A 112420-nucleotide genomic window follows, 5' to 3' on the forward strand; every position below is an offset into this window, starting at 1 on the left:
AGTCCCGGTTCGGGGAGTTCGACGACTTCCTGACCGCGCTCGGGGAGAAGCGCACCGACGTCTACGAGGCCTTCTCGTCCCGCAAGCAGGCGTTGCTCGACGAGCGGGCGCGCCGGGCGGACCGGCTGGCCGGCTCGGCCGAGCGGATCCTCGGCAGCGTGACGCGCCGGGTCGGCTCGCTCGCCTCCGCCGAGGAGATCAACACCTACTTCGCGGCCGACCCGATGGTCGCGAAGCTGCGCGGGGTCGTCGCCGAGCTGCGGGAACTGGGCGACCAGGTCCGCGCCGAGGAGCTCGAAGGCCGGGTGAAGGCCGCTCGCCAGGAGGCCGGCCGGGCCCTGCGCGACCGGCTGGACCTCTACGGCGAGGGCGGCGAGACCATCCGCCTCGGCCGCCACACCTTCGCCGTCAACACGCAGGACATCGACCTGACGCTGGTACCGCACGACGGCTCGATGCGGTTCGCGATCACCGGTACCGACTACCGGGCGCCGGTGCGCGACGAGGCGTTCGAGGCGACGCGGCCGTACTGGGACCAGCTGCTGGTGTCGGAGTCGCCGGAGGTGTACCGGGCCGAGTACCTGGCGACGTCGATCCTCGCCGAACGGCCGGCCGCGGCGCTGGTCGAAGCCGACCTGCTCGACGTCGTGCGCGAGACCGCCGCGGGCCGGTACGACGAGGGGTACGCGCGCGGCGTGCACGACCACGACGCGGCCGCGATCCTGGCGGCCCTGCTGCGCCTGCGGTCCGCGGCCGGGCTGCTGCGGTTCCCGCCCGCGGCGCGCGCGGCGGCCCAGGTGTTCTGGGCCTTCGGTGCCGGCGAGCGGGCGAAGGCCGCTTGGACGACGCGGGCCGCGTCGCTCGCGCGGGTCCGGGACGCCTTCGGCCCCCCGCGGGCGATGGCCGACCTGGCGCGGGAGCTGAGCGAAGCCGTGCGCGCGTTCTTCGACGGCGTGGGACTGGCGCTCGAAACCGAGTTCGCCGGGGAGTACCTGGTCGAAGAGCTGGCGGTCGCCCCGGCCGGCTTCGTCGCGAGTGCCGGCGCGCGGGCGGTGCTCGACAAGTTCCGGCTCGACCGGCGGAGCCTGGCCGAGGACCTCGGTGCCCTCGACGACCTCGCCGACCGCCACCAGCTCGCGGACGCCTGGCTGCGGTCGTTCGCCGAGGTGACCGGCCTGCCCGCCGACGAGCTCCCGGAAGCCGTCGCGATCGAGCTGTGCGACCTCCCGCGCTACGACTCGTCGGCGACGCTGGTGACCACCGTGGACGGCCTGCTCGGCGCCCACCCGCGGATCATCGGCCGCTCGATGACGCTGCGGCTCGACGAGACGCTGGCCAGGACGCACCGCTTCCGCCGGGACCGCGTGCCGGGCTACCGCGACTACCAGCGGCGGCGCAACGCGCTCGTGGCCGCCGAAAGCGAACGGCTGCGGCTGGCGGAGTACCGGCCGAAGGTGATGAGCGCGTTCGTGCGCAACCGCCTGCTGGACGAGGTGTACCTGCCGCTGATCGGCGACAACCTGGCCAAGCAGCTCGGCGCGACCGGGGACGCCAAGCGCACCGACCAGTCCGGCCTGCTGCTGCTCATCTCGCCGCCGGGGTACGGCAAGACGACGCTCATGGAGTACGTCGCCAGCCGCCTCGGGCTGGTCTTCGTGAAGGTCAACGGGCCGGCGCTCGGCAACGGCGTCACGTCGGTGGACCCGGCCGACGCGCCCGACGCGACCGCGCGCCAGGAGGTCGAGAAGATCTCGTTCGCGCTCGAACAGGGCAACAACGTGCTGCTGTACCTCGACGACATCCAGCACACGTCCCCGGAGCTGCTGCAGAAGTTCATCTCGCTGTGCGACTCGCAGCGGCGGATGGAAGGCGTCTGGGAGGGTCGCACGCGAACCTACGACCTGCGCGGCAAGCGGTTCGCGGTGTGCATGGCCGGGAACCCGTACACCGAGCAGGGCAAGCGGTTCCGCATCCCGGACATGCTCGCCAACCGCGCGGACGTGTGGAACCTCGGCGACGTGCTGTCGGGCAAGGAAGAGCTGTTCGCGCTCAGCTTCATCGAGAACGCGCTGACGGCGAACCCCGTCCTGGCACCGCTCGCCGCGCGCGACCGGTCCGATGTGGACGCGCTGGTCCGGATGGCGGGCGGGGACGGTTCGGTGCGTGCCGACCAGCTGGGGCACGCCTATTCGGCGACCGAGCTGGAGCAGGTCCTGTCGGTGCTCCGGAAGCTCCTGCGGGTGCAGCGGATCGTGCTGGCCGCCAACCAGGCCTACATCGCCTCGGCGGCGCAGGCGGAGGCCTCCCGCACCGAACCGCCGTTCCAGCTGCAGGGTTCCTACCGGAACATGACCAAGCTCGCCGAGCGGATCGTGCCCGCGATGAACGACGCGGAGCTCGAAGCACTGGTCGACGACCACTACGCCGGTGAGGCGCAGACCCTGACCTCGGGTGCCGAAGCCAACCTGCTGAAGCTGGCCGAGCTGCGGGGACGGCTGTCGCCGGAGCAGGCGCGGAGGTGGGCCGACGTGAAGGCCGCGTACCTGCGCGCCCGGGCGCTGGGCGGGGCCGAGGACGACCCGATGAGCCGCGCGGTCGGCGCGGTGGGGCTGCTGGCCGACCGGGTGGGAGCGGTCGAGTCGGCCATCGAGCGGGCAGCGGGACGGCTGGCGTCCGGGATACCGGACTGAATCGCGGACCCGGGCCCGGCGCTGTACTAGCGCAGGGCTTCCTGGTTGACGCCTTCGCGTTCCAGGTAGCGGCCCTTGGTGTGCTCGCCGAAGCCGAACTGGCGGTACAGCCCGTGCGCGTCGGCGGTGTGCAGCATCCAGCGGAAGCCGGCGCCGGGCCCGTTGTCGATCATCTCCCGGACGAGTTCCTTGCCGAGGCCGGTGCCGCGGGCGGAGTCGACGACGAAGACGTCGGCCAGGTACGCCGAGCCGACGCCGTCGGAGAAGGCCCGCGCGAAGCCGACCTGCTCGGCGCCGCGGTAGGCGCCGACGACCCGCCACGAGCCGTCGATCGCGGCTTCGACCTGCTCGCGCGTGCGCCAGCGGCCCCAGTAGGCCTCGGTGGAGAGGAACTTCCACACCACGTCGAGGTCCAGCCGTGCCCGGTCGTCGTCCAGTTCGTATTCACCGAAGGTCCGCATGATCCGAAACTAAGCCCGGCGTCAACGCGGTTTCAGCAGGTAGTCCACGACGGGGCGCAGCTCGTCCGCGGACGGCGGCTCGTCGTCGATCAGGCCCTGGATCAGCAGCCCGTCGATACCCGCGAGGAACACCCGGAAGGCCACTTCGTCGTCGTGGCGGACCATCGACGTCAGCACGTCGAGCCAGCGCCGCGCGGCCGGGCGCAGCTCCGGCTTCCGCGCGGCCAGGAGGTACAGCTCGTACTCGGCCATCGTGCGCCCGCGCCGCGGGCCGAGCGCCTCGGCGAGCAGGCCGGCGACCTCCTCGGCGCCGCGCGAACCGCGTGACCGGGCCCGGTCGATCATCCAGTAGACCTCGGTCGCCATGTCGCGGGCGCACGAGATGAGGGTCGCGATCAGCAGGTCGTCGAGCGAGGAGAAGTGGTACGTCGTGGACGTCGTCGGCACGCCGGCCTCGGCCGCGACGGTCCGGTGGGTCACGCCCGCGACGCCGTCGCGCTCGATGATGCGCAGCGTGGCCTCGATGATCTCCGCGCGCCGCTTCTCTCCCCGCGCCTTCCGGCCGTCGACCTGCAGTTTCACGTCGAAGCACTCCCGATTTCGATCAGCACGACACCGCCGATGACCAGCGCCAGCCCGGCGATCATGGCCGCGTTGACCGGCTCCTTGAGGAACACGACGCCGACGATCGCGACCAGCGCGACGCCGGCCGCGGCCCAGATCGCGTAGGCGACGCCGATCGGCAGCCCCAGCTTGAGCACGTACGACAGGGCGACGAACGCGACGGCGTACCCGAGCACCACGACGATCGACGGCCCGAGCTTCGAGAAGCCCTCGGAGAGCTTCAGCGAGACCGTCGCGGAGACCTCGGCGGCGATCGCCAGCGCGAGGAGGAGGTACGCACCCATAGGGTGAAAACTACCTGAACGATCGTCCCAAAACAAAGAGCGACGTACACCACATCGGTGGGACTTAGCCCCACTCAACGGGTTACTCATCAGTAAGGAAGGTTAGTCTCCCGGCACCACCACAGTTTGATCCGGACGAAAGGCACCCGAACGATGGGCGCTCTGCAACTGACGCTCGGCGGGATCTCGGTCCTGCTCGGCGTCGTCGCCTGGGGAATGTTCGCCGCGACGATCGCGCGCTTCGTGCGCATCATCCGTCTCGGGCAGCCCGACTCGACGCGCAACGGGCCGTTCATCCCGCGGCTCAAGACGCTGATCAAGGAGTTCGCCGCGCACACGCGGATGAACCGCAAGCGCAGCGTCGGGCCGGCGCACTGGCTCGTGATGTGGGGCTTCCTGCTCGGCTCCCTCGCGCTGTTCGAGGCCTACGGCGAGGTCTTCGTCCCGAGCTGGGGCTGGCCGATCCTCGACGACTTCCCGCCGTTCCAGCTGCTCATGGAGCTGCTCGGGCTCGGCACGATCGTCGGCATCCTGGTGCTGATGGCGATCCGCCAGCGCAACCACCCGCGCCGCGCCGACCGCCAGAGCCGGTTCGCCGGCTCCAACTTCAAGTGGGCGTACTTCATCGAGGCCGTCGTCCTGATCGAGGGCATCGGCATCATCGGCGTCCGCGCCGCGAAGGCCGCGCTCGGCGCGCACGAGACGCCGACCTGGGCCGCCTTCGTCTCGAACCCGCTCGGCGAGCTGCTGCCGGCCAGCCCGAACCTGGTCACGGTGTTCGCGTTCGTCAAGCTGATGAGCGCCACGGTCTGGCTGATCGTGGTCGCGCGCACGATGACCATGGGCATCGCCTGGCACCGCTTCAGCGCGTTCTTCAACATCTACTTCAAGCGCGAGGCCGACGGCGGCGTCGCCCTCGGCGCGCTCAAGCCGATGATGAGCGGCGGCAAGGTCCTCGACCTCGAGGAAGCCGACCCCGACGAGGACACCTTCGGCGTCGGCAAGGTCGAGGACTTCAGCTGGAAGGGCTGGCTGGACTTCTCCACGTGCACCGAGTGCGGCCGCTGCCAGGAGCAGTGCCCCGCGTGGAACACGGGCAAGCCGCTGTCGCCGAAGCTGGTCATCACGCAGCTGCGCGACCACGCCTACGCGAAGGCGCCGTACCTGCTGGCCGGCGGCAAGCGCGACATGGCGGGCGACGAGGTCGGCCTGTCCGGCGACAACATGTACGCCGGGATCGACGTCCTCGCGATCGCCGAGTCGCAGAAAGCGCTGGTCGGCGACGACGGCGGCGTCATCGACCCCGACGTCCTGTGGTCCTGCACCAGCTGCGGTGCCTGCGTCGAGCAGTGCCCGGTCGACATCGAGCACGTCGACCACATCGTCGACATGCGCCGCTACCAGGTGATGATCGAGTCGTCGTTCCCCAGCGAGCTGAACGGCATGTTCAAGAACCTGGAGAACAAGGGCAACCCGTGGGGCCAGAACGCCAAGGACCGGCTGGCCTGGACCGAGGACCTCGACTTCGAGGTGCCGGTGTTCGACGGCGACCTGGAAGACGCGGAGTACCTGTTCTGGGTCGGCTGCGCCGGCGCGTTCGAGGACCGCGCGAAGAAGACGACGCGCGCGGTCGCCGAGCTGCTGCACATGGCCGACGTGAAGTACAAGGTGCTGGGCTCGGAGGAGTCCTGCACCGGCGACCCGGCCCGCCGCGCGGGCAACGAGTTCCTGTTCCAGATGCTGGCGCAGCAGAACGTCGAGATCCTGAACTCGGTGTTCGAGGGACGTGAGCGGAAGGCGCGCAAGGTCGTCGTGACCTGCGCGCACTGCTTCAACACCCTCGCCAACGAGTACCCGGAGCTGGGCGGCCAGTTCGACGTCGTGCACCACACGCAGCTGCTCAACCGCCTGGTGCGGGAGAAGCAGCTGGTGCCGGTGGCGCCGGTCGCCGAGGACGTCACCTACCACGACCCGTGCTACCTCGGCCGCCACAACAAGGTGTACGAGGCGCCGCGCGAGCTGGTCGGCGCGACCGGCGCGCGGCTGCGCGAGATGCCGCGGCACGGCGACAAGTCGATGTGCTGCGGTGCCGGCGGCGCGCGGATGTGGATGGAAGAGAAGATCGGCAAGCGGATCAACGTCGAGCGCGTCGACGAGGCGCTCGGCACCGCGCCGTCGAAGATCGCGACCGGCTGCCCGTTCTGCAAGGTGATGCTGAACGACGGCCTGACCGCCCGGCAAAGCGACGGCAGCGCGAGCGAGAAGGTCGAGATCGTCGACGTCGCGCAGATGCTGCTCGAGTCGGTCAAGCGCAAGCCGGCCGCGAAGCCGCTACCGACCGGAGCGCCTTCGCTCGCAAAAGAGTGACGAAACATTTCGTACACGGCCCCGGCCAGGAACTCCCTGGTCGGGGCCGATTGCATTGCGCGATTTCCGGCGCGGTAATCGTTTTCCTGAAAGTTGTTCATGAAATTCACCGAAATGGCCCATCAGGTGGAGGACAAACGAAGACCTGAACCCTGGACAGCGGGCGTATCCTGACGTTTCCTTCGCCGCCGCCGATGCCAGCGAAGGCTTCCTTTCGACGATCACGGAAACAGGGGGCGGCCACGTATGAGCGAGGACCGGAGCACCACGACCGGGCGACACGCTCTCCGCACCTACATCGACGACATGGACGTCCGGTTCCCCGGCGCCGGTGCCCAGGACCCCGTGCCCGCCCAGCGGACGCTCGTGCGCCCGTACGTCCTGACCCGCGGCCGCACGCAGTCGCGCCGGCACCTGGCGATCGAAGCGCTCGTCTCGACGCGCGCCGGCGCCCACTGGAACGGCGCCCGGCTGAGCGGCGAGTTCCGCTCGGTCCGCACGCTCTGCTCCCGCCCGCGCTCGGTCGCCGAGGTCGCGGCCACGCTGAGCGTGCCGCTCGGCGTCGTCCGCGTGCTGCTGGACGACATGGCCGAGCAGGGCCTGGTCACCATCCACGACAACCGGGTCAACGCCGAGGGCCGCCCGGCGGTGGCGCTGATGGAGCGCGTTCTGCACGGCTTGCGCAGCCTCTGAGCATTACGCTCACCGAGTGACCGAGGAAACCGAGAACTCCGGTGGCGAAAGCACTCTGACCGTCCTGCTCGCCGGCGGGGTGAACCTGGCGATCGCCGTCATGAAGCTGATCGCGGGCATCATCACCGGCTCGGGCGCGATGCTCTCCGAAGCGGCCCACTCGGTGGCCGACACGTTCACCGAAGTCCTGCTGCTGACCGCGTTGAAACGTTCCGACCGCCCGGCCGACCGCGTGCACCCCTTCGGCTACGGCAAGGAGCGCTACTTCTGGTCGCTGCTCGCGGCGGTGTCGATCTTCGCGTCCGGCTCGATGTTCGCGCTCTACGAGGGCGTGTCGACGCTGCTCGGCCACGGCGAAGCGCAGAGCACGTCGATCCTCAGCTACATCGTGCTCGCGGTGGCGTTCCTGCTCGAGGGCACGTCGTGGGTGCAGGCGGTGCGCCAGACCGTGCGGGAGTCCAAGGCCGAGAGCCGGTCGTTCTGGACCTACCTCCGCCTGATCGACGACCCGACGCCGAAGACCGTGCTGTTCGAGGACTCCGCGGCGCTGATCGGCCTGCTGGTCGCGTTCGCCGGCATCGGGCTGCACCAGCTCACCGGCTCGGAGGTCTGGGACGGCGTCGCGTCGATCGTCATCGGCGTGCTGCTCGCGTTCGTCGCCTACCTGCTCGGGCGGACGAACCGCGGCCTGCTCATCGGCCGCCAGGCCAGCCCGGAAATCGTCCGCGGCGTCCGCGACCACCTCTCGGCCGCGCCGGAGATCGAAGCCGTCGTGGACCTGCAGACCATGCTGATGGGCACCGACCAGGTCCTCGTCTGCACCCGCGTCGACTTCGACGACGCACTGGGCGCCGGCGACGTCGAACGCGCGTGCGTCCGGCTGGCGGGCGAGCTGACCGAGTCGTTCAACGACGTCACCGAGGTGTTCATCGAGCCGGTGCCGCGGACGGATCCCGACCTGCGCGCGACGGTGCTGGCGCGCTACGGCGACATCGCGGAGCGGTGGAACACCCCGTAGCTCAGTACCCGAAGTCCTGGACCCAGTAGTTGCCCGCCTTGGTGAAGCCGACGCCGAGCTTCTTGAGGGTGCAGTTCAGGATGTTCGCGCGGTGGCCCTCGGAGTTCATCCAGGCGTCCATGACCTGCGCCGCGGACGTCTGGCCCTTCGCGATGTTCTCCGCGCCCGGCTTCGAGTAGCCGGCGATCTTGATGCGCTGGTCGAACGTGGTGCCGTCCGGGCTGGTGTGCGAGAAGAAGTCGCCGGCCGACATCTGGTCGCTGTAGTCCTGCGCGGCCTTGGTCAGGTGCGATTCCTCGGTCAGCGGGTCGCAGCCCGCCTTCGCGCGCTCGTCGTTGACCAGGTCGAGGACCTGGCCGGCGACGGTCGACGCGACCTTGGCCGCGGACTTGGTGGTCGGCGGCGGCGCCTCCGACGTCGTCGGCTGCGGGGGCGCGGAGGTCTCGGTCGGGGCAGGCGCGGCGCTGGACGTCGTCGGAGCCGGGTCGGCGGGGGCGGGCTCGGCCGGCTTCGCGGGCTGGGTCCGGCCGCCGGCGAGGTCGGTGCCGCTGCCGCCACCGGATCCGGCGGGCGCGTTGGGGAGCACGAGCGCCGCGGCGCCGAGCTCGGCGGTGTTTCCTTCCGCGGTGGCCAGCCAAGTGCCGGTCGCGGCGGAAAAAACGCCGAGCAGCACACTGAGTGACACCATCACCACGCGAGCACGTTCACCAAGGGGGGACACGGCGCAGGAACGTATCACGGGACGATTACGGCGAGAACCTGCTAACGCACTGATCACATTTCTTCGGCCGCGCTCGTCGGCGACGGGCAGGAATTCCGCGGCAATCGGACGCTCCCGCGTTACTCCGTTCAGCCGCCTCGCACGACGAACGTCGCGTCGCCGGACGCCGACACCGGGCGGCCGGTCGAGTCCAGCCCGGTCGCGGTCGCCCTGCTCGTGAAGCCCTGTTTTCCGGCGACAACCGTGCAGGTGTAGGTGATTTCCGCATCCACGGCCAGGTCCGGCGAGGTGTGCCCGCACGACGGCGTGTGGTCGTCGGCGACGGACACGGCGGTCAGCGGCACGTCACCGGTGTTCTTGACCAACACGGAAAAGGTGACGATGTCGCCTTCCCGGACTTCGTACGGCGTCGCGTCCTTCATCACCGCGATTTCGGGGTGGACGACGTCGACTTTCGCTTCCGCCGACGATTGCACGGAGCGACCGGTCGGATCCGTTCCGGTCACTTCCGCGGAGCCGGTGAAATCGTCGTCGGGCGCTTTCCTGGTGCAGGTGTACGTCTGGGTCGCACCGGCGGACAGGCGGTCGAACGCCTTCGCGCACGGCTGATCGTCCACAACGGACACCCCGGTCAGCGCGACGTCGCCGGTGTTGTGCACGACGATGGTGAACGTGACGTCGTCGCCCGCGCGCACCGTCGCGGGCTTCGCGTCCTTCGTCAGCTTCAGCGCCGGGTGGATGACGTCGACCTCGTCGCTGTCCGCCGCGGTGACCGGCGGGCCGACGGGGGCGTCCGCCGTGGCTTTCGCGGTGCTGACGACGTCGTCGGCCGGGGCGGTCGTGGTGCAGTCGAACTTCTGCGCGGCGCCCGCTTCCAGCTTGTCGAACGCCTTCGCGCACGGCCCTTCGACCCGCACCGCGGTCAGCGGGCCGTCGCCGGTGTTGGTGACGGTGATCGTCGAGGTCACCGTGTCGCCCGGGTGGAAGGGGCCGCCGTGGACGTCCTGCGCGATCGCGAGTCCGGGGTGCAGCACGGTGTACGCCGCGTCGTCGGTGGCGCTGACCTGGCGGTTCGTCGGATCGGTTCCCGTCGCGGTGGCCGAGCTCGCGAAATTGTCGGTGCCGGCGGTTACCTTGCAGGAGTGGCGCTGGGAGGCGCCGGGGAGGAGGGTGCCGATGGACTGAGCGCACTCCGGCGTGCGGCTGTCCACAATGGACACGTCGGCCAGTGGCACGTCACCGGTGTTCGCGACGACGAGGGTGAACGTCACGGTGTCGCCTTGCCTGACCTGCGCGGGCGCCGCGTCGTTCGTGATCGTGACCGCGGGGTGGATGACCTTGACCGAGACCTCGGCGGTGGCGGTCACCGGACGGTTCGTGGCGTCGGTACCGGTCGCCTTCGCGGTGGCCGTGAAGTCGGCGTCGCCGGCGATCTCGGTGCAGCTGTAAGTCTGCTTCGCCTGTGGTTCCAGCGTTCCCAGTGACTTGGTGCAGTCCGGGGCGAGCTGGTCGGCCACCGAAACTTCCCGCAGCGAGCTGTCGCCGGTGTTCGTGACGGTGATCGTCGAGGTCACGGTGTCGCCTCGGCGGACCACCTTCGGGTCGGCGGTCCTCGTGATCGCGATGGCCGGGTGGACGACGTCCACGGCGGCGACGGCGGAGGCGGTGACGTCCGGGCCGGTCGGTGGGGTGGCGCTCACCCGCACGGTGCGGGTGACGTCGTCGGCCGGGGCGGTGGCGGTGCAGCCGAACTCGCGGGTGCCGCCGGGCTCGAGGGCCCCGTCGATCACCTGGGTGCAGCCGGTGGCTCGCGCGGTTTGTGCGTCCGTGACGTGGAGGCCGGTGAGCGGCACGTCGCCGGTGTTGCGCACGGTGATCCGGAACGGCACGGTGTCGCCCTCGCGGAACGGGCCGCCGGTGACGTCCGCGGTGAGCGTGACGGCGGGGTGCTGCACGGCGAACGCGGCTTCGGCGCTCGCCGTGACCGGCCGGGCGGTCGGATCGGTGCCGGTCACCACCGGCTTGTTCGTGAAGCCGGCGGCGGCCGCGACGGTGGTGCACGTGGAGGTCTGCGTGGCCTGCGGCTGGAGCGTCCCGAGGGACTTCGCGCAGGCGGCGACCTGGTCGTCCGCGACCGCGACGCCGGTGAGCGGCACGTCGCCGGTGTTGGTGGCGGTGATCGTCCAGGTCACCGTGTCGCCTTCGCGGACCTGCGCGGGCGCGGCCTTCGCGGCGAGCGCGACGGCGGGGTGGATGACGTCGACGACGGCGTCGTCGGTGACCTTCACCGTGCCGCCGAGCTGGTCCTTGGCGGTCGCGGTGGCCGTGTTGGCGAAGTCGTCGGCCGGGGCGGGCGCGGTGCAGGTGTACGTCTGCTTGCCCTGCGGTGGCAGCGCGCCGATCGCCTTGGCGCAGGCCGGGGTCCGGTCGTCGGCGACGGCGACGTCGGTCAGCGGCCCGTCGCCCGCGTTGGCCACGGTGATCGTGAAGGTCACCGGGTCGCCGGGGCGGGCGACGGCCGGGGCGGCGTCCTTCGCGAGCGTCAGCGCCGGGGTGATCACCGTGACGGTGGCCGGCGCGGTGGCGATCACCGGCCGGCCGCTGAGGTCGGTGCCGGTGGCGGTCGCGTGGGACGTCGTCGTGCGGGACGGGTTCGCCGTGCACGTGTACGTCTGCGTCGCACCCGCGGCCAGGCCGCCGGGAAACGCGCGCGAGCACGACGTCGTCGTGTCGTCGGTGACGGTGACCGGCGCCAGCGGGCTGTCGCCGGTGTTGTGCACGGTGACGGTCCAGGTGACGGGGTCGCCGGCGTGGATCACCGGCGGGTTCGCGGTCTTGGTGAGCTCGACGGCGGGCGCGATCGTGGGCGCGGGTGTGTCCGCGGTGGCCGTGACCTGCTTGCCGAGCTCGTCGGTGGCCGTGGCGGTCGCGGTGGTGACGCCGTCGGCGATCGGGGCCTGCGCCGTGCACTCCCACGTCCGGCTCGCGCCGGGAGCGAGCGCGCCGGGCGGCGACTGCGCGCACGAAGGCATCTTCGGGTCGGTGACCCGGAGGCCGCTGAGCGTGGTGTCGCCGGTGTTCACGGCTTTGACCGTGAACGTCGCGGTGTCGCCGGCGCGGTAGGCGGGCCGGTCGGCAGTCGTCGTGAGGCCGAGCGCCGGGTGCAGGACGTCGACGTGGGCGGCGGCGACGCCGTCGAGGGGGTCGCCGAGCGCGCTCGTGCCGGTCGCCTTGGCTTCGTTCGTGAAGTCGTCGGCCGGGGCGGGTCCGGTGCAGGTGTAGTTGACCGTCTGCCCCGGGGCGAGCGTGCCGAGTGGCTTCGCACACGCCGGGACGGCGTCGGCCGACACCTGCACGCCGGTCGCCGGGACCCCGCCCGGGTTGGTGACCGCGACGGCGAACGTCACCGGGTCGCCGGCGTGCGCCTTGGGCTGGGTCGCGCGCAGGGCGACCTGGAGTTCGGGCACCGGCACCGAGAACGCGAGGTTCTGCGCGAGGTAGGCGTCGCCGCTGGTGACGAAGCCGAGCTTCGCGCTGGTCGCGCCGGCGGCGACGCGGTCGACGTTGAACGCCTTCGCGTCGACGCTGAAGTTGTTCTTCGCGGCCGGGGCGGCCGCGTTGTCGGCGTTCGAGACGAAGAAGTCGGACGTGCCGCCGGTCGCGGGTTCGGCGGCCGGCGCGCCGTCGACGAGGAACTGGTCGCCGGAGGCACCCCAGTCGCCGTCGTAGGCGGTGACGCCGAGGTGCGCGTCGGCGGCCGCGGCGCGGAAGCCGGTGATCGCCGTCTCCGCGGCCGGGGCGCCGGCGGTCTGGTGGACGTGCCCGTCGTAGACGACGACCTTGCGCTTGTTCGGCGCGAAGTCCACGTTGCGCTCGGGGTAGGCGTAGACGAGGGCGATCGACCACCCGCCGACGCAGTCGAAACCCTTGGCGGCCCAGACGTTCCCGACCGTCAGGTCCAGCGGTGCTCCGGTCGGGGCGCCCGCGAACCGGTCGGTCACGTCGGCGTGCGCCGAGTAGTAGCCCGCGTCTTCGGCGTACCCCGAAGGCGCGAGGTCGACGGGCTTCGCGCTGCCGACGGAAAGCCGGACGTTCTGCTTCGCGGGCGTACCGGGCGGCGACACGGCGCTCTTGCACGTCGTGCTGCCCGCCCAGTTCAGCCGGGCGAACGCGATCTTCGCGCCCGGCGGGATGCTCACCGACGCGCCGGCCGAGTCGAAGGTGCCCGGATCGGCGTCGATGTCGGCCCACTGCAGGAAGAAGTCGTCGTTGGTCAGGGTGTCCTTGCGGTCCGCGGCGTTCGCGCAGGCCGCGGGCGTGGCGGCCGGGCCCGACGTCGGCGCGTGGTCGGCGGCGACCGGACAGCGGAGAACGCCGTTGCCCGCGTACAGGAAGTCGCCGTAGACGACGGCGTCGTAGCCCACCGCGAACGGCGGGGCCGCGGTCGCGCTCGCCGACGGCACCACGGCCGAAGCCAGGAAGACCAGTGCCAGCACCACAACCAGGCGAAGCGGTCTTTCGGGCAACGGCACTCCTCGCCACCTCCGGGGCCGAGACGACCTTGGGAGCCTGGCACGAGCGCCGGGTTTACGCCTTCGAACTCACTCGTTCGTGGATCCGGTGAGGTTCGCCGTCGACTCGTGGGTGAGGGTCGTCGCCGCCTCGACGAAACCGATGATCGTCCGGAGTTCGTCGTCGGTGTAGCGGTCGCAAAGCTCGTACATGCCCTTGACCAGGTGGTCCCACAGGTGCACGCCGCTCGCGATGGCCTGCTCGTCCAGCGCGATCAGCACCCGGCGGCGGTCGTCGGGGTGCGGGCGGCGGTCGACGATGCCCTTGCGCTCCAGCCGGTCGATCATCGCCGTCACGGAGGCGGGCGCGAGCCCGGACAGGCGCGCGAGCTCCTTCGGCGTCTGCGGGCCGAAGCGCGCGAGGTAGTCGAGGACCTTGCTCTCCACCGCCGACAGCCCGCGGGTCTCGGAGATCGCCGTGTGGAACATGACCGTCTCGGTCGACAGCTCCCGCGACCTGAGCAGGACTTTCTCGACCAGCTGCGCACGCTCGCTTGACACGGGCCTCAGCCTAGCGCACTCTTTAGTTCGACAGAACGAATTAGTTTCTAAGAGATTCGAGGGGACGAACGAGATGACACGGGCACTGATCATCGGGGGCGGCATCGCGGGCACGATCACGGCCATCGCCCTGCACGAGGCCGGGCACGAGCCGGTGCTGTTCGAGGCGTACGACCGCGGCGCGGAAGGCGTCGGCGCGTTCCTGACCCTGGCGGTGAACGGCCTGGACGCCCTGCTCCCGCTGGGCCTGAAGGACGTCGTCCGGCGCACGGGCTTCGACTCGCCGCGGATGTCGATCGGGCTCGGCGACGGCACCCGGCTCGCCGAATTCTCCTTGGGCGGCGCGCTGCCGGACGGCACCGTGAGCCAGACCGTGCTGCGCTCCGAGCTCTACGTCGCCCTGCGCGACGAGGCCGCGCGGCGCGGCATCCACGCCGGGTACGGCAAGCGCCTGATCGGCGCGAGCCAGACGGACACGCACGTCAGAGCCGACTTCTCCGACGGCTCGCACGCCGAGGGCGACCTCCTGATCGGCGCCGACGGCCTCCGCTCGCGGGTCCGCACGGTCATCGACCCGGACGCGCCGTCGCCACGGTACGTCCCCTTGCTGAACACCGGCGGGTTCGCCGAAGGACTGGCGCTGCCGGACGAGCCCGGGGTGCTGAACATGGTGTTCGGCAAGCGAGTCTTCTTCTGCCACGTCGTGAGCCCGGACGGCCGCGTCTGGTGGTTCGCGAACCCGGCCCGCAAGACCGAGCCGACCGCGTCCGAACTGGCCGGGCTCGCCGGGGAGAAGCTGCGCGCCGAACTCCTGGACCTGGTGTCCCGCGACCGGACGCCGGCCACCGAGATCATCCGCGCCACGCGGGAGCTCTACCCGGCGTGGCCGACGTACGACTTCCCGTCGGTCCCGGTCTGGCACCGCGGCCGCATGGTGATCATCGGCGACGCGGCGCACGCGACGTCACCGGCGGCCGGCCAGGGCGCGTCGATGGCCATCGAAGACGCCGTCACGCTGGCCAAGTGCCTCCGCGACGTGCCGGAGGTCCCGCACGCCCTCGCCACCTACGAGGGCCTGCGGCGCGAGCGCGTCGAAGCGGTCGTCGCGGCCGGCAAGCGCAACGGCGAGCAGAAGGTGATCGGCCCGGTCGGCCGCGTGGTGCGCGACTTCTTCATCAAGCGGGCGTTCTCGAAGCCGTTCGACGAGGACCCGAACGCCTTCATGTGGGACCACCGCATCGACTGGAACGCGAAGGTCGCGGCCTAGCGCCAGGTGTCGACGCGGTGGAAGTTCTTGTACGCCCGGCTCGGGGTCGGGCCGCGCTGCCCCTGGTAGCGGGACCCGGCTTCGGTGGAGCCGTACGGGTGCTCGGCCGCGCTCGACAGGCGGAAGATGCAGAGCTGGCCGATCTTCATGCCCGGCCAGAGCGTGATCGGCAGGTTGGCGACGTTCGACAGCTCGAGCGTGATGTGCCCGGAGAAGCCGGGGTCGATGAACCCGGCGGTCGAGTGCGTGAGCAGCCCGAGGCGCCCGAGCGAGGACTTGCCCTCGAGGCGGCCGGCCAGGTCGTCGGCGAGGGTGACGAGCTCGTAGGTCGACCCGAGGACGAACTCGCCCGGGTGCAGCACGAAGGGTTCATCGCCCTCCTTCTCGACCAGCGACGTCAGCTCGTCTTGCTGCAGCTGCGGGTCGATGTGCGTGTACTTGCTGTTGTCGAAGACGCGGAAGAACCGGTCGAGCCGGACGTCGATGCTGGACGGCTGGACCATGCCGGCATCGAAGGGGTCGATGCCGAGCCGGCCGGCGTCGAGCTCTTTGCGGAGGTCACGGTCACTGAGCAGCACGCCCGGCAGCCTATCCGGTGGACTCAGGCCACCCGCATGTGCTGCGCGTAGGAGGTATCGGGCGCGAAGATCTTCTCGAGCCGCTTCACGTACCCACGGCGTCCCGCGCGCCCGATCCGTTCCTGCAGCGCGGTGGCCCCGGGGATGAACCGCCGCACGGTCTCGGCGGCGAAGTTGACCCCGGCCACCGCGACGATCGCGGCCTGCGCCACGGGATCGTTCGGCAGCTCGAGGAAGTCGGCGTTGGTCTTCCCGAGCACGAGCCTGCTGATCGACGAGTGCACGGCGACGGAAACGTGCGACAGGACCTTCCCGACCGCCCCGCGCCCCTCTCCGACGGCGGCGTTGGCCTCGACGAGCGCCTTGGCGAGCCGCTTGGAGTCGTCGTCCGGGATGAACTCGGTGGCGGCGAGCAGCCACAGCAGGCGCCAGGCGTCTTCTTCGGACGTGGGCAGCAGCTCGTCGTCGACGCCCATGAGCCAGCCGATGTACCGCCAGAGGTGCAGAATGTCGCCGCGCTCGCGGGCGGAGTACCGGAGGCCGAGCAGCTGCGTGCCGAAGACGTAGACGAGCGAGAAGAGCAGCAGCGTCCCGGCGGTCTGCACCTGGTTGACGGGCCGGTCCCACGCCTCGTAGTCCCAGTCGTCCCGCCCGTTCATGGCGGCGCGCACGTGGGCGTGCACGAGCCGGATCCGCAGCGCGGAGGCGTACCCCTTCTCCCCGTGCTTGAGCGACCCGGGCGTGGTGACGTCGATCCACCAGGTGGCGGTCTCGACGAGCCGCCGCGTGGCCTTGTACTCGATCTCCCCGGTCCCGACCAGCGCTTTCGTCGCCCGGGACGCGAGGTAGCCGCCCATCAGCGACATGTCCCCGAGCGGGAAGAGCCCCAGCAACCCGGCCCGCGTGATGGCCCGCGCCCCGCGCTCGAGCCGCTCGTCGTCGACCCAGTACGGCTTGGCGTCGACCTGCTCGAAGAACTCCTTGAGCGGCCCGGCCGCGACCGGACCACCGCGCAGCGCGTCCTCGAAGAGCCGCCGCCCCTGCCCCTTCGGCTGCCGCGCCATCCACGCGACGACGTCGTCGGCGAGCCGGTCCTGCACCTGCGCGAACTCCCGCAGCCGCGCCACCTGCCGCTCGTCCCCCCGGATGTCCCCGTCGATGAACAGCCGCGCCGCGAGCCGGAACCCACCCTGGCGGAACAGCTCGGGCTCCTCCATGCTCACCTCCGAGGTCGACAACAAGTGTTGTCACTTGACGCGCCGACGTCAAGGAGGGAGGGGTCTGGACAAGGGGATCACGCCGCCGTGTATGCTGGCGACGCACTGCGGATGTAGTTCAATGGTAGAACATCAGCTTCCCAAGCTGAATACGCGGGTTCGATTCCCGTCATCCGCTCTCACCGGAACCCCGGGCATTCCGCCCGGGGTTTTCGCTTTCCAGCCGAGCCCGCAATTCCGCCGCGTGCGCCTCCGGCAATCCCGTTTCCACCGCCCGTTCCAACGCCGCGAAAGCCGACGGCGAACCCAAGCGGTGCAACAACTCCGCGCGCGAAGCGTGCCACCACGGGTAATCCGCCAAATCCGGCAACGCGTCCACCAATGCCAGGACCGCCGACGGTCCATCGCGTTCCGCGACCGCGGCCGCGCGGTTCAAGCGGACCACCGGGGTGTCCTGGATCGACAACAGCACGTCGTACCAGGAAATCACCGCGTCCCAGTTCGTCTCCGCGTACGACGGCGCCAGGTCGTGGCACGCCGCGATCGCCGCCTGGACCACGTACGGGTTGGGGACCGCCGGGGTTCGGCGCAGGCCCACGCCGACCAGCTCGACGCCCTCCTTGATCAGCTCGAAGTCCCACGTCGAACGGTCCTGGTCGGCCAGCAGCACCGGCACGTCCCCGGCGAACCGGGCCGGGCGGCGGGCGTCCTGCAACAACACCAAGGCCAACAAGCCCAGCGCCGTCGGCTCGTCCGGCATCAGCGACGCCAGCAACCGGGCCAGCCGGACGGCCTCGTCGAGCAGGGAAACGCGGCCCGTGTAGCCCTCGTTGAAGATCAAGTACACCGTCGACGCCACGCCGGACAGGCGCAGGGGCAGCTCCGAAGCCGCGGGCACCCGGTACGGGATCCGCGCCTGGGCGATCTTCTGCTTCGCGCGCGTCAGGCGCTTCGCCATCGTCGCTTCGGGGACCAGGAGCCCGCGAGCCACCTCCGCGGTCGACAAACCGCCAAGGGTCCGAAGCGCCAAAGCCACCTGGGCGTCCAGCGACAACGCCGGGTGGCAGCACGTGAACACCAGCCGCAGGAGGTCGTCGCGGACCGAAACCGGGTCGGGGAACGGGTCGATGGCCGGCATCGCGTCCACCTCCTTCCCGAGGCGCTTCGCTTCGCGGCGGACGACGTCGACCGCGCGGCGGCGGGCCGCCACCAGGAGCCAGGCGCGGGGGTTGGCGGGGACGCCGTCGCGCGGCCACGTCTCCAGCGCGCGCACGACGGCGTCCTGGACCGCGTCCTCGGCCAGGTCGACGCTGCCGGTGACGCGGACCAGCGTGGCCAGCACCCGGGTGCCCTCGTCCCGGACCAGCCGCGCGACCGCGTCCCCGGCGTCGGTCACTTGCCGAAGTCGACGACCGGCCGGACCTCGATCGCGCCGTCCCAGGCGCCCGGGATCTGCGCCGCGACCTTGACGGCTTCGTCGAGGTCGGCGCATTCGAGCAGGTAGAAGCCGGTCAGGGCTTCCTTGGTCTCCGCGTACGGGCCGTCGCTGGTGACGATGTCGCCGCCCTTGCCGCCGGTGACGCGGACCGTCGTCGCGGTCGCCGTCGGGTACAGCGCCGCGCCGCCGCGGATGACGGCCTGCGCGGCCGCGCCGAACTCGTTGTAGTCCTCCAGCAACGGGGCGGCCTCGGGCTTGGTCGGGTCGACGTCGGAGGCGTAGATGAACGCGGCGTACTGGGGCATGGCTGCTCCTCACAGGTCCTCAACCGGCGCCGATCGCCGGCTCTCACTGTAAGGACGAACGGCGCCGGCGTCGCCGGGACAACCGCGCCGGACTTTTTTCTCAGCCCTCGACGAGCTCCCACTCGGCGTCCGGGGTGGCGCGGTCGTAGACCTGGCCGGGCGCGGCCTTCAGCACCGTGCGGACGTCCGGGTACAGGTTCGCGACGTGCTCCAGTTCCAGGCCTTCGACCTCGAAGTCCTCCGCTTCCGGGACCTCGAACCCGACGAACAGCCACGTGCCGTCCGGCTCGCGGACGACCTGGCGGACCGCGCGCAGCGGCTGCTGCGGACCCGTCGGGATCTCCGTCAAGCCGCTGCTGATCTGGGCTTCGTCGTCCGGCGAGCCTTCGAACTCCCACGCCGCGCGCCGCTGGGCCAGCAGCCGGATGTCCTCGTCTTCGTCGTCCGAACCGGTCACCGACGACAGCAGCCAGGTGCGGCGCTCGGGGTCCCAGTCGGCGGCCATGCCCGTCGGGAGGCCGGCCAGCGCGCCCAGCTGGGGCAGCAGCTCGACGGCTTCGCGCAGCGACATCTTCCCGAAGCTTTCGCGGTTGACCACCACGTCGTCCGACAGCTCGGTGCCGTCGCTGATGAAGAAGTCGTCCTCGTCGTCCAGTACGACGAAACCCAGCGCGTCCGGGTCGTTGACCAGAGCCAGTGCGATGATCACCGGCGCTTCCGGGTCCTGGCGCAGCGGCCATGCGGTCGACATGCGCAACATCCCACCATCGGCGCGGTGCGGGCGGGGAGCCGGGGTCACCCGATCGACTAATTCATCGGTTGTTGATTATTTCCCCGAGCGGGACCACCATGGGGCCATGGTGCTCTCCAAGCGAGTCGCCCGCTTCAACCGCGTCGCGACCAACCAGGTCCTCAAGCACGTCGCCGGCTGGGCCCCCGGCTTCGCCATCGTCGTCCACAAGGGACGGAAGTCCGGCCGCGAGTTCCGCACGCCGGTCAACGTCTTCCGCACGAAGGACGGCTTCGTCGTCGCGCTGACCTACGGGCCCGCCGCCGACTGGGTGAAGAACGTGCTCGCCGCCGGCCGCTGCACGCTCGTCTTCCGGCGGAAAAATGTCGGCGTGCACGGCGCCGAGCTCGTGCATGATGAGTCGCGGCAGGCCATGCCGGTGCCGATCCGGCAGGTGCTCGGCCTGCTGGACGTCCACGACTTCCTGCTGCTGAAGCGGGACTAGGGGGAGAAGTGCTCGAAGGCGAACTCGTCCGGCTGCGCGCGCTCGAGCCGGAGGACGCCGACAAGATCCACGGCTGGGTGCACGACCCCGAAGTCGGCCGGTGGATGGTCAACGACCACCCGCGCTCGCTCGCACAACTCCGCAAGAAAGCCGAAGAACGCCCGGTCAACAGCTACGAGCTCGTCGTCCTCGGCATCGAGGCCGACGGCAAGCTCATCGGCATCGTCGACCTCCGGGACGCCGTGCCCGAGATCGGCAACGCCGAACTGGACATCTACATCGGCGACGCCGACTACCGCAACGGCGGCGGCTACGGCACCGAAGCCCTGCGCCTGATGTGCCGCTACGGCTTCAACTCCATGCGGCTGCACATGATCACGCTCTGGGTGGTCGCCGAGAACGAGCGCGCGCGGCACGTCTACCGCAAGGTCGGGTTCGCCGAGGACGGCCGCCACCGCGAGGCGTTCGTCGCGGCCGACGGCCGGCGGCACGACATGATCCTGATGAGCATGCTCAAGGGCGAACTCAAGTGGTGAGCCGCCGGGGTGCCCGCAGCCGCCACGCCTCTTCGAGCAGCTCGCGCAGCTGATCGACGTCGACCTTGTCGAGGTCGACGATCACCATTCCGTGCCCGTCGTAGTGCGGGGTCGTGAAGAAGGCCGCGTCGCCGGAATCCAGCAACGCGGCCTTCTCGTCGAGCCCGCACAGCACGACCAGGCCGCCCTCGGCCTCGGTGCGCAGCCGCGCGAACCCCTTGCCCGCCACCTTCAGCGCGGGCGTGCGGTACCAGGTCGACGCCTCGACCTCGGGGAGTCCCGAGGCCAGGCGGACGACTTCTTCCCAAGTCGGCATGGGTCCATTGTCGACCCGGCGTCTTGGAAAAAGCGGACCTACGGCAGGCGGGTGATCCGGTCCGCCGCGGGCGGGGCCAGGTTCGGGTGGGCGCCGAGGTACGCGATGAACGCGTCCAGGTCCACCGGTCCGCCGGCCAGGTTGGTGCCCTTGGTGAACTCGGTGAAGCCGTCCCCGCCGGCGGCGAGGAAGTTGTTCACCGAAACGCGGTACGACGCCGCCGGGTCGACCGGCGTGCCGTTGACCGTGATGTTCGAGACCCGCGAGCCCTGCGGCGCGGCCGCCGAGTAGCTGTAGTGCAGCGAGCTCGAGATCTGCAGGATGCGCGTGGTCGTGCCCTGCCACTGCTGCTCGAGCACGTTCTTCAGGTTCGCGCCGGTCAGCGTGATCGTCTGCATGATGTTCGCGAACGGCTGGACGGTGAACGCCTCGCCGTAGGTCACCACGCCGTCGCCCTCGTTGTTCGCCGAGGACTTGTAGGTCAGGTCGGCGCGGATGCCGCCCGGGTTGGTGATGGCGATGACGGCGTTGTTCGACTGCGTGCCCGCGAGCTGCGCGTCGGCGATGACGTCGCCGAGCGAGGACTCACCGGCCGCGTTGCCCGCCGCCGGCAGGTCCGCGGCGATGGTGCCGACCTGCTTGTTCGCGATCGGCGCGGCCTTGGTCTTGGCGTCGGCGACCAGCGCCGCCACGGCCGGGTCCGGCGTGACCGTGCGCGTCACGATCTCGTTGTGCGCCTTGGTCTGCGCCCGGACGACGTCGCGCGTCTTCAGGTCGATCTTCAGGTCCACCACGGACAGCAGGCGGCCGAAGGACGAGCCCTGGATGACCGTGCGCGGCTGGCCGGCGGGGTCGTTGATGACGCAGTTGTACTGCTGGTGGCTGTGCCCGGTGAAGATCGCGTCGACCTTCGGGGTCACCGCCTTGGCGATCGCGGTGGCCGGGCCCGGCAGGGTCTTGCAGTCGTTCGGGCCGGTGGCCTCGGTGTTGTCGCCCTGGTGCAGCAGCACGACCTGCGACTTGACGCCGAAGAAGTCGAGCAGGTTCGCGGTGCGGTTGATCGCCTCGACCTCGTCGCCGAACTTGAGGCCCTTGATGGCCTCTGGCGTGACGACGGTCGGCAGGTCCTTCAGCGTCGCGCCGATGACGCCGATCGGCACGCCGCCTTCGAACTTGACGGTGAACGGCAACAACGCGGGCAGGCCGTTGGTGAAGTACACATTGGACCCGAGGAACGGGAACTTCGCACCCTTGAAGGTGCTTTCGAACTGGCACCCGTCGGTCGGGTGGCAGCCGCCGGACTGCATCCGTTGCAGTTCCTGGTACCCCTCGTCGAACTCGTGGTTGCCGACGACGGACGCGCTCACCCCGAGCTGGTTCAGGAAGTCGATGGTCGGCTCGTCGTGGAACAGCGCCGAGATCACCGGCGACGCGCCGACGTTGTCACCGGCGGACAGCACGAGCGAGTTCTTCACCTGCGAACGCAGTTCCTTGACGTGCGTCGCCAGGTAAGCGGCGCCACCGGCGTCCACAGTGGTCCCGTCGGACTGCACGACCCGGCCGCTGGAGCCGGACGGCGGCTCGAGGTTCCCGTGGAAGTCGTTGAACGTGATGATCCGGACGTCGGTGGTGGGGTCCGGACGCTGACCGGCGAACGCGGGTGCGGTGGTCACCGCCGTCGTCGCCAGTGCGGCCGCGGCGCAGACCGCGAGCCGGGTTGAAAGCCTCATGCGTGTGTTTCCTCCGATTTCGCGCCCAAGGTCCCCGAACGGGCGCACGGCGGAGGATTCTGCCTCGCGGACGAGTCAGCTACCAGGGTCAAAAGACGGACGTAAAGCGAATGTCACCTAACGGCTTCCGTCGAGCAGCACCCGCGCGACGAGCGCCGGGTCGTCGTTCATCGGCACGTGGCCGCAGCCGGGCAGCAGCTTGAACGTCCCTTCGGGAGCGACCTTCCGCAGGTCGGCGACGCGCGGGCGGGCGAGGATCCGGTCGTGCGCGGCCCACGCGATGGTCACCGGGACGCCGGTGACCGGGCCGGTGAAGCGGAAGTCCCCACGCGACTGCGCGGCGGTCGGCTCGAAGCCGGGCGCGGTCGCGAGCGCGTGCGCGTCCTCGACGACGGCGTCCGGGGTCAGCAGCGCCGGCTTCCCGACGATCATCCCGGTCAGCGCCGTGCGGCCGGCCGCGGTCGCGGCGATGCGGCGCACGACGTGCGGCGGCGTGCGCTGGGCGAGCGCGCGGTGGGCCTTGAGCGCGGCGATCGCGTACACCTTCTGCGTCCGGTTCCACAGCCCGGCGGGCGACAACGCCGTGACGCTGCGGACGAGCCCGGCCTGGCCGAGCGCCAGCGACAGCAGCCCGCCGAGCGAGTTGCCCGCGACGTGCGGCCGGTCGAGCCCGAGGTCGGTGAAGAGCTGCTTGAAGAGCACCAGCGCGGGCTCGATGCCGTACCCGTTCGACGGCTCGGGCGACTCGCCGAAGCCGGGCAGGTCGACGGCGATGACGTCGCGGTGCGGCGTGAGCAGCGGCACCACCGGCGCCCAAGCCTGGCGGCGGTGGCCGATGCCGTGGATCAGCACCAGCGGTTCGCCGGTGCCCGCGCGGTCGTAGACGACGTCGTCCATTACCCGAGGGTAAGTTGCGCCCGGCGGAAAATCTACAACCGCCGGTAACAGTTACTCTGCGTCCGGGTGAATCCGCGTCCCGGTGTCGGCCGACCGCTGGACGGCGTCGAGCACCCGGTGCACCCGCAGGGCGTGCGAGAAGTCCGGCAGGTCGCCCTTGAGGTGCCGCGCGTAGGCGTGCGCGACGTTGTACGACGGCTCAGCGCTGCGCCCGGCGAGCTGCGGCAGCTCGTAGCGCGCGGGCACGGTGAGCTTCTCCAGCGTGCCGGTCCGGCTGCCCCGCAGGGTCAGCTTCGCGATCCAGAACAGCGGGTCGGCCGCCTCGACGACCAGCGTGCCCTCGGTGCCGTTGACCTCCCAGTGGAAGTCCGTGGCGGGCGACGTCCCGCCGCGCAGGTGCACCGACGCGACCGCGCCACCGGCCAGCACCCCGGTGACGGCGATCTGGTCCGGCGCGGTCATCGCGACCGAGTCGCCGGTGACCTCGTCGCGCACCCGCGGCCGGACGGTCGCCATCGTCGCCGACAGCTCGGTGAACCCGCCGAGCACCATGTCGAGGGCGTCGACGGTGTGCGCGAACGGGATGGTCAGCATCGTGGCGCCGCCCTCGGGGTGCAGCTGGTAGCTCCGCCCGGCGCGCACGCTCGGACCCCAGTTGCCGCCCGAGCCGATCAGCGACGTCGACAGCACGCGGCCGACGTAGCCGTCCTTGATGAGGTCACGCAGGTAGCGCAACGCGGGCGCGGACCGTCCTTGCAGGCCGACCGCGGTCTGCCCGGTCTTCGCGGCTTCGGCGAGCGCGCGCGTTTCGGCCAGGCTGACGCCCAGCGGCCACTCGCTCAGCACCTGCTTGCCCGCGGCGAGCGCGGGCTCGATGAGCGCCCGGTGCTCGGGCACCTTCACCGCGACGACGACGAGGTCGACCTCCGGGTGCCGGGCCAGCTCACCGGCGTCGCCGAAGGTCAGCGGCACGCCGTACTTCTCCCCGGCCACCCGCGCCGACTCGGCGCTGCTCCCGCTCAGCGCGCGGAGCTCGTAGCCCTCCACCGCGGCCAGCGCGGGCACGTGCGCGGTCGCGGCCCAGCCGCCGTTCGCGCTGAGCCCGACGATGCCGACCCGGACCGGTGCCATGAGCGTTCCTTTCGTTGCCTGCACAACACTCCGACGTGCGAAGCGTCGTAGTCATTCCCGGTCCGGCGCAAGCCGCATCCGGTTATCGCTGAATGACTTCGGCCACGCCCCGGCACTGACCGATCGGCCCGTGGCGGGGTCGGCCAAGTGGCCGATGGGCGCCCGGACCGTCCGGCTCATCGACCGAAGCGGCACCCCGGTCAAGATCCATAACGTCGGTGGCATGACGAACGCACAGGTCACGGCCCTGCAGTACGGGTTCATCGGCTTCCTCGCGCTGTGGACCGTCGTCCTGGTGCCGCAGCTGCTCACCCAGCTCGCCCGGTACGGCGGCCTGCGCCCGCGCGGCATCGCCACCACCGCGGCGGTGCTGTTCTACGCGTGCATGACGCTGGCGGTCGTCTTCCTCCCGCTGCCCGGGCCCGGCACCCGCCGGCTGACGCAGACGGTGCAGCTGCACCCGTTCCAGTGGATCACCGACATCCACAGCGAGCTGCTCAAGCACGGGGAGCCGCTGACGCAGTGGTTCGCGACGCAGACGTTCCAGCAGGCCTGCCTGAACGTGCTCCTGTTCGTCCCGCTGGGGGTGTTCGCCCGGATCCTGTGGCGCCGCGGCCTGATCGGCACCACCCTGATCGGCTTCACGGCGTCGTTGCTCATCGAGATCACGCAGGTCACGGCGAACTTCGGCACGGCGCCCTACGTCTACCGGATCTTCGACGTCGACGACCTCATGAACAACGCGTTCGGCGCCGGCGTCGGCTGGGTCTTCGGCGCCCTCCTGCTCACGCTGCTGCGCGGCAGCCGTTCACCGGTCGGCGTGCAGCCGGCTCGGCGCGAGCGGATCCACCTCGCCCAGACGCGCTAACCGCGCCTTCCGCTGGAGCGCGGCCCGCTTGGCGGCCCGCCTGTCCTCGAGGACCACGACGAGCGCGGCGACGGCCAGCACGAGCGCGACGAGCCCGAGGATGAGCGGAAGCTGCACGAAATCCTCCTCGGTACGACGCTGTGCGGGAGATCACACAGGGTACGCAGGTCCGTGCGTGCTCCGCTACCCCCGGCGACCGGCGCGAGCGGCGAACCAGGTCCGGTCGTCGGTCAGCCAGCCGTCGAAGCTCAGGTCGGCCGAGGTCAGGGCCGTTCCGAGGGCGAATCGGCGGCAGGTGAACTCTTGCCGCCAGTGTCGTCCGCGCGCCGAATACCGGGCGGTAGCCGAGAGCAGGTCGCCGTCGCGGACGACGTCGGCCAGCTCGACCGCCACTTCGCCGATCAGGCCGCCTTGGCCGGACGCGACGGTGTCGAACCACTCCGGCGGGTGCCACTCGACGATCAGCCGCCCGGACGGGGCAAGGTGACGCCTGGCCGCGGCGAGCACCGCGTCGCGGTCGGTGTCCTGCGCGGTGTTGATCAGGTGGCTACCGAGCAGCACGGCGTCGAACGTCCGGCCGAGGTCGAGGTCGGCGATCCGCGCGCACACCGTTTCGGTTTGGACGTGGGCCAGCATCGCGGGCGAGTCGTCGACTGCGACGACCTCGTGGCCCAGCTCGAGGAGCGGGTGGGTGACGCGGCCCGGGCCGCTGCCCAGCTCGAGGATCGAGGCGCCGGGCGGGATCGCCGCGTGCACGATCTCCGGCTCGCCGGCAGGCGGCAGGAGCAGGTAGACCTCGACCGAGCAGCCGTCGGCGGTGACGTCCATGTCCCGAGCGTGCCCGAAACTGGACCCGTGAGCACCCGACCAGCCCCTCCTCCGGCGGTCCGGACGTCATGAACGACCCGTTCATCGCGTCTGGCGAGGTGAACGACCCGTTCATGACATACCGGCCCCTCGTTGCGACACCTGAGTGATCAGGAATCACAACGCATGATGACGTAACCGGGCCGGGACAGTCCGGCCGCAAGCGTGACCGGCTTGCTCAGACCTGCCACACCCGAGCGAGCGTGCCCGAAACTGGACCCGTGAGCACCCGACCCACCAAGGACCAGCTGGCCGCCGCGCACGGCACGACCATCCCCGACGTCATCGCCCCCGACCTCGACGTCCTCTTCTGCGGCATCAACCCCGGCCTCTACTCCGGCGTGCTCCAGCAGCACTTCGCCCGCCCGGGCAACCGCTTCTGGCCCGCCCTCCACGCCGGCGGCTTCACCCCGCGCCTTTACCTGCCCAGCGAGCAGGAGCGGCTCCTCGACCTCCGCCTCGGCATCACGAACGTCGTCGCGAGGACCACCGCCCGCGCCGACGAACTCACCGACGACGAGCTGCGCGAAGGCGGCAAGATCCTCGTCGCGAAAGTGCTCGAGTACCGGCCCGAGTGGCTCGCCGTCGTCGGGATCACGGCGTACCGGACCGCGTTCGGCTTCCCGAAGGCGCGCGTGGGGCCGCAGGATCAGCCCATCGGCGACACCCACGTGTGGGTGCTCCCCAACCCGAGTGGGCTCAACGCGCACTGGACGCCGGCCGCGCTCGGCGAGGAGTTCGGACGGCTGCGAGCCGCATCCCTCGATCGTCGAAATCGTTGAACGACCTGCGGGCCACCCTCAGTAGCAAGGACACCCCCATCAGGACCTCACCAGCCCCACCGCACGATCCCGTCCACACCGTTTTCTACCCAGAGTTTGCTGTGACCGGACGGTTGGGCCATGAGGGGGAATTGGCGTCATGAGCTGCGCAATCGCGACTCGTACCAAGCAGGAGGAGTCACTTTTGGCCGGTCCCGGCAGGGGGGACCGGGCGACGCCGGGGAGGCGTCCCAGGAGCGACGGCGCAGGAGACGGAGGCCCACGATGCACGGCATCGAGCCCACCCGCAGGCCCACGGGGCCGATCGGACCCGGCGGGCGCAGTCTCGGCGTGGCGGTCGTCGATCCCGTCCCGATCTACCGGGACGGCCTCGCCGCGCTCGTCCACCGCAGCCAGGGGCTGCACTGGGCGGGACAGGCGGCCAGCCACCACGCCGCGTTGCAACTGTGCGAGCAGGTCAAACCGGACGTCGTCGTGCTCGATTCGGCGCTCGACCCGAACTGCCACCTGACCAAGCTGCTCAACGCCGGTGACCCGGCACTGATCCTGGTCACGCTCATCCGTGACACGAATCGCACCCAGCAGTACCTGGCGGCCGCGATCGCCGCGGGCGCGCACGCGATCGTGCCGCGGTCGATCGATTCACGACGGCTCGCCGAAGCGATCCGGCGGGCCCACACCGAACGCCGGTACATCGACCCGGCGCTGGCCGCGCTCACCGCCCGGCCGAAGCGGTCGACCGTGCCGAAGGGCGACCTCGCCCACGACAGCCCGCCCGCCGGGCGCGGCCCGATGCCGCTGTCCAGGCGCGAATACCAGGTGCTCCAGCTCGTCGCCGAAGGTCTCGAGAACTCGGCGATCGCGAAGCTGCTGTTCCTCTCCGTGGAGACGGTCCGGACGCACGTGAAGAGCATCCTGCGCAAGCTTTCCGCGCGGGACCGGACACACGCGGTCACCATCGCCTTCCGCGGCGGGATCCTCGTCGCGCGAACCGAGGACGGCCACGTGCCGGTGACGGCCGACACAGCGGCGATCCACAGCCACCGCTGAGGCCGTTCCCCAGCGAGAACGCCACTTCCGTGTGGATTTCCGGTACTCGGTCGTGCGGATCTGCTTGCTCCAGTTACCCGCAGGTAATATCCTGAAGTTACCGGCGAGTAAGGCGAGTATGTGCCCGGCCGGGGAGCCGAACACATTGGAGTGACGACATGGGCCACTACAAGAGCAACGTCCGAGACCTGGAGTTCAACCTCTTCGAGGTACTCGGCGTACAGGAGCGCCTGGGCAAGGGCGTGCTCGCCGAGTCCGACGAGGAGACCGCCCGCGGGGTGCTGTCCGAGCTGAACAAGCTCGCGACCGGCCCGCTCGCCGAGTCCTTCGCCGACGCCGACCGCAACCCGCCCGTGTACGACCCGAAGACCTTCAGCGTCAAGATCCCGGAGTCGTTCAAGAAGAGCTACAAGCAGCTCCTCGACGGCGAGTGGTGGCGCCTCGGCCTGACCAACGACCTCGGCGGCTTCGGGCTGCCCCCGACCGTGCAGTGGGCGGCGTCCGAGCTCATCCTCGGCGCGAACGCCCCGCTGTTCATGTACATGGCGGGCCCGAACTTCGCCATGATCGTGAACAAGAACGGCACCGAAGAGCAGAAGCACTGGGCCCAGCTCATGATCGACCGGCAGTGGGGCGCCACCATGGTGCTGACCGAGCCGGACGCCGGCTCCGACGTCGGCGCGGGCCGCACCAAGGCCACCAAGCAGGAGGACGGCTCCTGGCACATCGACGGCGTGAAGCGGTTCATCACCTCCGCCGAGCACGACATGAGCGAAAACATCATGCACCTGGTGCTCGCTCGCCCCGAGGGCCCCGGCATCGAGACCAAGCCGGGCACCAAGGGCCTGTCGCTGTTCCTCGTGCCGAAGTTCCACTTCGACTCCAAGACCGGTGAGCTGGGCGAGCGCAACGGCGCCTACGTCACCAACGTCGAGCACAAGATGGGCATCAAGGCCTCGACGACGTGCGAGCTGACCTTCGGCCAGCACGGCACCCCGGCCAAGGGCTGGCTGCTCGGCGAGGTCCACGACGGCATCGCGCAGATGTTCCAGGTCATCGAGTACGCCCGGATGATGGTCGGCACGAAGGCCATCGCGACGCTGTCGACCGGCTACCTCAACGCGCTCGAGTACGCCAAGGAGCGCGTCCAGGGCGCCGACCTGCCGAACATGCTGAACAAGACCGCGCCGCGCGTCACCATCACGCACCACCCGGACGTCCGCCGCTCGCTGATGCTGCAGAAGGCGTACGCCGAGGGCCTGCGCGCGGTGTACCTGTACACGGCGTCGTTCCAGGACCAGCTGTGGACCGGCGAGGGCGACCAGAAGATCGCGCACGGCGTCAACGACCTGCTGCTGCCGATCGTCAAGGGCGTCGGCTCCGAGCGCGCCACCGAGCAGCTCGTGCAGTCGCTGCAGACCCTCGGCGGGTCCGGCTTCCTGCAGGACTACCCGATCGAGCAGTACATCCGCGACGCCAAGATCGACTCGCTGTACGAGGGCACCACGGCGATCCAGTCGCTGGACTTCTTCTTCCGCAAGATCGTCCGCGACAAGGGCCAGTCGCTGGCCTTCGTCGCCGGCGAGATCACGAAGTTCATCGAGTCCGAGGCGGGCAACGGCCGGCTCAAGAACGAGCGCGGGCTGCTCAAGCAGGCCCTCGAGGACACCCAGGGCATGCTGGGCTCGCTGATCGGCTACCTGACGGCGTCGCAGGAAGACCCGCAGAACATCAACAAGGTCGGCCAGCACACGGTCCGCCTGCTGATGTCGGTCGGCGACCTGCTCGTCGGCTGGCAGCTGCTCAAGCACGCCGAGGTCGCCATCGGCAAGCTCGACGCGGGCGCGTCCGCCAAGGACGTCCCGTTCTACGAGGGCAAGATCGCCGTGGCGTCGTTCTTCGCGAAGCAGGTGCTGCCGGAGCTGACCGCCCGCCGCGCCATCGTCGACGCCGCCGACAACGCGCTGATGGAGCTGGACGAAGCCGCTTTCTGATGGTCACGAAATGGGCTCTCCCCGGGCGGGGAGGGCCCATTTCGCGTTTCAGGCCCGAGTAGGGCGGGCACTCCGCTCACCGAGTCCGACGGACGCCTGGTCCGCGGATCCTTGAGAGGAGAAAGTGATGACTGTCGCCGGCATCGTCAGCGCACTCATCGTCGGGCTGATCATCGGTGTGCTGGGTCGTCTCGTCGCTCCCGGCAAGCAGAGCATCCCGATCTGGCTGACCATCGTGATCGGTATCGTCGCCGCCTTCATCGGCACGGCCATCGCGCGCGGTCTCGGGTACGCCGACACCAACGGCATCGACTGGCTGGAGATCCTGACCCAGGTCGTCCTCGCCGCCATCGGCGTGAGCATCGCCGCCGGCGCGTACGGCCGCCGAGGCGTCACCAGGTAACCCCGTCCCAGGCCGATCCGGCCCGGTTCGCCGTCGGGGGCGAACCGGGCCGGATCCTTTTCTCACCCATCGGGGGGTCTCCGGGGGCGAGGCAACGGGATCGGTGCGACGGTAGCTCTCATCGCCTACCCGAGGAGGCAACCGTGCTCGGCGGACTTTGGGGCATCATCTCGACGATCATCGTGGGCCTGATCCTGGGCGTGCTCGGCCGCTTGTTCGCGCCGGGCGACCAGAAGATCCCGATCTGGCTGACGATCGTCGTCGGCATCGTCGCGGCGTTCATCGGCAACTGGCTCGCCGGCGTGTTCGGCGTCCGCGACACCGCCGGCATCGACTGGATCCGGCACATCTTCCAGATCGTCGCGGCCGTCGTCGGCGTCATCGCGGCCTCGGCGATCTACGCGAAGGTCAAGGGCGGCAACCGCACTACCGCCTGACGGCCAGGCCTGCGCCGACGAGCAGCAGCGCGGCGGCGCAGGCCATCGCCGTGGTGAGCGCGGACGCGGACGACGTCACGGCCAGGGTCAGGAACAGGCTGCCGAACGTGGCCACGCCGACGACCTGACCCAGCTGCAGCGTGGTGGTCAGCAGACCGCTGACGTCCGCCGCGCGCTCGAGCGGGACGTGCGTCAGCGCGTTCGCCATCAGGGAGCCGAACGCGGGCCCCATCGACAGCCCGAACAGCAGCAGGGCCACGAAGAACAGCGTCCCGCCGTCCCGGCCGAGCCCGAGCAACGCGTAGGCGACCGCGGATCCCACGTAGCCGCACGGCGTCAGCCAGGCGTGCACCCGCCCCGGCAGCCGGTTCCAGAAGAACCCGCAGAGGCCGAAGACGATGCCGCCGGGTGCCATCGCCAGGCCGGCGGCCATCGCCGTCTTGCCGAGGCCCGACTGCAGGTGCAGGGACACGCAGAAGAGGAAGCCGCCGTAGGAGGCGACGCCCGCGGCGAGCGTGGCCAGTCCCGGTGCGACACCACGGATCCTGAGCACGGTCAGGTCGACGAGCGGGTCGCGCACGCGGCGTTCCACGACCACGAACAGCACGGCCAGCAGCAGGCCCGCGGCGATCGAGCCGTACGTCCAGGCGGGCCAGCCGGTTTCGTGCCCGAGCACCAGCGGCAGCACGACGAGCACCACCGACGGCACGGCGATCGCGAGCCCGGCGAGGTCGAGCTTGCGGCCCGCCTTCGCGCCGCCGCCGGGCACCACCTTGACGGCGAGCACGGCCACGAGCACGCCGATCGGCACGTTCACCAGGAAGATCGGCCGCCAGCCGGCGCCGAACAGGTCCGCGCCGACGAGCACCCCGCCGAGCACCTGACCGGCCACGAAGGCGACCGAGATGACCGCGGTGTACGCGCTGAGCGCCTTGGCCCGCGCGGCACCGGTGAACCGCGCCTGGATGAGGCTGATGACCTGCGGCATCATCAGCGCGGCGCCCGCGCCCTGGGCGATCCGGGCGACGATGAGGACGGTTTCGCCCGGTGCCAGGCCGCAGAGCGCGGAGCAGGCGGTGAAGGCGACCGTGCCGAGGACGAACAGCTTGCGCCGCCCGTACAGCTCGCCGAGGCGGGCGCCGGTGATCAGCAGCATCGCGTAACCCACGGTGTAGCCGGAGACGACGAGCTGCAGTGCGGCGCCGGAAGCGCCGAGGTCGGTGCGGATGTAGGTCATGGCGACGTTCACGACGGTGACGTCGAGCAGCGCCATGAACTGGCCGAGCAGCAGGACGGCCAGCATGAACCACGGCCGCCGGTCCGGCCGGGCTTCCCGGTCCGAGGCCGGGGCAGAGGTGGTCAGAGTCATGGCTCCGAGCCTGCTTTTCGCGGCCTGAGCGGGGAGAGAGCCTGCTGGTGCTGGTGCTGTGAGTACCCGGCTCGGCCGCTGAGCCGTCCAAAACTGTCGTACCCCTCGGGCACCATGTCCCGCATGACCCAGACGCAGGTCCACGCGAACCGCCGGGAGGAACTCGGCCAGTTCCTCAAGGCGTGCCGGGCGCGGATTGGCCCGGCGGAGGTCGGCCTCCCGCCCGGCCCGCGCCGTCGGCTCAGCGGGTTGCGCCGCGAGGAGGTGGCGCTGCTCGCCGGTGTCGGCGTCACCTGGTACACGTGGCTCGAACAGGGGCGGCCGATCAACGCGAGTTCCCAGGTGCTCGACGCGGTGGCGCGCACGCTGCGGCTCGACCACCCCGAGCGGGAGCACCTGTACCGGCTCGCGGAGCTGACGCCGTCCCGGCTGCCGTCGGCGGCCGAGGTGGTGCCGGACGCGGTGCGCGAGGTGCTGCGCGCACTCGACCCGCTGCCCGCCACGGTCGTCAACGGCCGGTTCGACGTGCTGGAGTCGAACGCGGCGCAGGAGGAGATGTTCTGGGAGTGGCACAGCATGCCGTGCCTGCACAAGAACCTGCTGTGGTGCTGCGTGACCGAGCCGAACGCGCGGCGGTTCCTGCTGAACTACGACGAGGAGGTGCCCCACATGGTCGCGCGGATGCGCGCCGAGTACGGCAGGCACGTCGGCGATCCGACCTGGGAAGAGGACATCCGCCGGCTGTCCGCGCTGAGCCCGGAGTTCGTCGAGCTGTGGGCGCGGCACGAGGTGGCCGAACCGCGGGCGCGGCTGCGGCGGATGGACCACCCGCGGGCCGGGCGGCTGAACCTCCGGCTCACCGAGCTGGCGGTGTCCGAAGCGCCGGGGCTGCGGATCCAGGTGTCCACTCCGGACGACGCGGCGACGTGGGCGCTGCTGCCCTCGACCAGGCGGTCGTCGTGACGGCTCTCGACCTCAGCGACCGGGGGCTCACGTCGGTGCCCGCGCTGCCACCCGGCCTGACCCGGCTCGACCTGTACAAGAACGCGCTCACGGAGGTGCCCGCGTCGCTGTGGTCGCAGACCGGGCTGCGCGTGCTGAACCTGGCGGCGAACCGGATTTCCGCGCTGCCGCCGGGGATTTCGGCGCTCGAGTCGGTGCACACGCTCGACCTGGCGCACAACCTGTTCGACTCGCTGCCGGACGAGCTGGGCGACCTGGCCGGGCTCACGGAATACCTGTACGTCAGTGACAACCGGCTCACGGAGTTCCCGGCGGCGTGGTGCCGGTTGGGCAGGTTGCGGTACCTGGGCTGCACGGACAACCGGCTCACGGCGTTGCCCGCCGACCTGTCGGGGTTCGCGTCCCTGCGCGAACTCCGGCTGTACCGCAACGAGCTGACCGCGTTGCCGGAGTCGATCGGCAGCCTCGGGGCGTTGCGGGAGCTGCACCTGCGGGGCAACCGGCTGACTTCGGTGCCGTCGTCGATCGGTTCGCTGAGCGAGCTGCGTCAGCTCGACCTGCGGGAGAACGCGCTGGTCTCGCTGCCGGCGTCGATCGCCCGGCTGTCCAAATTGGACAAGCTGGATCTGCGCTGGAACAAGCACTTCCGGGAGCCGGCCTGGTTGCGCGACTTCGAGGAGGCGGGGTGCATGGTCCTTCGCTGACAACTCAACAGAGAACGGTCGGGCGCGGACCGTAGGTCGCCGTGTGCGACGTCCGGCGGACTTCGGCTCCGCTGGCGGCGTCGTAGAGCACGCGCGTGTCGGTGACGCTGAAGCCGGGTGAGCCGATCGACGGCTGGCACGGGCCGGGCGTGCCGGAGCCGAACTGGACCGGCGGCGGGGCACCGGGTGTCTGGGCTCCGGTCTGGCCTTCGACGCGGTAGTGCCGGGTGCCCCAGATCCGGACGGTCACCGAGTCGCCGGAAACGACGGCCTGGATGGCGATCCCGGTGGGCGCGTCGTTGGTCAGCTTGAGCTCGACGGGACTGCCGTCGGCGTTGACGGCCTTGGCGTCGCGGCCGGCGGGGTAGCGGTCGAGGTACTGGTCGTGCTCGAGGTGACCGGCGTCGGTCAGGCCGGCGAGGTAGCCCGCGTTGTACAAAGTGGACGCCAGCTGCGAGACGCCACCACCGACGACGGTGGCGCCGGTGCCGTCCTCGCCGACGGGCGCGGGCACGTAGCCGTTGTCCGCGGTGCGCGGGCCGGAGCGGCCGCCGAGGCTGAACGTCTCGCCGGGCTTGACGATGGCGCCGGAAACGCGATCGGCCAGCGTCCGGTTGTTCGTCGCGGCCGGCCCGGCGAGGCCACCGGTGGTGAACTCGCCGATGACCTCCTTGATGCCGAGCGCACTGGCGGCGTCGGTGGTCACGCCGGGCTTCGACGCGCTGTAGACGACGGGGAGGTCGCGCCCGTCGGTCTTCTTCAGCACGTCGATGAGCGGCAGGAAGGTCTTCTCCCAGTTGACCTTCCGGGCGTCCTCGGAGGGCTCGACGGCCGGTTGGTCGCCGGTGAAGACGATCTGCGCGTCCTTGCCGTCAGTCTCGGTGCCGGCGAGGGGCTCCTTGAGCGCGCCCTGCAGCTTGCCCTGGTCGATGCGCACCTCGACGGCCCCGCCCTCGACCGCGGCGAACTGGAACGACGCGGCGATGGCGTCGGGCTTGAGCGGCACGTCCTTGCCCTGCCCGTGCACGACAACGGGCTTGGCGACCGCGGGCACGACGATCTGCTGGTAGGCCGCCTGCACCCCGGCCGCGGTCGCCTTGACCGGCGTGATCGCCATCGCCAGCCGGACCCCGCCGGGGTCCAGCCAGTGCTCGGTGACGGCGTGCACGGCCCCGGCCAGGTCGAGCAGCTGCTGCCCTTGCCGCGGCAGGACGGGGTAGGGGTCGACGCCACCGTCGCTGCCCGGAACCGGCCGGAACCCGACCGCCCCTTCGGTGGCCGGGTGGTCGAGCCTGCCCTGGGCGAGCTGCCGCACGGCCTCGGTGATCTGCCGTTCATCGGTGCGCGTGGCGACCCCGACCTCGCGGCTGCTGAAGAACGACATGATCCGCGTGATCGGACTGAGCGGCTGGTGCCCGGCGAGCCCGAGGGTGTTCGGCCAGTCGAGCCCCAGCCCCGACCGCGACGGCACGAGCTCGGCTTGGACATCGCCCCCGTGCACGACAACGGGCCGGATCAGCCGAGGCTCGAGCTCCCGGCGCAGCTTGGCTTCGGCATCGGCATGGCTGAGCCCCCCGACTTCGATCCCGGCGACGGTCACCCCGCGCGGAACGTCCCCGGCGCTGACGATCAGGTCGATCGCGTAGAGGATGACGAACAACCCGAGCGCGAGCCCGATGGCCATCATGGTGCGCGCGACACCCTTGCGCAGCTTCCGCGCGGGAGTCTCGGGCGGGGGCGGGAGAACGGGGGTTTCGAGGAGTTCGCCGAGGAGGTCATCGGCGAAGAGATCGGTGGTGCCGACGGCGGGCTCAGCCACCTCCGCCTCCGGCCCGCCGACGACCACAGCTTCCGCCGCGGCCGGCTCGGGCCCCGGCTCGACTTCGGCGGGCTCGGCCGCAGCCGCGGGGGCGGGCTCCGGCGCGACCTCGGTAGCCAGCTCGGCGGGCTGGACCTCAACCGCAGGCTCGAGCCCCGGAGCGACCTCGGTAGCCGGCTCGGCGGGCTGGACCTCAACCGCAGGCTCGGGGCCAGGCGCAGCCTCGGCGTCCGGCGCGACCTCCGTAGGCGGCTCGGCAGCCTCGGGCTCCTGCGCGGCGCTCGCGACCGGCGCCACCTCGGTGACCGGCTCAGCCCGCTCGACTTCGGCCCCCGCCGCAGACTCCTGCGCGGCCTCGGCGGGCGGCTCGGCAGCCTCGGGCACCTGAGAGGCGTCCGCGACCGGCGCCACTTCGGCGGGCGGCTCAGCGCGCTCGATCTCGGCGGCAGGCTCGGCAGGCGGCGTCGCGCGCTCCGGTTCGAGCGTTTCCGCGCGCTCGGTCACCTCTTCGTCTGCCACGCCCTCGCCCTCCGCGGGACCCGACTCGCCTACAGGTAGAGCCCCGTGCCGTGCTCGGTTCGCTCGGTGGCGACCGCGTGGATGTCGCGTTCGCGCATCACCAGGTGCCCTTCGCCCTGGATTTCGACCTCGAGCTGGTCTTCCGGGTTGAAGAGCACGCGGTCGCCGGTCTTGACGTTGCGTACGCTGTTGCCCACGCCCAGCACGTCGCCCCAGGCGAGCCTGCGTGCGACCTGCGCCGTGGCGGGGATCACGATGCCGCCGCTGCTGCGGCGCTCGCCTTCCTCGGGGGACAGCCGGACGAGGACGCGGTCGTGCAGCATCTGGATCTCGAGTTTCGCCCCGTCAGACACGGCCTGCATGTTACCCGTCGGTCCGCGGTGCCCCGGCCATGACCAGGCTGAGCTCGTTCGCCCCGCCCTTTTCCAGCCGGATCGGGACGCCCCAGTCCTGCCTCGTGATCCGGCACGCCGGGTGCTCGCCGCCGTCGTCGCAGCTCGCGGCCTGGGCCACGACCTGCAGGACGCCCTCCGCGACGCCGTCGGCCAGGCGGATCTTGCGGGTCAGGTCCGTGCCGGTGCCGGTGCCGTCGGCCAGCAGCTCGGGCGGGGAAGCGCTGATCTCCAGGCGCGTCGACGGGCCGAAGCGGTCGTCCAGCTTCTCGCCGGGCGGGGCCGTGAACACCACCGAAAAGTCGATCTCGCCCGGCGCGAGCACCGTCGGCGGCCGGCGCACGGCGTGCGCGTCGCCCGCCACGACCGTCGGTTCGCCCGTGGGCAGCGGGCCGACGCGGTTGCCCGCGGACTCCACGACCAGCAGCTCGCCCTCGTGCGCCACCAGTCCCTGCGGCTCGGCGAGGCCGGTCGCGATCGTGGTCACCTCGCGGGTGAAGACGTCGAAGGAGCGGACCGCGCCGTTGTACGTGTCGGCGATCGCGACCTTGTCGCCGGCCAGCACAGCGAGGCCCAGCGGGTGCTGCAGCAGCGCCTTGTCGGCCGGGCCGTCGGTGTGGCCGAAGGAGAAGAGGTCGGTGCCGATCGCCGTGTGGACGGTGAAGGACTCGCCGTCGGGCTCGATCCAGCGCAGCGCCGACGTCTCCGCGTCGACGAGCCAGAGCTTGTCGCCGTCCACGGCCAGGCCGGACGTCTGCGCGAAGAACGCTTCGCCGACGTCGCCGTCTCGCAGGCCCTCGACGGTCGTGCCGGCGAAGCGGCGGATCGTGCCCGAGACCGGGTCGAACACGCCCAGCGTGTGGTTGCCCGCCATCGCGACGACGACGCCGCCCGCCGGGCCCCACCAGGCGACGTCCCAGGGACTCGTCAGGTCGACCTCGACGCCCTTGCCCGAGTCCGGCCCGCTGCGCCACTGGTTGCCGGTGCCGGCGACGGTCGTCACGTCGCCGGTGATGAGGTCGAGGCCGCGCAGCCGGTGGCCGGCGGTGTCCGCGACGACGGCGTGGTAGCCGACGCGCTCGGCGACGTCGTACGGCAGCAGCGCGATGCCCGACGGCTCGGCGAAGGTCGCGACGTCGAACGGGCCGTCCTGGCCGCCGCGGGCCCCGCTGCCGAAGCGGCGGATGACGGTCTCGCCGTCCGAGGCGAACTCGACGATCGCGTGGTGCCCGGTGTCCGCGACGAGGATCCGCCCCTCGGCGGTGGCGACGGCCTTGCTCGGGAACCGCAGCTCGCTGACCTGCTCCTCGACCGGGACGTACGGGCTGCCGCCGCGGCGGAGCGTCCCCTTCGCTTCGTGCTTCGCGACGAGGTCGGCGATCACGCGGCGCAGCGCCTCTTCGTGGCCTTCGCCCGCGGCGACGTGCACGACGTAGCCCTCGGGGTCGACGACCGCGAGCGTCGGCCACGCGCGGACCGCGTACTGCGACCACAGCTCCATCTTCGGGTCGTTGACCACGGGGTGGTGCACGTCGTAGCGCCGGACCGCGGCTTCGATCGACGCGCGCTCGCCCTCGTGCAGGAACTTCGGCGAGTGGACACCGATCGTGACCAGCACGTCCGCGAACTCGGCCTCGAGCGGGCGCAGCTCGTCCAGCACGTGGAGGCAGTTGATGCACCCGCTGGTCCAGAAGTCCAGCAGCACGATGCGCCCGCGCAGCTCGGCGAGGGTCAGCGGGCGGCCGCCGGTGTTCAGCCAGACGTCGCCGCGCAGCTCGGGGGCACGCACGCGGCTCTGCGGTCGTGGGGAAGTCACGGCAAGAGTGAACTACACGCGCTCACGCTGTGTTCCACGGTCCGGCCGATGAGAGAACAAACTCACCCCTTGTGGGTGGTCGAAAAAGGACGCGCGAGCCGGTGAGCCGCCGCTTAGGCTCGGCTCATGACCCCCGTCCAGCCGGCCGGCGCCCTCACCCCCGAGGAGGCACGGCACCTGCAGGAGAACCTCCGGGAACCGGTGCGCCCGGGGCTGAGCGAAGCCGAGCTCGACGACGTCGAGCGCCGGTTCGGCTTCCGCTTCGCCGCGGACCACCGCACGTTCCTGTCCGCCGGCGTGCCCATCGGCGACCGCTGGCCCGACTGGCGCTGCGGCAACCCCGAGCAGCTGCGCAAACGTTTGGCATGGCCGGTCGACGGCGTGCTGTACGACGTCGAGCACAACGGCTTCTGGCTCCCCGACTGGGGCACCCGCCCGGTCGGCCCGGAGGACGCGGTCCGCGAAGCCCGGCGGCGCCTGGCCGACGTGCCGCAGCTGGTGCCGGTGTGCGGGCACCGCTACCTGCCCGGCCTGGCGGGCACGGTGGGTTACCCGGTGCTGTCGGTGTACCAGACGGACATCATCGTCTACGGCAGCGACCTGCGCGATTACCTGCACCGCGAGTTCGCGACGGGCGGCATCAGCACGGCGCCCCCGGACGGCCCTCGCTACATCCCGTTCTGGTCCCGCTTCATCGACTAGCCTCGGCGGCCCGCTTCAGCCGGGCCAGGGTGGCGGCGATGTTGGCCGCGTTCGCCTCGTCCCGGTTCCACACGCCGGTGACCGTCGACGTCGGCACCTTGAACCACGCCGGCCGCCGTTCCCACATGCTTTCGACGACGACGCAGCCGCCGTCCGTGGCTTCGAAGTCGTACTGCCACCGCGAGACGGGCAACCCGGCGACCGAGGTCACCTCGAACCCGAACCGCCGCCCGGGTTCGGCGTCGGTGATGGTCGAGAGCGTGCTCCAACGCCGGAAGCCCCGCCGGTTGCGCCCGCGGAACTTCGCGCCGACGGCGGGCTCGGAGCCCTTGACCCACCGGTGCCCGGCGTACTCCTCGGCGACGTCCGCCAGCTTCCCGGGGTCACTGACCAGCTCGTACACGGTTTCGGGCGCCGCGCCGATCTCGATCCGGCCGGTGGCATCGGGTGCGTTCAAGGGGACCTCCACACTGAGGGACATACCGAGGGTATGTCAGCGACCGCCGTTAGGGAACAGCCTGTGGATGCCGAACGGGTGATGTGGACAGCTTCCACCGGAACGCCCGGATCAGCCGGGATTGTCGGCCGCCGCCGATAAACTGGACTGGGGACGCCCCCCGGAGAGGGTGGGGGCTGGTCCGGGGTCGTGGCGGGGCCCTCAGTTGTCCCGGCGCAGCATGCGGCTCACGCCCGCCGCCACCGTGGTGGCCAGGATCCAGCCCGACGCCGTGAAGCCCGCCGCCACCCAGTTGTCCGTTCCGTGCATGTACCAGCGGCTCTTGTTGCCGAAGTCCACGATCGGGACCAGCAGGTCCGCCGTGTAGATCACCGGGTTCCACTGCAGGCCCGTGTCCTGCTGGTTCACCACGCAGCGGTCGCCGTTGGCGATGATCTGGTGGGCCGGGTCCGAGGTCGCCCAGTGGATGCAGTCGTCGGTGCCCAGGCCGAACCACAGGCTGCCCAGCACCAGCAGCGTCAGCAGCCAGCCGAGGGCGCGGACCGGGCGGTAGCCGTAGCCGACCATCGAGCGCTGCAGCCAGCTCCACAGCCGGACGCCCGGGCCGAAGAACTTGAAGCCGCGCGCCAGTGCCTCGTACCTGAACTGCTGCTTGCGCAGCGCGACCGTCGACGCGTGCTCTTCGTTACCCGCCGCGCGCAGCATGTGCGCCAGCTGGTCGTACGGGCCCGGCCGGTAGCCGCGCATGGCCTTTCTCAGCAGCTCGATGCGGTGGTCGAGGGCCTTGTCGTCGTCGAGGGGGATGCCGCGGCCGAGCGCGTCGTAGCGGAAGTCCTCCAGCTCGATGCCGCTGGAGGCGGCCCAAAACTCGTCGTTGTCGGTCAGCGTTCCGCAGTGCGCGCGGCGCAGCACGACCCGGCCTTCCGGCGGGAAGTTGGGCGTCAGCGTGAACTCGTCCGCCGCGACGTCGCCCGCGTCCAGTGCCACGTGGAACGGCGGCAGCGACCGCAGCTCCGAACCCCGCAGGTCCACGCGCCGCGCGACCTGGGCGCCGTCCAGGTTGACGCCGCCCTCGGCGGTGAACGGGCGGCCGTTGTTGTCGCGCAGAGTCAGGTCGCGGCCGATCCGGCCGGTGCGGACGTCGAGGGAAAAACTGCTGGTCGCGCGCATACCCGGCTCCGTCAGGCGCGTGCCGGCCAGGTTGATCGAACCGCCGACCTCGACGCCCTGCAGGCGCAGGGTCCCGTGGATGGTGGCGTCCGTCAGCTGGAAGTTGCCCGCGATCTTGGACCGGCGGGCCGAGAACACGTCGCGGCCGGGGTGGCGGAACATCGAATTCCACGCCAGGAAGTTGCCGCCGACCGTGACGTCCGCGAGCCGCAGCTGCCCCGCGGGCACGCGCAGGCTGGTCGCCTCGATATCGCCGCCGATCTCGGTGCCGTCCAGGTGCAACGCGCGGTCGTAGTAGGGCTGCGACTTGCCGCGCTCGACCCGCACCTCCGCGCCGGCCAGCCGCAGCGAGCCGCCGATGCGGGCGTTGACCATGCGCAACGTCCCCAGCGCCTGCAGCCCGTCGGACAGCTCGACGTTGCCGTCGACGCGCAGGCGGTCGGCGACCAGCGCGGGCCGCGGATCGAGGTACGGGTCGTTCGACTTCCACGCGTCGACGGCGATCGGCCCGTGCTGGGACACCGTCAGCTTCGCTTCGCGCATGACGATGTCGCTGTCGACCGTGGCGCTCGGCAGGTACACGATCCCGGTCGCGGAGAAGCGTTTGCGCTGGCTGGCGGGCCCGTAGTTGTCGACTTCGCAGAGCAGGCTGCCGCCGATGTGCAGGCCGTTGCCGTTGAGCGCGAAGCCGTCCGGGTTGTTCAGCGTGGCGCCGGAAAAGTTGACGTTACCGCCGGTCCGCAGGCCGGGGAGCCGGACTTCGCCGTTCGCGACCATGCGGTAGGCCAGCAGCGCGCCGGTCAGCACCAGCCGGTCGGCGTGGATCGCCTTCCCGTGCGGGTGCGAGATGACGGTGCGGGTGAGCACCATCGACCCCTCGATCACCGCGTCGGTGAAGTTGACGGCGGCGTTCGGCATCCCGCGTTCGCGGTCGTCGCCGCGCTGGACGGTCGTCTCCTCGATCTCGCGGTCGGCGCCGTCGACCTGGACGACGCTGCGGATCAGCCGGACGTCGTTGCGGCTGCGCATGTTGCGGGCCTTGAGCCCGGGCAGCCAGCACTTCCGGAACACCAGCCCCAGCAAATTCGCTTCGCGCACGTCCGGCGGGTGCTCGAACCGGCAGCGCTCGAACCGGAAGAGGTACTTGAGGTCCGCGGCGCGCAGGTCGAGCGTGCCGGTGATGTAGGCGTCTTCGACGTAGACGATCGGCGCGTTCGTGGCCTGCCGCCGCCAGCGCAGCAGGCCCGCGTTGCCGGGTTTCAGCAGATCGGCGGCTTTGACTTCGTAGCGCCGATCCGGAATTCCGGCGAACGGGTCGAGAGGGGGAAGCGCGCTTTCGGTCGTCAAAACACCCGTCCCCCTCTGTCACCCGCTTTCAAAATAGCGAATCCGGACGGTTTCGTCAGGCGTTCGGGTTGAGCACCCGGGCGAGGAACGACTTGGTCCGCTCTTCGCGCGGGTTCCCGATGACCTGGTCGGGCGGGCCCTCTTCGACGACGACGCCGCCGTCCATGAACAGCACCTTGTCCGCCACCTCCCGCGCGAACTGCATCTCGTGCGTGACGACGACCATGGTCATGCCGTCCTTGGCGAGCTGCTTCATCACGCCCAGGACGTCGCCGACGAGCTCCGGGTCCAGCGCGGACGTCGGCTCGTCGAACAGCATCAGCTTCGGCTGCATGGCCAGCGCCCGCGCGATGGCGACGCGCTGCTGCTGCCCGCCGGACAGCTGCGACGGGTAGTTCTTCGCCTTGTCGCCGAGGCCGACGCGCTCCAGCAGCTCCTGCGCGCGCTGGCGTACCTGGGCCTTCGGCTCGCGGCGGACCTGGATCGGCGCCTCCATGACGTTCTCGAGCGCCGTCATGTGCGGGAAGAGGTTGAAGCGCTGGAACACCATGCCGATGTCCTTGCGCTGGAACGCGACTTCCTTCTCCCGCAGCTCGTGCAGCTTGTCGCCGCGCTGCTTGTAGCCGACGAGCACGCCGTCGACGTAGAGCCGGCCGGCGTCGATCTTCTCGAGGTGGTTGATGCAGCGCAGGAGCGTCGACTTGCCCGAGCCGGACGGCCCGATCAGGCAGAGCACCTCGCGTTCGTGCACCTCGAGGTCGATGCCCTTGAGGACGTCGACGCTGCCGAAGCTCTTGCAGATCCGCTGCGCGGACACCACGGGGGTCATGAAACGTTCCCTCCACCCCGGCTGAACATCCTCGACGCCCAGCCTTGGCGCTGGACCACATCACGCGAAGTGCCGCGGGAGAACCGCTTCTCGATCTGGACCTGGATGATCGTCAGGATCGACGTCATGAACAGGTACCAGGCCGCGGCCGTGATCAGCAGCGGGACCGTCTTGTAGTTCTGCGAGTAGATGGTCTGCACCGCGACCATCAGCTCGAAGTAGCCGATGACCACGACCAGCGACGTCGTCTTCAGCATGGAGATCGTCTCGTTGCCGGTCGGCGGGATGATCACCCGCATCGCCTGCGGCAGGATGATCCGCCGCAGCGTCTTCGTCCGGCTCATGCCGAGCGCGCTCGCCGCCTCCAGCTGGCCGTCGTCGACCGACTGGATGCCACCGCGCACGATCTCCGCCATGTACGCGGCTTCGTTGAGGCCGAGGCCGAGCAGCGACGCGGTGAACTGCGTGATCAGCTGGTTGGTGTCCCAGCTGACGAACTCCGGCCCGAACGGCACCCCGAGCCCGAGCCGGGGGTAGGCCAGCGCCAGGAAGTTCCAGATCACCAGCTGCGTGATCAGCGGCGTCCCGCGGAACAGCCAGATGTAGATGGCCGCCGCGCCCGAGGTCAGCGGGTTCGGCGACAGCCGCATGACCGCGAGCAGGATGCCGCCGACGATCCCGATGACCATCGAGATCACCGTCAGGATCAGCGTGTTCTGCAGGCCGCGCAGCACCCGGTCGTCGAAGAGGTAGTCCCCGACGACCGGCCACTGCAGGGCGTCGTTCGTGATCACGCTGCGGATCACGATGAACGCGACGAAGACGATGATCACCCCGGCCACCCAGCGCCCGTAGTGGCGCACCGGGACGGCCTTGATGGGCTCGGCGTCGATCGGCGCCTCGGGCGGAGGCGCTTCGGAGGAACTCACGAACTCAGTCCTTAACTCAGGAAGCCGGGTTGATCTCCGACTTGGTGACCGCGCCCGTCGCGTTCAGACCCCACTTGTCCAGGATCTTCTTGTACGCGCCGCTGTCGATCAGCTTCTGGATCGCGCCCTGGACGGCCTTGCCGTAGTCGCCGCTGCCCTTCGGGAGCACGATGCCGTACGGCGCCGTGTCGTACGGCGCGCCGACCGACTCGAGCTGGCCGTTCGTCTGCTTGACCGCGTAGTCGATGACCGGGGAGTCGGCCAGCTCGCCCTGGACGCGCTTGGCCGTGAGGGCCAGGTTGACGTCGGTCTGGGCCTGCAGCTGGGTGACCTCGATGGCCGGCTTGCCGGCGCCGGTGCAGGCGGCGTTCTTCTTGTCGAGGTCCTCGACCTGGGTGGTGCCCTTCTGGACGGCGATCTTCTTGCCGCAGAGGTCGTCGACCTTCAGGCCGTCGGGGTTGCCCTTCAGCACGGCCAGCGAGGTGCCCGCGCTGTAGTAGGAGATCATGTCGACCGACTGCAGCCGCTCGGCGTTGATGCTGAACGACGAGATGCCCATCTCGTACTTCTTCGCGCCGAGGCCGGGGATGATGCCGTCGAACGAGGAGTTCTGGAACTCCAGCGGCACGCCGAGCACCTGGCCGATGGCGGTGCCGAGGTCGACGTCGAAGCCGGTGGCCTTGCCGCCGTCCTGGAACTCGTTCGGCGGGTAGCTCTGGTCCTGCCCGACCAGGATCTTGCCGTCGGCCTTGACGTCGGCCGGGACCATGGCGGCGAGCGCGTCGTCCTTGGCGACCGTGCCCACGTCACCCGAACCGGTGCCGGGCGCGGCGGCGGAGCTGCTCGTGCCGACGTCGCCGGCCCCGCTCCCGCCCGCTCCGCAGGCCACGGTCAGGCCGACCAGGGCGAACGCGGGCAGCATCGCGAGCGCCTTGAGTTGGGTTCCTCGGGCCACGTCGTCACTCCTCGTAGTTCTCAGTTCGTGAGAGCACGCATATTGCCACTCATCCATACCAAAGCACAGCACTGTCGAGTTACGGCGAAGTTTCGCACCGCGCCCACGGCTGTGCGAGTGTCGCGCACGAAGGGGCACGTGCGTCAGGATGTCGCTCATGAACGCCACCCCGCCCCGGCTGCCCCCGTCCGGTCGACGCGCGAGGAAGGCGGCGAGCAGCCGGATCACCCGGCCCGGGGCCCGGTTCGACGGCTACCTCAGCCCGGAGCGGCCGCACGCCGGCGCCTACGACGAGATGTTCGCCGGCGACGGCACGGTCCGGGGTCCGTACCGCGCGCTGTACGAGTCGATCGCGGCGCTCGACGCGCACGACCTGAACTCGCGGTCGGCCGCGCTGGACCGGGCGATGGTCGACCAGGGCATCACCTTCTCCCTGTCGGGGCAGGAGCGGCCGTTCCCGCTGGACCTGGTGCCGCGGGTGATCCAGGCCGCCGAGTGGACGAAGCTCGAGCGCGGCGTGGCCCAGCGCGTCCGCGCGCTCGAGGCGTTCCTCGCCGACGTCTACGGCGACCGGCAGATCCTGCGCGACGGCGTGCTGCCGCGGCGGCTGATCACGTCGTGCGAGCACTTCCGCCGCGAGGCGTACGGCATCACCCCGCCGAACGGCGTGCGCATCCACGTGTCCGGGGTGGACCTGGTGCGCGACGAAGAGGGCACGTTCCGGGTGCTGGAGGACAACCTCCGCAACCCGTCCGGGGTGTCGTACGTGATGGAGAACCGGCGCACGATGGCCCGGGTCTTCCCGGACCTGTTCGCCCAGCACCGGGTGCGCCCGGTCGGGGACTACGCGTCGCACCTGCTGCGGGCGCTGCGCGCGGCGGCCGCGGCGAACGTGGCCGACCCGATGGTCGTCGTGCTGACCCCCGGCGTGCACAACTCGGCGTACTTCGAGCACTCGCTGCTGGCCCGGCTGATGGGTGTCGAGCTGGTCGAAGGCCGGGACATGTTCTGCCGCGACAACGTCGTCTACCTGCGGACCACCGAGGGCGAGCGCCAGGTCGACGTCATCTACCGGCGGATCGACGACGAGTTCCTCGATCCGGTGCACTACCGGCCGGACTCGGTGCTCGGCGTCGCCGGGATCCAGAACGCGGCGCGCGCGGGCAACGTCGTGGTCGCGAACGCCATCGGCAACGGCGTCGGCGACGACAAGCTCGTCTACACCTACGTGCCGGAAATGGTGAAGTACTACCTGAACGAGAAGCCGTTGCTGCCCAACGTGGACACCTTCCGGTGCTGGCTGCCGGACGAGTTCGACCACGTCATGGCGCACCTCGACGAGCTGGTGATCAAGCCGGTCGAGGGCTCCGGCGGCTACGGGATCGTGTTCGGGCCGGAGGCGACGAAGAAGGAGCTGGACACCCTGCGGCGCAAGGTCCGCGCGCACCGGCGCGGCTGGATCGCGCAGCCGGTGGTCCAGCTGTCGACCGTGCCGGCCAAGGTGGACGACCGGCTCGCGCCGCGGCACGTCGACCTGCGGCCGTTCGCGGTCAACGACGGCAAGGAGATCTTCGTGCTGCCCGGCGGGCTGACCCGGGTGGCGCTGCCGGAAGGCAGCCTGGTCGTCAACTCCTCGCAGGGCGGCGGCTCGAAGGACACGTGGGTGCTGGCGTCCCGCGCGTCGACGGCCGAGCGGGAGCTGGAGCGGCCCGCGCTCGGCGCGATGTCCACTGTGGACGGCCTGGTCGCCGAGCAGGGGCCGGAGCTGTCGACGTCCCAGCAGCAACAGCAACAGCAGCAGAGCTAGGGAGGTTCGAAGTGCTGGCACGCAACGCGGAGTCGCTGTACTGGATCGGCCGGTACGTCGAACGCGCCGACGACACCTCCCGCATCCTCAACGTCTCGGTCCACCAGCTGCTGGAGGACGCGACCGTCGACCCGGACCACGCGAGCCGCCAGCTCCTGGCCGTCCTGGGCATCGACACCCCCGACGGCGAGGCGCTCGACGTCTGGAAGCTGACCGAGCTGGTGGCGTACGCGAAGGACAACCCCGCGTCGATCGTCGGCTCGATCAACTCGGCGCGGGAGAACACCCGCGGCGCACGCGAGGTCGTCTCGACCGAGCTGTGGGAATGCCTGAACGCGACGTGGAACGCGGTGCCGGACCGGCAGCGCTACGCGCGGCGCGCCGGGCCGCACGCGTTCCTGTCCTTCGTGGAGGAGCGCGCGGCGATGTTCGCCGGCCTCGCCGACTCGACGATGTCGCGCGACGACGGCTGGCTGTTCATGGTGCTCGGCCGCTCGATCGAACGCGCCGACATGGTCGTGCGGCTGCTGCTGTCCCGGGTCGCGGACCGCGCGTCGTCGCCGGGCTGGATCACGGTGCTGCGTTCGGCCGGCGCGCAGGACACGTACCTGCGGACGTACCGGGGCGCGCTGGACGCCGGCCGCGTCGTGCAGTTCCTGTTGCGGGACACGCTGTTCCCGCGCTCGGTGTTCCACGCGCTGCGCCAGGCCGAGGACTGCCTCCAGCGGCTCGACCCGGGCGGCGGCTCGCGCAGCAACGAGAAGTCCGAGGCGCTGCGCCAGCTCGGCCGCGCACGCAGCGAGCTGGAGTTCCTCCGCCCGTCGGACCTGCTGACCGACCTGCCGCGGCGGCTCGGCTCGTTGCAGACGACGATCAGGGAGATCGGCGAAGCGGTGTCGTTGCAGTACTTCAGCACGTCGCCGTGGGTGGCGTGGAGCGGTGCGGAGGTTTCGCTGTGACGTGGCAGCTGCGCGTGGCGCACCGGACCGGCTACCGGTACGCGACCCCGGCGACGCAGTCGTACAACGAGGCCCGGCTGACCCCGCGCTCGGACCGACGGCAGACGACGGTCGCGACGCGCATCGAGACCACGCCGGCGACGCGGGCGTACCGGTACACGGACTACTGGGGCACGGTCGTGACGTCGTTCGACCTCCACGCGCCGCACACCGAGTTCACGGTCCTCGCGACGTCGGTGGTCGAGACGGCGGACGAGGCCGAACCGATCCGGACGGCTTCCTGGAAGGACCTGCGGTCCGACACGGTCGTCGACCACCGCACCGAGTACCTGACCCCGACCGACTACACCCCGCGTGACGTCTCGTTGGCACGCGAGGCTCGTTCCCTGCGGACGGGGCTGGACCCGGCGGACGCGGTGCTGGCGGTGTGCGAGTGGGTGAACAAGCAGCTCAAGTACCAACCGGGCACCACGGGCGTCCACTCGACGGCGACCGACGCGTGGCAGGCGCGCGAAGGCGTCTGCCAGGACTTCGCGCACGTGACGCTGGTGATGCTGCGGGCGATCGGCATCCCGGCCCGGTACGTGTCGGGCTACCTGCACACGAAACCGGACGCGAAGCTCGGCGAGGTGGTGGAAGGCGAGTCGCACGCGTGGGTCGACGTCTGGACCGGTGGCTGGTGGGCGTACGACCCGACGAACGCGATCCCGGTCGGGCCGCGGCACGTGTGGGTGGCGATGGGGCGGGACTACGCGGACGTGGCGCCGCTGAAGGGGATCTTCACCGGGGGCGGGCAGTCCACTTTGGACGTCTCGGTCCACCTGACCCGGTTGGCCTAGGGTTCAGCTCGCGGTGCGCGCGTCGAGCAGGTTCTTCAGGTGGTCGATGGTGGCGCGGACGTCGTTCTCCCAGCGCTGCGCCTTTTCGTCGGCACCCCGCGCGGCGTCGAGCTGGGCGAGCACCCAGGTCCGGATCAAGGCCGTCGGCTGCACACCCCGCTCGGCGGCGAGGCCGCGCAACTCTTCGATCCGGTCGACCGGGATGCGAACGCTGTAGACCGCACTCGGCCCCTTCGACGGCTCGCGGTGCGGCACCCAGCCGACCTCGGCATCGGGATCGGCTTCGGCCGCCTCCGCGATCCGGTCGCTGGTCTCCCTGTCCGGCATCATCACACCTCCCGTAGCCCTCGATACGCTTGTCGAACCCGCTTGTCCGCCGGCCAGGCCGTCGCGACGTGCCAAATTCCGTCCGGCGGATGCCGATCCGGCACGAGGACCACGACGAGCAACCGGCCCATCCCCGTGGAATACCCGACGACGCGAACAGCTTCTCCAGTCCGCGACGACGGATCCCGACCGATCAGCCTCCGCGGATCGAACACCTCCTCCAACGGCAGGCGCTCGATCGGTATCCCGTCGTAGATTTCGCCTTCCACTCAGCCAACGTATTACAGCGTAATACGCTTACCCGATCGGGGCAACACCGTCGCTCCAACCGCACAGGTCAAAGCAGGAACGTCCCGCCCGCCGCTTCGGCCACCTCCGCGCCCAGCGCCGACGCCGGGGTGTGCGCGCCCGGCTTGCCCTCGCCGCGGGCCAGGCGGGCCGCCACCTCGGCCACCACTGACGTCGTGAAGTCCATGGCCTCGCCCGCGCGGAGCCAGCCCTCGCGTGTCGTGCCGTCGGGCCAGGTGGCGACCGCGTGACCCCAGGTGTGCGGGCGCGGGCGGGGCGCGGGCTTCGTGCGGACCGCGGCGAGCCGCCGGACGGCGAAGCGGCGCACGGCCGGGATCGACACCAGGCGCGCGAGCAGCGGGAGCAGCGCCCGGACCACCGGGGCGGTCGGGGCGAGCCCGGAGTAGACCGTGACGTCCGGTGCGCCGCTCGCGCGCCGGGCGGCGATCAGCTCACCCGAGGGGATGCTCGCCACGGTCACCGTCTCGCCGTCGGGCAGGACGAGCGTGCGCGGGCTCGCGCCCCTGGCCGAGGCCGCGGTCAGGCCGTCGACGATGCTGGCGGCCAGCGCGATCCCGACGGTCCCGCCCTCGGACGCCACGGAGGCCAGCGCGTCGGCCCGCACGCGGCTCGGCGTGTCCCGCCCTTCGCACAGCTTCGCGACGACGGCTTCCGTGGCCAGGACCCCGAACCCGGCGCCGGTCACGAACGTGCTCCCGCCGGCGAGCGCCTCTTCGTGCAGGTCCAGCAGCCGCGAGACGGCGGCCAGGTCCGCGGCCAGGTCGACGTAGTGCCCGCCCGGCAGGCACGCCCGCGCGATCGTCCCCGCCGTGGCGGCGTACTCGCCGATCGTGTTGACCACGACCGTCGGCCGCCGGCGCCGGATCTCGGCGGCGATGGCCTCGACGCCGTCCGCGACGACGTACTTCGCGCCGGTCGCCGCCAGGCGTTCGCGGTCGCGGCCGACCAGCACGACCGGCAGGCCGCGGGCCGTCACCTCGGCGGTGATCCCGCGGCCGGTCCGGCCCAGTGCCCCGAGCACCCAGATCTCCATGACGTCCTCCAGTGATGTCTCAGTGTGTCATCACTGAGGCTAGCACGTGACGACACACTGAGACATCGCCAGTTAGACTGCACCCGTGGCCAGATGGGATCCCGGAACCGCGGACCGGCTGCGGAAAGCCGCGCTGGAGCTGTACGCCGAGCACGGGTACGACGCCGTGACCGTGACGCAGATCGCCGAGCGCGCGGGGATCACCCGCCGCTCGTACTTCCGCTACTTCCCCGACAAGCGCGAAGTCCTCTTCGCCGGTGCGGAGCAGCTTCCGCCCGCCATCGCCGAAGCCGTCCTGGCCGCCGAGGACGCCGGGTCGCCGCTGCGCACGGCTCTCGCGGCGCTCGCCGACGTCGGCACGCAGGTGACGCGGCTCATCGACCCCTCACCCGAGCGCCGGGCCGTCATCGCGGCCACCGCGGAGCTCCAGGAGCGCGAACGGACCAAGGCGGCCGCGGTCACCGCCGCGCTCCGCGACGCCCTCGAGCGCCGGGGCACCCCGCCGGACCAGGCGAAGGCGGCGGCGCAGGTCGCGGCGATCGTCTTCGGCGACGCGTTCGACCGGTGGATCGACGCCGGCGGCGCCGAGGACTTCCCGGCCTACCTCGACGCGGCCACCACGACCCTGCGCGACGCCTGCCGCTAGGGCGGCACTTTCACGTGAAAGTGACCCGGAGGGAGCCTCCGGGTCACTTTCGTGGGGAAAGTTGCGTCTCAGCCGCGGGCGTGCGCGTCCAGGATGTGCGCGACGGCCTCGGTGACCTGCTGCGCGTAGTCCAGGTGCAGCCACTCGTCCGGGACGTGGATGTTCGAGTCCGACCCGCAGGCGCCGGTGACCAGGAACTGCGCGTCCGGGTACTTCCGCGAGAGCAGGCCCATGAACGGGATCGACCCGCCCATGCCGGTCGCGCGGTGCGGGCGGCCGAAGACCTCATCGCTGACCGTGCGCAGGGCCGCCGTCAGCCACGGCGCCTCGCTCGGGGCGTTCCAGCCGTCCTCGGACTGCGGGTTGTCGCCGAAGGTGACCTTCGCGCCGTACGGGACGTCGGTGGTCAGCGCCTTCTTCACGGCTTCAAGCGCCTTCGCGGCGTCGGCCGTCGGCGGCAGCCGGAAACTCAGGGTGAGCGTGGTGCTCTCGCGCAGGACGTTCCCCGCGTCGGCCGGCTTCGGGAAGCCGTCGGCGCCGATCACCGACAGCGTCGGGCGCCACGCGTTGTTGAGCATCAGTTCCAACGCGTCTTCGGTGATCACGCGCCCGCCTTCGACCAGCGGGAACGCCTTCGCCAGCGCGTCGGGGAAGTCCTTCGAGACGGCTTCGAGCTCGGCCAGCCGGTCCGCCGGGACGTCGACCTTGAGCTCGTCGAGCAGCAGCTCGCCGGTCTCGCTGTCCTCGAGCCGCTCGATCAGGCGCCGCAGCACCCGGAACGAGCTGGCGACCACGCCCGACGCGACGCCGGAGTGCTGCGCCGAGGCCAGCAGCTGGACGGTGACGTCGAGGTGCAGCATTCCGCGCAGGCTCGTGACCAGCCACAACCGCTCGTAGTCGCTGCCGCCGGCGTCCAGGCAGACGACCAGCGAGACGTCGCCGATCCGGTCCGCCAGGTGCTCGACGTAGGCGGGCAGGTCCGGGCTGCCGGACTCCTCGCCGGTCTCCAGCAGCACGACCGTGCGGGCGTGCTCGCCGCCGGCCGCGTGCACGGCTTCGAGCGCCGTCGTCGCCGCGTAGCCGGAGTAGCCGTCGTCGACGGACCCGCGGCCGTACAGCCGCCCGTCGCGCAGCACCGGCGTCCACGGGCCGAGGCCCTCGGACCAGCCGCCGACCGGGGGCTGCTTGTCGAGGTGGCCGTACATCAGGACGGTGCCCTTGTCCGCCGCGCCCGGGGTCGCCGGGACGTCGACGAGCAGCAGGGGCGTGCGGTCTTCGAGCTGCACGACCTCGAGGGTGGCGCCGGGCAGGCCGCGCCCGGCGATCCACGCCCGGACGTGCTCGACGGCGGCGGCGAGGTGGCCGCTCTTCGCCCAGTCGGCGTCGAACGCCGGGGACAGCGCGGGGATCGCCACGAGCCCGGACAAGCTGGGCACGACTTCGCCGGTCCAAGCGGACACGACGGCTTCACGAACGGATTTCTGCTCCACGCCGCCATCGTGCCACGGGGCTACCGGCGTGCGGCACATCACAAGGTCGCCACGGGCGGTGCGGGAGCGCTCACCCCCGGCGCGGTGATCACCCGGCCGTACCAGGTGAGCGCCCGGACCGACGCCCGACCCTCGCAGGTCCGATGCTCGGGCTTCCTAACGTTTGCCCTGTTCAGCGCCTATTTCTCAGCAACAAATAAGTATCCGTGACTCACCAAAGGGCGGACCATCGTGCCAGGATGTCCGCGTGAACCGTCAACGCCGACGGCGACCGAGCGCTTCGGACCCGATGCGCTGGTCCCCGCCGGTGCAGTCGCTGTGGTCGCCACAAGCGGCCGCCAGAGGCACCGACACGAGGAGTACTGCGCATGCCGTCCGAACAGTGGACGCACCCGGAACCCGGGGACGGGCCCGCCGCCGTGGCGGCCCAGCCTTCCCCGGAGCAGGTGATCGCCGGATTGCGAGCAACCAGCGAAGGTGGCGCTGAGCTGACTCAGCTGCTCACCCCCGAAGGCGAACGGGTGCCCTCGCCCCAGTTCGACAAGTACGTCGACGACATCGACGCCGAAGCCCTGCGCGGCCTGTACCGCGACATGGTGCTGGTGCGGCGGGCCGACCGCGAGGCCAACGCCATGCAGCGCCAGGGCCAGCTCGGCATCTGGGTCCCGCTGCTCGGCCAGGAAGCCGCGCAGATCGGCTCCGGCCGCGCGCTGCGGGCGAACGACATGGCCTTCCCCAGCTACCGCGAGCACGGCGTCGCGTTCGCGCGCGGGGTCGACATGAAGGACCTGCTCGGCATCTTCCGGTGCACCGACCACAGCGGCTGGGACTACCAGCGCCACGGCTTCCACCCGTACACCATCGTGATCGGCAACCAGGTGCTCAACGCCGCCGGGTACGCGATGGGCCAGAAGTTCGAGGGCAAGGTCGGCGACGACGACGGCGAAGCGACCATCGTCTACTTCGGAGACGGCGCGACCTCGCAGGGCGACGTCCACGAAGGATTCGTCTGGGCCGCGGTCTACGACGCGCCGCTGGTGTTCTTCTGCCAGAACAACCAGTGGGCGATCTCCGAGCCGACCGAGCGCCAGTCGCGCCTGCCGCTGTACCAGCGCGCCCGCGGCTACGGCTTCCCCGGCATCCGCGTCGACGGCAACGACGTCCTGGCCTGCCTCGCGGTGTCGCGCTGGGCGCTCGACGAGTGCCGCCACGGCAACGGACCCGTCCTGATCGAGGCGTTCACCTACCGGATGGACGCGCACACGACGACCGACGACCCCACCCGCTACCGGCTCTCCGACGAGCTGGAGGAGTGGAAGCTGAAGGACCCGATCGAGCGCGTCCGGGCGTTCCTCGCCCGCGGTGGCGGCGCCGACCAGGCGTTCTTCGACAGCGTCCAGGAAGAGGCCGACAAGTTCGCGGCCGACCTGCGCGAGTACACGTTCAACATGCCGGAACCGCCGCCGGACCGGATCTTCAGCAACGTCTACGCCGAGGGCAACCCGGTGCTGGAGGCGCAGCGCGAAGAGTTCCTGTCCTACCTCGACGGTTTCGCTTCGGCGGGTGAGCACTGATGACCGACCTCCAGAAACTCACCATCGGCAAGGCGCTCAACCTCGGCCTGCGCCGCGCGATGGAAGAAGACCCCAAGGTCCTGATCATGGGTGAGGACGTCGGCAAGCTCGGCGGCGTCTTCCGGATCACCGACGGCCTCCAGAAGGACTTCGGCGAGCAGCGCGTGCTGGACACGCCGCTCGCGGAGTCCGGCATCATCGGCACCGCGGTCGGCCTGGCCGTGCGCGGGTTCCGGCCGGTGTGCGAGATCCAGTTCGAGGGCTTCATCTTCCCCGGCTTCGACCAGATCTCCTCGCAGCTGGCGAAGCTGCACTACCGGACGCAGGGCAAGGTCAAGATGCCCGTCGTGATCCGGGTGCCGTTCGGCGGCGGGATCGGCGCGGTCGAGCACCACTCGGAGTCGCCGGAGTCGCTGTTCGCGCACATCCCGGGCCTCAAGGTCGTGTCCATTTCGAACGCCGTCGACGCCTACTGGGGCATCCAGCAGGCGATCAAGTCGGACGACCCGATCCTGTTCTTCGAGCCCAAGCGGCTCTACCACTCGGGCGCGCTGCGCGCGGAGATCGACACCGACGGCACCGCGCCGCAGGTGTTCTCCTCGCAGGTGGTGCGCGAGGGCACGACCGCGACGGTCGTCGCGTACGGCCCTTCGGTGAAGGTCGCCCTCGACGCGGCCGCCGCGGCCGAGGACGAAGGCCACTCGCTCGAGGTCGTCGACCTGCGCACGCTCTCGCCGCTGGACCTCGGCCCGGTGTTCGAGTCGGTCCGCAAGACCGGACGGCTGATCGCGCTGTCGGAAGCGCCGTCCGAGTCGTCGCTGACCTCGGAGATCGCCGCGCGTGTCCAGCAGGAGTGCTTCTACTCGCTGGAAGCGCCGGTCCTCCGGGTGACCGGGTTCGACACGCCGTACCCGCCGGCCAAGCTCGAGGAGCACTACCTCCCCGACCTGGACCGGGTGCTGCACGCCGTCGACCGCTCGCTCGCCTGGTAAGGGGGACTTCCGCGCAATGCCTACGTACAAAGAGTTCCCCTTGGCGGACACCGCCGAGGGGCTGACCGAAGCCGACATCCTGAACTGGCACGTGAAGCCGGGCGACACGGTGACCGTCAACCAGATCGTGGTCGAGATCGAGACCGCGAAGGCCGCCGTGGAGCTGCCGATCCCGTGGGCCGGGGTCGTGACGGAGCTGCACGTCGAGCCGGGCCAGACGGTGGAGGTCGGCACGCCGATCCTCACCATCGACGTCGACCCCGGTGGCGCGGCCGCGCCTGCCGCCGCGGCGCCGGCTCCTGCTTCGGCTCCGGTCGAGGAAGAGGAGATGAAGCCGCTGGTCGGCTACGGCTCCAAGGCCGTGGTCACGCAGCGGCGGGCCCGGAAGGGCGCTGCTCCGGCTCCCGCTCCGGCCGCCGTCGCCGCTCCGCCTGCTCCAGCCGCTCCGGTCGCTCCCCGTGGTGGGTACGTCCCGCTCGCGAAGCCGCCGGTGCGGAAGCTGGCGAAGGACCTCGGCGTCGACCTGCACGCGCTGACCGGATCCGCGGACGGCGGCGTCATCACCCGCGAGGACGTCGAGCGCGCCGCCAACGGCTCGGCACCCGCGCCCGCGGCGTCCACTGTGGACACCGGCTACGACCCGGCCACCCGCGAGCGGCGCGTGCCGATCAAGGGCGTCCGCAAGATGACCGCGGCGGCGATGGTGCAGAGCGCGTACACCGCTCCGCACGTCACGGAGTTCCTGACCATCGACGTCACGCCGATGATGGAGTTCCGCGAGAAGCTGAAGAAGTCGCGGGAGTTCGCCGGGGTCAAGGTCACGCCGCTGACGTTCGCCGCGAAGGCCGTGTGCCTGGCGGCGAAGCGCACCCCGGACATCAACGCGGTCTGGGACGAGGCGGCGCAGGAGATCGTCTACAAGGACTACGTCCACCTGGGCATCGCGGCCGCCACGCCGCGCGGCCTGATCGTGCCGAAGGTCCGCGACGCCGACTCGCTGTCGCTCAAGGAGCTGGCTGTTGCGTTGACGCAGCTCACGGACGTGGCCCGCGAGGGCAAGACGTCCCCGGCGGACATGGCGAACGGCACGATCACGATCACCAACGTGGGCGTGTTCGGCGTCGACACCGGAACGCCGATCATCAACCCGGGCGAGTCCGCGATCCTGTGCCTCGGCGCGATCAAGGACCAGCCGTGGGTGGTGGACGGCGAGATCAAGGTCCGCAAGGTGCTCCAGCTGTCGCTGAGCTTCGACCACCGCGTGGTCGACGGCCAGCAGGGCTCGGAGTTCCTGGCTGACGTCGGCGCATTGCTGGCCGACCCGGCGATGGCGATGACTTACTGAGTTTTCGCGGGTGAGGGCCGTCTTCGGGCGGCCCTCACCTCTTGCGGAAGACGATCTTCCCGGCGTCGAGGTCGACTCGGGTGTCGCCGCCGGCCTGGTCCTCGACCAGCATCAGCTGGACCTGGCGCTGTTCCAGCTCGTGCTGCTTCGTGCCGCCGAGGATCGCCTCGACCTCTTCGGTCGCGACGGTGCCACGCCCATGGGGCGAACCATACTCATTTGACGGAGTGAGCACTCACTCCGCACACTGGTGACATGACACCAGCCCCCGAAACCCGGCGGAGAGCGCCGGGCATGAGCGTCGAAGACCGGCGCGCCATGATCGTGCACGCGGTGCTGCCGCTCCTCATCGAGCACGGCGCCGGCGTCACGACCAGCCAGATCGCCCGCGCCGCCGGGATCGGCGAGGGCACCATCTTCCGCGCGTTCAAGGACAAGGACGAGCTGTTCGACGCCTGCACCGCCGAGGCGCTCAAGCCCGACCACGTGCTCGACGCGATCGCCGAGATCCCGATCGACCAGCCCCTCGAAGACCGGCTCGTCGAGGCCGCCGACGCGCTCGGCGCGCACCTCGAGCGGATGGGCGCGCTGATGGGCGCCCTGCACGCGTCCGGCCGCGTCAAGCACCGCGATCCCGAGCAGCGCCTGAAGGACCGCCGGACGCTGAAGGGCGGCCGCAGCGAGTCGATGGCCGCGATGCGCGGCGCGATCACCGAGCTGTTCGAGCCCGAGAAGGACCGGCTGCGGCTGTCCCCCGAGCAGCTGGCCGCGTTGTTCCTGACCCTGTTGTTCGGCGGCCGGCGGATGGCCCCGGTCGACGACGCCCCCACCACGCGCCAGGTGGTCGACGTCTTCCTGCACGGCGCCGTGGAGGCCAAGTGATCCCGGGCGGTGGGGGCGGGATGGAGTTCATGCTGGCCCGCCGCGGCCGTCGCCGGCACGCGACGACCGTGCCGGAGAGCGGGCTCACGGGCCCGGTCGACATCCCGGAGCCGAAACCGGACGACCAGCCGAAGGACCTGCGCTCGCGGCTGAAGCGCGCGAAGACGTCCGTGGCGGGCACGGTCCGCGGCCTGCCGAAGGTCGCGAAGCTGACGTGGCAGGCGAGCCCGCCCCTGACGATCGTGCTGGCGCTGATCACGCTGTTGTCGGGCCTCCTGCCGACGGTGACGGCGTACGTCGCGAAGCTCCTGCTCGACTCCGTCGTCGCGGCGATCCAGGGCAAGGGCACCACCGGCGACATCGTGAACGTCGCGCTGTTCCAGTTCGCCGTGCTCGCCGGTACGGCGATCAGCAGCGCGTTGACGTCGATCGCGCAGGCCCTGCTGCAGGAGCGCATGACGCTGACCATCCGCCACCGCGTGATGGCGCACGCGAGCGAGCTGCACCTGGCGTACTTCGAGGGCTCGACGTCCTACGACATGCTGCGCCAGGCGGCGCAGGAAGCACCGACGCGGCCGCTGTCGATGATGAACTCCGCGCTGGGCCTGGTCCGGACGCTGATCACGTTCGGCAGCATGATCGCGCTGCTCGTCTCGATCAGCCCGCTGCTGGCGCTGGTCGCGCTGCTGGCGCCGATCCCGGCGTTCATCTCGCAGTCCAAGTACGGCTCGCGCGCGTTCTGGCTGACGTTCCTGATGTCGCCGATCAAGCGGCGGATGGACTACCTGTCTTCGCTGGTCACGACGGACACGTACGCCAAGGAGACGAAGCTGTTCGGCCTCGGCCCGTACTTCGTCGACCGCTTCCGCCGCCTCGGCGTCGTGTCGTACGAGCGGCAGCGCAAGCTGACGATCAACCGCAACGTCAGCTCGACGTCCTGGGGCCTGTTGAGCACGCTCGCGGGCTCGGCGATCGCGCTGTACATCGCCCTGGAGGCGGTCGGCGGCCGGCTGACGCTGGGCGACCTCGCCCTGTACACGGCGGCGGCGACGTCCGTGCAGGCGTCGGTGTCCGGGCTGTTCACGGCGTTTTCGGGGATGTACGAGAACAACCTCTACCTGGACACGCTCTACCGGTTCCTGGACACGAAGCCGGAGATCACGGCGCCCGCGGCACCGCGCCCGTTCCCGTCCGTCGTGGCCGGTCACATCGAGTTCGAGTCGGTGACGTTCGCCTACCCGGGCTCGGAGGAGCCGGCGCTGGAGGACGTCAGCTTCGAGATCCGCCCGGGCGAGACGGTGGCGGTGGTGGGCCGCAACGGCGCGGGCAAGTCGACGCTGTTCAAGCTCCTGTGCCGGTTGTACGACCCGACCGCCGGCCGGATCCTGCTGGACGGCGTCGACATCCGCGAGTACGACCCGGTCGAGCTGCGAACGCGGATCAGCGCGATGTTCCAGGACTACGTGACGTACCAGGGAACCGCGGCGGAGAACATCGGCTTGGGCGACCTGTCCCGGCTGGAGGACCGCGCGCACATCGAGGCTTCGGCCCGCCGGGCGGGCGCGGACGAGCGCATCGAGCGCCTCCCGTCCGGCTACGACAGCCCGCTCGGCCGCTGGTTCGACCAGGGCGTCTCCCTGTCCGGCGGCGAGTGGCAGAAGATCGCGCTGGCTCGGGCGTTCCAGCGCGAAGCGCCGCTGTTGATCCTGGACGAACCGACGTCGGCGCTGGACGCGCAGGCCGAGCACGACCTGTTCTCGCGGCTGCGTCAGCTGTCGGAGGGGCGGACGACGTTGTACATCTCGCACCGGTTCTCGACGGTCCGGCAGGCGGAGCGGATCCTGCTGCTGGACCACGGGAAGGTGGCGGAGTACGGAACGCACGAGGAGCTGATGGCGGCGAAGGCCGGGTACGCCGATCTGTTCACGCTTCAGGCACAGGCGTACTTGGACGAGGTGCCGAGCTAGCCCGGACGAACTCCGCGGGGATCTCGGTACCCCCGCGGAGTTCGACGTCCCGCAGGTTCAGCCAGGGTTTGGCGTCCTCGTCCGCGTTGAGCTCGACGGCCACGGCGTCGAGCGCGCAGTCCCGGAGCCAGATCATCCGCTCGCGCGCGCTCCACAGCTCCAGCCGCAGGCGACCGCGGGTGAACCGCACGTCTTCGAAGACCAGCCGCGGGAACCCACCCGAGTCGTCTTGCCAGCCGGCGTCGAGGTCCTTGAAATCCACGTGGGTGTCCGACAGCTCCATCTGCTCGAAGCGCACTTCGCCGGCTTCGATGCTGAGCTGCGTGAAGTCCAGGCGTTCGCACGCGACCCGGCACCGGTAGAAGTCGGTCGTGCCCCCTCGGACGGTCGAGCCGGCCCAGCTGAGCTCGCGCCCGGCGAATTCGGCGCCGACGAACTCGATGCCGCCGTCGAAGAGCACGCTGCCGAAGGTGGTGCGCTCGGCAGCGAACCGGGTGCCGTGGCAGCTGAGGCCGCCGCTGAAGCGCGCGCGGTCGAACGAGGTCAGCTGCCCGGTGAACTCCGCCCGGTCGAGGATCAGCCGCCCGCGGAACCGCAGCCCGGAGAAGTCGGCGTTCTCGAACACGACCTCGGTGAAGTCGAAGTCGACCGGGTGCCGCCACCAGCGGAGCCCGGTCAGCCGGTCGCGGAACATCCGGAGGATCGCCTCGCGCACCACGGACTCGCCGGGCGTCATGGTTTCGGGCTGCAGGCGCAGGTAGCCGCAGAGGACGTCGATGCAGACCTGGCGCTTGTCCACCCAGTCGTCGGCGAGCCCGGCGAGGGCGTAGACGCCGGTCAACCGCACCGCGGGACTGTCGTGCGCCAGCTGCTCGGCGGCGGCGCCCAGGCGTTCGTTGAACCCCTGGACGGTCTCCCGCTCGGCCTTCTCGACGGCGAGGGCGTGCTCGTTCTCGGTGACCCGCTGCTTCCGGTAGTTGACCGCGAGCAGCACCACCCCACCCAACCCGGCGACGACGGACAGCGCGATCTTCAGCAGATCGAGCAACTGGGTGACGTCGAAGGCGCCTGTGGCGGGCAGCCGCGGCCAGTCGAGGAACCAGAGAAGCCCGCCCCCAGCCGCGCCCGCGACGACGACGGCGATCGCCAACCAGACGAGCACGGACGCGGCGATACCGGCTCTCACCTGCGGAAACTCCGGGAGCCTCAGCCGTCGACGCGCGGCCAGCGCCACGCCGCCGAGCACCGCGAGCGCGATCAGGAGCCAGCGGAACCAGTCGGGCACGAAGGGTGAGACTAGCCGGTGGGTTTCGGCCGCGGGAGCAAATCGGACAGGTCGTTCGTTGTCCCGGGTATGGCTGTCGCGTTCCTGCTCTACGTCTTCGCCGAGATCGCCGCGATCTGGGCGGTGGGCTCGGCCGTCGGCGTGCTCGGCACCCTGGGCCTCCTGCTCGCTGGCGCCTTCGTCGGCTCCTGGCTCGCGCGCCGTGAGGGTGCGAAGGCGATGCGGGCGTTCGTGGAGTCCGCGCGGATGGGACGCCCGTCGGAGAAGGAACTGACCGACGGGATGCTGGTCGGGCTCGGCGGGGTGCTGATCCTGGTGCCGGGGTTCGTGAGTGACGTGCTGGGGCTGCTGCTGATTCTGCCGCCTTCGCGTGCCGTGGCGCGGCGGTTGTGGTTGAAGCGGATGGAGAAGCGGGCGGTGCGGTTCGCTAATCAGCGACGGGGGCCGGTGATGGTGGTGGACAGTGAGGTTGTGTCCTCGGAGGAGCCGAGGCGCGATCAGCCGACGGTGATCGAGGGGCGCGTCATCGAGGGGTAGTCCCCGCTGGGCTCGAACCTTGTCACAATGTGCGCGTGGAGCGCTTGAAGACCACATCCGCGGTACGAGTCCGGATGAGCAAGCAGAAGTCCCGGAACACCGGGATCGAGATGGCCTTGCGCAGACTCCTCCACAGCGCCGGTTTCCGTTATCGAGTGCACCGGCGACCGGTCAAAGGGGTACGCCGAGAGGCGGACCTGGTATTCGGTCCCGCCCGAGTCGCGGTCTTCGTCGACGGATGCTTCTGGCACGGGTGTCCGGAGCACGCGACGTGGCCGAAGAACAACGCGGAGTTCTGGCGCGAGAAGATCGAGACCAACCGCAGGCGCGACGCCGACACCGACTCTCGGCTGCACGACGCCGGGTGGCTGTCGGTTCGCGTATGGGAGCACGAAACCGCGGAAACGGCGGCGGACCGGGTGAGCACCGCGGTCCGCGAGCGCCGCAGGAACTAGTCGGAGTCCTTGATGAGACCCTCGACGCCAGTACGGGACTCCCACCAACTCTGCTTGACACATCGGTCCAGCACGGTGTCGTCAAGTTTCTTGCCCAGCGCTGCCGCGAGGACGTGTGCGCCCAGCCGCGGCGGGATAGCGTTGCCGATCTGTTGTGCGATACCTCGCCCGGACCAGGGGTAGTCGTATGGGAACGTCTGGAGCTTGCCTGCTTCGTGGTCGGAGAACCGGTCGGGCAACCCCTTCGCCCGACCGACGAGGCGGTTGCGGGACACCTTGCCGGTCACCGTGAACGCAGGCTGCGTCAAATCCCTTCGCCCACGCAGCTTCGGGTTCCCGCCGGTGCCGTAGTTCGATACCACGGTGACCCGTCCCGACCAGCCGAGCGCCTCACCCATCGTCTTCCAGGGCTGGAGGCTCAAGTCACCTTCGCCCCTGGCTTGTCCCTTGCGGTAGCGACGATGAGTCGGAGCGGGCAATTTCGCCTCGCCCTCGAGCCTGGCGATCAGGATGGCTCGGCGACGTGTTTGTGGAACGCCGAAGTCTTCGGTGTGGAGAATGCCGCAGTCGATTTTGTAGCCCTTCGCGCCGAGGACGCGACCGAACGCCCTCCACACGGGAAGCACCGCCGGAACCTGTTCCAGCAGGATCGCCTCGTACGGGGCGCCGCGATCAGCTGCATCGAGAGCCCACCTCAAGGGCTCCAAGACGAGGCCGGTTCGCTCGTCCTTCAGCTTCCTGAGCGCCGGAATCACGTCTTGGCCCCGTTGCATGGCCTCCACAAAACCCAGAACCCGATCGAGCGCTTTGCGGCCTTCACCCTTCCCGGCGACCGTATACGTCTGACACGGAGGTCCTCCGGTGAGGATCCGAGCGTCCGGGTAGTCGAGCGGCTTGGAGTGGCGGACATCGCCGTGTTCGGTGCGCAGCTGGGCCTTCCGGCGGGTCTCGCAGGCGTCGTCGTCCCACTCGATGCCTGCGACGGACACCCCGAGCCAGTGGGCCGCGACGTCGAGACCCCCGGGACCGGCGAAGAGGTCCACCATCTCGACCTGCGGAGACGAAGGCGAGGGCGGTTGTCCGTCGGTCATGAAAAGGGAGTCTATAAGTCAGGTACGACACTCCGAACGAGTCCCGAACCCGACACGCCGGCAGGTCCCCAGCCGGCCGTGTCACTCGCGGGACAATACAGCTAGTCCACTGTCGGCTTGGGGATGTCGAAGTAGCTCGAGAACCGCACCGCCGGGGCGTACTCGCCCTTCACCTTCACCCGGCCCGTCACGAACATCGCCGCCACCGCGGCGTTGCCCGTGGCCATCCGGATGAAGTCGTCCACCGACAGCGTGATCGTCGTGTCCGGCGAACGGGACAAATCCGTCGAAGAGACGCACACGCCGTCCTCGATGACCGTCTGGAAGCGGTCGTAGCCGTCTTCGCCGGCGCCCTCTGAAAAGCGCCAGGAAACCACGAAATCGACGTGGCGCGCCTTCTCCGGGAGGAAATGCTCCGACATGCGGCGGAATATCTCGTCGAGAAACACCGGGCGCAACTCGGGGTGCTCCGCGATCGCCTTCAACTGGTCACGGGAAGCTCGCCGGACGACGTCGACCAGGACGTCCGTCGACAGCGAGCTCAGCTCGATCCCCGCTCCCGCGGAGCCCAGCATGTGCAGGGTTTCCAGGACCTGGACAAACTGCGAGGGCGTCAGGTTGCCGAGGACCAGCTTCTCCGCGAACGCGTTCACCACGTGGCTGCCGCGGATGGCACGGGGCCGGGAAAGGCGCCACTTCGCTTTTCGGGGCACGGGCAGGAATTATACTGGATGGGGCAGATCGAAAAAGCCGATGAGGCCCGCCGCGAAGGCCAAATCGCCCTTGACCTTTATCCTCCCGGTGACGAACAACACCGCCGGGGTGGCCTGGTGGGTGATCAGCCGGAAGAAGTCGGCCGGGGCGATCGAGATCGTGACGCGGGGGGTCTCGCGCATCTCGCGGCTGACCGTGCACGAGCCGTGGGAGATCACCGTCTCGTAGCGGTCGTGGCCGCCTTCGCCGATGCCTCCCGAGAGGCGCCAGTGGACCACCGCGTGCAGGTCGCGGGCGCGCTCCGGTCTGATGTGGGAGCCCATGCGCGCGAAGATCTCCGCCAGCACGCGCTCGCGCAGGGGGCGCTCGGCCACCACGCTTTCGAGCTGCGCGCGGGACGCCGACGAGACCAACGACGCGAAGCGCGCCGGCTCGACCTTGCTCAGGTCGAACGCCGGAGCGCGCGAGGCCAGCGTGAGCAGCGCTTTCAGGAACCGACGGAAGTCGTCCTTGCCGAGGTCGCGCGGGTTCAGCGCTTCGGCGAGGGCGTTGACGTCCAAGGCGTGCGCCTCGGGGCTCAGCGGGTCGAGGCGCTCCAGCGCGTCGAGCAGCGGCGCCCCGCGGAGGGCCGCGACGCGATCGGCGCTGGTCATCCCGGCGTTGTCGGCCATGGTCACTCCCTCTCCAGTTACCCGAGCGTAAGGCTACCCGCCAGTAGGTAGGCGGGCAAGCGTGCCGAAATCACCCTCCCGTGGGCACGACCGGTACCGTCTCCGGGCAGCAACGAGGAGGTCCAGCGTGTCAGAGGATGATCAGCGTCCGCCCGAACGGGCCAGGCGGCTGCCGCGCGCCGTGCGCGAGCGGCAGATCCTGGACGCGGCCGTCCAGGTCTTCTCGCGCCACGGCTACCACGCGGCGTCGATGGACGAGATCTCCGACGTCGCCGGCGTCTCGAAGCCGATGATCTACACCTACCTCGGCTCCAAGGAGGACCTCTTCGGCGCGTGCATCCGCCGCGAGGCGACGCGGCTGCTCGAGGCCATCCAGGCCGGCGTCCAGCCCGATCTGCCGCCGGACATGCAGCTCTGGCACGGCCTTCGGTCCTTCTACCGCTTCGTCGCCGAGTACCGCGAGTCGTGGACGGTCCTGCACCGCCAGGCCCTGACCGTCGGCGGGGCCTTCGCCGCCGAGATCACCGACATGCGGGCGCGGGCGATCCAGCTGGTCGCCGCGCTCGTCGTGTCCGCCGGCACCCGCAAGGGCGTCGGCGAGCAGGCCGAGTTCTCCGGTGAGGGCCTGTCCGCGGCGCTGGTCGGGGCGGCCGAGTCGCTGGCCGACTGGGCCCTCGACCACCCCGACATCTCCGACGGCGTCCTGGCGTCGTGGCTGATGAACCTCGTCTGGCTCGGCTTCAACGACCTCATCGAGGGCGAGGTCTGGAAGCCCTCAGAGTGAGGTGATCGTGCCGTCCAGGTGCGGCTTCGACCTGCCCCACAGCTCGAACGCCCAGCCATCACCATCGGCCCACGACGTGAAGCCCACCTTGGCCGGCAGCAGCACCGGCTGCTTGAAGCGGACGTCCACCGTGAACGCCGCCGGCAGCCTGCCCTCGAACGCCGCCAGTGCGTGGGCCTTGGTCCACATCCCGTGAGCGATCGCCTTCGGGAAGCCGAACAGGCGGGCCGTCAGCGGGTGCAGGTGGATCGGGTTGCGGTCGCCGGAGACCTCCGCGTAGCGGCGGCCAATGTCGCCCGGGACGCGCCAGATCGCGTCCGGCGTCGGGGGCGCCAGCTGCTCGCGGCGACCACCTGAACCGGACCCCGAGCCGCGGCGCAGGTACGTGCTGACGTCGCTCCAGACCAGGTCGTCGCCGGCCCAAGCTTCGCTGATGACGTCGAACTGGCGGCCCTTCTCGTGCGGGCGCAGGTTCTCCGCGCGCACGCGGATCGTCAGGGGCTCGGCCAGGCGCAACGGCCGGTGCTGGGTGATCCGGTTCGCCACGTGCACCATGCCGAGCAGCGGGAACGGGAACGCCGGCTCGGTCATCAGCGCCATCTGCAGCGGGAACGCCAGCATGTGCGGGTACGTCGCCGGCAGCTCGTCGCTCAGCCGGAAGCCGCAGACCGCGTTGTACGCGGCGAGGTGCGCCGGGTCGACCACGACGCCCGTGCGGACCAGCTCGGTGTCGGGCAGCGCTGAGCCCGCTTTGCGAAAGCCGAGCAGCGCCTTCGGGTAGAGCGTGGCCAGGCTCGGGGTGCTGTCGAGTTCGCGGATCGCCACGTCAGGCCCCCAGCAGCGCCTGGCCGCAGACGCGGACCACGTTGCCGTTGACCGCCGACGACGCCGGGTTCGCATACCAGGCGATCGTCTCGGCGACGTCGACCGGCAGCCCGCCCTGGCCGAGGCTGGACAGCCGGCGCCCGGCCTCGCGGATGAACAGCGGGACCGCCGCCGTCATCTTGGTCTCGATGAAGCCGGGCGCGACGGCGTTGATCGTGCCGCCGTACGCCGCGAGCTGCGGCGCGCCGACGTTGACCATGCCGATCACGCCCGCCTTGGACGTCGCGTAGTTCGTCTGGCCGACGTTGCCGGCGATGCCCGCGATCGACGAGACACCGATGATGCGGCCGTTCTCGTTCAGCACCTTGTCGCCGAGCAGCTTGTCGTTCACCGCGAGCTGCGAGGCGAGGTTCACCGCGATGACCGAGTCCCACGCGCTCTCGCTCATGTTGCCCAGCGTCTTGTCGCGGGTAATCCCCGCGTTGTGGACGACGACGTCGACGCCGCCGTGGCGCTCCTTCAGGTACTCCGCGAGCTTCGCGGGCGCGCTCGGCGAGGTGATGTCGAGCTGCAGCGCCGACCCGCCGACCTTGTTCGCGACCTTCGAGAGGTCGCCGCCCTGCGCGGGGATGTCGAGCGCGACGACGTGCGCGCCGTCGCGGGCCAGCACCTCGGCGATCGCCGCGCCGATGCCGCGGGACGCGCCCGTGACCAGCGCGACCTTGCCGTCCAGCGGCTTCTCCCAGTTCGCGGGCGCGGAAGCCGTCTTGCCCTCGGCACCGATCCGGATGACCTGCGCGTCGACGAACGCGGACTTCGCCGAGAGCAGGAAGCGCAACGTCGACTCCGTCGCCTCTTCGGCGCCTTCCGCGACGTACACGAGCTGGGCGGTCGCGCCGCGCTTCAGCTCCTTGCCGACCGAACGCACGAAGCCTTCGAGCGCGCGCTGCGCGATCCGCTCGCGGCCTTCGACCTGCTCCGGCGGCGTGCCCAGGACGACGACGCGGCCGGACGGGCCGACGCTGCGGATCACCGGGTGGAAGAAGTCGTAGACCTCGCGCAGGCGGGCGGGCTCGGTGACGCCGGTGGCGTCGAAGACGAGCGCCGCGTGCCGGTCGGCCGCCGACGTGATGACCTCGATGCCCGCGTCGGCGAGCTGGTCGCGCAGGGTCTTCTCCAGCCGTCCGCCGGGCGCCGCGCCGAGAAGTGCGGGACCCTCGAGGGCGGGTTGCCCGGGCTTGTACCGGCGCAGCGTGGCGGGGTTGGGCAGGCCGAGCTTCGGCACCACGAACTTCCCCAACGGGGTTTTCGTGAACTGCTGGTACCTGTCAGCCATCGGTTGCCTCCCGTGCAGTCTGCGTCACGTCGCAGTCTAACCTACTCCCCAGTAGGTTACAGTGTGAGAGACACGACCAGAGAGGTGAGTTCATGCCGCCGAAGCCGAAGCAACCAAAGCAGGCGCCTGCCGTGCGCAAGGTCGCGATCATCGGGGGCAACCGGATCCCCTTCGCGAGGTCGAACGGCCCGTACGCGAAGGCGTCGAACCAGGACATGCTCACCGCCGCCATCGACGGTCTGGTCAGCCGCTTCTCCCTGCAGGGCGAGGTGATCGGCGAGGTCGCGGCCGGCGCGGTGCTCAAGCACTCGAAGGACTTCAACCTGGCGCGCGAGAGCGTGCTCGGCAGCAAGCTTTCGCCCGCGACGCCCGCCGCCGACGTCCAGATGGCGTGCGGCACCGGACTGCAGGCGATCGTCAACGTCGCCAACAAGATCGCGCTCGGCCAGATCGACTCGGCCATCGCGGGCGGCGTCGACACCACGAGCGACGCGCCGCTGGCCGTCAACGAGGACCTCCGGCAGATCCTCATCCAGCTCAACAGCGCGAAGACGCTCGGCGACCGGCTCAAGCTCGTCGCGAAGATCCGGCCCGGGCACATCGTCCCGGCCATCCCGCGCAACTCCGAACCGCGCACCGGCCTCTCGATGGGCGAGCACGCGGCCCTGACCGCGAAGGTCTGGGAGATCACCCGCGAGGCGCAGGACGAACTGGCCGCGGCCAGCCACCAGCACCTCGCCGCGGCCTACGACCGCGGGTTCTTCGACGACCTCGTGACGCCGTTCCTCAAGCTCGCGCGCGACCAGAACCTGCGCCCGGACTCGACCGCGGAGAAGCTGGCCAAGCTGAAGCCGGCGTTCGGCGGCCCGGACGGCACGATGACGGCGGGCAACTCGACGCCGTTGACCGACGGCGCGTCGACGGTCCTGCTCGCCACCGAGGAGTGGGCGAAGGCGCACAAGCTGCCGGTGCAGGCGTACCTGACGTTCTCGCAGACCGCGGCCGTCGACTACGTCCACGGCGAAGAGGGCCTGCTGATGGCGCCCGCGTACGCCGTGCCGCGAATGCTCGCGAAGGCCGGGCTGACGCTGCAGGACTTCGACTTCTACGAGATCCACGAAGCGTTCGCGTCGCAGGTGCTGGCCACGCTCAAGGCGTGGGAGGACCCGGCGTTCGCCAAGGAGAAGCTGGAACTGGACGCGCCGCTGGGCGCGATCGACCGGGCGAAGCTGAACGTCAACGGCTCGTCGCTGGCGGCCGGGCACCCGTTCGCCGCGACCGGCGGCCGGATCGTCGCGACGCTGGCGAAGCTGCTGCACGAGAAGGGGTCGGGCCGCGGCCTGATCTCCATCTGCGCGGCCGGCGGCCAGGGCGTCACCGCGATCCTGGAGAAGTAGTCCAGCATGCCGTTAAGGCCACCTTACGGGCGTCTGACGCCCGTAAGGTGGCCTTGACGGCACTTCAGGTCAGTTCGGAAGCGCCTTCTGGGCGCGCTTCGCGAGCTTGTTGGCGCGCTTCTCGGCCTTGCGGCTCAGCTTGCCGGCCGCGGCGCCGACGTCCTTCGCGGCGTGACGCGCGCGCCAGGCCGCCGACGGCTTGCCGTGCGTGTCGCCGACCGCGAGCAGGAGGCCACCGGCCAGGCTCGCGTTCTTGAAGAACTGGATCTGCTGCTGCTGGCGCTCGCCCGGGTCCTTGATGGCCCAGAAGCTGTGCGCCGCGAGCGTCGTCGGCACGAGGCTGCCGAGGAGCAGCCCGGCCGCGAGCCGCGGCGCCTTCCCCGACGCGAGCGCGAGACCGGCGCCGACCTTCACGGCGGCGTCGATCCGGACGAGCGTCACCGGGTCGCGCGGAACCTGCTCCGGGAGGACGTCGCCGAACTTGTCCAAGGCGTTGTTGAGGAACGGTTCCGCCGCCTTGGCGTGGCCCTCGGCCTGCCTCAGCGCATTGATCCCGCCCGTCACGAAGATCGTGGCGAGCAGGGGACGAGCCACTCGACGGAGTATCACGGTCATTGCCTTCCTCGTACGGGCCGCTGCCTGGTCGAACCTACCGCCTGGGTGCCCGCTCGGCCCGTGCCCGAATCCTCATCGGGCTTTCTGGCGAAGTATCGTCCTGACGCTAGAAAGCGCTAGAGAATCCGATGGTTGACCTTGACGCAGCGTCAACTTCTATCGTCGAAGCCATGGAGTGGTCGATCCAGGACATCGCCCGCTCGGCGGGGACCACGAGCCGGACGCTGCGCCACTACGGCGCGGTCGGCCTGCTCGAGCCCAGCCGGATCGGCGGCAACGGCTACCGCTACTACGACGAGCGCGCGCTCGTCCGGCTGCAGCGGATCCTGTTGCTGCGCGAACTGGGCCTCGGGCTCCCGGCGATCGCGGAGGTGCTCGACGGGCAACGCGACAGCGCCGCGGCGCTCGAGACCCACCTGGAGCTGCTCGAACAGGAGCAGCGGCGGATCGGGCGGCAGATCGAGTCCGTCCGCACGACGCTCCGGAAACTGAAGGGAGGTGAACGACTGATGGCAGAAGAGGTTTTCGACGGCTTCGACCACACGAAGTACGAGGAAGAGGTCACGTCGCGCTGGGGCGCCGACGCCTACCGGCGTGGTGACCAGTGGTGGAGTTCGTTGTCCGCGGCGGAGAAGCAGGCGCACCAGCAGGAGCAGCGGGACATCTGGGCCGCGTTCGGCGCGGCTTGCTCGGCCGGGCTGACCCCGGACGCGGACGAGGTCCAGGCGATCACGGGCCGGCTGCACGCGTGGCTGCGACCGGCGGTTTCGTCGGTGTCCGCGGGGTACTTCGCGGGCCTGGGGCAGCTGTACGTGGACGACCCGCGGTACGGGCTGGAAGGCGCGACGGCGGAGTTCGTCCGGGACGCGATGAAGATCTACGCGGAGCGGAACCTCAGCGAGTGATGCCGCGTCGTAGTGCGCGCTGGGGGTAGGGACGAGCAGGGCTGCAGACCTGTTCGTCTCTATGTACCCGCAGGACGGAGCAGGGTGCGCCGGGTCGTGTCGAGGTGGCGGACCACCTCGTAGCCGGCAGTGCTGCCGACTTCGGGCAGCTCACCGTCCTCTTCGAGGCGCGACCAGCCGCCCACGTACCGGACGGTGTACGAGCCGTCCGAGACGTAGGCGTCGCTCACCACCGCCGTCAGGAGCGTGCCGACCGGGTAACGCGCCTTTCGCGCCAGCCACTCTTCTGCCGATACCCCGTTGTCGAATGACCCGTCGCGGAACGCGGGGTCGAGCGGCCAGAGACGGATCTGTCCCGGCCTGCGGGTGAGCACTTCGAAGGTCGTCGTGGTGCCGACCGCCGGCCACGATTCCACCTGCCGCGGCAAGCTCAGGACGTCCACGAAGCCCTGCACCCCGTCCACGTCCACGAGGATGCCGATGGCACCCGGCCGCGGGATCAACGAAACCGTGCCGGTCACCGTGGCGCCGAGCTCGAACCGGCGCCAGCCTTCCGCTGCGGCCACTTCATCACTCTGGCACAGCCGCTGGGCCGACTGGTCGAACATCGGCGACACGCGCTAGCCGTCTATGGCGGAATATCGGGTCCGCGCTAGATACGCCGATAGCGTGGCAGAGTGGACCCCATCCGCAACCCCTTCGCACCGGGCGCCGGGCAGCGGCCGCCGGAGCTGGCCGGGCGCGAGCGTGAGCTCAAGGCGTTCGAGGTGGTGCTGGAGCGCGTTGCGCGGGGGAGACCCGAACGCAGTCTCGTGCTCACCGGGCTGCGAGGCGTCGGCAAGACCGTGCTGCTCGGGGAGCTGCGCGCGATGGCCGTGCGGCACAAGTGGGGGGCGGGCAAGATCGAGGCGCGGCCGGACGCCGAGCTGCGCCGGCCGCTTTCCGCCGCGTTGCACCGGGCCATCCGGGACCTCGCCGTGCGGCACCGAGCGCCGGACCGGGTCGAAGAGGTGCTCGGGGTGCTCAAGGCGTTCGCCCTGCGGGCCAACAAGGCCGACGCGAAGCTGCGTGACCGGTGGCAGCCGGGCATCGACGTGCCCGCCGCGCAGGGGCGGGCCGACTCCGGGGACATCGAGATCGACCTCGTCGAGCTCTTCACCGACGTCGCCGAGCTGGCCGCGGACGTCGGCACCGGGGTCGCGCTGCTCATCGACGAGATCCAGGACCTGCAGCCCGACGACGTCTCGGCGTTGTGCGCGGCCTGCCACGAGCTTTCGCAGTCCGGGGCGCCGCTCGTGGTCGTCGGCGCCGGGCTGCCGCACGTGCCCGCGGTGCTGTCCGCGTCCAAGTCCTACTCCGAACGCCTCTTCCGGTACGCCCGCATCGACCGGCTCAGCCGCGAGGACGCCGACTACGCCGTGATGGCGCCGATCGAGCGCGAGGACGCCGGCATCGAGCCGGAAGCGCTCGACGCGCTCTTCGACGCGTCCGGCGGCTACCCCTACTTCATCCAGGCCTACGGCAAGGCGGCATGGGACGCGGCGCCGTCCGACCCGATCACGGTCAAGGACGTCCAGGTCGCGGCACCCGAGGCGGAGTCGGAGCTGGCGGTCGGCTTCTTCGGCTCGCGGTACGAACGCGCGACGCCCGCCGAGCGGGAGTACCTGCAGGCGATGGCCGAGCTGACGCAGGGGCGCGACGAGCCGGCCGGCACCGCCGACGTCGCCGTGTTCCTCGGGCGGAAGCCGTCCTCGCTGTCGCCCGCGCGCGACAGCCTGATGAAGAAAGGCCTGGTCTACTCCGCCGAGCGGGGCCAGATCGCCTTCACCGTGCCGCACTTCGGCCACTACCTGCTCGGCCGCGACTGACCCGCTATCCGCGTTTCTGAAGCTTTCTAGCGCAGCAGCTAGAGAGCTTTAGAGACGCGTATCGGATTGCTCCGCCGTGACCACGGCCACCCTCGATCTCTCCGGCCCATACCCAAGTTGGCCGATGATTCATCGGCAAGTGCGCCACATCACCGGATATTCGTTGGATTCCTTGTGAAAAAAGGCGCATACTAGAGGCACAAGCCACCGAGACCCTCCGAAGGGGATGCAGAAACCGATGAACAACATCGCCGCCAAGCTCCGTGCCCGTCGCGCCGAGACTCGCACTCGCCGGGCGCTGAACCGGGCGATCGACACCGCCGCGACCGCGACGGTCCGTCAGGAACTCATCGCGATCGCGCAGGCTCGCTCGGGCTACATGCGCTGATCTCTCACCCCGTGGCGGTCGCCCATTCGAGTGACCTATGCCACATAGTGCTCAAGGTGTAACGACGCGCTAAGTGCCGTCGATACCCACTACGACCCCGTGATGCTGGCGGACCCCCGACCTGGCAGCATCGCGGGGTTTCCCATTTTCCGATAACCTTTGACTTCGTCAACGAACTTGTTGAGGTGGTCAATGAACGACGATCGGGTGGCCGCGGTCCGGGCCTTCAACCGGCTCTACACCGGAGTCATCGGCGTGCTCGACGAAGGCCCGGCCGACGCCGAGTACTCGCTGCCGGAAGCCCGGGTGCTCTTCGAGCTCGCCCACCAGGACCCGGTGCCGGTCACCGACCTGCGGAAACGTCTCGACCTCGACGCCGGCTACGCGAGCAGGCTGCTCGCCCGCCTCGAATCGCGCGGGCTGATCGAACGCGAACGCTCCGAGGAAGACGCCCGCCGCCAGCTCGTGCGCCCGACCGCTGCGGGCCGCGACGCGTTCGCCGTGCTCAACCAGCGCTCGACCGAGCAGATCGGCGGCCTGCTCCGCCGGTTCGCCGACGAAGACCAGGAGCGCCTGCTGGCCGCGATGCGCACGATCGGCGACCTGGTCGGCGACCGCCGCCGCGACCCGGTGCTCGTCCTGCGTCCACCACGACCGGGTGACCTCGGCTGGGTGGTGGAACGTCACGGCGCGTTGTACGGCCGGGAGTACGGCTTCGACGACCGCTTCGAGGGACTCGTCGCGCGGATCGTCGCGGACTTCGTCGACACCCGCGACGACCCGGGGCAAGCGTTCTGGATCGCCGAGCTGGACGGCGAGCGCGTCGGCGGCATCGCGTGCACGCGCGCGGCCGAGGACACGGCGAAGCTGCGGCTGCTGCTGCTCGAACCGGCAGCGCGCGGGCACGGCGTCGGCAAGCGGCTGGTGACGGAGTGCGTGGAGTTCGCACGCTCGCACGGCTACCGGGCGATGGAGCTGTCGACGGTGTCGATCCTGACGGCCGCGCGCTCGATCTACCGCGCGGCCGGGTTCCAGCTGGTCGCCGAAGCGGAGTTCGACGACTGGGGCCCGAAGCTGACCGACGAGACCTGGCGCCTGGAGTTCTAGCGGGGCACGCGGCCCAGCAGGAAGAACTCGGGGTTCGGGCGCAGCGCGGTCAGGTGGGCGAGGCGGTTCGACATCGCGAACAACGCCGTGATCGCGCCGACGTCCCAAATCTCGTCGTCGGTCAGGCCCGAGTTGCGCGCGGCTTCGAGGTCGCCCTCGCCGAACAGCGCGGAGTCCTGGGCGAGCGCCAGGGCCAGGTCGACGATCGCGCGGCCGCGTTCGTCCAGCTCCACCTGCCACGGGTTGCTCGACACGCGGTCGGCCAGCTCGGGGTCCTTCGCGCGGATGCGCAGGATGGCGCCGTGCGCGACGACGCAGTACGTGCAGTGGTTGGCGCCGGAGGTGGCGACGACGACCAGCTCGCGCTCGGCCTTGGTGAGTCCGCCGGAGCGTTCCATGAGGGCGTCGTGGTAGTCGAGGAACGCGCGCAGCTCGGCGGGCCGGTGGCCGAGGGCGCGGAAGATGTTGGGCACGAAGCCCGACTTCTCCGCGATGACGCCGACGCGCTCGCGCAGGTCGTCGGGCAGGTCTTCGAGGTCCACCACCGGGAACCGGCTCACCGAATCGCTCATGGGCTTCACGCTAGCCGTGGTTGGCTGGTCCCGTGACGGACTACGTCGACGGGTACTGCGAACGCGTCGCGCCCGGGCTCTGGGGAGAACCGCTCAACAGTCTGAGCAACCTGGCGTTCCTCGTCGCCGCCGTGCTCGTGTGGCGGCTGGCCAAGGGGGACCGGACCGGGCGGCTGCTCGCCGGGTTGATCGGGCTGGTTTTCGTCGCCAGCAGCGTCTTCCACCTGCTCGCGACGCGGTGGGCGGCCGTCGCGGACTCGGGAGCCATCCTCGTTTTCGTGCTGGTGTACGCGGTGGTGTTCGCGCGCGAGTACTGGAGCCCGCGGTGGGGGTGGGTCGCCGCGCCCGGGTTCCTCGCGCTGACCGTGGTCACCGCGCTGCTGGGCGGCGGGCTCTACCTCACCCCGCTGATCGGGCTGTTCGCCTTCGCCGCGTTGCTGGCCCTGAAACGCGACGCCGCCTGGACGCACTTCGCCGTCGCGGGAGCGGTTTTCGCGCTCTCGCTGAGCCTGCGCACGCTCGACCGGGACGTGTGCGACTACGTCCCGGCCGGCACGCACTTCCTCTGGCACCTGCTCAACGGCGTGGTGCTCTACCTCGTTTCGCGGGCGGCCATCCGTCCTCAGTGGACTTAGTGGACACCGATCGGGCGCAGGTCCTTGTCGTGCTCGTCGGCCTGGTAGTCCTCGGGGTTGGTGTCGTCGGTGCCGTTGAACACCTTCAGCTGCCGGGCGATCACCGTGACGATCGCCGCGACCACCAGGTTCGCGATCAGGGCGACGAAGCCGACGTAGATCTGGACCTGGGAGCCCGCGAACGGGTGCCAGCCGAAGATCGACATGTTGCCCAGCGGCAGCGCCGACCCGCCGAAGTGGAGCTTGCCGTTGGCCGGGTTCGGGATGCCGTACAGCATGATCAGGCCCCAGCCGATGCCGACGACCCAGCCCGCGATCAGGCCCCAGCGGTGGAACCAGCGCGTGTACAGCGCGAGCGCCACGGCGGGGAGCGTCTGCAGGATCAGCACGCCGCCGATGAGCTGGAGGTCGATCGAGAACTGCGGGTCGATCAGGATGATCACGGCCACCGCGCCGAGCTTGACGACCAGCGAAGCGAGCTTCGCCTGCTTCGCTTCTTCCTGCGGCGTCGCGTTCTTGCGGATGTACTCCTTGTAGATGTTGCGGGTCCACAGGTTCGCCGCGGCGATCGACATGATCGCCGCCGGCACCAGCGCGCCGATGCCGATCGCGGCGAACGCGATACCGGCGAACCACGACGAGAAGGTGCTGTCGAACAGGACCGGGACGATCGTGTTGCCGTCCGCCTTGCCGGTCGCCGCGTTCGTCAGCGGCTTGACGCCCGCCGTGATCGCGACGTACCCGAGCAGCGCCAGCAGGCCGAGCACCAGCGAGTACGCCGGCAGCGCGACCATGTTCCGCTTGATCACGCTGCGGCCGCGCGAGGCCAGCACGCTGGTCAGCGAGTGCGGGTACAGGAACAGCGCGAGGGCCGAGCCCAGCGCCAGGGTGGCGTACTGGAGCTGGTTGTTGGTGTTCAGCAGGACGCCGTCGGCCTTGGACGGGGTCTTGTCGAACTTGGCCACCGCGGTGTCGAAGATGTGCGACCAGCCGCCCAGCTTCGAGGGCAGGTAGATGATCGCCACCAGGATCACGACGTAGATCAGGATGTCCTTGACGAACGCGATCAGCGCGGGCGCCCGCAAGCCGGACTGGTAGGTGTAGAAGGCCAGGATGACGAAGGCGACCAGCAGCGGCAGGTGGCCGACGATGCCGGAGCCGTTGATGCCCATCGTCCGCAGCACGGCTTCGAGGCCGACCAGCTGCAGCGCGATGTACGGCATGGTCGCGACGATGCCGGTGATCGCCACCAGCAGCGCGAGGATCGGCGAACCGAAGCGGCCGCGCACGAAGTCGGCCGGGGTCACGTAGCCGCGGACCCGCGAGACCGACCACATCCGCAGCGCCGGGAGCAGCACGATCGGGTAGACGACGATCGTGTACGGCAGCGCGTAAAGGCCCAGCGCGCCGGCGCTGAAGACCAGCGCGGGCACCGCGACGAAGGTGTACGCCGTGTAGAGGTCACCGCCGAGCAGGAACCACGTGATCCACGAGCCGAACTTGCGGCCGCCGAGGCCCCATTCGTCGAGGTGGTCCAGCGCGCCGCCGCGCTGCCAGCGCGACGCCATGAAGCCGAGCACGGTGACCAGTGCGAAGAGGACCGTGAAGATGATCAGCTCGGGCCACTGCAGGTTGCTCATCGAGCGTCCCCCTCGTCCAGGTCGTCGACGCTCAGCCGGTCGGGGGCGTCCGTGGTGGGCTTGTCCCGCGTCATCAGGTAGACGATCCAGGTGGACAGCACCCCGACCGCGACCATGAGGAACTGGAACCAGTAGAAGAACGGCATCCCGAACAGCCGCGGACCGTCCACGTTGAACAGCGGCGTGACCAGGACGAGCAGCGGGACGATCAGAAGGAGGTTCCACGGGTTGAACCCGCGCCCCTTCCCGTCGTGCTTCACAGTCGACATCGACCTCACCTAACACTCCCGTAACCGACCGCCTGACCTTAGAACCTGGGTGACAGCGAGTCACGTCTGTCCGATATCGATTTGATCGCCGCGGTCCCCGTTGCCGACCAACGTCGGTTGCCCCGCCCCGGCCCGCCCTATATCAATAGCCGGACTCCGCACGTGAAAAGCCAAAAAGGGGCAACCGTATGACACGACTCCGCTACGCGGTGGTGATCCCGGCGATCGCCGGCACCCTGCTGGCCGGGTTCACGCCGGCCTTCGCGGGCCAGGGGGCGGCGGCCGGCAAGCAGCCGCTGAACTCCACGAACATCCCGCCGCAGTACGCGAACCAGAAGCTCGACTGGCACAAGTGCGCCGTTCCTTCCGAGCTGCCGACGGCCCCGCCCGCCGGCGCCGAGGACATGGAGTGCGCGACCTACAAGACGCCGCGCAACTGGTACCAGGCCAACGCCCAGATCGACCTGACCATCGCCGTCAGCCGCCTCAAGGCGACCAAGGACGCGACCGCCAGCGTCGTCACCAACCCCGGCGGCCCTGGCGCGCCCGGCCGGAACTTCCCGGCCCGCCTGCGCAACCAGCCGAAGCTGCGCGAGCACCAGGAGATCGTCGGCTTCGACCCGCGCGGCACCGGCAAGAGCACGAACATCACGTGCGGCGGCGCCATCGGCACCGGCTCGGACCTCGACCCGCGTGACCGCGACCGGCAGAACCTGAACCTGATCGTCGCGGCGACGAAGTACGCGGCGCTGTCCTGCCAGCAGAAGTCCGGCGAGCTGGGCCCGCTGATCAACACCGACCAGACGGTCAAGGACATCGACCTGCTGCGCGTGCTGCTCGGCCGCGACAAGATCAACTGGGTCGGCTACTCGGCGGGCACCTGGATGGGCGCGCACTACGCGCAGGCCTACCCGACGCGCACCGGCCGGTTCGTCCTCGACTCGGCCACGGAGTTCACCACGACCTGGCAGAAGTCGTTCGACTGGCAGCCGCTCGGCTTCGAGCGCCGCTGGCGGCAGGACTTCCTCCCGTGGATGGCGAAGTACGACAAGCTCTACCACTTCGGCACCACCGGTGAAGCGGCCCGCCAGACCTACGAGCAGGTCCGCTACGCCCTGACCCAGGGCGCGGTCACCCTGCCCGACGGCTCGACCGTCTCGGCCAACGGCCTGGACTCCTTCATCGCGTCGAGCATCTACTCGAAGCGCGCCTTCCCGGGCCTGGCCGACTACCTGGTCAGCGTCCGCACGCTGACCCAGGGCACCGCGTCCGCGCAGGCCAAGACGTCGGCCGCGCAGAAGGTCAAGGCCGCCGACAAGAGCACCGAGACCTCCGGCGCCCAGCCGCTGATGGTCCCGACCGACGGCGACGCCTACGACGCCAGCTTCTGGACCATCCCGTGCAACGAGGGCCCGTGGACCGGCACGGTCAACAGCGCCATCAAGGACTCGCAGCGGCTGATCGACAAGCAGCTGCCGCTCCTGGGCGCCGGCTGGTTCATCCAGCCGTGCCTGTTCTGGAAGAAGCAGCCGGCGCCGCTCCCGGTGCTGGACGGCAAGGGTGTCCCGCCGGTGCTGATCGTCGAGTCGGAGCACGACCCGGCGACGCCGATCGAGGGCGCGCGGCGCGCGCACAAGGCGTTCGCGGGTTCGCGGATGCTGACGATCACCGGCGAGGGTGACCACGGCATCTACGCCGGCGGCAACGCGGGTGTGGACAAGGTCGTGGAGGCCTACCTGGTCGACGGCGTCGTGCCGAACGACCAGAGCCTGCCCGGCGTGGCACTTCCGGTGCCTCCGGGGGCCTGACGCCACAAGGTGTAGTGGGAGCCCCGCCGAACGGAGGTTCGGCGGGGCTTTTCCACACCTGTGCACAGAGTTGTCCACAGGCAGTGGACAACTCCACTGGTATTCCATCCATGCCCCCGCCACCACCCTCAACGGAGACGCTTCGCGCCGCAGCGGTATTAGTATTGGTCCCATGGTTCGAGTACCGCTGACAGACGACGAGCGCGAGCGAGGCGAGCGCCTCGGCCAGGCGCTGCGGACGGCGCGGGCCGGCCGGAGCATGGTCGACGTCGCCGCCGAAGCCGGGATCTCGGTCGAGACGCTCCGGAAGATCGAAACCGGGCGGATCCCGACGCCGGCGTTCTTCACGGTCACGGCCATCGCCGACGCCGTGGGCCTGCCGCTGGACGAGCTGCGCGCGGCGGTCGAACCCGCCGCGGCACCGTCCCTCAGCCAGGCGAGTTAGACCGGGCGCAGCTGGTTCAGGATGTGCTCGCGGTCGTTGAGGAACGCGCAGGCCGCCACCGGCAGGTCGTAGCTGTTGAGCAGCTTCTCGAAGTCGGAGAACTCGTCCGCCGAGAAGGCGAAGCCCAGCTTGACCGCGTGCGCGGCCAGCACGTCCCCCAGCTCCTCCCACTCGCCGGACCACAGCAGCGTCCGGTAGTGCGTGTAGTCCTCGGCGGAGAGCCGGTCGGCGAGGCCGGTCAGGACGCTGTCGGCGAAGAAGCTGATGCGGTTGCCCGTGAGGTCGGCGACCGTCGGGTTCGCCGGGTCGCGGGCGGTGTCCGGGTTGCGGACGACGCCGGGGCCCGCCACCGGGTACGCGGTGTGCACGTGCCCGTTCTCCTCGACCAGGACGATCAGGTGCACGTTGTAGCGCTCGCCGGCGCAGCGCCAGCGGCCGTTCGGCTGCCGCCGCCGGGCCTCGCTGGGGTCGTTCGCGACGTCCTTGACGACCGAGATGATCTGCTCGTCGGTCCAGCCGGCCGGGAACTCGCTGGTCGCCCTCCGCCCGACGCCCGGTGCGTGTCCACCGCCCACTGGCTGCTCCCTTCGTCGGAGCGAGCGTAGGTCAAACGGCGGCAGCGAGCACCACGATCCCGATCGCCTGGAGGTCGAGACCGCGGAACAGCTGGCGCACGAGGTTAGCCGGCATCGGGCCCATCGGGGTGTCGACGAACGCCGGATTGCCGTAGTCGACGGCGGTCCGGGTGACCGTGCGCAGGATCGAGAGCACCGACAGCGGCACCGCCAGCCAGGCGCCGAGGCCGAACGACGTCCCACCCGCGAGGGTGACCACGGCGAGCAGCGCCGCCCAGCCGATCCCGGTGCCCGCGAGCGCCAGTCCGTGGGTCAGCACCAGCTCGCGGTTCGAGGTGCCGAGCCACCGGCGACGGCCAGGATTGCGCCAGAGCTCGCCGAGCCCGCCGGCGAACGGCGTCAGCGCGACGTACGCGCCGATGCCGACGAGGACCGCGCCTGGCACGGTCGGCAGTGCGATGTGGGCGGCGACGACCGCGAAGCCGACCAGCGCCGCCGCGCCCGCGTACCGGGAGCGGCCGAGCGTTCCCGCGAGGGCCAGCCGGAGCGCGGTCGGGCGGCGCAGCGAGAAGCGCCCGATCGGGGCCGACGGCGGCAGCAGCATCATCGGGTCGAGGAAGGTGACGGCGACCGAGCGCAGCACCCGGCCGTCCCACCCGGCAAGCAGCGCCGCCCGGCCCGCGCGGTGGACCGGCTCGCCGCCGAACGCCAGCGGCAGCGCCGCGACCAGCACGCCCGCGGCGACGAACTGCACGGTCACCGGCCCGAGCCGGAACGCGGCGATGACCAGCCCGGCGACGGCGAGCGCGAGCGGGCCCAGCGCGTCCAGCCGCAGCGCCGTCCGGCGGGCGGAGGCGAACGCGACGACGGCGGTCGCGAGGACCACCGAGACGGCCGCGCGCCACTGGTCGAGCCTGGCGCCGCCGACGGCGAGCAGCAGCGCGGCCAGGTAGCCGGTGACCGCCAGGACGCCGGTCCAGGCACCGAGCAGCCGCAGCGTGACGACGCGCCCGCGGTCCACGGGAGCGAAGTCGAGCCAGGTCAGCTCCGCCGGCTCGACCCACGCGAACCCGCGGCGCAGCAGGCCGCGCCAGCCGACCGCGCAGCAGAGCGTGAGCAGCCCGAGCACGGCCGGGAAGTCCACGTGGGACGAGCCGTAGAGCGCCGGGCGCCAGCCGTCGACGTGGAAGAAGGCGGTGAACAGGAACCCGAAGGCGAACAGGAAGAGGAACGACGCGGTGTCGCCGCTGAAGATCCCGCCGAACCGCTTGCGGCCCGGGATCCTCATCCGCTTCGGCGCCAGAGTCACCACAGCTCGAGCACGCTGTCCGCGGCTTCGAGCAGCGGCGGGTGGTGGGTGGCCACCACGACCGCCGCGCCGGCCGCCGTCGACCGGGCGATCACCTCGACCAGCCACTCCTTGCCCGCGGTGTCCAGCGCGCGCTCCGGCTCGTCGAGCAGCAGCACCCGGTGCGGGCGCGCGGTGACGCCGAGCAGCAGCAGGCGGCGGCGCTGGCCCGCCGAGAAGTGCCCGGCCGTGACGCGCATGCGTTCGCCGAGACCCGCGTCGCGCAGCAGCTCTTCGTGGTCGCCGAGGTCGGCGCCGAACGAGCCGGCCAGGAGCTCGAGGTGCTGCAACGGCGTCAGCTCCGCGAAGAAGTCCGAGTCGTCGAACAGCACCGAGACCTTGCGGCGGAATTCGACGTCCCGCTCGTCCGGCACCTTGCGGTCGACCAGCACGCGGCCCCGCTGCGGCGTCTGCATCCCGTAGAGGCACCGCAGCAAAGTCGACTTGCCGACACCGTTCGGCCCGACGATCGCCGCGCACTCGCCGGGGTCGACGGAGAAGTCCAGGTCGTCGAACAGCCAGTGCTCGCCGGCCCGGACGCCGATCGCCCGCGCGTCGATCATCGGAGCGCTTCGAGCACCGGGGCGAACTGCGCCAAGTTGTGCTCCAGGACGGTGTAGTAGGTCAGGCCGAACCGCTCGCGGTGCGCGTGGAGCTGCTCCGCGACCTGGGCGGGCGAGCCGATCAGCGCGGTCGGGACCTCGGCGAGCTGGTCGGCGCTCAAGGCGCCCTTCGTGCGCTTCGCCAGCTCCTCGAGCGCGCCGGCGCGGTCTTCGGTGATGTGCACGAAGTGGCAGAGCAGGTTGAACTCGGCCTTGCGGCCACCGAGCTTCCCCCGGACGAACTCGACGCGCTCCTCGATGTCCGCCGCGCTCGCCGGGACCAGCTCGGCGCCGTCCGGCGACTTCGCGGTGCCGGTGAAACCGATGGTGTCGGCGTGCTCGGCGGCGAGGGTCAGGATCCGGTCGCCGCGACCGGCGAGCAGCAGCGGCGGACCTTCGGGCCGCGTCGGCGAGGGCTTGTGCTCCGGGTCCGCGTACAGCCGCTTGAGTTCGAGGATGGTCCGTTCGAGGTGGTCGACGCGCTCGCGGGCGGACGGGAACGGCATCCCGGCGGCCTCGAACTCCGCCTTCACGTACCCGGCGCCGAGCCCCAGCTCCAGGCGCCCGTCGGTGAACTGGTCGGTGCCCGTGACGTCCCGCGCGAGCAGCACCGGGTTGTAGAACGGCGTGTTGAGCACGAAGGTGTTCAGCTTGACGCGCGAGGTGACCTCACCGGCCAGCACCAGCGCCGGGAACGGCGGCGCCATGCCCAGGTGGTCGGCCGCGGACAGGACGTCGTAGCCCAGGTCCTCGACCTTGCGGCACTTCTCGACCCACGCGGCGCGGCTGTCCGGCACGATCAGGTTGACCCCGAAGCGGAATTCCCCAGTCATGCCCCCAACGTACTCAGCGGAGTTTCGCGATCACCGGGGCCAGCCGCGCGAGGTCGTCTTCGATCACGGTGAAGTAGCTGATGCCCAGCGTCTCGCGGGTGCGAAGCAGCTGCTCGGCGACCGCTTCGGCGGATCCCACGAGGACGGTCGGCAGCTCGCCCAGCTCGTCCACGGACAGGTCGGGCACGCGCCGGTGGACGGCTTCGAGCGTGCTGCACCGGTCGTCGGTCACGCGGGTGACGTGCACCAGCAGGTTCAGCTCGGCGTCCCGGCCGTCGAGCGCCGCGCGCGCGAACTCGACGCGTTCGGTCAGCTCGGCGAGCCCGGCCAGGGACATCCGCCCTTCGACCTTCGCCGCGGCGGTGCCGGTGAAGCCGACGATGTCGGCGTGCTCCGCGGCCAGCTTCAGCACGCGGTCGCCGCGGCCGCCGAGCAGCAGCGGCGGCCCGGGTTTCTGCACCGGTTCCGGTTTGTGCGACGGGTCCGCGTACAGCCGCTTCAGCTCCAGCACCGCGCGTTCGAGCCGGGCGAACCGCTGCCCGGGCGTGCCCCACTCGATGCCGGCCGCGTGGAACTCCGCCTCGACGTACCCCGCGCCGATGCCCAGCTCGAGGCGGCCGTCGGTGAACTGGTCGGTGCCCGTGACGTCCCGCGCGAGCAGCACCGGGTTGTGGAAGCAGGCGTTGATGACGAACGTGTTGAGCCGGACCCGCTCGGTCGCCTCGGCCGCGAGCACGAGCGCGGGGAACGGCGGCGCCATCCCGACGTGGTCGGCCGCGCCGACGACGTCGTAGCCGAGGTCCTCGGCCTTGCGGCACTTCGCCACCCACTCGGCCCGGGAGCCGGGCACCACCAGATCCACGCCGAACCGGAACGGTCTCATGTCGCGAAGCTACCGGGAAAGGAAGAAGGGGACGCCTCCCGGATGCGGCCGGGAGGCGTCCCCTTCTCGTTCAGGGTGGTCAGCCCAGGCGCTGGGCCAGCGCGTCGAGCTCGTCACGCAGCGAGGTGGGCACCTCGCCGATCTTCTCGAACCACTCCTCGATCAGCGGCAGCTCCGCGCGCCACTCCTCGGGCTTGACCTCGAGGGCGGCCTGGATGTCCTCGATCGGCTCGGTGAGGCCCTCGGTGTCGAGGTCCTCGGCCCGCGGCACGAAGCCCACCGGCGTCTCGACCGCGTTGCCGCGACCCTCGACGCGCTCGATGACCCACTTGAGGATCCGCGAGTTCTCGCCGAAGCCCGGCCACAGGAAGCGGCCGTCGTCGCCGCGGCGGAACCAGTTGACGTAGAAGATCTTCGGCAGCTTGTTCGCGTCGGCGTTCTTGCCCAGGGTCAGCCAGTGCTTGAAGTAGTCACCGGCGTGGTAGCCGAGGAACGGCAGCATCGCCATCGGGTCGCGGCGCACGTTGCCGACCGCGCCGGCCGCGGCCGCCGTGGTCTCCGACGACATCGTGGCGCCCATGAAGACGCCGTGCTGCCAGTCGCGGGCCTCGTTCACCAGCGGCACCGTCGTCTTGCGGCGGCCGCCGAACAGGATCGCCGAGATCGGCACGCCCTTCGGGTCGTCCCACTCCGGGGCGAGGATCGGGCACTGCGACATCGGCGTGCAGTAGCGCGAGTTCGGGTGGGCGGCCTTCTCGTCCGAGTCGGGCGTCCAGTCCTGCTTCTTCCACGACGTGGCGTGCTCGGGCTTGTTCTCCATGCCCTCCCACCAGATGTCGCCGTCGTCGGTCAGGGCGACGTTCGTGAAGACCGTGTTGCCCTTTTCGATGGTGCGCATGGCGTTCGGGTTGGTGTGCCAGTCGGTACCCGGCGCGACGCCGAAGAAGCCGAACTCCGGGTTGACCGCGTACAGCCGGCCGTCCTCGCCGAAGCGCATCCACGCGATGTCGTCGCCGAGGGTCTCGGCACGCCAGCCCGGGATGGTCGGCTGCAGCATGGCGAGGTTGGTCTTGCCGCAAGCGCTCGGGAACGCCGCCGCGACGTAGTGGACCTTGTCCTCGGGCGAGATCAGCTTGAGGATCAGCATGTGCTCGGCGAGCCAGCCCTCGTCGCGCGCCATCACCGAGGCGATGCGCAGCGAGTAGCACTTCTTGCCCAGCAGCGAGTTGCCGCCGTAGCCCGAGCCGTAGCTCCAGATCGCGCGCTCTTCGGGGAAGTGCGAAATGTACTTCGTTTCGTTGCAGGGCCAGGAAACGTCCTGCTGGCCCGGCTCGAGCGGCGCACCCACGGAGTGGAGCGCCGGCACGAATTCGCGCTCACTGCCGTCCGGCGCGATGAACTTCTCGAGGGCCGCCTTGCCCGCGCGGGTCATCACGCGCATCGAAGCGACAACGTAGGCGAAATCGGTAATTTCGATACCCAGCTTGGGATTCTCGTCGCCGAGCGGGCCCATGCAGAACGGGATGACGTACATCGTGCGGCCGCGCATCGAGCCCCGGAAGAGCTCGGTCATGGTGGCCTTCATCTCGGCCGGGTCCATCCAGTTGTTCGTCGGCCCGGCGTCCTCGGGACGCTTCGAACAGATGAAGGTGCGGTCTTCGACGCGGGCGACGTCGTTGGGGTCGGAAGTGGCCCAGAAGGAGTTCGGCTTCGACTTGAGCTGCACGAACGTGCCCGCGTCGACCAGCTCCTGGTTGATCCGGGCGGCTTCTTCGTCAGACCCGTCGACCCACACCACGCGGTCCGGGGTGGTCAGCTCGGCGACCTCCCGGACGAAGGACAGCACGCCACTGTGCGTCGTCGGCGCGGTGTCCAGTCCGGGGATGGCGACTGCGGTCATCTCTACTCCTGACTTCCGACGACAAACAAGCCCGCACCGGAACGACGCTGTCCCGGTGCGGGCGTCATTGCCGGCGACCGAATGGCTTCGCACACCGGCTGGCTAACCGGTGTGCGGATTTTGGGATTCTTCGAGAGTAGCCGCATGACCGGCAGGTAACAGAGAGCTGACGTGTACGTTCTCTCACAAGACCGATAAGGGAATCGATTCAGAAGCCGGTTTCTTTTCATTGAAGACATGAAGAAAGCCCGAGGCCGAAGCCCCGGGCTTTCAAACTGTGACCTCGCTTACCCCTAGTTGGGGGAGATCCACTGCCCCGTGCCGGAGTCGATGCGCGCGACGCCTTCGAGCGTCTGCGTGCCGGCCTCGCCCCACGCGGCGTCCGCGGCGAGGTCGCCGTCGCTGCCGGAGTCCATCAGCCCGCTCGAGACTTCGGTCCACTGGCCGGGGCCGGAGTGCTCGAACGTCGTGGTCGTGCCGTCGGCGTCGGTCTGCACCGCGATGTCCGCTTCGCCGTCGCCGTCCTTGTCGGTGAAGGCGATGGTGCCGCCGCTCTTCGTCTCGACGATGGCGGTGTCGTTGTGGCCGTCGTGGTCGGTGTCGATGGTCGCGACCCCCGCGTCGACCTCACCGTCCGGCAGGTCGGCGTGGATGTGGCCGCCGGAGCCGTCGTCGCGGCCGCCGGTGTCGGAGTCGTCGTGGCCCCCGCCGCCGTGCGACTCGACCCACTCGCCGCTGGCCTCGTCGTAGACGGCCTGCTCGACGACGTGCCCGGTCTCGTCGAGCACGGCGTACTGGTCGGCCTCACCGTCGTGGTTCGTGTCGATGAAGGCCTGCGAGGTGCCGTCGTCGTGCTCGATGATCGCCGTGTCGTTGACGCCGTCCTCGTTCACGTCGTAGTTGACCTCGGCCTGGTACTCCTGGCCGTCGACGTGAACGGTCATCGCGTCCGGGCTGGAGGCGTCGGTGTCGCTGCCGCCACTCTCGTCGACCCACATGGGAACTTCCCCCTTTTAACCGGGTAACGCCGTCTCTGACCTGCTGTCCGAGGGTATGACTCACCGTATGCCGGTTCGGTTCCGCTCCACAACCGGACGGGCGTCAAGCCGTCTTGTCGCGCAGGGCCCGGATCCTGGTCAGGAAGGTTTCGGCGCGCTCACGGCCGTCGCTGACCTCCTTGAGGCGCTTCGACACGACGGCGATCTTCTTGGCGCGCTCCTGGGCGCCCATCTTGATCGTCTTGTCGACTTCCTTCAGCTCGGCCTCGATGGCGTCGATGCGCCGGCCCAGCGCCTCGTCCAGCGCCATCGACAGCTGCTGCTCGGCCTCGATGAGCTGCTCGGCGACCAGCTGGTCGAGCGTCGAGCGGGCGTCCGCGATGGCCTCGACCAGCCACTGCTTCATGTGCTGCTTGTCGGCCGCGTGCTTGCGCGTGCGGGCCATCCACCAGCCGGCGCCCAGGCCGATGATGATCGTCGCGGGCAGCACGACGGGGTTGAGGATCGCGACCCCGGCCAGCGGCAGCGCGGCCACTTTGCCGGCCCCGACGCCGCCGGAGATGCCCATGAAGACGAGCAGCTTGTCCTCGGCCGTCGGCGGCTTCTTGTCCGGCGGGCGCAGCACCACCGGCGGCCCGCCGGCCCGGGCGAACTGCGCGCGGATGACGTCGAGCTCTTCGGGCGAGAACAGCTCCGACAACGAGACGTTGGTGACCTGGTTGAGGCGCTGGGAGAGCAGCATCGAGATCCGCTGCGACGTCGTCTGCAGCGCGATGTCGACCTGCTGGGGCAGCGCGGCCAGCTCGTCGCGCTTGGCCGCGTCGATCAGCTGGCGGAAGTGGGTCTGCGCGTCCCGCATCTGCCTGCTGCTCTCGTGGCCGACCTCGACGCGGGTGCGCTGCACCTCGCCGCGCAGCTTGAGCTGCCAGCCGCGGGTCGAGCTGCGGCGTTCGGCCTGCAGCTGGTCACGGCGTTCGCGCAGCTGCTCGGCCTCGGCCTCGCCGGCGGACAGCGCCCGGCTCTCGGCCTGCAGCTTCGCCTTGAGCTCGCCCAGCGCGCTGGAGAGCGCGCGCAGCGTGTTGGCCTCGCCGAGCATCGCCGAGCGGCCGACGAGCAGCTCCTGCAACGCCGTCTGGATCGCGGCGACCCCGGACTTCTCCCGCAGCATCGCGGCCATCTGCTCGTTGGGGGCCTTCGCCGCCGTCTCGAACATCCGCGCCGACACCGGGTGGAAGACCGCATCGGCGAACCGGGGCGCGTGCTCGCGCAACAGCTGCTTGTCGGCCTCCATGACCTCGCGCCAGCCGCGGAACATGTCCACTTTGGTCAGCGCGAACACGACGGTCTCGACGCGCTCGCCGACGTCGCGCAGGAACTGCAGCTCGGTCGAGGTGAACGGCGCCGACGCGTCGACGACGAACAGCAGCGCGGTCGCGCCCGCCGCGGCTTCCTTGGCCAGCTCGCCGTGCAGCGAGTCGAGCCCGCCGACGCCCGGGGTGTCGACCAGCGAAAGCCGCTCCAGCAGCGGCACCGGCCCGGTGACCTCGACGTACCGCGGCGGGATCTGGCCCGGCGGCAGCTCGTGCGCGGCGGACACCCAGTTGATCAGCTGGCCGAGGTCGATCGGCACCGGCGCGAGCTGGCCGGGGTAGCAGGCCTGCGCGCCCCACGCGTCGGCGTGGTCGAACACCAGGTAGGTCGCGGTGGCGACGTCGGCGTCCACCGGGGACAGTCCCGGCATCGCGAGCAGCGCGTTGACCAGCGAGCTCTTGCCGCGGTTGGTCTCGCCGACGACCACGACGGCCGGCTTCTTCGGCCGGGCCTTCCGGATGTCCTCGACCCACTTGGCGGCGGCCGGGTCGGCGTCGCGGACGGTGGCCAGCAGCTGGTCTCGCGCCGCCGCGACCTGCGCGGGCAGGCTCGGCGCGGTGGGTGCGCTCACGGGGTCTTCTTCGCGTAGACGGTGACGATCGGGGCGCGCAGCAGGCGGTCGTGGTCGGCGAACCCGGTGACCTCGGTTTCCGCGACGAGGCCGTCGAGCGCCGGGTCCTCGGTCGGGACGGCGCCGCCGGCTTCGTGGCGAGCCGGGTCGAAGCGCTCACCATCGGGGCGAAGGGCGTGGACGCCGATCGCGGCGAGGCCTTCTTCCAAGCGTTCGACGACGCCGCCGCTGCGGGCGCGGTCCAGGGCGTACAGGCACATCTGGATCAGTGCCTGGCGATCCGCGAGCGCGCGCTCGAGATCGCTTACCTGCTGCTGCAAGGGGTGCACATCGGTGTCCGACGCGGCGGACCCGCGGTCGGTTCCGTCCTTGCGAAACCACGCCATGCCCACAGTCTGGCGGATTCAGCCACCGGCCGGGGGCGAAACCGGCCGAAGGAACCGGATCAGGATCGTCCGGAGGATCGCTTGTTCGGCGGCCAGATCGAGGCCGGGGTCGAGGCTGGCCCGCGAAATCATCGCGTCGAGCAGCCCCGCGACCCAGCCGGCGGCCGCGCGCGGCGCGATCCCGGGGTCGATCAGCCCCGCGTCCTCGGCCCGTTCGACCAGGACCGCCAGGCCGTCGCGCAGGGCGCTGTCGTTGCGGTGGATCAGCTCGGCGAACTCGTCGTCGCGGGCGGCCTGCGCGGCGGCCTCCAGCACCAGCCGGACGACGGCCGGGTGCGCGAGCTGCCCGGCCAGCTCCGCGACGACGTCGAGCAGCGCGGCCCACGGGTCCGCGGCCTTCGCCGCGGCTTCGAGGCGTTCGGCCGTCTCGACGGCGTCGTCGGTGAAGATCGCCGTGAACACCGCGCGCTTGCTGGGGAAGTAGTGGAAGAGGCTGCCGGAGCTGATGCCCGCCGCGCGGCAGATGTCCGCGGTCGTCGTCCGCTCGAAGCCCTTCTCGGCGAAGCAGCCGGCCGCGGCGTCGACGATCGCGCGGCGCTTGGCCGCGTGCTTGGCCGGGTCGACGGTCCTCATCGCTCGACCGGCGGGTCGTCGCGCCAGGGGTAGCCGTGTTCGGCGAACGCGGGGGCCAGCTCGTGGTTGCGCAGGTCGGTCTTCTCGCGCGCGATCTCCCGGCCGTCGGTGGTGCGCAGGACGAGCTCCTTGCCGTCGAGGTAGACGGCGTCGAGGTCGGCCTCGATGCGGCGGGTCTTGTCGCCGCGGACCAGCGTGACGCGGGTCGGGGAGACCGTGACGACCAGGCGGTCGCGGGCCCAGACGACGGCGAACACCAGGCCGAGCACCAGCCCGCCGGCGACCGCGGCCAGCGTGGCCCACGGCTGCGGCAGCTTCGTGAGCACCTTGAACACGCCCTGGAACGGGAACGCGGGCAGGTCGCTGACCCACGCGGCGATGGCCCAGACGCCCACGCCGAGCGCGCCCCCGATCAGCGGGCAGCCGATCCAGGACCCGGTGCGCAGCCACGGCGGCTCGTCGACGGTCGTTTCCATGCGGCCTATTATCAGACCGCGTGCTCGGTTTATGAAAGCCGGGGTCAGACCAGCTGGGCGATCACGTCGCGGAGCACGGCCTCCAGGCCCGGGCCGTCTTCGGCGAGCCGGGACGAGACCAGCAGCTGGTCGTCGGCCGTGCGCAGCCAGATCGACCCGGCGACGGAGATCTCGATGACGTTCAGCCGGAACGGGTAGGCACGCCGGCCCTGCTTGACCTCGGCCTCCCGCACCAGCTGGCCGAGCCGCTCGCCGGCCACGATCTGGCGCCGGTAGAAGCCGGGCGCCCACGGGTTCTCGCCGGCCGGCTCGTGCGCGCCACGCAGGGCGGGGCCGCGGGCGTTGGCGAAGTGGCGGGCCGCGACCGGCCCGAAGTAGTCGACCGCCTGCCGCATGGCCGAGCCGTGTTCCAGCGTGGGCCTGCCGTAGCGGGTGCGCGGGCTGCGCGGGTCCGGGTCCTCGCGGCTGCGCAGCGACGCCAGCAGCTCGGTCCACCACGCGGCCCACTGGTCCTGGACCGCCGCCCGGTCGATCCCCGGCGGGACGTGCACCGGAACCCGCGGCTCCACCGGCGGCAGCACCTGGCCTTCGGAAACGGACAGGGCCAGGGCGTCACGGATGTACAGCGCGACGTCGACGTCCGTCTCGCTGCTCCACCCCGCTCGCCAGGATGTCGTGTTTTCCAGTCGCACGTTTTCCACAGTACGCGGGAAACCGGCCCGACCTGGGAAAGTCGGCAACCAGCAACAAACTCAGGCTTCGCGCACCTGCTGCCACATCAGGAAGTACGCCCGGTGCACGACGTGCGCGACGCGGCTCTGCGCCGGCGTCGCGCCGAAGGACGCGAAGGACCGCCACCAGCCCGCGCGTTCGAGGGCGTGCGCGGCCAGCTCCGACCGAGGGGCGCCGGGCTTGCCGAGCTGGGCGCCGATGTCGGCGTTGCTGCCCACCCGGAGCACCTCTTCGGACAGGTCTTCGGGCATGTCGACCGCGCCGGACGCGACCAGCGTCAGCGCTTCGAGCAGCCGCAGCTGGTGGGCCTCGGGCTTGGCGAGCAGCACCTCGATGGCGTCGTGGACGCGCTGGCGCTCGGCCGGGTCCGCCGAGGCGTGCGCGAGCGCGGTGACGGACGCGAGGGCGGCGGCCGCCTTGATGCCGTCGGCGCGGGCGGCGAACACGATCGACAGCCGCTGCCGCACCGCCTCCAGGCCGGACGCGTCGAGCAGCGACCGCCGCAGCGCGCCCGCGGTGATCTCCGGTTCCTTGCGGATGGCCTCGACGGCGTGGGAGACGCCGAACAGGTCGAGCTTCTCCAGCAGCCGCAGCCGCGTGCCCGCCGGGACGTCGCACTCCCAGCTGGTGAAGATGTCGGCCGAGATCAGCATGGTCTGCAGGACGTCGTCGTCGAGCTCGGCGAGCTGCCGCAGCGCCTCGGCGTCGGCGGAGGTGAAGCCGCCGGACTCGGCCGACTCGGCGATCAGCCCGATCACCGGCAGCACGTCCGCGACCCGCGGCTTCAGCGTGCTTGCCTGCTTCTCCGACAGGATCGTCGCGGCCTTCCAGACGTCGCCGTCCGCGCCTTCGACCGACTCCGGCGCGATGGTGTCGGCCTTGTTCAGCACGGCGATGGCGTTGACCGGGCCGGCCTCGCGGCTCGCGGTGGCGGCGGTGAAGGCGGCGAGGGCCTGCTGGTCGTCGGCGCGGACGCCCTGGGTGACGACGTAGAGGACGGCCTCGGCACCCGCGACGGCGTTGCGCGAAGTGTCGTCCAGCTCGTCCGAGCCCTCTTCGTCGTCCTCGTCCTTGCGGTGCTTCGCGGCACCCAGGAGCTGCTCGGTGCGGGACACCGAAGCGGCGTCGAGCGACCCGAGGCCCGGGGTGTCGATCACCGTCATGCCCTGCAGGACGGCGTTGGTGAGGTACGCCTCGATGTGCGACACCTTTTCGATGTCGACGCCCAGCTCGGCGGGGATCATCCCGTCGGCGGCGAAGGGCAGCACCTGCTTGCGGCCGTCGGTGAAGACGATCTCGACGCGGTCCACCGTCCCGTACTGGAACCGGGTCACCAGCCGCGTGCACTCGCCGATGTCGGTCGGCGCGACCCGGCGCCCGATCAGCGCGTTGACCAGCGTGGACTTGCCGGACTTGATCCGGCCGGCGACGGCCACCTGCAGCGGCGCGCCGAGCCGGCGCAGCACCTCGGCGAACCCGGCGGCGGTGCGCGCGGAGACCTGCGGCTGCAGGCGGTGGCACAGGTTGGCCACCGACATCGACAGCGGACCCGCGAGCCGGCCCTGCTCCGGTGACGTCACGGCCCCCAGCCCTCTCGTCGTACGGACAACCCCGTGAATCGTGCCATGTCCCTCATCCGGAGGTCGCACCCAAGGTGGTACCGCCGACCGACGCGCGCCCGCCACGCCGGGACCTAGTGTTGTCTGGTGCGACGGCTGAGCCTCTGGATGCGTGCCCACCCCATGGCGGGCGACACGGTGCTGGCCGTCCTGCTCGGCTTGATCGACATGCTGCTCTTCGTCGCCGACGGCCTGGCCGACATCGCCGAGCTGCCGCCCTGGTACATCGCCGTGCCGGTGAACATCGCGATGGTGGTGCCGCTGGTGTTCCGGCGGAAGTCGCCGCTGTGGTCGGCCTACGTCGTGCTGGTGATCAGCGTCGTGCACGCGACTCTGCAGCTCGGCGTCGCCAGCGTCGCCGGCCTGGCGATGAGCATCTACTCGGTGGTCGTCTACGCCGGGCGGCGGCAGGGGCTGGTGTTCGTCGGCGCGGTCGTCGTCTCGTCGGCGCTGCAGCTGGCGCTGGACCAGACCGACGAGTTGTTCATCTCGGTGCTGTTCCTCGCGTTCGGCATCGCCCTGTGCTGGACGCTCGGCGAGTTCGTCGGGGCCCGGCGCGCCTACGACGTGGAAGTGGAGGCCAGGTTGCACCTGCTCGAGACCGAACGGGACCAGGCCACCCGGATCGCGGTGGCGGAGGAGCGCGGCCGGATCGCGCGCGAGCTGCACGACGTCGTCGCGCACGCGGTGAGCGTGATGGTGGTGCAGGCCGACGGCGCGTCGTACGCGCTGGAGAGCAACCCCGACCTCGCCCGGCGGGCCCTGCAAACGATTTCCGAGACCGGCCGCGGCGCTCTCGGCGAGCTGCGGCGCCTGCTCGACGTGCTGCGCAGCGACGACGCGGACGGCGAACCGCGCGTCCCGCAGCCGGACGCGCACGCCCTCGCCGAGCTGGCCGAGCGGATGCGGACCGCCGGCGTGCCGGTGGAGCTGGAGACCAACGAGCTCGGCGACCTGCCGGCCGGCGTCTCGCTGGGGATCTACCGGATCGTCCAGGAGTCGCTGACCAACACGCTCAAGCACGCCGGCCGCGGCGCGACGGCGTCGGTGCGGGTGCACCGGACCGGCGACCTGGTCGAGGTGCTGGTGTCCGACGACGGCGCGGGCCGCGTCCCGCAGCTGGCCGGTTCCACGCAGCGCCTGCCGGGCGGCAACGGCTTGATCGGCATGCGCGAACGCGCGCACGTCTACGGCGGCACGTTGGAAGTGGGCCCGGCTCAGGGCGGTGGGTGGCAGGTCCGCGCGGCCCTGCCGGTTAGGTTGGACAAGTGATCCGCGTGGTGGTCGTCGACGACCAGGAACTGATGCGCGTCGGCTTCCGGATGGTGCTCGGCGCACAGGCCGACATCGACGTCGTCGGCGAGGCCGGCGACGGCGCCCAGGCGATCGAGCTGGCTTCGCAGCTGCGGCCGGACGTCGTGCTGATGGACGTCCGCATGCCGGTGCTCGACGGCGTCGAAGCGACCAAGCGGATCGTCGCGGCCGGCACCGCGCGGGTGCTCGTGATGACGACGTTCGACCTCGACGAGTACGTCTACGCGGCGCTCCAAGGCGGCGCGAGCGGGTTCCTGCTCAAGGACACCCAGCCCGGCCACCTGGTGTCGGCCCTGCGAGCGGTGGCCTCGGGCGACGCGGTGGTGTCGCCGTCGGTGACCCGCCGGCTCCTCGACCGCTTCGTCGGTTCCGGCGGCACGCCGATGCGGGACACCGCGGAGCTGGACGTGCTGACCGACCGGGAGCGCGAGGTCCTGGTGCTGATCGCGAAGGGCATGTCGAACCTGGAGATCGCGGAGGCGCTGTTCCTTTCCGAGGCGACGGTGAAGACGCACGTGGGGCGGATCCTGGCGAAGCTGGAGCTGCGGGACCGGGTGCAGGCGGTGGTGCTGGCCTACGAAACCGGCCTCGCCCGCCCCGGCCTCGCCTGAGCGTCAAGCCGCACTTTCACGTGAAAGTGCGGCCCGGACTGACGCCACCACGGCCTTGGGCGCCTCGTAGAGCTCGGCTTTGGTGACGATCACGAAGCGCCAGCCGAGCGAGCGGATCGCGCGCCGTCGTACCTCATCCCGCTGCGGCTGGTCACCATCGCGATGCCAGTCGCCGTCGTACTCCACTGCGAGCTTGTGCGCGGGAAAGGCCAGATCCAGCCGGCCGACGAAGGCGCCCCGTTCGTCGTGGACCGGGACCTGGAGGTCGGGTTCGAGGCCCGCGAGCGCGAGCCAGACCCGCAGTTCGGACTCCGGGATGCTCTCCGCGCGGGGATCGGCCAGCCGGAGCGCCTTCTTCGCGCGCACGATCCCGTTGTCGCGGCGGCCCCTCAGGTAGTCCACGAGCACTGGAGCGTCCACCTCGCCGGCCCTCAGCAGAGCGTCGAGGTAGCCGACGACTCTCGGCAACGATCGATGCAGCTTCGTGTTGGTCAGGATGTCGAGGGCAAGACGCGGTGAAGAGGCCAGCCGGATCCCGTGCCACGGCTCGCTGTCGATCGCTCCCCGGCTGGTCCGCCGGACGTGCACGCCGTCCTGCCGGCCGAACAGCACGCTTTCCGGCAGGACCAACTCGACCGGGTCGCGCGCTCCGACCAGCTCCACGCCACGGACGGCCGCCGCCGAGCACCCGGTGAGAACCGCACTCGGCGGCGCGACCAGCGCTGCGGCCCTGCATCGGAGCAAGTGCGTGACCGAGACCGTCGAGGCCACATAGACGTTGCGCAAGAGCCTGGTGAAGAGCGGCGACCTCAGGGCGCGTTCGGTGACCGCGCCTTCGGCGATGGCGTGGCTGCCCAGGAACGGCTCGGTGAACTCGAAGTCCGCGGAGGTGAACGACACGGCACGAGCGTGCCGCACGCCCAGCCGCCGTCAGCCCTTCCAGGCTCTCCCGACCACCACCTGTCCACACCCGCCCGTAGTTGTGGACAACCGCCGCTTTCACGTGAAAGCGGCGACCAGGAGGCGTAGCTTTCACGTGAAAGTGACGCTTTGAGGGTTAGCGGAAGTTGTCGGGTGGGGTGGTTGCTGGGTCTTTGCCTGCGTGGCGGACTTCGGTGAGCCAGCGGCCGAAGTCCGGGCGGTCGCCGTCGATGTCCGTGTAGTTGTACTCGTGCATCAAGGTCCACGAGGCCAGCGTTTGGCCGGCGAAGCGGGACACGGAGGGGTCCTGTGCGAGGGCCGCGACGCCTCGGGCCAGGAGGTACGGCGTTTCCGAGATCTTGAAGTCGACCGGGGCCAGCTTGCCGACCGCGTCGCGCCAGTTGGCCTCGGTGACCTCGAAGTGGTCGAGCATCGACTCCGATCGAAGGAAGCCCGGCGTCACCGCGAGGCCGACGCAGTCGTTCTTCTTCAGTTCCACGCCCAGTGCCCGGCCGAGTGCGCGGATGCCGCACTTCGCGAGGTAGTACGGCAGGCCCGCGCCGACGTAGTCGTCGTTGTCGCCGTCGGTCACCTCGAGGACCAGACCGCGGCGGGCGACCACCAGCGGGAGCAGCTTGTGCAGCGCGATCAGGTGCGTGTCGAGCGCGTTGTGCGTCAGGTTCAGCGCGTCTTCCAGCGGCGTCTCCCAGAAGGGCGCGTCGAAGTGGAAGTACATGTCGCCGCCCCAGACGTCGTCGACCAGGATGTCGATTCCGTCCACTTCGGACTCGATGCGCGCCTTCAGTGCGTCCACATCGGACACCGAGGTGAAGTCGCAGCGGACGACCACGGCTCGGCCGCCCGCCGCCTCGACCAGTTCGCCCGTCTCTTCGATCGTTTCCGGGCGCTTCAGCGGTGACGAAGTTTCGCGCGTCGTGCGGCCGGTGACGTACACCGTCGCGCCCGCGCGGCCCAGTTCCACCGCGATCGCCCGGCCGCAGCCCCGGGTCGCCCCGGTCACCACGGCCACCTTGCCCTGCAAGCTCATGCGTCCTCCCGTCCGCGCCACGCGGTCAGCACCGCGTCGACGTCTTCCGCCAGCCGGTCGGCCAGCCGCCCGTGCGGCCGGATCGACCAGTCGATCGACACCCCGTTGATCACGTCCAGCACCACCCGGGCGGCCCGCGGCACGCTCGGCGCGTGCGGCAGCGAAGGAGCCGCCACCCGCACGAGCCGCCGCAGTTCTTCCTCGACCGCCGTGAAGTGCTCGCCCAGCAGCGACCGCAGCACCGGGTCGCCGATGTCCACGCCGAGCTGGCCCAGGTGGTTCGCCGCCTCTTCGGCGTCCCCGAGCACCGCGTAGACCGACACCGCCGCGGCGCGCAGGCCGTCGACCGGGTCGGCCGCCCGCTCGGCGCACTCCCGCATCTGCACGACCGCCCGCCGCGTGGCCCGCCGGCTCATCGCCTGCAGCAGGCCGCTCTTCGAGCCGAACCGCTGCGCGACCGTGCCGACCGAAACCCCGGCTTCCGAAGCGACCTGGGCGAGCGTGAAACCGGGGCCGCAGCGGCCGATCACGGTCTCCGCCGCGCCCAGCAGCCGTTCGTCGGTGATGCTCCTCGGCCGGGCCACCCCATTATTGAACCACAGTTCATTAATGACGTCGAATCAGGGTCGCCTCAGGGTCATCACGGATCGCGCATCGGCCGAAGAGCCAGCAAGGTACTACTCAGGTAGGGGGACCGGTTCGGTCTACAGGGTGACGCGCGAACCACCCCCGACCCGCGACGATGAACGCGTCGTAAGCGAGGGGCGGAAGAGGAGCAGCCATGATCGAGGCAACCGGCCTCACCAAGCGGTATGGAAAGACACTGGCGGTGAACAACCTGTCGTTTTCCGTGTCCGCGGGTCAGGTCACCGGCTTCCTCGGCCCGAACGGGGCCGGCAAGTCCACCACCATGCGCATGATCCTCGGCCTGGACAACCCGACGGGCGGCCAGGTCACCATCGGGGGCAAGAAGTACCACGACCTCAAGGAACCGCTGCGCACCGTCGGCGCGCTGCTCGACGCGAAGTGGGTGCACCCCAACCGCTCGGCGCGCGCCCACCTGCAGTGGATGGCGAAGTCCAACCGCATCCCGAACAGCCGCGTCGACGAGGTCCTCGACACCGTCGGCCTGACGAGCGTCGCCGGCAAGCGCGCCGGCGGGTTCTCGCTCGGCATGTCGCAGCGGCTCGGCATCGCGGCCGCCCTGCTCGGCGACCCCGAGGTGCTGCTGTTCGACGAGCCGGTGAACGGCCTGGACCCCGAGGGCATCCTCTGGATCCGGAAGTTCATGCACCGGCTGGCCGAGGAAGGCCGCACCGTGTTCGTGTCGAGCCACCTGCTTTCGGAGATGGCGCTGACCGCGAGCAACCTCGTGGTGATCGGCCGGGGACAGCTGATTTCGCAGTCGTCGACCCAGGACTTCGTCGCCCGCGCGGCGGAGAACACGGTCAAGGTCCGCTCGCCGCAGCTGGCGGAACTGCGCGACGCGCTCGAGCGCGCCAGCGCCGGCGTCACCGGGGACGACACCGGGCTCGTCGTCTCGGGCATGGACAGCGAAAAGATCGGCGAGATCGCCGCGGCCAACCGGATCGTCCTGCACGAGCTGAGCCCGCAGACCGGCTCGCTGGAGCAGGCCTTCATGCAGATCACCGGCGACTCCGTCGAGTACCACACCGGGCTCGACGCCGAGGCGCAGCACGTGCTCGAGTCCGCCAAGTAAACGGGGAAACCAAGACCATGAACCTGCTCGCGGTAGAACGCATCAAGCTGTTCTCCACCCGCTCGCCGTGGTGGTGCGCGCTCATCACCCTGGCCCTGTCCGTCGGCTTCGCGGCCATCATGGCCGGGGCGACCGAACCGACCGACCCGGTGACGATCTCCGCCACCCAGTTCGGCGCTTCCCAGTTCGGCATCGCCGTCGTCATGGTGCTCGCGGCCCTCGCCGTGACCACCGAATACCGCTTCAACACCATCCGCACGACGTTCCAGGCGGTGCCGCACCGCTCGCCGGCGCTGGTCGCCAAGGCCGCCGTCGTCGGCCTGCTGAGCCTGGTGCTCGGCGAGATCGCCGCGTTCGGGGCCTGGGGCCTCGGCGTGGTGATGCGCCCGAACGACAACCTCGGCCTGCACACGACGCAGGACTGGCTGAACGTCGCCGGCATCGGCCCGGTCTTCGCGCTCAGCGCCGTGCTCGCGGTCGCCGTCGGCATCCTGGTCCGGCACAGCGCGGGCGCCATCGCCCTGCTGCTGATCTACTACTTGGCCGTCGAAGAGCTGGTGCAGCTGATCCCGAAGATCGGCGCCCACATCCACGAGTGGCTGCCGTTCAACGTGGCCAACAAGTTCCTCCGCGGCTCGGAGGTGGTCAACGGCCCGGCGCCGTCGGACTCGCCGCTGAGCCCCGGCTGGGCGCTGGCGTACTTCGCCGGCATCGCGATCGTGTTCCTGCTCGTCGCACTCGGGGTTGCGAAGAAGCGGGACGCTTGAGGGGATACAGGGGAAAAACACCGGATCCGGGTCGCGCTGTCGGGGGGCGACCCGGATCCGGTGTTTCGCAGTAGGCTCCTGGTGACGGGACGGGGGAGCGCATGATCGAAGCCAACGCGCTGACCAAGCGGTACGGCACGACGACCGCGGTCGACGAGCTGACGTTCACCGCGCGGTCCGGGCGGGTCACCGGGTTCCTCGGGCCGAACGGCGCCGGGAAGTCCACGACCATGCGGCTGGTCCTCGGCCTCGACACGCCCGACGCGGGCACGGTGCTCGTCGACGGCGTCCCGTACCGCGAGCTGAAAGATCCACTTCGGACGGTCGGCGCGATGCTGGACGCCACCTGGCGCCACCCCGGCCGCAGCGGGCGCGACCACCTGCGCTGGCTGGCCGCCACCAACGGCATCACCGACAAGCGCGTCGAAGAGGTGCTCGCGCTGGTCGGGCTGACGAGCGTCGGCAAGACCCGCGTCCTGCAGTACTCCCTCGGCATGCAGCAGCGGCTCGGCATCGCCGCCGCGATGCTCGGCGACCCGCGGGTGCTGCTGTTCGACGAGCCGGTGAACGGCCTCGACCCGGAGGGCATGGCCTGGATCCGGCAGCTGCTGCACGCGCTGGCGGCCGAGGGCCGGACCGTGTTCGTGTCCAGCCACCTGCTGCCCGAGATGGCGCAGACCGCGCAGGACCTCGTGGTGATCGGCCGGGGACGGCTCATCTACCAGGGGACGATGGCCGACTTCGTCGCGCGGACGAGCGAACACGGCGTGCGCGTGCGCACCCCGCACGCCGACGAGCTGCGGGCCGCGCTCACCGGGCAGGCCGAGTTCAGCGAGGCCGACGGCGCCTTCCTGGTGTCCGGAATGGACAGTGACCGGATCGGGCAGCTCGCCTTCGACGCCGGCGCGACGCTGCACGAGCTGAGCCCGATCACCGGCTCGCTGGAGCAGGCCTACCTCGACCTCACCCGCGAATCCGTCGAGTTCGCGGGCCCGGCTCCGGAGGCGTCCCGATGATCACCAACCTCCTCCGCGCCGAGCGCATCAAGCTCTTCAGCACCCGCGCGCCCTGGTGGTGCCTGGCGATCGCGTTCGTCGCGCCGCTCGGCTTCACCGCGTTGTTCTTCGCGCTGGCCGGGCCGGAGATCCCGGCGACCGTCGGCAACACCCAGCTCGCCAGCGGCAACGGCCGGACCGTGCTGCTCGTCCTCGCGATCCTCGCGACGGCGTCGGAGTTCAACTGGGGCACCATGCGGCTGACCTTCCAGGCGGTGCCGAGCCGGGTGCCCGCGCTGGTGGCGAAGCTGGCGGTGCTCGCCGCGCTCGGCGCGGTGCTCGGGCTGGTCGTCGGCTTCGGCTCGTGGGGGCTGGCGTCGCTGGTGCAGCCGGACGCCGACCTCGCGCTGCACTCGGCCGCGGACTGGCGCGCGGTGCTCGGCCAGAGCCTGGTGTTCCTGTTCACCGCGGTGGCCGGCGTCGGCGTCGCGCTCCTGCTGCGCAGCGTCGCCTTCGGGCTGACCGTGGTGCTGGTGTGGACGCAGGTGCTGGAGGGCCTGGTGATCTTGATCCCGGGCGCCGGCAAGCACATCTACCAGTGGATGCCGTTCCACGCCGCCGACGAGTTCGTCGGCGCCGGCGGGTTCGCCGCGGGGCCGCTGCAGCTGCCGGACGCGCCGCTCGGCCCGTGGGGCTACCTCGGCTACTTCGCGGCGATCACCGTTGCCCTGTTCGTGGCCGGCGTGCTCGCAACGGCACGCCGCGATGCCTGAGCGTGACCGTGGTCTCAATACCGCAAAAACCTTTGTTAAAAGAAGATGAAACCCCTGTGGCTTCTCTCACAGCCACCGGACATAATGCTATGACCAGGCAATATTCGTAAGAGAGAGCGTGCCGGACCCGTCTGAGCTCCCCTGGAGGTGATCCTTGACGGTGGACACCGGTCAAGAATTGGGCAGCACGATTCCCCGAGCCCGCGTCGAAGACGACGCTCCGCAGCTCGAACCCATGCTGGACCTCGAATGGTCGCGGGCGATCGAGCTCCCGCGGGCCGCCATGACCGCGGCGACGCCCGCCGAACTCCGCCGGGCGTGGGTGCACCGCGCGCCGGAAGACCGCGTCCTGGCCCTGTTCCGCGCTTCGGCCGGGATGGCGGGCCCGATCCCCGCGCCGTGGTGGCTGCGGGCGGTGGCGGACGGGACCCTCGATTCACGGGAACAGGGTTTCCGCGTCGAGGACCGGATCGCGCAACTGCTCGGCAGGCGCCCGGGCTGGGAATTCGTCCCGTGGGCCGCGGACGGCGAATCCGGGTACTGGGAGTTCATGCCGTCCGAACGCGGGAAATCGGGACACGCGATTCCGACGACGGTCATGAACACCGACCGGCACCCGGGCTGGATCGACGTGCTCCCCGCGCACACGGGGGCGACGCCGGACCCGATCGCCATCGCCGGGCTGGCGGGGCTGCGGTCTCGTCTCGGGGAGCTGGAAGCCGTTCGTTAACCTCGGTGAGTGGAAAACGAGCACCAACCCCGGCTGCGCAGCGTCGTCAGCTACGTGAAGCGCGGCGGCCGGATGACCGTCGGGCAGCAACGCGCGTGGGACGAACTGTGGCCGGAGCTCGGCCGCACGGTCGGTGAGCTGCCCGCCGGAACGCTGGACTTCACCGAGTGGTTCGGCCGCGAAGCGCCGGTGATGCTGGAGATCGGCTCCGGCATGGGCGAGACGACGTCGCAGCTGGCCGCCGCGGCGCCGGAGCTGAACTATGTCGCGGCCGAAGTCTACGACCCGGGCCTCGGCCAGCTGATGCTGCGCGCCGAAAAGCTGGGCGTCGGGAACCTGCGGCTGCTGCACGGCGACGCCGTCGTGTTCCTGACCGAGCACGTCGAGCCGGACACGCTGCACGGCGTCCGGCTGTTCTTCCCGGACCCGTGGCCGAAGAAGAAGCACCACAAGCGGCGGATCGTGTCGCCGTCGTTCGCCGCGCTGGTGGCGTCGCGGCTCGCGCCCGGCGGCACGTTCCACATGGCGACCGACTGGGAGAGCTACGCCGAGCAGATGCTGGAGGTCTGCTCCGCCGAGCCGGCGTTGAAGAACCGGTACGACGGCTGGGCGCCGCGGCCGGACTGGCGGCCGGTGACCAAGTTCGAGCAGCGCGCCGACGTCGAAGGCCGCGTCTCGCACGACCTCATCTTCGAAAAGCGGTAGGAGTTCGCCCCTCCCCCGACAGAGGGGCGAACGTCCTCCCTATTCGTCGGCCAGCGGTTCGGCCTGGACCCGCTTGAGCGCGGGGGTGCAGACCGACGCGCCGAGCAACGCCACGCCGACGCCGAGCACGACCGGCGCCAGCAGCCACGGGCTGAGCACGATGCCCCGCTCGTCGACCATGCTGTACAGCCCAACGCCGACGAGCACCCCGACGATTCCCGCCCCGATGGTGGCGACCAGCGCCGGCAGCGCAGCCTCCATCCGCAGCGCCCTCGCCAGCACCCGGACCGGCGTGCCGGCCGCCATCAACGCCCCGAACGTGCGACGGCGGTCCATCACCGACCCCGCGGTCGCGACCGCGGCGCTGCAGCCCGCCAGCACACCGGCGGCGATCAGCCCGATCACCGTGACCCGGCGCAGGTCGCCGAGCTCGGTCTGCTGGTTGAACAGGTACTGGTCCCGGCTGCCGATCTCCTCGCCGGCGGCCGGCCCGGCCAGCGCCGTGCGGACGATCTCGCGGTTCGCGTCGGTCGTCGGCGCGACCACCGTGACGTACTTCGGCGTGAAGCCGTCCGGCAGCGCGGCCGGGTCGATGATCGACGTGCTCGACAGGTCCGCGTCGGGCAGGTGGATCGCTTCCGCCCGCGTCCCCGACTTCACGGCCACCGCCGGCCCTTCCCAGTTGTCGGTGAGCTTGTACCGCGCAAGGTCGAGCGCCGAGTCGCCGAAGACGGCCGGACCGCCCGTGCAGTTCTCCGCGGTGAGGTCGAACCGGGTCAGCTTGACGGCGTCGGCGCAGGTCATCACCAGCGCGCGGTGGCCGGTGCGGTTGTTCCCCTCGCCCTCGACGAGGTAGACCTCGCCGACCGCGACCGCCTGCTCGGACTGGCCGTACTTCCGCAGGGACCCGTTCGCCTGCTCGACGATCTTGCCCGCGTGCTGGTTGTCCGTGTCGACGTAGAGCACCGAGTCGACGAAGGACCGCCCGCCACCGGCCATCGACTCGAACGTCGGCAGCAGCGTCAGCGCCATCGACCCGGCGAACACCGCGAGCACGATCCCGGCGGACGCGCGGTAGGCGCCCTTCGGGTCGTCACGCAGGCGACGACCGGCGAGCAGCGCGGACGGGCGCCGCCAGATCCGGACGAACGTGCCGCCGACCGCCGACGTCACCCACGGCCCGACGATCGCGGCCGAGCCGACCAGCAGGAACAGCCCCGCCATGACCAGCGTGATGCCGCCGGAGTCCTTCGCCGTCGTCACCGCGACCAGGAAGAACAGCCCCGCCGCGGGCAGCGCCAGCAGGCGCCACCAGCGCAACGGCTTCTTCGTGTGGCCACCGGTCGCGAACAGCGGGTTCTTCAGCACGCGGCGCAGGCCGAGGACGCCGGCCAGCACCACGAGCACCGGGATGGCCAGGACGATGAACACCGTCAGGCCGACCGGCAGGGCGAAGTCGGACGCGAGCCACGTGCCACCGGCCCACGGGACGAACGACGCGAGGCCGTGCAGGGCCGGGCTGATCAGCAGGCCGAGCAGGGCGCCGATGCCGGCGGACAACGTCGTCTCGGCGGCCACCATGTTCGTGACCTGCCCCGGAGTGGCGCCGGCCAGCCGGATCGCGGCGAGCCGCCGTTCGCGCCGGGCGGCGGTCAGCCGCGCCGAGGACGCCACCAGCACCAGGCTCGGCACCAGCAGCACGATGATCCCGACCCAGGACAGCAGCATGAGCAGGGGATCCGGGCTCGCCTTCCCCGCCGGGAAGCCGGGCACCTGGTTGGCGCTCTCCGGCATCGCGTCCGCGGTGTGCCCGGTGAGCGCGACGAGCTGCTCCGGGAAGCGGAGGCCGTCCTCGCCGATGGCGCCGACGGGCTTGCCGAACCGGTCGCCGAGCTGGTCGGCCGGGTGGCCCTGGAGGAGCCGGCCGAGCGCGGGCGACACGACGGTCTCGCCCGGTCCCGGCAGCTGCGGCACGCCCGGCGGCAGCTGGACGCCCGCCGCGGTCACGCCCGGCGCCAGTGCGACGTCGACGCGGATGATCTGCTGCCCGTCGAAGTAGTCCTTCGAGGAGCTGAACAGCAGCTTGGCCGGCACGTCGGAGCCGCGGCTGTAGAAGTGCTCGCCCTGCCAGAGGGCGCGTTGCTCGCGGTTCTGCGTGGCGAACGGCAGCGTCGCCAGCAGCAGCACCAGCCCGGTCGCGACGGCCACCCCGATCGCGGTGAGGATCGCCGACGTCCGGGTCCGCCGGTCGACCCTCAGCACCCGCAGGGCGATCTGCAGCGAGTTCACGCCGCCTGCCTCGTGGCGATCAGCCCGTCGCGGATGGCGACGGTCTTCGGCATCGACTCGGCCAGCTCGCGGTCGTGCGTCACCACGATCACCGCGGCGCCCGTCTCGTGGGCGGCGCCGAGCAGGGCGTCCATCGTCTCGCGGCCGGTGCGGGTGTCGAGCGCGCCGGTCGGCTCGTCGGCGAAGATCACCTTCGGCCGGTGGGTCAGCGCCCGCGCGATCGCGACGCGCTGGGCCTCACCGCCGGACAGCTCGCCGGGGCGGCGCTTTTCCTTGCCGGCCAGCCCGAGGCGCGAGAGCCACTGGCGGCCGGCGTCGATGGCCTCCTTGCGGCCGAGCCCGGCCAGCAGCGACGGCAGCGCGACGTTCTCTTCGGCCGACAGCTCCGCGACCAGCATCCCCGACTGGAAGACGAAGCCGAACTCGGTGCGGCGCAGTTCGCTGCGCTTCTTCTCGCCGAGGTGGTCGATCCGCTGCCCGGCCAGGAAGATCTGCCCGTCGTCGGCCCGGAGGATGCCGGCCAGCACGTGCAGCAGCGACGTTTTGCCCGAGCCGGACGGGCCGACGATGGCGACGGCGTCCCGCGGCTGGATGTCGATGTCGATGCCGGCCAGGGCGTACTGCGCGCCGTAGCGCTTCACCAGCCCACGGCCGGACAGCACCGGTCCGCCGGTCCACTGTGGAGTGTTCGGGTCCACGAGGTTCTCCCTGTCGGTTCGGATCTTGGTGCCGATGAGCTTCGCCGAAACCCCGGGTTGTCCACTTCGGGCAGACGGCCAGTCACGGCCCGGCCCGCATCGGCCGATCGGCCGAGGGAGCACGAGCCGGTCGGCCAAGGTGCGAACGCCCGCGGATCCTCTAACGTCACGTTGTGACCGCCGCGCCCCCGCCGAAAACGCTGTACACCCGCGCCGCCGCTCTCGTGCGGCGCGTCGGCGTGCCCACGGCCGTCCTCTTCGCCGCGCTGATCTTCGACGTCGTCTACACGACGCAGGCCGCCCTCGACGACAACGGCCCGCGGTTCGTCGACTTCGGGCTGCTGCCCGGCATCTTCGCGATGACGGCGTGCGCGGTGTGGGCCCAGAAGCGCGCGGCCGTCGCCGGCGTGGCCGGGGGCGGGGTGCTGGTGTTCTCCACCCTCTTCATCCACGCGTTCCACATCCCGCCGTACTCCAGCGTGCTGCCGAAGGTGACCATCACCGAGGTCGTGGCCGGGGTGCTGATGGTCTACTACCTGGCCCGCCGGGCCCGGGCGGGCGTGGCGTTCTGCGTGATCGGCTTCCTGGTCGTCAGCGGCCTCGTCGCCGTCTTCGGCCGGTACGCCGGGGTCGGCGAGATCGACAGCGGCACGGGTTCGCAGGCGCTGCTGTTCGGCCTGCTGCTGCTCGCCGGGCCGCTCGTGCCCGCGATCGCGGCGCGGGACCGCCGTCCGCAAGCCGGGCCGCGGACCCGGCGGCTGCGCCGGGTGAACGAGCTGGCGATGGGGCAGTGGCCGCTGATGGGCCTGCTCGGCTTCGCGCTGCTGTTCGAGTTCGGCTACACGTATTCGAGCAACGCCCGCGGCTTCCCGATCCTGTTCTGCTCGATCGTCGCGGCGGCCATCGCGGTGCTCTCGCCGCGCCGGCCGGCGGACGCGCTCCTCGGCATCGCCGGGATGCTGCTGCTGTCGGCGGTCATCACGCCGTTCCTGCACCTGCGCTACGACTACCCGATGCCGGGCGGCGTGCCGTTCGTGCAGGTCATCGCCGCGATGGGCGTGGTGGTGAACGTGACCCGCGCCCGCGGCCTCAACGCGTCGTGGCCGCGGGTGTCGATCCTCTCGGGGGTGGTCGCGCTCGCCGCGATCCTCAACTCGAACACGCCCCGCGGCCTGCAGACCGACCCGCAGACGTTGTCCATCCTGGCCTTCGCCGCGGCGCTGCTGCTCGGCATCTCGATCGCCACCGGCCTGATGCTGCGCTCGCGGGACTCCGAGCGCACCACGGTCGTCAAGTCGGCGGTGGCCGACGCGCAGACGGCCGAGCGGATGGCGCTGGCGCGGGAGCTGCACGACGTCGTCGCCCACCACGTCACCGGCATCGTCGTGCAGGCCCAGGCCGCGCGGATGATGGCCGAGCAGAAGCCGGAGGTCGCCGTCGAGGCGATGGCCCGGATCGAGAACGCCGGCGTCGAAGCGCTCGCGGCGATGCGGCGGCTGGTCCGCTCGATGCGCGGGGACGCACCGGCCGGGTCGAGCGAGTTCAGCGAGCAGGCCACCACGGATCTGGGCGCCGACCTGCGGAAGCTGGTCGGCAGCGGCAACCACGGCGTGCCGACGTCGCTGCACCTCGACCTGCCGCCGGACCTGCCGCACGAGGTCGGCCGCTCGGCGCTGCGGCTGGTGCAGGAGTCGCTGACGAACGTCGGCAAGCACGCGTCCGGCGCGACCGAGGCGTTCGTCGTGGCCGAGGTGCAGGGTCCCGAACTGCACCTGCGGGTGACGGACGACGGACGCGAGCCGGCACACCGGCCGGCCGGTGGGTCGGGCGGCTACGGTCTGGTCGGGATGCGCGAACGCGTCGCATTGCTCAAGGGACGGCTGTCGGCCGGGCGCGACCCGGACGGGGGCTGGCGGGTCGAAGCGTGGCTGCCGCTGGCCGCCGGGGAAGGGGACGAGTGATCCGGGTACTGATCGCCGACGACCAGGAAATGGTGCGGATGGGCTTCCGCATGATCCTGGACGCCCAGGACGACATCGAGGTCGTCGCCGACGTCCCGGACGGCGTCTCGGCGGTGTCGAAGGCCCGCGAGCTGCGCCCGGACGTCTGCCTGCTCGACATCCGCATGCCCGGCCTCGACGGGCTGGAGGTCACCCGCCAGCTGGCCGGGCCGGACGTGAGCGATCCGCTGAAGGTCGTCGTGGTCACCACGTTCGACCTCGACGAGTACGTCCACACGGCGCTGCGCAACGGCGCGCACGGCTTCCTGCTGAAGGACGCGGGCCCGGCGCTGCTGATCGAGGCGGTCCGCGCGGCCGACCGCGGCGACGCGCTGGTCTCGCCGCAGATCACCATCCGGCTGCTCAAGCACTTCGACGGCGGCGGCGCGGCGAAGGCGCAGGTCGCCCCGCCGTCGGAACCGCTGACCGCGCGGGAGCTGGACGTCGTGCAGGCGGCCGCGCGGGGGCTGACGAACACCGAGATCGGGTCGGAGCTGTTCCTCTCGCTGTCCACGGTGAAGACGCACCTGGCGTCGGTGCAGGGCAAGATCGGCGCGCGCAACCGCGTGGAGATCGCGGCGTGGGCGTGGCGGAGTGGAGTCGTCTCGTAATCCAGGGTGCGTAGTATCCAGAGATGCAACGCCGTTTCCTCGCCCCCGTCGTTCTCCCGGCCGACCCGTCCTGTTCGCTTCTTCGTGACGCGGCCGTCGATGTCGACGCCGATGGGCGCATTTCCTACTGCGGACCGGCGGCCACCGCCCCCGAGTCCGCCGCGCCGGTCACCACCCTGACCGGCATCCTGCTGCCCGGCCTGGTCAACACGCACGCGCACAGCCCGATGACGCTGCTGCGCGGCATGGGCGGCGACCTGCCGCTGCTGCCGTGGCTCAACGAGATCATCTGGCCGGCCGAGGCGAAGCTGCGTCCCGAAGACGTGCGCACCGGCATGCTGCTCGGCTCGGTCGAGATGCTGCGCCACGGCGTCACGACCAGCGCCGAGATGTACTTCGAAGGCGAGCAGCTGGTCGACGCGGTGCTCACCACCGGTGGCCGGGTGCTGGTGGCGCCGCCGGTGATGGAGCTGCCCGGCTTGGACTGGCGGGCGCAGCTGGCCGGCATCGAGCGCTGGATCGACGCCGACGGCCTGCGCTTCGGCCACGGCGACCGCGTCGAGCTGGGTTACGGCCCGCACTCGGCGTACATGCTGTCGGCGGAAGCCCTGCGGGCGACGGCGGAGTCGGCCCAGTCGCGCGGGGCGCTGATCCAGATCCACGTCGCCGAGGCGGCTCTCGAAGACACCGCGGTCCGGGAATCGCACGGTTCGGTGCCCGCGCTGCTTCGTGAGCTGGGAATGCTCGACGGCCGGGTGCTGGCGGCGCACGCGATCCACCTGTCGGACGCCGACATCGCGTTGTTCGCCGCGCACGGCGTCGGCATGGCGCACTGCCCGGGCTCGAACGCGAAGCTGGCTTCGGGCATCGCGCGGATCAAGGACCTGCGTGAGGCGGGCGTCGCGGTCGGTCTCGGCACCGACGGCCCGGCGTCCAACGACGACATCGACCTGTGGGAAGAACTGCAGCTCGCGGCCATGTTCGCCCGGCTCGCGACGGGCGACTCGACGGTGCTGACCGCGGCCGACGTCTTCCTGCTGGCGACCCGCGGCGGCGCGGCGGCGCTCGGCCGGTCCGACATCGGGGCCATCGAGGCGGGCCGCTGGGCCGACCTGGTGCACATCGACCTGGACGACCCGGCCTTCGCGTGCGGCCTGGACGTGCCGGACGTGCAGCTGCTGTCGAACCTCGTGTGGGCGGCCGGGTCGCGGCGGGTCCGGGACGTGTGGGTCGCGGGCGAGCAGGTCGTCGCCGAGGGCGAGTCGGTGAAGGTGGACCGCGCGAAGGTCCAGGCCGGGGTGGCCGAGACCGCCGCGCGCCTGCGCGCCTAGTTCGGCCGCAGGATCAGCTCGGTCAGGTGTGCGTCCGGGGTGGCCGACACCGCCGTCACCACCGCGGTCGCCACCGAGTCCGCGCGCAGGAGGTGCGTGGTGTCGTAGTCGCGGCCCTCGCCCTTGAAGATCTCCTGCTGCATCGGCGTGTCCGTGCGGCCGGGGTAGACCGACGTCACGCGGATGTCCGGCTCCTCCTCGCGCAGGGCGTCGGCGAAGGCGCGGACGGCGAACTTGCTCGCGGCGTACGGCGACCAGCCCGGACGCGCGTTGCGGCCGGCGCCGGAGTTGATCACGACCACGTGGCCGCGGGCCGTGCGCAACGCCGGGAGCAGGAGGCGGGTCAGCTCGACCACCGCCAGGGTGTTGACCTCGAAGTTCTCCCGCCACGCCGCGGCGGACGCCTCCTCGACGCGGCCGAGCCGGGCGACGCCGGCGGAGTGGACCAGGACGTCGAGCGACTCGACGTCCGCGACCGCGCGTTCGAGGGAGGCCGGATCGGTGAGGTCGACCGGCCACGGCTTCGCGCCCGGGAGCTCCTTCGCCAGCGCGGACAGCGCTTCGGCGTCGCGGCCACCGAGCAGCAGGCGGTGGGTCGGCGCGAGCTGGTGCGCGACCGCCGCGCCGATCCCGCGGGAAGCGCCGGTCACGAGAGCCAAGGGCAAGTCCGTCATGCCCCCACCGTAACTAGGCGAAGCCGACGTCGACTGTGCGGTCGTCACGCGCGCCGGGGCCGAGCGTCCGCGGGTCCGCGCAGCCGGACGCCGGGTCCGCGTCGGAGTCCTTCGCGTCGTCGCCGGCGTCCTTCTTCGTCGGGTGGTGGCCCTCCGCCGTGAAGCAGACCTGGTAGCTGCCGTCTTCGAGGCCGGTGAAGGCGTACGCGCCGTCCGGGCCGGTGACGACGCTGACGCCGTTGCTCAGCACGGCCTTGACGCCGGCCAGGCCGGGCTCGCCCGGGTCCTGGAGGCCGTTGCCGTTGGTGTCGGCCCAGGCGAAGTCGCCGATCCGGTTCGTCGGCGGGGCGAGCCCGAGGTCCACCGTGAAGTCCTCGCGCGCCGGGCCGCCGAGCGTGCGCGGGGCGGTGCAGCCGTCCGGGTCGGCGTCGGAGTCGCGGTCGTCGGCGGCCGCGTCCTTGCGCGTCACCGTGAAGTCCGCCGGGACGGTGAAGCAGACCTGGTAGGTGCCGTCCTTCAGCTTCTCGAACCCGTACTTCCCGCCGGCGTCGGTGGTCGCGGTGCCGACCGTGCCGCCCGCGCCGTCCTTCAGCGTCACCTTCACGCCCGCGACGCCGGGTTCGTCCGGGTCCTGGATCCCGTCGCGGTTGCGGTCCTTCCACGCGAAGTCGCCGATCTTCGCGATCGCGGGCGGCGGCAGGACGGTGATCGTGGCCGACGCCGTCTTGTCGCCTAGAGTGCCGCCCGCGAACTTCACGCCGGTGACCTTCGCCGTGTTGACGTGCCCGTTGTCGGCCACCGTGAGGTCCGGGTGGTCGCAAATCAGCTGCTTGTTCGCGCCCGCGGCCAGCGCGAACGGCTCGAACGGCGCCGGGCACCACGGGTCCTGCACCGAGATCCCGGTCAGCTCCTCGGTGCCGTCGTTCGTCACGGTGATCCGGTAGTGCGCGGTGTCGCCGGCGGTGACCGTCGCGAACGAGCCCCACGCACCGGTCGCCGGGTTCTGCACTTCCTTCTTCACCGAGTACGCGGCCAGGTTCAGGTCGACGCAGTCCCAGCGCAGCCGTTCGAGGCTGGTCGTGGTGAAGAACTTCACCGCGCCGGCCTTCGCCGGGGCCGTCACCGCCGGGAACTGCTGCCGGGCCAGGTGGCCGTCGCTCGCGTTGTGGTCGACGGCGAGCTTGCTCTCCTGCACCTGCGCGCCGGACGCGTCGAAGAACCGCAGGCCGGTCGCCGCGCCGTTGCCCGGGGCGTGCGAAGCGGTCCAGACGCTCAGCGTGTAGACGCCGCCGGGGACGAACTTCTCGGCCTGGACGGCGGTGCTGGCCTTGCCGTCCGGCGTCTGGACGACCGCCGAACGCTGCCCGTCGACCGCGTACGCCTGGTCGGTCAGCAGCTTCGGCGCCTTCGCGGCCGGCGTCCCGGGCGGCACGGGCGCGGCCGGGGTGAACACGTACCCGTCGGGAGCGCCGTTGCGCGCCGTCTCCTCGACGCTCGGGTTCGCCGCGACCCCGCCGCAGGACGGCGGCGGCTCCGCGGCGGCCGTGGGTACGACCGTCCCCGAGAGCGCCACCACCGCCACTGCCACCACGCGCGCCGAACGGACCATGCTTCGACTATGGCGCGTGGCAGGGGCCCGCACCGGGCGAGAACCGTCCACTTAAGAGTGAACCTCGCCGGTGCGGGCCGGGTGTGTCAGCGCTCGCCGATGCGGCCGGGCAGCCCGAAGCGGCCCTTCTTCCACACCGAGACGATCGACGGCCGCGGCTGCGCGGTGCCGCCGTCGGGCCAGTGCGACGTCGGGTTCGCCGAGCTGGTCGCGTTCTCGCCCGGGTGCTGGACCGCGACGAGCACCAGGTTGTCCGTCACGACCGGGCCGCACGTCTCGGCGCCGACCGGCACCGAGAGGAACTGCTTGACGTGCCCGCGCTCCGGGCCGGTGACCGGCACCGAGAAGAGGCCGTCGTTCGCGCCCAGCGCGTTGCCGTCGGTGGCGATCCACAGGTTGCCGTGGCGGTCGAAGGCCACGTTGTCCGGGCAGGAGATCGGGCTGACCTGGTCCTTCGGGAAGCCGCCGAAGTAGGTGTCCGCCGCCTTCGGGTCACCGCAGACCAGCAGCAGCCGCCAGGCGAACCGGGTGGACGCCGCGTCGCCGCGGTCCTCCTCCCACTCCAGGATGTGCCCGTTCTTGTTGCCCACCCGCGGGTTCGGCTCGTCGGCGCCGGCCTTGCCGGTCGCGCCGCGGTCGGAGTTGTTGGTCAGCGCCGCGTAGATCCGGCCGTTGACCGGGTTCGGCTCGATGTCCTCGGGCCGGTCCATCTTCGTCGCGGCCACCTTGTCCGCGGCCTGCCGGGTGAAGACGTAGACCTCCTCGGCGGTGAAGCCGTCCACAAAGGACTGGTCGCCGCTGGCCAGCGGGATCCACTCGCCGCGGCCGTCGAACTCGCCGTCGGACGGCAGCTTGCCGGTGCCGTCGATCTCCGCGGCCGGGCTGTCGCCGGTGAACCGGCCGACGTACAGCGTGCCCTCGTCGAGCAGCGCGGAGTTGTGCCGCCGCGCGTGCGCGCTCTTGCCCGGCTTGTACTTGCCCTTCGAGACGAACTTGTAGATGTACTCGAAGCGGCTGTCGTCCCCGGAGTAGACGGCGACGCGGCCGTCGGCGGTGATCTTGATGTTCGCGGCTTCGTGCTTGAACCGGCCGAGCGCGGTGTGCTTGACCGGCGTCGAGTTCGGGTCGTTGGGGTCGATTTCGATCACCCAGCCGAAGCGGTTCGGCTCGTTCGGCTCCTGCGAGACGTCCCAGCGCTTGTCGAACCGCTCCCACTTGCGGGTGCTCGTGCCGCTGCCGACGGAGTAGCGCTTGAGCCGCGCCGCCTCGACCGGGTCGGTGACCTTGTCGGAGTTCGCGAAGTACTGGTCGAAGTTCTCTTCGCCGGAGAGCACCGTGCCCCACGGCGTCACGCCGCCGGAGCAGTTGTTCTGCGTGCCGCGGACCTTGCGCCCGCTCGGGTCGGCCGACGTCTTGAGGAACTTCGAGCCGGCGGCCGGGCCGCGCACCTCGAAGATCGTGTCGAGCGTGATCCGGCGGCCGTACCGGCTGGGGACCACCTCGAGGCCGCCGCGGACCGGGTCGCGGCGGGTCAGCAGCACCGAAAGGCCGTGCGCGGCCCAGGCGATCTTGACCTGCTCCTCGGTCGGGTTCGCCGGGTCGTACTGGTCGGCCGGGAACATGTGGACCTCGGTCGTGTACTCGTGGTTGACCACGAGCAGGTTCGTCAGGCCCAGTGCGTCCTGCGGGATCAGGCCGACGAAGTCGTTGTTGTAGCCGAACTGCTTCGCCTGCGCGGCCGCGGTCTGCTTGGTGAAGTCGAACTTCGGCGCGCCCGCGACGACCGGGTCGCCCCACCGGACGACGACGCGCTGCGCGTAGGCGTCGGGGATGCTGACCGCGTCGAGCTTGTTCGGCGGGACGGGGTCGAAGTCGGTGCCCGGCACCGGACGCGACGGCGGCTGGGGCTTCTGGAGCGGTGCGGCCGCGGCGGTACCGGACAGCGCGGCGAACCCGCCCGCGGCGGCGGCCATCACGGCTCCGGCCTTGAAGACCCGGCGGCGGGAGATGTCCTTGACGACGTCACCGAAGTACTCGTTCCCGGAGTCGTTCGCCTCGGGGTGGGCGCACGCGTTGCCGCAGCGGTACTCGCAGGTGATCGGGGAACGGCCGCCCGGGTGAGCGGCGAACAACGGGAGCAGGCGGTCGGGCACAGCGCCTCCATGGTGGGGATTCGGGAACGGACCGAACCTAAGCGCCCAAAACCAGTCTTTCCGGACTTCTGAGTG

At 70.7% G+C, this 112420-nt stretch carries 110 protein-coding genes and 1 tRNA gene (1 of these 111 running past the window's edge); 48 read left to right on the forward strand and 63 right to left on the reverse strand.

Annotated elements, in window-relative coordinates:
* A protein-coding gene (locus tag EIY87_RS16930; protein ID WP_125309004.1) for a DNA repair ATPase crosses the window boundary here: on the forward strand, positions 1 to 2690 show its 3' portion. The gene continues 2185 nt to the left of window position 1, outside the view; only the last 2690 of its 4875 coding nucleotides appear in the window; its start codon lies off the left edge, out of view; the stop codon is at positions 2688 to 2690.
* Positions 2691 to 2716: 26 nt separating this feature from the next.
* Here the strand turns inward: EIY87_RS16930 and EIY87_RS16935 are convergent, their stop codons facing one another.
* Genes EIY87_RS16935 through EIY87_RS16945 form a run of 3 tightly spaced genes read right to left on the reverse strand, consistent with a single transcriptional unit; the run spans position 2717 to position 4059 of the window.
* Complete coding sequence (locus EIY87_RS16935) at positions 2717 to 3151, reverse strand: GNAT family N-acetyltransferase (protein ID WP_125309007.1); 435 nt, start codon at positions 3149 to 3151, stop codon at positions 2717 to 2719.
* Positions 3152 to 3172: 21 nt separating this feature from the next.
* Complete coding sequence (locus EIY87_RS16940) at positions 3173 to 3733, reverse strand: TetR/AcrR family transcriptional regulator (RefSeq protein ID WP_086864339.1); 561 nt, start codon at positions 3731 to 3733, stop codon at positions 3173 to 3175.
* Positions 3730 to 4059: a DMT family transporter gene (locus tag EIY87_RS16945; protein WP_125309009.1), complete on the reverse strand. Its 330-nt coding sequence runs from the start codon at positions 4057 to 4059 to the stop codon at positions 3730 to 3732. The genes EIY87_RS16940 and EIY87_RS16945 overlap by 4 nt, the downstream gene beginning before the upstream one ends.
* Positions 4060 to 4212: 153 nt before the next feature.
* On the opposite strand from EIY87_RS16945, the gene EIY87_RS16950 reads away from it, so the two are divergent.
* The 3 genes from EIY87_RS16950 to EIY87_RS16960 all read left to right on the forward strand — a co-directional run bounded on the left by EIY87_RS16950 (position 4213) and on the right by EIY87_RS16960 (position 8137).
* Positions 4213 to 6426, forward strand: a complete 2214-nt coding sequence (locus tag EIY87_RS16950; protein WP_125309012.1) for a (Fe-S)-binding protein — start codon at positions 4213 to 4215, stop codon at positions 6424 to 6426.
* Positions 6427 to 6672: 246 nt separating this feature from the next.
* On the forward strand, positions 6673 to 7119 hold the full coding sequence (locus tag EIY87_RS16955; RefSeq protein ID WP_125309015.1) for a DUF742 domain-containing protein: 447 nt from the start codon (positions 6673 to 6675) through the stop codon (positions 7117 to 7119).
* A gap of 16 nt (positions 7120 to 7135) precedes the next feature.
* Entirely contained in the window at positions 7136 to 8137 is a 1002-nt protein-coding gene (locus EIY87_RS16960) for a cation diffusion facilitator family transporter (RefSeq protein WP_125309017.1), read from the forward strand.
* A gap of 1 nt (position 8138) precedes the next feature.
* Here the strand turns inward: EIY87_RS16960 and EIY87_RS16965 are convergent, their stop codons facing one another.
* From EIY87_RS16965 to EIY87_RS16975, 3 genes are all read right to left on the reverse strand, one after another.
* Entirely contained in the window at positions 8139 to 8831 is a 693-nt protein-coding gene (locus tag EIY87_RS16965) for a CAP domain-containing protein (protein ID WP_125309019.1), read from the reverse strand.
* A gap of 155 nt (positions 8832 to 8986) precedes the next feature.
* The gene (locus EIY87_RS16970; protein WP_225439907.1) at positions 8987 to 13384 is read right to left on the reverse strand and encodes a DUF7507 domain-containing protein; all 4398 of its coding nucleotides are present in this window, start codon (positions 13382 to 13384) and stop codon (positions 8987 to 8989) included.
* Between the two features lie 75 nt (positions 13385 to 13459).
* Positions 13460 to 13930 (reverse strand): MarR family transcriptional regulator, encoded by a 471-nt coding sequence (locus EIY87_RS16975; protein ID WP_125309021.1) that lies wholly within the window; start codon positions 13928 to 13930, stop codon positions 13460 to 13462.
* A gap of 73 nt (positions 13931 to 14003) precedes the next feature.
* Here EIY87_RS16975 and EIY87_RS16980 point away from each other — a divergent pair, with 73 nt between their 5' ends.
* Positions 14004 to 15197, forward strand: a complete 1194-nt coding sequence (locus tag EIY87_RS16980) for an FAD-dependent oxidoreductase (RefSeq protein WP_125309023.1) — start codon at positions 14004 to 14006, stop codon at positions 15195 to 15197.
* Here EIY87_RS16980 and dcd read toward each other — a convergent pair.
* Both dcd and EIY87_RS16990 read right to left on the reverse strand, forming a co-directional pair.
* A complete protein-coding gene (dcd, locus tag EIY87_RS16985) occupies positions 15194 to 15775 on the reverse strand; it encodes a dCTP deaminase (protein ID WP_086865668.1) in 582 nt (193 codons plus the stop codon). The genes EIY87_RS16980 and dcd overlap by 4 nt on opposite strands.
* Before the next feature lie 23 nt (positions 15776 to 15798).
* Entirely contained in the window at positions 15799 to 16992 is a 1194-nt protein-coding gene (locus EIY87_RS16990) for an oxygenase MpaB family protein (RefSeq protein WP_125309026.1), read from the reverse strand.
* A 107-nt stretch (positions 16993 to 17099) separates the two neighbouring features.
* Between EIY87_RS16990 and EIY87_RS16995 the strand changes: the two genes are divergently transcribed.
* A tRNA-Gly gene (locus EIY87_RS16995) sits at positions 17100 to 17170 on the forward strand.
* Here the strand turns inward: EIY87_RS16995 and EIY87_RS17000 are convergent.
* The 3 genes from EIY87_RS17000 to EIY87_RS17010 all read right to left on the reverse strand — a co-directional run bounded on the left by EIY87_RS17000 (position 17162) and on the right by EIY87_RS17010 (position 19486).
* Entirely contained in the window at positions 17162 to 18388 is a 1227-nt protein-coding gene (locus EIY87_RS17000; RefSeq protein ID WP_125309028.1) for an RNA polymerase sigma factor, read from the reverse strand. The genes EIY87_RS16995 and EIY87_RS17000 overlap by 9 nt on opposite strands.
* Entirely contained in the window at positions 18385 to 18735 is a 351-nt protein-coding gene (locus tag EIY87_RS17005) for a YciI family protein (protein ID WP_125309031.1), read from the reverse strand. Before EIY87_RS17005 ends, EIY87_RS17000 begins: the two co-directional genes overlap by 4 nt.
* A 100-nt stretch (positions 18736 to 18835) precedes the next feature.
* Positions 18836 to 19486 (reverse strand): hypothetical protein, encoded by a 651-nt coding sequence (locus tag EIY87_RS17010; protein WP_125309034.1) that lies wholly within the window; start codon positions 19484 to 19486, stop codon positions 18836 to 18838.
* 106 nt (positions 19487 to 19592) lie between these two features.
* Between EIY87_RS17010 and EIY87_RS17015 the strand changes: the two genes are divergently transcribed.
* Together EIY87_RS17015 and EIY87_RS17020 are read left to right on the forward strand one after the other, a co-directional pair.
* A complete protein-coding gene (locus EIY87_RS17015) occupies positions 19593 to 19970 on the forward strand; it encodes a nitroreductase family deazaflavin-dependent oxidoreductase (protein WP_125309037.1) in 378 nt (125 codons plus the stop codon).
* Positions 19971 to 19978: 8 nt separating this feature from the next.
* Positions 19979 to 20506 (forward strand): GNAT family N-acetyltransferase, encoded by a 528-nt coding sequence (locus tag EIY87_RS17020; protein ID WP_125309039.1) that lies wholly within the window; start codon positions 19979 to 19981, stop codon positions 20504 to 20506.
* On the opposite strand, the gene EIY87_RS17025 is transcribed toward EIY87_RS17020, so the two are convergent.
* The 4 genes from EIY87_RS17025 to EIY87_RS17040 form a co-directional block, all read right to left on the reverse strand.
* Positions 20496 to 20822: an MmcQ/YjbR family DNA-binding protein gene (locus EIY87_RS17025; protein WP_125309042.1), complete on the reverse strand. Its 327-nt coding sequence runs from the start codon at positions 20820 to 20822 to the stop codon at positions 20496 to 20498. The two genes, EIY87_RS17020 and EIY87_RS17025, sit on opposite strands and share 11 nt — an antisense overlap.
* Before the next feature lie 38 nt (positions 20823 to 20860).
* A complete protein-coding gene (locus tag EIY87_RS17030; protein WP_125309044.1) occupies positions 20861 to 22552 on the reverse strand; it encodes a bifunctional metallophosphatase/5'-nucleotidase in 1692 nt (563 codons plus the stop codon).
* Between the two features lie 117 nt (positions 22553 to 22669).
* Complete coding sequence (locus tag EIY87_RS17035) at positions 22670 to 23449, reverse strand: alpha/beta fold hydrolase (RefSeq protein ID WP_125309046.1); 780 nt, start codon at positions 23447 to 23449, stop codon at positions 22670 to 22672.
* A 51-nt stretch (positions 23450 to 23500) separates the two neighbouring features.
* Positions 23501 to 24580, reverse strand: coding sequence for a Gfo/Idh/MocA family protein (locus EIY87_RS17040; RefSeq protein WP_125309049.1), 1080 nt, complete (start codon positions 24578 to 24580; stop codon positions 23501 to 23503).
* A gap of 223 nt (positions 24581 to 24803) precedes the next feature.
* On the opposite strand from EIY87_RS17040, the gene EIY87_RS17045 reads away from it, so the two are divergent.
* Positions 24804 to 25448: a VanZ family protein gene (locus tag EIY87_RS17045; RefSeq protein WP_125309051.1), complete on the forward strand. Its 645-nt coding sequence runs from the start codon at positions 24804 to 24806 to the stop codon at positions 25446 to 25448.
* Here the strand turns inward: EIY87_RS17045 and EIY87_RS48050 are convergent.
* Positions 25389 to 25565 carry a hypothetical protein gene (locus EIY87_RS48050; RefSeq protein WP_166640279.1) on the reverse strand — a complete coding sequence of 59 codons (177 nt, stop codon included), beginning with the start codon at positions 25563 to 25565 and terminating at the stop codon, positions 25389 to 25391. The two genes, EIY87_RS17045 and EIY87_RS48050, sit on opposite strands and share 60 nt — an antisense overlap.
* Before the next feature lie 66 nt (positions 25566 to 25631).
* On the reverse strand, positions 25632 to 26276 hold the full coding sequence (locus EIY87_RS17050) for a class I SAM-dependent methyltransferase (protein ID WP_125309053.1): 645 nt from the start codon (positions 26274 to 26276) through the stop codon (positions 25632 to 25634).
* Between the two features lie 260 nt (positions 26277 to 26536).
* On the opposite strand from EIY87_RS17050, the gene mug reads away from it, so the two are divergent.
* From mug to EIY87_RS17075, 5 genes are all read left to right on the forward strand, one after another.
* Positions 26537 to 27097, forward strand: a complete 561-nt coding sequence (gene mug, locus EIY87_RS17055; RefSeq protein ID WP_125309055.1) for a G/U mismatch-specific DNA glycosylase — start codon at positions 26537 to 26539, stop codon at positions 27095 to 27097.
* A 264-nt stretch (positions 27098 to 27361) separates the two neighbouring features.
* Positions 27362 to 28147, forward strand: a complete 786-nt coding sequence (locus tag EIY87_RS17060) for a response regulator transcription factor (RefSeq protein ID WP_125309057.1) — start codon at positions 27362 to 27364, stop codon at positions 28145 to 28147.
* 158 nt (positions 28148 to 28305) lie between these two features.
* Positions 28306 to 30141, forward strand: coding sequence for an acyl-CoA dehydrogenase (locus EIY87_RS17065; protein WP_125309059.1), 1836 nt, complete (start codon positions 28306 to 28308; stop codon positions 30139 to 30141).
* A 127-nt stretch (positions 30142 to 30268) separates the two neighbouring features.
* Entirely contained in the window at positions 30269 to 30544 is a 276-nt protein-coding gene (locus EIY87_RS17070; RefSeq protein ID WP_086864127.1) for a GlsB/YeaQ/YmgE family stress response membrane protein, read from the forward strand.
* Between the two features lie 143 nt (positions 30545 to 30687).
* Complete coding sequence (locus tag EIY87_RS17075) at positions 30688 to 30981, forward strand: GlsB/YeaQ/YmgE family stress response membrane protein (protein WP_125309061.1); 294 nt, start codon at positions 30688 to 30690, stop codon at positions 30979 to 30981.
* Here EIY87_RS17075 and EIY87_RS17080 read toward each other — a convergent pair.
* Positions 30971 to 32350 (reverse strand): MFS transporter, encoded by a 1380-nt coding sequence (locus EIY87_RS17080; protein WP_125309063.1) that lies wholly within the window; start codon positions 32348 to 32350, stop codon positions 30971 to 30973. The genes EIY87_RS17075 and EIY87_RS17080 overlap by 11 nt on opposite strands.
* A gap of 123 nt (positions 32351 to 32473) precedes the next feature.
* Here EIY87_RS17080 and EIY87_RS17085 point away from each other — a divergent pair, with 123 nt between their 5' ends.
* Positions 32474 to 33313, forward strand: coding sequence for a helix-turn-helix transcriptional regulator (locus tag EIY87_RS17085; RefSeq protein WP_125309065.1), 840 nt, complete (start codon positions 32474 to 32476; stop codon positions 33311 to 33313).
* The gene (locus EIY87_RS17090; protein WP_125309894.1) at positions 33310 to 34017 is read left to right on the forward strand and encodes a leucine-rich repeat domain-containing protein; all 708 of its coding nucleotides are present in this window, start codon (positions 33310 to 33312) and stop codon (positions 34015 to 34017) included. Before EIY87_RS17085 ends, EIY87_RS17090 begins: the two co-directional genes overlap by 4 nt.
* A 4-nt stretch (positions 34018 to 34021) precedes the next feature.
* Here EIY87_RS17090 and EIY87_RS17095 read toward each other — a convergent pair whose 3' ends face one another.
* The 3 genes from EIY87_RS17095 to EIY87_RS17105 form a co-directional block, all read right to left on the reverse strand.
* Positions 34022 to 35956 carry a VanW family protein gene (locus tag EIY87_RS17095; RefSeq protein WP_404800060.1) on the reverse strand — a complete coding sequence of 645 codons (1935 nt, stop codon included), beginning with the start codon at positions 35954 to 35956 and terminating at the stop codon, positions 34022 to 34024.
* A 428-nt stretch (positions 35957 to 36384) separates the two neighbouring features.
* The gene (locus tag EIY87_RS17100; RefSeq protein WP_125309067.1) at positions 36385 to 36717 is read right to left on the reverse strand and encodes a GroES family chaperonin; all 333 of its coding nucleotides are present in this window, start codon (positions 36715 to 36717) and stop codon (positions 36385 to 36387) included.
* Position 36718: 1 nt separating this feature from the next.
* On the reverse strand, positions 36719 to 38536 hold the full coding sequence (locus EIY87_RS17105) for an NHL domain-containing thioredoxin family protein (protein ID WP_125309896.1): 1818 nt from the start codon (positions 38534 to 38536) through the stop codon (positions 36719 to 36721).
* Positions 38537 to 38689: 153 nt separating this feature from the next.
* Between EIY87_RS17105 and EIY87_RS17110 the strand changes: the two genes are divergently transcribed.
* Positions 38690 to 39265 carry a hypothetical protein gene (locus EIY87_RS17110; RefSeq protein WP_125309069.1) on the forward strand — a complete coding sequence of 192 codons (576 nt, stop codon included), beginning with the start codon at positions 38690 to 38692 and terminating at the stop codon, positions 39263 to 39265.
* Here the strand turns inward: EIY87_RS17110 and EIY87_RS17115 are convergent.
* The 5 genes from EIY87_RS17115 to EIY87_RS17135 form a co-directional block, all read right to left on the reverse strand.
* Positions 39255 to 39722 carry an SRPBCC family protein gene (locus EIY87_RS17115; RefSeq protein WP_225439908.1) on the reverse strand — a complete coding sequence of 156 codons (468 nt, stop codon included), beginning with the start codon at positions 39720 to 39722 and terminating at the stop codon, positions 39255 to 39257. The genes EIY87_RS17110 and EIY87_RS17115 overlap by 11 nt on opposite strands.
* A gap of 201 nt (positions 39723 to 39923) precedes the next feature.
* Complete coding sequence (locus EIY87_RS17120) at positions 39924 to 42239, reverse strand: oxidoreductase (RefSeq protein ID WP_125309071.1); 2316 nt, start codon at positions 42237 to 42239, stop codon at positions 39924 to 39926.
* A gap of 55 nt (positions 42240 to 42294) precedes the next feature.
* Positions 42295 to 43068 carry an amino acid ABC transporter ATP-binding protein gene (locus EIY87_RS17125; RefSeq protein ID WP_125309073.1) on the reverse strand — a complete coding sequence of 258 codons (774 nt, stop codon included), beginning with the start codon at positions 43066 to 43068 and terminating at the stop codon, positions 42295 to 42297.
* The gene (locus EIY87_RS17130) at positions 43065 to 43997 is read right to left on the reverse strand and encodes an amino acid ABC transporter permease (protein WP_125309075.1); all 933 of its coding nucleotides are present in this window, start codon (positions 43995 to 43997) and stop codon (positions 43065 to 43067) included. Before EIY87_RS17130 ends, EIY87_RS17125 begins: the two co-directional genes overlap by 4 nt.
* Positions 43998 to 44013: 16 nt before the next feature.
* A complete protein-coding gene (locus EIY87_RS17135; protein ID WP_125309900.1) occupies positions 44014 to 44919 on the reverse strand; it encodes an ABC transporter substrate-binding protein in 906 nt (301 codons plus the stop codon).
* 181 nt (positions 44920 to 45100) lie between these two features.
* On the opposite strand from EIY87_RS17135, the gene EIY87_RS17140 reads away from it, so the two are divergent.
* Genes EIY87_RS17140 through EIY87_RS17150 form a run of 3 tightly spaced genes read left to right on the forward strand, consistent with a single transcriptional unit; the run spans position 45101 to position 48557 of the window.
* Positions 45101 to 46759 carry a circularly permuted type 2 ATP-grasp protein gene (locus EIY87_RS17140; RefSeq protein WP_125309077.1) on the forward strand — a complete coding sequence of 553 codons (1659 nt, stop codon included), beginning with the start codon at positions 45101 to 45103 and terminating at the stop codon, positions 46757 to 46759.
* Positions 46760 to 46770: 11 nt separating this feature from the next.
* The gene (locus tag EIY87_RS17145) at positions 46771 to 47718 is read left to right on the forward strand and encodes an alpha-E domain-containing protein (protein ID WP_125309079.1); all 948 of its coding nucleotides are present in this window, start codon (positions 46771 to 46773) and stop codon (positions 47716 to 47718) included.
* Positions 47715 to 48557, forward strand: coding sequence for a transglutaminase family protein (locus tag EIY87_RS17150; protein WP_125309081.1), 843 nt, complete (start codon positions 47715 to 47717; stop codon positions 48555 to 48557). Before EIY87_RS17145 ends, EIY87_RS17150 begins: the two co-directional genes overlap by 4 nt.
* 3 nt (positions 48558 to 48560) lie before the next feature.
* On the opposite strand, the gene EIY87_RS17155 is transcribed toward EIY87_RS17150, so the two are convergent.
* From EIY87_RS17155 to EIY87_RS17165, 3 genes are all read right to left on the reverse strand, one after another.
* Positions 48561 to 48884, reverse strand: coding sequence for a hypothetical protein (locus EIY87_RS17155; RefSeq protein ID WP_125309084.1), 324 nt, complete (start codon positions 48882 to 48884; stop codon positions 48561 to 48563).
* A 2-nt stretch (positions 48885 to 48886) separates the two neighbouring features.
* The gene (locus tag EIY87_RS17160) at positions 48887 to 49153 is read right to left on the reverse strand and encodes a hypothetical protein (RefSeq protein WP_125309086.1); all 267 of its coding nucleotides are present in this window, start codon (positions 49151 to 49153) and stop codon (positions 48887 to 48889) included.
* Positions 49154 to 49221: 68 nt separating this feature from the next.
* Positions 49222 to 50226 (reverse strand): saccharopine dehydrogenase family protein, encoded by a 1005-nt coding sequence (locus EIY87_RS17165; RefSeq protein WP_125309088.1) that lies wholly within the window; start codon positions 50224 to 50226, stop codon positions 49222 to 49224.
* Between the two features lie 85 nt (positions 50227 to 50311).
* On the opposite strand from EIY87_RS17165, the gene EIY87_RS17170 reads away from it, so the two are divergent.
* The gene (locus EIY87_RS17170; protein WP_125309090.1) at positions 50312 to 50872 is read left to right on the forward strand and encodes a TetR/AcrR family transcriptional regulator; all 561 of its coding nucleotides are present in this window, start codon (positions 50312 to 50314) and stop codon (positions 50870 to 50872) included.
* A gap of 68 nt (positions 50873 to 50940) precedes the next feature.
* Here EIY87_RS17170 and EIY87_RS17175 read toward each other — a convergent pair whose 3' ends face one another.
* A complete protein-coding gene (locus tag EIY87_RS17175) occupies positions 50941 to 52362 on the reverse strand; it encodes a M20/M25/M40 family metallo-hydrolase (protein ID WP_191984130.1) in 1422 nt (473 codons plus the stop codon).
* A gap of 368 nt (positions 52363 to 52730) precedes the next feature.
* Between EIY87_RS17175 and pdhA the strand changes: the two genes are divergently transcribed.
* The 3 genes from pdhA to EIY87_RS17190 are packed head-to-tail and all read left to right on the forward strand — an operon-like array spanning position 52731 to position 56273.
* Positions 52731 to 53936, forward strand: coding sequence for a pyruvate dehydrogenase (acetyl-transferring) E1 component subunit alpha (gene pdhA, locus EIY87_RS17180; protein ID WP_125309095.1), 1206 nt, complete (start codon positions 52731 to 52733; stop codon positions 53934 to 53936).
* Positions 53936 to 54928 carry an alpha-ketoacid dehydrogenase subunit beta gene (locus EIY87_RS17185; RefSeq protein ID WP_125309097.1) on the forward strand — a complete coding sequence of 331 codons (993 nt, stop codon included), beginning with the start codon at positions 53936 to 53938 and terminating at the stop codon, positions 54926 to 54928. Before pdhA ends, EIY87_RS17185 begins: the two co-directional genes overlap by 1 nt.
* Positions 54929 to 54944: 16 nt before the next feature.
* Entirely contained in the window at positions 54945 to 56273 is a 1329-nt protein-coding gene (locus EIY87_RS17190; protein ID WP_125309099.1) for a dihydrolipoamide acetyltransferase family protein, read from the forward strand.
* Positions 56274 to 56307: 34 nt separating this feature from the next.
* Here the strand turns inward: EIY87_RS17190 and EIY87_RS17195 are convergent, their stop codons facing one another.
* Positions 56308 to 56508, reverse strand: a complete 201-nt coding sequence (locus EIY87_RS17195) for a DUF6191 domain-containing protein (RefSeq protein WP_125309101.1) — start codon at positions 56506 to 56508, stop codon at positions 56308 to 56310.
* Between the two features lie 59 nt (positions 56509 to 56567).
* On the opposite strand from EIY87_RS17195, the gene EIY87_RS17200 reads away from it, so the two are divergent.
* On the forward strand, positions 56568 to 57155 hold the full coding sequence (locus EIY87_RS17200; protein ID WP_125309103.1) for a TetR/AcrR family transcriptional regulator: 588 nt from the start codon (positions 56568 to 56570) through the stop codon (positions 57153 to 57155).
* A 20-nt stretch (positions 57156 to 57175) separates the two neighbouring features.
* Positions 57176 to 59122 (forward strand): ABC transporter ATP-binding protein, encoded by a 1947-nt coding sequence (locus tag EIY87_RS17205; RefSeq protein ID WP_125309105.1) that lies wholly within the window; start codon positions 57176 to 57178, stop codon positions 59120 to 59122.
* Here EIY87_RS17205 and EIY87_RS17210 read toward each other — a convergent pair.
* Complete coding sequence (locus EIY87_RS17210; protein ID WP_125309107.1) at positions 59079 to 60407, reverse strand: pentapeptide repeat-containing protein; 1329 nt, start codon at positions 60405 to 60407, stop codon at positions 59079 to 59081. The two genes, EIY87_RS17205 and EIY87_RS17210, sit on opposite strands and share 44 nt — an antisense overlap.
* 69 nt (positions 60408 to 60476) lie before the next feature.
* Here EIY87_RS17210 and EIY87_RS17215 point away from each other — a divergent pair, with 69 nt between their 5' ends.
* Both EIY87_RS17215 and EIY87_RS17220 read left to right on the forward strand, forming a co-directional pair.
* Entirely contained in the window at positions 60477 to 60944 is a 468-nt protein-coding gene (locus EIY87_RS17215; RefSeq protein ID WP_125309110.1) for an FxsA family protein, read from the forward strand.
* A gap of 74 nt (positions 60945 to 61018) precedes the next feature.
* Positions 61019 to 61399 (forward strand): very short patch repair endonuclease, encoded by a 381-nt coding sequence (locus tag EIY87_RS17220; protein WP_125309113.1) that lies wholly within the window; start codon positions 61019 to 61021, stop codon positions 61397 to 61399.
* Here the strand turns inward: EIY87_RS17220 and EIY87_RS17225 are convergent.
* The 3 genes from EIY87_RS17225 to EIY87_RS17235 form a co-directional block, all read right to left on the reverse strand.
* Complete coding sequence (locus EIY87_RS17225; RefSeq protein WP_125309115.1) at positions 61396 to 62490, reverse strand: DNA cytosine methyltransferase; 1095 nt, start codon at positions 62488 to 62490, stop codon at positions 61396 to 61398. The two genes, EIY87_RS17220 and EIY87_RS17225, sit on opposite strands and share 4 nt — an antisense overlap.
* A gap of 101 nt (positions 62491 to 62591) precedes the next feature.
* Positions 62592 to 63143, reverse strand: coding sequence for an SCP2 sterol-binding domain-containing protein (locus EIY87_RS17230; protein WP_125309117.1), 552 nt, complete (start codon positions 63141 to 63143; stop codon positions 62592 to 62594).
* Positions 63144 to 63212: 69 nt separating this feature from the next.
* Positions 63213 to 63875 (reverse strand): SCP2 sterol-binding domain-containing protein, encoded by a 663-nt coding sequence (locus EIY87_RS17235; protein ID WP_191984131.1) that lies wholly within the window; start codon positions 63873 to 63875, stop codon positions 63213 to 63215.
* 127 nt (positions 63876 to 64002) lie between these two features.
* Here EIY87_RS17235 and EIY87_RS17240 point away from each other — a divergent pair, with 127 nt between their 5' ends.
* Positions 64003 to 64659 carry a TetR/AcrR family transcriptional regulator gene (locus EIY87_RS17240; RefSeq protein ID WP_086670992.1) on the forward strand — a complete coding sequence of 219 codons (657 nt, stop codon included), beginning with the start codon at positions 64003 to 64005 and terminating at the stop codon, positions 64657 to 64659.
* On the opposite strand, the gene EIY87_RS17245 is transcribed toward EIY87_RS17240, so the two are convergent.
* Entirely contained in the window at positions 64651 to 65484 is an 834-nt protein-coding gene (locus tag EIY87_RS17245; RefSeq protein ID WP_125309121.1) for a MaoC family dehydratase, read from the reverse strand. The two genes, EIY87_RS17240 and EIY87_RS17245, sit on opposite strands and share 9 nt — an antisense overlap.
* Before the next feature lies 1 nt (position 65485).
* Positions 65486 to 66820 carry a 3-oxoacyl-ACP reductase gene (locus EIY87_RS17250; protein ID WP_125309123.1) on the reverse strand — a complete coding sequence of 445 codons (1335 nt, stop codon included), beginning with the start codon at positions 66818 to 66820 and terminating at the stop codon, positions 65486 to 65488.
* A 92-nt stretch (positions 66821 to 66912) separates the two neighbouring features.
* Between EIY87_RS17250 and EIY87_RS17255 the strand changes: the two genes are divergently transcribed.
* The gene (locus tag EIY87_RS17255; protein ID WP_125309125.1) at positions 66913 to 68217 is read left to right on the forward strand and encodes an acetyl-CoA C-acetyltransferase; all 1305 of its coding nucleotides are present in this window, start codon (positions 66913 to 66915) and stop codon (positions 68215 to 68217) included.
* 69 nt (positions 68218 to 68286) lie between these two features.
* Here the strand turns inward: EIY87_RS17255 and EIY87_RS17260 are convergent, their stop codons facing one another.
* Positions 68287 to 68832, reverse strand: a complete 546-nt coding sequence (locus EIY87_RS17260; protein ID WP_125309127.1) for a DoxX family protein — start codon at positions 68830 to 68832, stop codon at positions 68287 to 68289.
* Positions 68833 to 69002: 170 nt separating this feature from the next.
* Here EIY87_RS17260 and EIY87_RS17265 point away from each other — a divergent pair, with 170 nt between their 5' ends.
* On the forward strand, positions 69003 to 69737 hold the full coding sequence (locus EIY87_RS17265) for a MerR family transcriptional regulator (RefSeq protein ID WP_125309129.1): 735 nt from the start codon (positions 69003 to 69005) through the stop codon (positions 69735 to 69737).
* Positions 69738 to 69796: 59 nt separating this feature from the next.
* Here EIY87_RS17265 and EIY87_RS17270 read toward each other — a convergent pair whose 3' ends face one another.
* A complete protein-coding gene (locus EIY87_RS17270; RefSeq protein WP_225439909.1) occupies positions 69797 to 70345 on the reverse strand; it encodes a hypothetical protein in 549 nt (182 codons plus the stop codon).
* A gap of 69 nt (positions 70346 to 70414) precedes the next feature.
* Between EIY87_RS17270 and EIY87_RS17275 the strand changes: the two genes are divergently transcribed.
* The 3 genes from EIY87_RS17275 to EIY87_RS17280 all read left to right on the forward strand — a co-directional run bounded on the left by EIY87_RS17275 (position 70415) and on the right by EIY87_RS17280 (position 73100).
* On the forward strand, positions 70415 to 71605 hold the full coding sequence (locus EIY87_RS17275; RefSeq protein WP_125309131.1) for an ATP-binding protein: 1191 nt from the start codon (positions 70415 to 70417) through the stop codon (positions 71603 to 71605).
* A 238-nt stretch (positions 71606 to 71843) separates the two neighbouring features.
* On the forward strand, positions 71844 to 71993 hold the full coding sequence (locus EIY87_RS48055; RefSeq protein ID WP_163046719.1) for a hypothetical protein: 150 nt from the start codon (positions 71844 to 71846) through the stop codon (positions 71991 to 71993).
* A gap of 192 nt (positions 71994 to 72185) precedes the next feature.
* Complete coding sequence (locus tag EIY87_RS17280; RefSeq protein ID WP_125309133.1) at positions 72186 to 73100, forward strand: bifunctional helix-turn-helix transcriptional regulator/GNAT family N-acetyltransferase; 915 nt, start codon at positions 72186 to 72188, stop codon at positions 73098 to 73100.
* Here the strand turns inward: EIY87_RS17280 and EIY87_RS17285 are convergent.
* Entirely contained in the window at positions 73097 to 73672 is a 576-nt protein-coding gene (locus EIY87_RS17285; RefSeq protein WP_125309135.1) for a peroxidase-related enzyme, read from the reverse strand. The two genes, EIY87_RS17280 and EIY87_RS17285, sit on opposite strands and share 4 nt — an antisense overlap.
* Positions 73673 to 73704: 32 nt before the next feature.
* On the opposite strand from EIY87_RS17285, the gene EIY87_RS17290 reads away from it, so the two are divergent.
* Positions 73705 to 74307, forward strand: coding sequence for a hypothetical protein (locus EIY87_RS17290; protein WP_125309137.1), 603 nt, complete (start codon positions 73705 to 73707; stop codon positions 74305 to 74307).
* Here EIY87_RS17290 and mctP read toward each other — a convergent pair.
* Positions 74304 to 75947, reverse strand: coding sequence for a monocarboxylate uptake permease MctP (gene mctP / locus EIY87_RS17295; RefSeq protein WP_125309139.1), 1644 nt, complete (start codon positions 75945 to 75947; stop codon positions 74304 to 74306). The genes EIY87_RS17290 and mctP overlap by 4 nt on opposite strands.
* The gene (locus EIY87_RS17300) at positions 75944 to 76216 is read right to left on the reverse strand and encodes a DUF3311 domain-containing protein (protein ID WP_125309141.1); all 273 of its coding nucleotides are present in this window, start codon (positions 76214 to 76216) and stop codon (positions 75944 to 75946) included. Before EIY87_RS17300 ends, mctP begins: the two co-directional genes overlap by 4 nt.
* A gap of 188 nt (positions 76217 to 76404) precedes the next feature.
* On the opposite strand from EIY87_RS17300, the gene EIY87_RS17305 reads away from it, so the two are divergent.
* Positions 76405 to 78024, forward strand: coding sequence for an alpha/beta hydrolase (locus EIY87_RS17305; protein ID WP_125309143.1), 1620 nt, complete (start codon positions 76405 to 76407; stop codon positions 78022 to 78024).
* Positions 78025 to 78196: 172 nt separating this feature from the next.
* Positions 78197 to 78469, forward strand: a complete 273-nt coding sequence (locus EIY87_RS17310) for a helix-turn-helix domain-containing protein (protein ID WP_125309145.1) — start codon at positions 78197 to 78199, stop codon at positions 78467 to 78469.
* Here the strand turns inward: EIY87_RS17310 and EIY87_RS17315 are convergent.
* From EIY87_RS17315 to EIY87_RS17375, 13 genes are all read right to left on the reverse strand, one after another.
* Entirely contained in the window at positions 78466 to 79044 is a 579-nt protein-coding gene (locus tag EIY87_RS17315; protein ID WP_125309148.1) for an EndoU domain-containing protein, read from the reverse strand. The two genes, EIY87_RS17310 and EIY87_RS17315, sit on opposite strands and share 4 nt — an antisense overlap.
* 31 nt (positions 79045 to 79075) lie before the next feature.
* Positions 79076 to 80356, reverse strand: a complete 1281-nt coding sequence (locus tag EIY87_RS17320; protein WP_125309150.1) for a hypothetical protein — start codon at positions 80354 to 80356, stop codon at positions 79076 to 79078.
* Positions 80350 to 80955 carry an ABC transporter ATP-binding protein gene (locus tag EIY87_RS17325; RefSeq protein WP_125309152.1) on the reverse strand — a complete coding sequence of 202 codons (606 nt, stop codon included), beginning with the start codon at positions 80953 to 80955 and terminating at the stop codon, positions 80350 to 80352. Before EIY87_RS17325 ends, EIY87_RS17320 begins: the two co-directional genes overlap by 7 nt.
* Positions 80952 to 81827 (reverse strand): TIGR03621 family F420-dependent LLM class oxidoreductase, encoded by an 876-nt coding sequence (locus tag EIY87_RS17330; RefSeq protein ID WP_125309154.1) that lies wholly within the window; start codon positions 81825 to 81827, stop codon positions 80952 to 80954. Before EIY87_RS17330 ends, EIY87_RS17325 begins: the two co-directional genes overlap by 4 nt.
* 13 nt (positions 81828 to 81840) lie before the next feature.
* The gene (locus tag EIY87_RS17335) at positions 81841 to 82710 is read right to left on the reverse strand and encodes a TIGR03621 family F420-dependent LLM class oxidoreductase (RefSeq protein ID WP_125309156.1); all 870 of its coding nucleotides are present in this window, start codon (positions 82708 to 82710) and stop codon (positions 81841 to 81843) included.
* Between the two features lie 79 nt (positions 82711 to 82789).
* Positions 82790 to 84610, reverse strand: coding sequence for a phosphoenolpyruvate carboxykinase (GTP) (locus EIY87_RS17340; protein WP_125309158.1), 1821 nt, complete (start codon positions 84608 to 84610; stop codon positions 82790 to 82792).
* Between the two features lie 293 nt (positions 84611 to 84903).
* Positions 84904 to 85608, reverse strand: a complete 705-nt coding sequence (locus EIY87_RS17345; RefSeq protein WP_125309160.1) for a hypothetical protein — start codon at positions 85606 to 85608, stop codon at positions 84904 to 84906.
* Positions 85609 to 85711: 103 nt separating this feature from the next.
* Entirely contained in the window at positions 85712 to 87550 is a 1839-nt protein-coding gene (locus EIY87_RS17350; RefSeq protein WP_125309163.1) for a dynamin family protein, read from the reverse strand.
* Complete coding sequence (gene grpE / locus EIY87_RS17355; protein ID WP_191984132.1) at positions 87547 to 87936, reverse strand: nucleotide exchange factor GrpE; 390 nt, start codon at positions 87934 to 87936, stop codon at positions 87547 to 87549. The genes EIY87_RS17350 and grpE overlap by 4 nt, the downstream gene beginning before the upstream one ends.
* A gap of 18 nt (positions 87937 to 87954) precedes the next feature.
* Positions 87955 to 88569 (reverse strand): TetR/AcrR family transcriptional regulator, encoded by a 615-nt coding sequence (locus EIY87_RS17360; RefSeq protein ID WP_125309167.1) that lies wholly within the window; start codon positions 88567 to 88569, stop codon positions 87955 to 87957.
* Complete coding sequence (locus EIY87_RS17365; RefSeq protein ID WP_125309169.1) at positions 88566 to 89045, reverse strand: YqeB family protein; 480 nt, start codon at positions 89043 to 89045, stop codon at positions 88566 to 88568. Before EIY87_RS17365 ends, EIY87_RS17360 begins: the two co-directional genes overlap by 4 nt.
* Positions 89046 to 89089: 44 nt before the next feature.
* Positions 89090 to 89737: a hypothetical protein gene (locus tag EIY87_RS17370; RefSeq protein ID WP_125309171.1), complete on the reverse strand. Its 648-nt coding sequence runs from the start codon at positions 89735 to 89737 to the stop codon at positions 89090 to 89092.
* 60 nt (positions 89738 to 89797) lie between these two features.
* Positions 89798 to 91315 (reverse strand): dynamin family protein, encoded by a 1518-nt coding sequence (locus EIY87_RS17375; RefSeq protein WP_225439932.1) that lies wholly within the window; start codon positions 91313 to 91315, stop codon positions 89798 to 89800.
* A gap of 189 nt (positions 91316 to 91504) precedes the next feature.
* Between EIY87_RS17375 and EIY87_RS17380 the strand changes: the two genes are divergently transcribed.
* On the forward strand, positions 91505 to 92668 hold the full coding sequence (locus tag EIY87_RS17380; RefSeq protein WP_449657949.1) for a sensor histidine kinase: 1164 nt from the start codon (positions 91505 to 91507) through the stop codon (positions 92666 to 92668).
* Positions 92665 to 93321, forward strand: a complete 657-nt coding sequence (locus tag EIY87_RS17385; RefSeq protein ID WP_125309175.1) for a response regulator — start codon at positions 92665 to 92667, stop codon at positions 93319 to 93321. Before EIY87_RS17380 ends, EIY87_RS17385 begins: the two co-directional genes overlap by 4 nt.
* A gap of 3 nt (positions 93322 to 93324) precedes the next feature.
* On the opposite strand, the gene EIY87_RS17390 is transcribed toward EIY87_RS17385, so the two are convergent.
* The 3 genes from EIY87_RS17390 to EIY87_RS17400 all read right to left on the reverse strand — a co-directional run bounded on the left by EIY87_RS17390 (position 93325) and on the right by EIY87_RS17400 (position 95874).
* A complete protein-coding gene (locus EIY87_RS17390; protein WP_225439910.1) occupies positions 93325 to 94221 on the reverse strand; it encodes an endonuclease domain-containing protein in 897 nt (298 codons plus the stop codon).
* 157 nt (positions 94222 to 94378) lie between these two features.
* Entirely contained in the window at positions 94379 to 95290 is a 912-nt protein-coding gene (locus EIY87_RS17395) for an SDR family NAD(P)-dependent oxidoreductase (RefSeq protein ID WP_125309179.1), read from the reverse strand.
* Positions 95287 to 95874, reverse strand: a complete 588-nt coding sequence (locus tag EIY87_RS17400; RefSeq protein ID WP_125309181.1) for a TetR/AcrR family transcriptional regulator — start codon at positions 95872 to 95874, stop codon at positions 95287 to 95289. The genes EIY87_RS17395 and EIY87_RS17400 overlap by 4 nt, the downstream gene beginning before the upstream one ends.
* Positions 95875 to 96071: 197 nt before the next feature.
* On the opposite strand from EIY87_RS17400, the gene EIY87_RS17405 reads away from it, so the two are divergent.
* From EIY87_RS17405 to trmB, 6 genes are all read left to right on the forward strand, one after another.
* Positions 96072 to 97010, forward strand: coding sequence for an ABC transporter ATP-binding protein (locus tag EIY87_RS17405; RefSeq protein WP_125309183.1), 939 nt, complete (start codon positions 96072 to 96074; stop codon positions 97008 to 97010).
* 17 nt (positions 97011 to 97027) lie between these two features.
* Entirely contained in the window at positions 97028 to 97777 is a 750-nt protein-coding gene (locus tag EIY87_RS17410) for an ABC transporter permease (protein ID WP_125309185.1), read from the forward strand.
* 101 nt (positions 97778 to 97878) lie between these two features.
* A complete protein-coding gene (locus EIY87_RS17415) occupies positions 97879 to 98793 on the forward strand; it encodes an ATP-binding cassette domain-containing protein (protein ID WP_125309187.1) in 915 nt (304 codons plus the stop codon).
* Positions 98790 to 99545 (forward strand): hypothetical protein, encoded by a 756-nt coding sequence (locus EIY87_RS17420; RefSeq protein WP_125309189.1) that lies wholly within the window; start codon positions 98790 to 98792, stop codon positions 99543 to 99545. Before EIY87_RS17415 ends, EIY87_RS17420 begins: the two co-directional genes overlap by 4 nt.
* A 178-nt stretch (positions 99546 to 99723) precedes the next feature.
* Positions 99724 to 100275 (forward strand): hypothetical protein, encoded by a 552-nt coding sequence (locus EIY87_RS17425; protein WP_166640534.1) that lies wholly within the window; start codon positions 99724 to 99726, stop codon positions 100273 to 100275.
* A gap of 9 nt (positions 100276 to 100284) precedes the next feature.
* Entirely contained in the window at positions 100285 to 100980 is a 696-nt protein-coding gene (gene trmB, locus EIY87_RS17430) for a tRNA (guanosine(46)-N7)-methyltransferase TrmB (RefSeq protein WP_125309193.1), read from the forward strand.
* Positions 100981 to 101019: 39 nt separating this feature from the next.
* Here the strand turns inward: trmB and EIY87_RS17435 are convergent, their stop codons facing one another.
* Both EIY87_RS17435 and EIY87_RS17440 read right to left on the reverse strand, forming a co-directional pair.
* Positions 101020 to 103269 carry an ABC transporter permease gene (locus EIY87_RS17435; protein ID WP_125309195.1) on the reverse strand — a complete coding sequence of 750 codons (2250 nt, stop codon included), beginning with the start codon at positions 103267 to 103269 and terminating at the stop codon, positions 101020 to 101022.
* Positions 103266 to 103967 (reverse strand): ABC transporter ATP-binding protein, encoded by a 702-nt coding sequence (locus EIY87_RS17440; protein WP_086856530.1) that lies wholly within the window; start codon positions 103965 to 103967, stop codon positions 103266 to 103268. The genes EIY87_RS17435 and EIY87_RS17440 overlap by 4 nt, the downstream gene beginning before the upstream one ends.
* Before the next feature lie 173 nt (positions 103968 to 104140).
* On the opposite strand from EIY87_RS17440, the gene EIY87_RS17445 reads away from it, so the two are divergent.
* Genes EIY87_RS17445 through EIY87_RS17455 form a run of 3 tightly spaced genes read left to right on the forward strand, consistent with a single transcriptional unit; the run spans position 104141 to position 107909 of the window.
* Complete coding sequence (locus tag EIY87_RS17445; protein ID WP_125309197.1) at positions 104141 to 105928, forward strand: sensor histidine kinase; 1788 nt, start codon at positions 104141 to 104143, stop codon at positions 105926 to 105928.
* Positions 105925 to 106578 carry a response regulator gene (locus tag EIY87_RS17450; RefSeq protein WP_125309199.1) on the forward strand — a complete coding sequence of 218 codons (654 nt, stop codon included), beginning with the start codon at positions 105925 to 105927 and terminating at the stop codon, positions 106576 to 106578. Before EIY87_RS17445 ends, EIY87_RS17450 begins: the two co-directional genes overlap by 4 nt.
* Positions 106579 to 106601: 23 nt before the next feature.
* Entirely contained in the window at positions 106602 to 107909 is a 1308-nt protein-coding gene (locus EIY87_RS17455; protein ID WP_125309201.1) for an amidohydrolase family protein, read from the forward strand.
* Here EIY87_RS17455 and EIY87_RS17460 read toward each other — a convergent pair.
* From EIY87_RS17460 to EIY87_RS17470, 3 genes are all read right to left on the reverse strand, one after another.
* A complete protein-coding gene (locus EIY87_RS17460) occupies positions 107906 to 108583 on the reverse strand; it encodes an SDR family oxidoreductase (protein ID WP_125309203.1) in 678 nt (225 codons plus the stop codon). The genes EIY87_RS17455 and EIY87_RS17460 overlap by 4 nt on opposite strands.
* A gap of 13 nt (positions 108584 to 108596) precedes the next feature.
* On the reverse strand, positions 108597 to 110192 hold the full coding sequence (locus EIY87_RS17465) for a DUF7850 domain-containing protein (protein WP_125309205.1): 1596 nt from the start codon (positions 110190 to 110192) through the stop codon (positions 108597 to 108599).
* A gap of 86 nt (positions 110193 to 110278) precedes the next feature.
* Entirely contained in the window at positions 110279 to 112345 is a 2067-nt protein-coding gene (locus EIY87_RS17470; RefSeq protein ID WP_125309207.1) for a PhoX family protein, read from the reverse strand.
* Positions 112346 to 112420: the final 75 nt, after the last annotated feature.

The organism is Amycolatopsis eburnea (assembly GCF_003937945.1).
Classification (GTDB): Bacteria; Actinomycetota; Actinomycetes; order Mycobacteriales; family Pseudonocardiaceae; genus Amycolatopsis; species Amycolatopsis eburnea.

Coding starts and splice junctions, on each gene's coding strand:
- EIY87_RS16935 (WP_125309007.1), bottom strand. CDS start 3,151: ATGCGGACCTTCGGTGAATACGAACTGGACGACGACCGGGCACGGCTG.
- EIY87_RS16945 (WP_125309009.1), bottom strand. CDS start 4,059: ATGGGTGCGTACCTCCTCCTCGCGCTGGCGATCGCCGCCGAGGTCTCC.
- EIY87_RS16950 (WP_125309012.1), top strand. CDS start 4,213: ATGGGCGCTCTGCAACTGACGCTCGGCGGGATCTCGGTCCTGCTCGGC.
- EIY87_RS16955 (WP_125309015.1), top strand. CDS start 6,673: ATGAGCGAGGACCGGAGCACCACGACCGGGCGACACGCTCTCCGCACC.
- EIY87_RS16980 (WP_125309023.1), top strand. CDS start 14,004: ATGACACGGGCACTGATCATCGGGGGCGGCATCGCGGGCACGATCACG.
- EIY87_RS16990 (WP_125309026.1), bottom strand. CDS start 16,992: ATGGAGGAGCCCGAGCTGTTCCGCCAGGGTGGGTTCCGGCTCGCGGCG.
- EIY87_RS17005 (WP_125309031.1), bottom strand. CDS start 18,735: ATGCCCCAGTACGCCGCGTTCATCTACGCCTCCGACGTCGACCCGACC.
- EIY87_RS17010 (WP_125309034.1), bottom strand. CDS start 19,486: ATGTCGACCGCATGGCCGCTGCGCCAGGACCCGGAAGCGCCGGTGATC.
- EIY87_RS17015 (WP_125309037.1), top strand. CDS start 19,593: ATGGTGCTCTCCAAGCGAGTCGCCCGCTTCAACCGCGTCGCGACCAAC.
- EIY87_RS17025 (WP_125309042.1), bottom strand. CDS start 20,822: ATGCCGACTTGGGAAGAAGTCGTCCGCCTGGCCTCGGGACTCCCCGAG.
- EIY87_RS17030 (WP_125309044.1), bottom strand. CDS start 22,552: ATGAGGCTTTCAACCCGGCTCGCGGTCTGCGCCGCGGCCGCACTGGCG.
- EIY87_RS17035 (WP_125309046.1), bottom strand. CDS start 23,449: ATGGACGACGTCGTCTACGACCGCGCGGGCACCGGCGAACCGCTGGTG.
- EIY87_RS17040 (WP_125309049.1), bottom strand. CDS start 24,580: ATGGCACCGGTCCGGGTCGGCATCGTCGGGCTCAGCGCGAACGGCGGC.
- EIY87_RS17045 (WP_125309051.1), top strand. CDS start 24,804: ATGACGAACGCACAGGTCACGGCCCTGCAGTACGGGTTCATCGGCTTC.
- EIY87_RS17050 (WP_125309053.1), bottom strand. CDS start 26,276: ATGGACGTCACCGCCGACGGCTGCTCGGTCGAGGTCTACCTGCTCCTG.
- EIY87_RS17060 (WP_125309057.1), top strand. CDS start 27,362: ATGCACGGCATCGAGCCCACCCGCAGGCCCACGGGGCCGATCGGACCC.
- EIY87_RS17065 (WP_125309059.1), top strand. CDS start 28,306: ATGGGCCACTACAAGAGCAACGTCCGAGACCTGGAGTTCAACCTCTTC.
- EIY87_RS17070 (WP_086864127.1), top strand. CDS start 30,269: ATGACTGTCGCCGGCATCGTCAGCGCACTCATCGTCGGGCTGATCATC.
- EIY87_RS17080 (WP_125309063.1), bottom strand. CDS start 32,350: ATGACTCTGACCACCTCTGCCCCGGCCTCGGACCGGGAAGCCCGGCCG.
- EIY87_RS17085 (WP_125309065.1), top strand. CDS start 32,474: ATGACCCAGACGCAGGTCCACGCGAACCGCCGGGAGGAACTCGGCCAG.
- EIY87_RS17100 (WP_125309067.1), bottom strand. CDS start 36,717: ATGCAGGCCGTGTCTGACGGGGCGAAACTCGAGATCCAGATGCTGCAC.
- EIY87_RS17110 (WP_125309069.1), top strand. CDS start 38,690: ATGACCCCCGTCCAGCCGGCCGGCGCCCTCACCCCCGAGGAGGCACGG.
- EIY87_RS17125 (WP_125309073.1), bottom strand. CDS start 43,068: ATGACCCCCGTGGTGTCCGCGCAGCGGATCTGCAAGAGCTTCGGCAGC.
- EIY87_RS17135 (WP_125309900.1), bottom strand. CDS start 44,919: ATGCTGCCCGCGTTCGCCCTGGTCGGCCTGACCGTGGCCTGCGGAGCG.
- EIY87_RS17140 (WP_125309077.1), top strand. CDS start 45,101: ATGTCGCTCATGAACGCCACCCCGCCCCGGCTGCCCCCGTCCGGTCGA.
- EIY87_RS17155 (WP_125309084.1), bottom strand. CDS start 48,884: ATGCCGGACAGGGAGACCAGCGACCGGATCGCGGAGGCGGCCGAAGCC.
- EIY87_RS17165 (WP_125309088.1), bottom strand. CDS start 50,226: ATGGAGATCTGGGTGCTCGGGGCACTGGGCCGGACCGGCCGCGGGATC.
- pdhA (WP_125309095.1), top strand. CDS start 52,731: ATGCCGTCCGAACAGTGGACGCACCCGGAACCCGGGGACGGGCCCGCC.
- EIY87_RS17185 (WP_125309097.1), top strand. CDS start 53,936: ATGACCGACCTCCAGAAACTCACCATCGGCAAGGCGCTCAACCTCGGC.
- EIY87_RS17190 (WP_125309099.1), top strand. CDS start 54,945: ATGCCTACGTACAAAGAGTTCCCCTTGGCGGACACCGCCGAGGGGCTG.
- EIY87_RS17200 (WP_125309103.1), top strand. CDS start 56,568: ATGAGCGTCGAAGACCGGCGCGCCATGATCGTGCACGCGGTGCTGCCG.
- EIY87_RS17205 (WP_125309105.1), top strand. CDS start 57,176: ATGGAGTTCATGCTGGCCCGCCGCGGCCGTCGCCGGCACGCGACGACC.
- EIY87_RS17215 (WP_125309110.1), top strand. CDS start 60,477: ATGGCTGTCGCGTTCCTGCTCTACGTCTTCGCCGAGATCGCCGCGATC.
- EIY87_RS17220 (WP_125309113.1), top strand. CDS start 61,019: ATGAGCAAGCAGAAGTCCCGGAACACCGGGATCGAGATGGCCTTGCGC.
- EIY87_RS17225 (WP_125309115.1), bottom strand. CDS start 62,490: ATGACCGACGGACAACCGCCCTCGCCTTCGTCTCCGCAGGTCGAGATG.
- EIY87_RS17235 (WP_191984131.1), bottom strand. CDS start 63,875: ATGGCCGACAACGCCGGGATGACCAGCGCCGATCGCGTCGCGGCCCTC.
- EIY87_RS17250 (WP_125309123.1), bottom strand. CDS start 66,820: ATGGCTGACAGGTACCAGCAGTTCACGAAAACCCCGTTGGGGAAGTTC.
- EIY87_RS17255 (WP_125309125.1), top strand. CDS start 66,913: ATGCCGCCGAAGCCGAAGCAACCAAAGCAGGCGCCTGCCGTGCGCAAG.
- EIY87_RS17260 (WP_125309127.1), bottom strand. CDS start 68,832: ATGACCGTGATACTCCGTCGAGTGGCTCGTCCCCTGCTCGCCACGATC.
- EIY87_RS17265 (WP_125309129.1), top strand. CDS start 69,003: ATGGAGTGGTCGATCCAGGACATCGCCCGCTCGGCGGGGACCACGAGC.
- EIY87_RS17270 (WP_225439909.1), bottom strand. CDS start 70,345: ATGTTCGACCAGTCGGCCCAGCGGCTGTGCCAGAGTGATGAAGTGGCC.
- EIY87_RS48055 (WP_163046719.1), top strand. CDS start 71,844: ATGAACAACATCGCCGCCAAGCTCCGTGCCCGTCGCGCCGAGACTCGC.
- EIY87_RS17280 (WP_125309133.1), top strand. CDS start 72,186: ATGAACGACGATCGGGTGGCCGCGGTCCGGGCCTTCAACCGGCTCTAC.
- EIY87_RS17285 (WP_125309135.1), bottom strand. CDS start 73,672: ATGAGCGATTCGGTGAGCCGGTTCCCGGTGGTGGACCTCGAAGACCTG.
- mctP (WP_125309139.1), bottom strand. CDS start 75,947: ATGAGCAACCTGCAGTGGCCCGAGCTGATCATCTTCACGGTCCTCTTC.
- EIY87_RS17300 (WP_125309141.1), bottom strand. CDS start 76,216: ATGTCGACTGTGAAGCACGACGGGAAGGGGCGCGGGTTCAACCCGTGG.
- EIY87_RS17305 (WP_125309143.1), top strand. CDS start 76,405: ATGACACGACTCCGCTACGCGGTGGTGATCCCGGCGATCGCCGGCACC.
- EIY87_RS17310 (WP_125309145.1), top strand. CDS start 78,197: ATGGTTCGAGTACCGCTGACAGACGACGAGCGCGAGCGAGGCGAGCGC.
- EIY87_RS17325 (WP_125309152.1), bottom strand. CDS start 80,955: ATGATCGACGCGCGGGCGATCGGCGTCCGGGCCGGCGAGCACTGGCTG.
- EIY87_RS17330 (WP_125309154.1), bottom strand. CDS start 81,827: ATGACTGGGGAATTCCGCTTCGGGGTCAACCTGATCGTGCCGGACAGC.
- EIY87_RS17335 (WP_125309156.1), bottom strand. CDS start 82,710: ATGAGACCGTTCCGGTTCGGCGTGGATCTGGTGGTGCCCGGCTCCCGG.
- EIY87_RS17340 (WP_125309158.1), bottom strand. CDS start 84,610: ATGACCGCAGTCGCCATCCCCGGACTGGACACCGCGCCGACGACGCAC.
- EIY87_RS17345 (WP_125309160.1), bottom strand. CDS start 85,608: ATGTGGGTCGACGAGAGTGGCGGCAGCGACACCGACGCCTCCAGCCCG.
- grpE (WP_191984132.1), bottom strand. CDS start 87,936: ATGGCGTGGTTTCGCAAGGACGGAACCGACCGCGGGTCCGCCGCGTCG.
- EIY87_RS17360 (WP_125309167.1), bottom strand. CDS start 88,569: ATGAGGACCGTCGACCCGGCCAAGCACGCGGCCAAGCGCCGCGCGATC.
- EIY87_RS17365 (WP_125309169.1), bottom strand. CDS start 89,045: ATGGAAACGACCGTCGACGAGCCGCCGTGGCTGCGCACCGGGTCCTGG.
- EIY87_RS17375 (WP_225439932.1), bottom strand. CDS start 91,315: ATGTCGGTGGCCAACCTGTGCCACCGCCTGCAGCCGCAGGTCTCCGCG.
- EIY87_RS17380 (WP_449657949.1), top strand. CDS start 91,505: ATGCGTGCCCACCCCATGGCGGGCGACACGGTGCTGGCCGTCCTGCTC.
- EIY87_RS17395 (WP_125309179.1), bottom strand. CDS start 95,290: ATGAGCTTGCAGGGCAAGGTGGCCGTGGTGACCGGGGCGACCCGGGGC.
- EIY87_RS17405 (WP_125309183.1), top strand. CDS start 96,072: ATGATCGAGGCAACCGGCCTCACCAAGCGGTATGGAAAGACACTGGCG.
- EIY87_RS17410 (WP_125309185.1), top strand. CDS start 97,028: ATGAACCTGCTCGCGGTAGAACGCATCAAGCTGTTCTCCACCCGCTCG.
- EIY87_RS17415 (WP_125309187.1), top strand. CDS start 97,879: ATGATCGAAGCCAACGCGCTGACCAAGCGGTACGGCACGACGACCGCG.
- EIY87_RS17420 (WP_125309189.1), top strand. CDS start 98,790: ATGATCACCAACCTCCTCCGCGCCGAGCGCATCAAGCTCTTCAGCACC.
- EIY87_RS17455 (WP_125309201.1), top strand. CDS start 106,602: ATGCAACGCCGTTTCCTCGCCCCCGTCGTTCTCCCGGCCGACCCGTCC.
- EIY87_RS17460 (WP_125309203.1), bottom strand. CDS start 108,583: ATGACGGACTTGCCCTTGGCTCTCGTGACCGGCGCTTCCCGCGGGATC.
- EIY87_RS17465 (WP_125309205.1), bottom strand. CDS start 110,192: ATGGTCCGTTCGGCGCGCGTGGTGGCAGTGGCGGTGGTGGCGCTCTCG.